The sequence below is a fragment of the Thalassospira australica genome (genome assembly GCF_044790785.1).
Taxonomy (GTDB): Bacteria; Pseudomonadota; Alphaproteobacteria; order Rhodospirillales; family Thalassospiraceae; genus Thalassospira; species Thalassospira australica_A.
Genome location: NZ_CP085258.1, coordinates 1308394 through 1423736 on the forward strand (window position 1 = coordinate 1308394; position 115343 = coordinate 1423736).

Annotated in this window: 112 protein-coding genes and 1 pseudogene (2 of these 113 only partly in view); 51 read left to right on the forward strand and 62 right to left on the reverse strand. The window is 56.1% G+C overall.

All coding sequences use genetic code 11. From position 1 onward, the window contains the following. A protein-coding gene (locus LG297_RS06255; RefSeq protein ID WP_404426063.1) for a DegQ family serine endoprotease crosses the window boundary here: on the forward strand, positions 1 to 163 show its final stretch. It extends 1277 nt beyond the left edge of the window; 163 of the gene's 1440 nt are visible here — the last part of the coding sequence; its start codon lies beyond the left edge, outside the window; it ends in the stop codon at positions 161 to 163. Positions 164 to 197: 34 nt separating this feature from the next. Here the strand turns inward: LG297_RS06255 and arsH are convergent, their stop codons facing one another. The 3 genes from arsH to LG297_RS06270 are packed head-to-tail and all read right to left on the reverse strand — an operon-like array spanning position 198 to position 2646. Beyond that, positions 198 to 980, reverse strand: coding sequence for an arsenical resistance protein ArsH (gene arsH, locus LG297_RS06260; RefSeq protein WP_404426064.1), 783 nt, complete (start codon positions 978 to 980; stop codon positions 198 to 200). Continuing rightward, positions 952 to 2181, reverse strand: coding sequence for an MFS transporter (locus LG297_RS06265; protein ID WP_404426065.1), 1230 nt, complete (start codon positions 2179 to 2181; stop codon positions 952 to 954). The genes arsH and LG297_RS06265 overlap by 29 nt, the downstream gene beginning before the upstream one ends. Before the next feature lie 45 nt (positions 2182 to 2226). After that, positions 2227 to 2646 (reverse strand): PadR family transcriptional regulator, encoded by a 420-nt coding sequence (locus LG297_RS06270; RefSeq protein WP_404426066.1) that lies wholly within the window; start codon positions 2644 to 2646, stop codon positions 2227 to 2229. 152 nt (positions 2647 to 2798) lie between these two features. Here LG297_RS06270 and LG297_RS06275 point away from each other — a divergent pair, with 152 nt between their 5' ends. The 5 genes from LG297_RS06275 (at position 2799) to LG297_RS06295 (ending at position 7162) form a co-directional block, all read left to right on the forward strand. Continuing rightward, a complete protein-coding gene (locus tag LG297_RS06275) occupies positions 2799 to 4109 on the forward strand; it encodes a replication-associated recombination protein A (RefSeq protein ID WP_404426067.1) in 1311 nt (436 codons plus the stop codon). A gap of 119 nt (positions 4110 to 4228) precedes the next feature. Beyond that, complete coding sequence (locus tag LG297_RS06280; protein WP_404426068.1) at positions 4229 to 4834, forward strand: FMN-dependent NADH-azoreductase; 606 nt, start codon at positions 4229 to 4231, stop codon at positions 4832 to 4834. A gap of 207 nt (positions 4835 to 5041) precedes the next feature. Next, positions 5042 to 5569 carry a DUF1499 domain-containing protein gene (locus tag LG297_RS06285; protein WP_404426069.1) on the forward strand — a complete coding sequence of 176 codons (528 nt, stop codon included), beginning with the start codon at positions 5042 to 5044 and terminating at the stop codon, positions 5567 to 5569. Between the two features lie 106 nt (positions 5570 to 5675). Then, a complete protein-coding gene (crcB, locus tag LG297_RS06290) occupies positions 5676 to 6068 on the forward strand; it encodes a fluoride efflux transporter CrcB (protein WP_404426070.1) in 393 nt (130 codons plus the stop codon). Further along, positions 6065 to 7162, forward strand: a complete 1098-nt coding sequence (locus tag LG297_RS06295) for an RluA family pseudouridine synthase (RefSeq protein WP_404426071.1) — start codon at positions 6065 to 6067, stop codon at positions 7160 to 7162. The genes crcB and LG297_RS06295 overlap by 4 nt, the downstream gene beginning before the upstream one ends. A 92-nt stretch (positions 7163 to 7254) precedes the next feature. On the opposite strand, the gene LG297_RS06300 is transcribed toward LG297_RS06295, so the two are convergent. Then, positions 7255 to 7608, reverse strand: a complete 354-nt coding sequence (locus tag LG297_RS06300; RefSeq protein ID WP_404426072.1) for a hypothetical protein — start codon at positions 7606 to 7608, stop codon at positions 7255 to 7257. 121 nt (positions 7609 to 7729) lie between these two features. On the opposite strand from LG297_RS06300, the gene LG297_RS06305 reads away from it, so the two are divergent. After that, positions 7730 to 8428, forward strand: coding sequence for an HAD-IA family hydrolase (locus LG297_RS06305; RefSeq protein WP_404426073.1), 699 nt, complete (start codon positions 7730 to 7732; stop codon positions 8426 to 8428). After that, the gene (locus LG297_RS06310; RefSeq protein ID WP_404426074.1) at positions 8418 to 8903 is read left to right on the forward strand and encodes an SRPBCC domain-containing protein; all 486 of its coding nucleotides are present in this window, start codon (positions 8418 to 8420) and stop codon (positions 8901 to 8903) included. Before LG297_RS06305 ends, LG297_RS06310 begins: the two co-directional genes overlap by 11 nt. 6 nt (positions 8904 to 8909) lie before the next feature. Here the strand turns inward: LG297_RS06310 and LG297_RS06315 are convergent, their stop codons facing one another. Beyond that, entirely contained in the window at positions 8910 to 9524 is a 615-nt protein-coding gene (locus tag LG297_RS06315) for an HAD family hydrolase (protein ID WP_404426075.1), read from the reverse strand. Between the two features lie 280 nt (positions 9525 to 9804). On the opposite strand from LG297_RS06315, the gene LG297_RS06320 reads away from it, so the two are divergent. Further along, complete coding sequence (locus LG297_RS06320) at positions 9805 to 10629, forward strand: dienelactone hydrolase family protein (RefSeq protein WP_404426076.1); 825 nt, start codon at positions 9805 to 9807, stop codon at positions 10627 to 10629. 80 nt (positions 10630 to 10709) lie between these two features. Here the strand turns inward: LG297_RS06320 and LG297_RS06325 are convergent, their stop codons facing one another. The 3 genes from LG297_RS06325 to LG297_RS06335 all read right to left on the reverse strand — a co-directional run bounded on the left by LG297_RS06325 (position 10710) and on the right by LG297_RS06335 (position 13394). After that, a complete protein-coding gene (locus tag LG297_RS06325) occupies positions 10710 to 11480 on the reverse strand; it encodes an ABC transporter permease (RefSeq protein WP_404426077.1) in 771 nt (256 codons plus the stop codon). Between the two features lie 16 nt (positions 11481 to 11496). Continuing rightward, positions 11497 to 12291, reverse strand: a complete 795-nt coding sequence (locus tag LG297_RS06330; RefSeq protein ID WP_404426078.1) for an ABC transporter ATP-binding protein — start codon at positions 12289 to 12291, stop codon at positions 11497 to 11499. 80 nt (positions 12292 to 12371) lie between these two features. Further along, complete coding sequence (locus LG297_RS06335; RefSeq protein ID WP_404426079.1) at positions 12372 to 13394, reverse strand: ABC transporter substrate-binding protein; 1023 nt, start codon at positions 13392 to 13394, stop codon at positions 12372 to 12374. A gap of 265 nt (positions 13395 to 13659) precedes the next feature. Here LG297_RS06335 and LG297_RS06340 point away from each other — a divergent pair, with 265 nt between their 5' ends. Continuing rightward, positions 13660 to 14379 (forward strand): ATP12 family chaperone protein, encoded by a 720-nt coding sequence (locus LG297_RS06340; RefSeq protein WP_404426080.1) that lies wholly within the window; start codon positions 13660 to 13662, stop codon positions 14377 to 14379. A gap of 28 nt (positions 14380 to 14407) precedes the next feature. On the opposite strand, the gene LG297_RS06345 is transcribed toward LG297_RS06340, so the two are convergent. Next, a complete protein-coding gene (locus LG297_RS06345) occupies positions 14408 to 15385 on the reverse strand; it encodes an ABC transporter transmembrane domain-containing protein (protein ID WP_404426081.1) in 978 nt (325 codons plus the stop codon). A 307-nt stretch (positions 15386 to 15692) separates the two neighbouring features. Here LG297_RS06345 and LG297_RS06350 point away from each other — a divergent pair, with 307 nt between their 5' ends. Together LG297_RS06350 and accC are read left to right on the forward strand one after the other, a co-directional pair. Continuing rightward, the gene (locus tag LG297_RS06350) at positions 15693 to 17225 is read left to right on the forward strand and encodes an acyl-CoA carboxylase subunit beta (RefSeq protein ID WP_404426082.1); all 1533 of its coding nucleotides are present in this window, start codon (positions 15693 to 15695) and stop codon (positions 17223 to 17225) included. 29 nt (positions 17226 to 17254) lie between these two features. Further along, positions 17255 to 19255: an acetyl-CoA carboxylase biotin carboxylase subunit gene (gene accC, locus LG297_RS06355; protein ID WP_404426083.1), complete on the forward strand. Its 2001-nt coding sequence runs from the start codon at positions 17255 to 17257 to the stop codon at positions 19253 to 19255. Between the two features lie 80 nt (positions 19256 to 19335). On the opposite strand, the gene LG297_RS06360 is transcribed toward accC, so the two are convergent. Further along, complete coding sequence (locus LG297_RS06360) at positions 19336 to 19872, reverse strand: TetR/AcrR family transcriptional regulator (RefSeq protein WP_404426084.1); 537 nt, start codon at positions 19870 to 19872, stop codon at positions 19336 to 19338. Between the two features lie 66 nt (positions 19873 to 19938). On the opposite strand from LG297_RS06360, the gene LG297_RS06365 reads away from it, so the two are divergent. The 5 genes from LG297_RS06365 to LG297_RS06385 all read left to right on the forward strand — a co-directional run bounded on the left by LG297_RS06365 (position 19939) and on the right by LG297_RS06385 (position 23756). Continuing rightward, entirely contained in the window at positions 19939 to 21015 is a 1077-nt protein-coding gene (locus LG297_RS06365; protein WP_404426085.1) for an alcohol dehydrogenase family protein, read from the forward strand. Between the two features lie 221 nt (positions 21016 to 21236). Beyond that, entirely contained in the window at positions 21237 to 21983 is a 747-nt protein-coding gene (locus LG297_RS06370; protein WP_404426086.1) for an HAD family hydrolase, read from the forward strand. Beyond that, positions 21976 to 22359 carry a DUF1244 domain-containing protein gene (locus LG297_RS06375; protein ID WP_404426087.1) on the forward strand — a complete coding sequence of 128 codons (384 nt, stop codon included), beginning with the start codon at positions 21976 to 21978 and terminating at the stop codon, positions 22357 to 22359. The genes LG297_RS06370 and LG297_RS06375 overlap by 8 nt, the downstream gene beginning before the upstream one ends. A gap of 23 nt (positions 22360 to 22382) precedes the next feature. After that, positions 22383 to 22697, forward strand: coding sequence for an acylphosphatase (locus LG297_RS06380; protein ID WP_404426088.1), 315 nt, complete (start codon positions 22383 to 22385; stop codon positions 22695 to 22697). Between the two features lie 192 nt (positions 22698 to 22889). After that, positions 22890 to 23756, forward strand: a complete 867-nt coding sequence (locus LG297_RS06385; RefSeq protein WP_404426089.1) for a 5'-nucleotidase, lipoprotein e(P4) family — start codon at positions 22890 to 22892, stop codon at positions 23754 to 23756. A gap of 63 nt (positions 23757 to 23819) precedes the next feature. Here LG297_RS06385 and LG297_RS06390 read toward each other — a convergent pair whose 3' ends face one another. Both LG297_RS06390 and LG297_RS06395 read right to left on the reverse strand, forming a co-directional pair. Further along, on the reverse strand, positions 23820 to 25235 hold the full coding sequence (locus tag LG297_RS06390) for an FAD-binding oxidoreductase (protein WP_404426090.1): 1416 nt from the start codon (positions 25233 to 25235) through the stop codon (positions 23820 to 23822). A gap of 38 nt (positions 25236 to 25273) precedes the next feature. Further along, the gene (locus tag LG297_RS06395) at positions 25274 to 26272 is read right to left on the reverse strand and encodes an L-threonylcarbamoyladenylate synthase (RefSeq protein WP_404426091.1); all 999 of its coding nucleotides are present in this window, start codon (positions 26270 to 26272) and stop codon (positions 25274 to 25276) included. 261 nt (positions 26273 to 26533) lie between these two features. Here LG297_RS06395 and LG297_RS06400 point away from each other — a divergent pair, with 261 nt between their 5' ends. Then, a complete protein-coding gene (locus LG297_RS06400) occupies positions 26534 to 27709 on the forward strand; it encodes an MFS transporter (RefSeq protein WP_404426092.1) in 1176 nt (391 codons plus the stop codon). Between the two features lie 525 nt (positions 27710 to 28234). Here the strand turns inward: LG297_RS06400 and cysQ are convergent. The 3 genes from cysQ to amrB all read right to left on the reverse strand — a co-directional run bounded on the left by cysQ (position 28235) and on the right by amrB (position 31021). Further along, the gene (gene cysQ / locus LG297_RS06405; RefSeq protein ID WP_404426093.1) at positions 28235 to 29056 is read right to left on the reverse strand and encodes a 3'(2'),5'-bisphosphate nucleotidase CysQ; all 822 of its coding nucleotides are present in this window, start codon (positions 29054 to 29056) and stop codon (positions 28235 to 28237) included. 97 nt (positions 29057 to 29153) lie between these two features. Then, the gene (locus LG297_RS06410) at positions 29154 to 29537 is read right to left on the reverse strand and encodes a DUF2750 domain-containing protein (RefSeq protein ID WP_404426094.1); all 384 of its coding nucleotides are present in this window, start codon (positions 29535 to 29537) and stop codon (positions 29154 to 29156) included. Further along, positions 29534 to 31021: an AmmeMemoRadiSam system protein B gene (gene amrB, locus LG297_RS06415; RefSeq protein WP_404426095.1), complete on the reverse strand. Its 1488-nt coding sequence runs from the start codon at positions 31019 to 31021 to the stop codon at positions 29534 to 29536. Before amrB ends, LG297_RS06410 begins: the two co-directional genes overlap by 4 nt. A 97-nt stretch (positions 31022 to 31118) precedes the next feature. Between amrB and LG297_RS06420 the strand changes: the two genes are divergently transcribed. The 3 genes from LG297_RS06420 to LG297_RS06430 all read left to right on the forward strand — a co-directional run bounded on the left by LG297_RS06420 (position 31119) and on the right by LG297_RS06430 (position 33606). Continuing rightward, on the forward strand, positions 31119 to 31952 hold the full coding sequence (locus tag LG297_RS06420) for a hypothetical protein (protein WP_404426096.1): 834 nt from the start codon (positions 31119 to 31121) through the stop codon (positions 31950 to 31952). Positions 31953 to 31970: 18 nt separating this feature from the next. Beyond that, on the forward strand, positions 31971 to 33068 hold the full coding sequence (gene amrS / locus LG297_RS06425; protein WP_404426097.1) for an AmmeMemoRadiSam system radical SAM enzyme: 1098 nt from the start codon (positions 31971 to 31973) through the stop codon (positions 33066 to 33068). Positions 33069 to 33141: 73 nt separating this feature from the next. Continuing rightward, positions 33142 to 33606, forward strand: a complete 465-nt coding sequence (locus tag LG297_RS06430; protein ID WP_404426098.1) for a GNAT family N-acetyltransferase — start codon at positions 33142 to 33144, stop codon at positions 33604 to 33606. A gap of 6 nt (positions 33607 to 33612) precedes the next feature. Here LG297_RS06430 and LG297_RS06435 read toward each other — a convergent pair whose 3' ends face one another. Further along, the gene (locus tag LG297_RS06435) at positions 33613 to 34845 is read right to left on the reverse strand and encodes an NnrS family protein (RefSeq protein WP_404426099.1); all 1233 of its coding nucleotides are present in this window, start codon (positions 34843 to 34845) and stop codon (positions 33613 to 33615) included. Between the two features lie 255 nt (positions 34846 to 35100). Between LG297_RS06435 and LG297_RS06440 the strand changes: the two genes are divergently transcribed. Next, positions 35101 to 36570, forward strand: a complete 1470-nt coding sequence (locus LG297_RS06440; protein ID WP_404426100.1) for a leucyl aminopeptidase — start codon at positions 35101 to 35103, stop codon at positions 36568 to 36570. Positions 36571 to 36650: 80 nt separating this feature from the next. Here LG297_RS06440 and LG297_RS06445 read toward each other — a convergent pair whose 3' ends face one another. After that, on the reverse strand, positions 36651 to 37598 hold the full coding sequence (locus tag LG297_RS06445) for a hypothetical protein (protein ID WP_404426101.1): 948 nt from the start codon (positions 37596 to 37598) through the stop codon (positions 36651 to 36653). 114 nt (positions 37599 to 37712) lie between these two features. On the opposite strand from LG297_RS06445, the gene LG297_RS06450 reads away from it, so the two are divergent. Continuing rightward, positions 37713 to 38168: a DNA polymerase III subunit chi gene (locus LG297_RS06450; RefSeq protein ID WP_404426102.1), complete on the forward strand. Its 456-nt coding sequence runs from the start codon at positions 37713 to 37715 to the stop codon at positions 38166 to 38168. 37 nt (positions 38169 to 38205) lie between these two features. Here LG297_RS06450 and LG297_RS06455 read toward each other — a convergent pair whose 3' ends face one another. Together LG297_RS06455 and LG297_RS06460 are read right to left on the reverse strand one after the other, a co-directional pair. Further along, the gene (locus LG297_RS06455; protein ID WP_404426103.1) at positions 38206 to 38844 is read right to left on the reverse strand and encodes a GNAT family N-acetyltransferase; all 639 of its coding nucleotides are present in this window, start codon (positions 38842 to 38844) and stop codon (positions 38206 to 38208) included. 40 nt (positions 38845 to 38884) lie between these two features. Then, entirely contained in the window at positions 38885 to 39844 is a 960-nt protein-coding gene (locus LG297_RS06460) for a homocysteine S-methyltransferase family protein (RefSeq protein ID WP_404426104.1), read from the reverse strand. A gap of 239 nt (positions 39845 to 40083) precedes the next feature. On the opposite strand from LG297_RS06460, the gene LG297_RS06465 reads away from it, so the two are divergent. Beyond that, entirely contained in the window at positions 40084 to 40749 is a 666-nt protein-coding gene (locus tag LG297_RS06465; protein ID WP_404426105.1) for a TetR/AcrR family transcriptional regulator, read from the forward strand. A gap of 12 nt (positions 40750 to 40761) precedes the next feature. On the opposite strand, the gene LG297_RS06470 is transcribed toward LG297_RS06465, so the two are convergent. Genes LG297_RS06470 through LG297_RS06480 form a run of 3 tightly spaced genes read right to left on the reverse strand, consistent with a single transcriptional unit; the run spans position 40762 to position 44620 of the window. Then, positions 40762 to 41412, reverse strand: a complete 651-nt coding sequence (locus LG297_RS06470) for a hypothetical protein (protein ID WP_404426106.1) — start codon at positions 41410 to 41412, stop codon at positions 40762 to 40764. Between the two features lie 30 nt (positions 41413 to 41442). Beyond that, positions 41443 to 43749 carry a protein-arginine deiminase family protein gene (locus tag LG297_RS06475; protein ID WP_404426107.1) on the reverse strand — a complete coding sequence of 769 codons (2307 nt, stop codon included), beginning with the start codon at positions 43747 to 43749 and terminating at the stop codon, positions 41443 to 41445. Between the two features lie 7 nt (positions 43750 to 43756). Then, positions 43757 to 44620, reverse strand: a complete 864-nt coding sequence (locus LG297_RS06480; protein ID WP_404426108.1) for a hypothetical protein — start codon at positions 44618 to 44620, stop codon at positions 43757 to 43759. A gap of 312 nt (positions 44621 to 44932) precedes the next feature. On the opposite strand from LG297_RS06480, the pseudogene LG297_RS06485 reads away from it, so the two are divergent. The 3 genes and pseudogenes from LG297_RS06485 to LG297_RS06495 form a co-directional block, all read left to right on the forward strand. After that, positions 44933 to 45661: pseudogene (locus LG297_RS06485) on the forward strand (methionine ABC transporter ATP-binding protein); the annotation flags it as partial. A gap of 68 nt (positions 45662 to 45729) precedes the next feature. Then, entirely contained in the window at positions 45730 to 46389 is a 660-nt protein-coding gene (locus LG297_RS06490) for a methionine ABC transporter permease (RefSeq protein WP_007091436.1), read from the forward strand. A gap of 68 nt (positions 46390 to 46457) precedes the next feature. Then, a complete protein-coding gene (locus tag LG297_RS06495) occupies positions 46458 to 47258 on the forward strand; it encodes a MetQ/NlpA family ABC transporter substrate-binding protein (RefSeq protein WP_404426109.1) in 801 nt (266 codons plus the stop codon). A gap of 101 nt (positions 47259 to 47359) precedes the next feature. Here the strand turns inward: LG297_RS06495 and LG297_RS06500 are convergent, their stop codons facing one another. The 12 genes from LG297_RS06500 to LG297_RS06555 form a co-directional block, all read right to left on the reverse strand. Next, on the reverse strand, positions 47360 to 48088 hold the full coding sequence (locus tag LG297_RS06500) for a FadR/GntR family transcriptional regulator (RefSeq protein WP_404426110.1): 729 nt from the start codon (positions 48086 to 48088) through the stop codon (positions 47360 to 47362). A 37-nt stretch (positions 48089 to 48125) separates the two neighbouring features. Continuing rightward, positions 48126 to 48983 carry an amidohydrolase family protein gene (locus LG297_RS06505; protein ID WP_404426111.1) on the reverse strand — a complete coding sequence of 286 codons (858 nt, stop codon included), beginning with the start codon at positions 48981 to 48983 and terminating at the stop codon, positions 48126 to 48128. Further along, positions 48980 to 50005, reverse strand: coding sequence for an NAD(P)-dependent oxidoreductase (locus LG297_RS06510; RefSeq protein WP_404426112.1), 1026 nt, complete (start codon positions 50003 to 50005; stop codon positions 48980 to 48982). Before LG297_RS06510 ends, LG297_RS06505 begins: the two co-directional genes overlap by 4 nt. 23 nt (positions 50006 to 50028) lie before the next feature. Continuing rightward, positions 50029 to 51324 (reverse strand): TRAP transporter large permease, encoded by a 1296-nt coding sequence (locus tag LG297_RS06515; RefSeq protein ID WP_404426113.1) that lies wholly within the window; start codon positions 51322 to 51324, stop codon positions 50029 to 50031. Positions 51325 to 51327: 3 nt separating this feature from the next. Continuing rightward, positions 51328 to 51819 carry a TRAP transporter small permease gene (locus LG297_RS06520; protein ID WP_404426114.1) on the reverse strand — a complete coding sequence of 164 codons (492 nt, stop codon included), beginning with the start codon at positions 51817 to 51819 and terminating at the stop codon, positions 51328 to 51330. A 96-nt stretch (positions 51820 to 51915) separates the two neighbouring features. Next, positions 51916 to 52917, reverse strand: coding sequence for a TRAP transporter substrate-binding protein (locus LG297_RS06525; protein ID WP_404426115.1), 1002 nt, complete (start codon positions 52915 to 52917; stop codon positions 51916 to 51918). Positions 52918 to 53338: 421 nt separating this feature from the next. After that, complete coding sequence (locus LG297_RS06530) at positions 53339 to 54160, reverse strand: DUF899 domain-containing protein (protein WP_404426116.1); 822 nt, start codon at positions 54158 to 54160, stop codon at positions 53339 to 53341. Positions 54161 to 54194: 34 nt separating this feature from the next. After that, positions 54195 to 54878: a GNAT family N-acetyltransferase gene (locus LG297_RS06535; RefSeq protein WP_404426117.1), complete on the reverse strand. Its 684-nt coding sequence runs from the start codon at positions 54876 to 54878 to the stop codon at positions 54195 to 54197. 5 nt (positions 54879 to 54883) lie between these two features. Further along, complete coding sequence (locus LG297_RS06540; RefSeq protein ID WP_404426118.1) at positions 54884 to 56539, reverse strand: MFS transporter; 1656 nt, start codon at positions 56537 to 56539, stop codon at positions 54884 to 54886. 143 nt (positions 56540 to 56682) lie between these two features. Next, positions 56683 to 57141 (reverse strand): SRPBCC domain-containing protein, encoded by a 459-nt coding sequence (locus LG297_RS06545; RefSeq protein ID WP_404426119.1) that lies wholly within the window; start codon positions 57139 to 57141, stop codon positions 56683 to 56685. A gap of 6 nt (positions 57142 to 57147) precedes the next feature. Then, on the reverse strand, positions 57148 to 57513 hold the full coding sequence (locus LG297_RS06550; RefSeq protein WP_404426120.1) for an ArsR/SmtB family transcription factor: 366 nt from the start codon (positions 57511 to 57513) through the stop codon (positions 57148 to 57150). 37 nt (positions 57514 to 57550) lie between these two features. Continuing rightward, positions 57551 to 58198 (reverse strand): LysE family translocator, encoded by a 648-nt coding sequence (locus LG297_RS06555; RefSeq protein ID WP_404426121.1) that lies wholly within the window; start codon positions 58196 to 58198, stop codon positions 57551 to 57553. A gap of 266 nt (positions 58199 to 58464) precedes the next feature. On the opposite strand from LG297_RS06555, the gene LG297_RS06560 reads away from it, so the two are divergent. Beyond that, positions 58465 to 59661 carry a DUF3644 domain-containing protein gene (locus LG297_RS06560; RefSeq protein WP_404426122.1) on the forward strand — a complete coding sequence of 399 codons (1197 nt, stop codon included), beginning with the start codon at positions 58465 to 58467 and terminating at the stop codon, positions 59659 to 59661. Between the two features lie 52 nt (positions 59662 to 59713). Here LG297_RS06560 and LG297_RS06565 read toward each other — a convergent pair whose 3' ends face one another. The 3 genes from LG297_RS06565 to LG297_RS06575 all read right to left on the reverse strand — a co-directional run bounded on the left by LG297_RS06565 (position 59714) and on the right by LG297_RS06575 (position 61826). After that, the gene (locus LG297_RS06565; protein ID WP_404426123.1) at positions 59714 to 59977 is read right to left on the reverse strand and encodes a HigA family addiction module antitoxin; all 264 of its coding nucleotides are present in this window, start codon (positions 59975 to 59977) and stop codon (positions 59714 to 59716) included. Positions 59978 to 60008: 31 nt separating this feature from the next. Beyond that, the gene (locus LG297_RS06570; RefSeq protein ID WP_404426124.1) at positions 60009 to 60422 is read right to left on the reverse strand and encodes a DUF1801 domain-containing protein; all 414 of its coding nucleotides are present in this window, start codon (positions 60420 to 60422) and stop codon (positions 60009 to 60011) included. A 117-nt stretch (positions 60423 to 60539) separates the two neighbouring features. After that, positions 60540 to 61826 (reverse strand): calcium-binding protein, encoded by a 1287-nt coding sequence (locus tag LG297_RS06575; RefSeq protein WP_404426125.1) that lies wholly within the window; start codon positions 61824 to 61826, stop codon positions 60540 to 60542. 159 nt (positions 61827 to 61985) lie between these two features. On the opposite strand from LG297_RS06575, the gene LG297_RS06580 reads away from it, so the two are divergent. Both LG297_RS06580 and LG297_RS06585 read left to right on the forward strand, forming a co-directional pair. After that, a complete protein-coding gene (locus tag LG297_RS06580; protein WP_404426126.1) occupies positions 61986 to 62387 on the forward strand; it encodes a MerR family DNA-binding transcriptional regulator in 402 nt (133 codons plus the stop codon). A gap of 97 nt (positions 62388 to 62484) precedes the next feature. Then, positions 62485 to 63237 carry an SDR family NAD(P)-dependent oxidoreductase gene (locus tag LG297_RS06585; RefSeq protein WP_404426127.1) on the forward strand — a complete coding sequence of 251 codons (753 nt, stop codon included), beginning with the start codon at positions 62485 to 62487 and terminating at the stop codon, positions 63235 to 63237. Between the two features lie 30 nt (positions 63238 to 63267). Here LG297_RS06585 and LG297_RS06590 read toward each other — a convergent pair whose 3' ends face one another. Then, entirely contained in the window at positions 63268 to 65178 is a 1911-nt protein-coding gene (locus LG297_RS06590) for an ABC-F family ATP-binding cassette domain-containing protein (protein ID WP_404426128.1), read from the reverse strand. 376 nt (positions 65179 to 65554) lie between these two features. Between LG297_RS06590 and ndk the strand changes: the two genes are divergently transcribed. Continuing rightward, the gene (gene ndk, locus LG297_RS06595; RefSeq protein ID WP_007091418.1) at positions 65555 to 65977 is read left to right on the forward strand and encodes a nucleoside-diphosphate kinase; all 423 of its coding nucleotides are present in this window, start codon (positions 65555 to 65557) and stop codon (positions 65975 to 65977) included. A 119-nt stretch (positions 65978 to 66096) separates the two neighbouring features. On the opposite strand, the gene LG297_RS06600 is transcribed toward ndk, so the two are convergent. From LG297_RS06600 to LG297_RS06620, 5 genes are all read right to left on the reverse strand, one after another. After that, positions 66097 to 68148: a methyl-accepting chemotaxis protein gene (locus tag LG297_RS06600; protein ID WP_404426129.1), complete on the reverse strand. Its 2052-nt coding sequence runs from the start codon at positions 68146 to 68148 to the stop codon at positions 66097 to 66099. A gap of 221 nt (positions 68149 to 68369) precedes the next feature. Beyond that, complete coding sequence (locus LG297_RS06605) at positions 68370 to 68504, reverse strand: aa3-type cytochrome c oxidase subunit IV (protein ID WP_404426130.1); 135 nt, start codon at positions 68502 to 68504, stop codon at positions 68370 to 68372. Positions 68505 to 68631: 127 nt separating this feature from the next. After that, complete coding sequence (locus tag LG297_RS06610; RefSeq protein WP_404426131.1) at positions 68632 to 70050, reverse strand: saccharopine dehydrogenase NADP-binding domain-containing protein; 1419 nt, start codon at positions 70048 to 70050, stop codon at positions 68632 to 68634. Then, positions 70047 to 70448, reverse strand: coding sequence for a VOC family protein (locus LG297_RS06615; RefSeq protein WP_404426132.1), 402 nt, complete (start codon positions 70446 to 70448; stop codon positions 70047 to 70049). The genes LG297_RS06610 and LG297_RS06615 overlap by 4 nt, the downstream gene beginning before the upstream one ends. Before the next feature lie 24 nt (positions 70449 to 70472). Next, on the reverse strand, positions 70473 to 71216 hold the full coding sequence (locus LG297_RS06620) for an SDR family NAD(P)-dependent oxidoreductase (RefSeq protein ID WP_404426133.1): 744 nt from the start codon (positions 71214 to 71216) through the stop codon (positions 70473 to 70475). 146 nt (positions 71217 to 71362) lie between these two features. Here LG297_RS06620 and LG297_RS06625 point away from each other — a divergent pair, with 146 nt between their 5' ends. Then, on the forward strand, positions 71363 to 72238 hold the full coding sequence (locus LG297_RS06625) for an AraC family transcriptional regulator N-terminal domain-containing protein (protein WP_404426134.1): 876 nt from the start codon (positions 71363 to 71365) through the stop codon (positions 72236 to 72238). 77 nt (positions 72239 to 72315) lie between these two features. Here the strand turns inward: LG297_RS06625 and LG297_RS06630 are convergent, their stop codons facing one another. From LG297_RS06630 to purM, 7 genes are all read right to left on the reverse strand, one after another. Further along, complete coding sequence (locus LG297_RS06630; RefSeq protein ID WP_404426135.1) at positions 72316 to 72444, reverse strand: aa3-type cytochrome c oxidase subunit IV; 129 nt, start codon at positions 72442 to 72444, stop codon at positions 72316 to 72318. A gap of 96 nt (positions 72445 to 72540) precedes the next feature. After that, positions 72541 to 72900, reverse strand: a complete 360-nt coding sequence (locus LG297_RS06635; protein WP_404426136.1) for a hypothetical protein — start codon at positions 72898 to 72900, stop codon at positions 72541 to 72543. Between the two features lie 89 nt (positions 72901 to 72989). Then, the gene (locus LG297_RS06640; RefSeq protein ID WP_404426137.1) at positions 72990 to 73973 is read right to left on the reverse strand and encodes a formylglycine-generating enzyme family protein; all 984 of its coding nucleotides are present in this window, start codon (positions 73971 to 73973) and stop codon (positions 72990 to 72992) included. Positions 73974 to 74061: 88 nt separating this feature from the next. After that, positions 74062 to 75060 (reverse strand): HAD family hydrolase, encoded by a 999-nt coding sequence (locus LG297_RS06645; protein WP_404426138.1) that lies wholly within the window; start codon positions 75058 to 75060, stop codon positions 74062 to 74064. 80 nt (positions 75061 to 75140) lie between these two features. Continuing rightward, the gene (locus tag LG297_RS06650; RefSeq protein WP_404426139.1) at positions 75141 to 76793 is read right to left on the reverse strand and encodes an arylsulfatase; all 1653 of its coding nucleotides are present in this window, start codon (positions 76791 to 76793) and stop codon (positions 75141 to 75143) included. Positions 76794 to 77230: 437 nt separating this feature from the next. Then, complete coding sequence (purN, locus tag LG297_RS06655; protein ID WP_404426140.1) at positions 77231 to 77905, reverse strand: phosphoribosylglycinamide formyltransferase; 675 nt, start codon at positions 77903 to 77905, stop codon at positions 77231 to 77233. Continuing rightward, the gene (gene purM / locus LG297_RS06660) at positions 77893 to 78966 is read right to left on the reverse strand and encodes a phosphoribosylformylglycinamidine cyclo-ligase (protein ID WP_404426141.1); all 1074 of its coding nucleotides are present in this window, start codon (positions 78964 to 78966) and stop codon (positions 77893 to 77895) included. The genes purN and purM overlap by 13 nt, the downstream gene beginning before the upstream one ends. 372 nt (positions 78967 to 79338) lie before the next feature. Here purM and LG297_RS06665 point away from each other — a divergent pair, with 372 nt between their 5' ends. From LG297_RS06665 to LG297_RS06700, 8 genes are all read left to right on the forward strand, one after another. Then, positions 79339 to 80433, forward strand: coding sequence for a DUF2066 domain-containing protein (locus tag LG297_RS06665; RefSeq protein ID WP_404426142.1), 1095 nt, complete (start codon positions 79339 to 79341; stop codon positions 80431 to 80433). Between the two features lie 83 nt (positions 80434 to 80516). Then, positions 80517 to 81614 (forward strand): AI-2E family transporter, encoded by a 1098-nt coding sequence (locus tag LG297_RS06670; RefSeq protein WP_404426143.1) that lies wholly within the window; start codon positions 80517 to 80519, stop codon positions 81612 to 81614. 7 nt (positions 81615 to 81621) lie between these two features. Next, a complete protein-coding gene (locus LG297_RS06675) occupies positions 81622 to 82353 on the forward strand; it encodes a DnaA ATPase domain-containing protein (RefSeq protein WP_404426144.1) in 732 nt (243 codons plus the stop codon). Positions 82354 to 82437: 84 nt separating this feature from the next. Then, positions 82438 to 82974, forward strand: coding sequence for an ATP-dependent zinc protease (locus LG297_RS06680; RefSeq protein WP_404426145.1), 537 nt, complete (start codon positions 82438 to 82440; stop codon positions 82972 to 82974). A 61-nt stretch (positions 82975 to 83035) separates the two neighbouring features. Continuing rightward, on the forward strand, positions 83036 to 83941 hold the full coding sequence (rimK, locus tag LG297_RS06685; protein ID WP_062952404.1) for a 30S ribosomal protein S6--L-glutamate ligase: 906 nt from the start codon (positions 83036 to 83038) through the stop codon (positions 83939 to 83941). A gap of 3 nt (positions 83942 to 83944) precedes the next feature. Then, the gene (locus tag LG297_RS06690) at positions 83945 to 85033 is read left to right on the forward strand and encodes a succinylglutamate desuccinylase/aspartoacylase family protein (protein WP_404426146.1); all 1089 of its coding nucleotides are present in this window, start codon (positions 83945 to 83947) and stop codon (positions 85031 to 85033) included. A gap of 89 nt (positions 85034 to 85122) precedes the next feature. After that, positions 85123 to 86292 carry a ribonuclease D gene (rnd, locus tag LG297_RS06695; RefSeq protein ID WP_404426147.1) on the forward strand — a complete coding sequence of 390 codons (1170 nt, stop codon included), beginning with the start codon at positions 85123 to 85125 and terminating at the stop codon, positions 86290 to 86292. A gap of 150 nt (positions 86293 to 86442) precedes the next feature. Further along, a complete protein-coding gene (locus LG297_RS06700; RefSeq protein WP_404426148.1) occupies positions 86443 to 87075 on the forward strand; it encodes a hypothetical protein in 633 nt (210 codons plus the stop codon). A 112-nt stretch (positions 87076 to 87187) separates the two neighbouring features. Here LG297_RS06700 and LG297_RS06705 read toward each other — a convergent pair whose 3' ends face one another. Together LG297_RS06705 and LG297_RS06710 are read right to left on the reverse strand one after the other, a co-directional pair. Continuing rightward, positions 87188 to 87637, reverse strand: coding sequence for a nuclear transport factor 2 family protein (locus LG297_RS06705; protein WP_404426149.1), 450 nt, complete (start codon positions 87635 to 87637; stop codon positions 87188 to 87190). Beyond that, positions 87634 to 88494, reverse strand: a complete 861-nt coding sequence (locus LG297_RS06710; protein ID WP_404426150.1) for an SDR family oxidoreductase — start codon at positions 88492 to 88494, stop codon at positions 87634 to 87636. Before LG297_RS06710 ends, LG297_RS06705 begins: the two co-directional genes overlap by 4 nt. A 105-nt stretch (positions 88495 to 88599) precedes the next feature. Here LG297_RS06710 and LG297_RS06715 point away from each other — a divergent pair, with 105 nt between their 5' ends. Further along, a complete protein-coding gene (locus LG297_RS06715; protein WP_404426151.1) occupies positions 88600 to 89514 on the forward strand; it encodes a LysR family transcriptional regulator in 915 nt (304 codons plus the stop codon). Here LG297_RS06715 and LG297_RS06720 read toward each other — a convergent pair. The 3 genes from LG297_RS06720 to LG297_RS06730 form a co-directional block, all read right to left on the reverse strand. After that, positions 89511 to 90755, reverse strand: a complete 1245-nt coding sequence (locus LG297_RS06720) for a DUF1835 domain-containing protein (RefSeq protein WP_404426152.1) — start codon at positions 90753 to 90755, stop codon at positions 89511 to 89513. The genes LG297_RS06715 and LG297_RS06720 overlap by 4 nt on opposite strands. Positions 90756 to 90890: 135 nt before the next feature. Continuing rightward, a complete protein-coding gene (locus tag LG297_RS06725) occupies positions 90891 to 92387 on the reverse strand; it encodes an exopolyphosphatase (RefSeq protein WP_404426153.1) in 1497 nt (498 codons plus the stop codon). A 29-nt stretch (positions 92388 to 92416) separates the two neighbouring features. Beyond that, complete coding sequence (locus tag LG297_RS06730) at positions 92417 to 94564, reverse strand: RNA degradosome polyphosphate kinase (RefSeq protein ID WP_404426154.1); 2148 nt, start codon at positions 94562 to 94564, stop codon at positions 92417 to 92419. Positions 94565 to 94757: 193 nt separating this feature from the next. On the opposite strand from LG297_RS06730, the gene LG297_RS06735 reads away from it, so the two are divergent. The 4 genes from LG297_RS06735 to LG297_RS06750 all read left to right on the forward strand — a co-directional run bounded on the left by LG297_RS06735 (position 94758) and on the right by LG297_RS06750 (position 99571). Then, positions 94758 to 95294, forward strand: a complete 537-nt coding sequence (locus LG297_RS06735; protein ID WP_404426155.1) for a SixA phosphatase family protein — start codon at positions 94758 to 94760, stop codon at positions 95292 to 95294. Positions 95295 to 95540: 246 nt separating this feature from the next. Beyond that, a complete protein-coding gene (aspS, locus tag LG297_RS06740; protein ID WP_404426156.1) occupies positions 95541 to 97328 on the forward strand; it encodes an aspartate--tRNA ligase in 1788 nt (595 codons plus the stop codon). A 402-nt stretch (positions 97329 to 97730) separates the two neighbouring features. Beyond that, the gene (locus LG297_RS06745; protein ID WP_404426157.1) at positions 97731 to 98666 is read left to right on the forward strand and encodes an SPOR domain-containing protein; all 936 of its coding nucleotides are present in this window, start codon (positions 97731 to 97733) and stop codon (positions 98664 to 98666) included. Positions 98667 to 98668: 2 nt separating this feature from the next. Then, entirely contained in the window at positions 98669 to 99571 is a 903-nt protein-coding gene (locus tag LG297_RS06750; protein WP_404426158.1) for an EipB family protein, read from the forward strand. A 102-nt stretch (positions 99572 to 99673) separates the two neighbouring features. Here the strand turns inward: LG297_RS06750 and LG297_RS06755 are convergent, their stop codons facing one another. Beyond that, positions 99674 to 99991, reverse strand: coding sequence for an ArsR/SmtB family transcription factor (locus LG297_RS06755; protein ID WP_404426159.1), 318 nt, complete (start codon positions 99989 to 99991; stop codon positions 99674 to 99676). A 466-nt stretch (positions 99992 to 100457) separates the two neighbouring features. Here LG297_RS06755 and LG297_RS06760 point away from each other — a divergent pair, with 466 nt between their 5' ends. The 6 genes from LG297_RS06760 (at position 100458) to dxs (ending at position 106375) form a co-directional block, all read left to right on the forward strand. After that, the gene (locus LG297_RS06760; protein ID WP_404426160.1) at positions 100458 to 101387 is read left to right on the forward strand and encodes a histone deacetylase family protein; all 930 of its coding nucleotides are present in this window, start codon (positions 100458 to 100460) and stop codon (positions 101385 to 101387) included. Between the two features lie 105 nt (positions 101388 to 101492). After that, positions 101493 to 101756 carry an exodeoxyribonuclease VII small subunit gene (locus LG297_RS06765; RefSeq protein WP_037988743.1) on the forward strand — a complete coding sequence of 88 codons (264 nt, stop codon included), beginning with the start codon at positions 101493 to 101495 and terminating at the stop codon, positions 101754 to 101756. A gap of 14 nt (positions 101757 to 101770) precedes the next feature. Then, positions 101771 to 102667: a polyprenyl synthetase family protein gene (locus LG297_RS06770; protein ID WP_404426161.1), complete on the forward strand. Its 897-nt coding sequence runs from the start codon at positions 101771 to 101773 to the stop codon at positions 102665 to 102667. A 137-nt stretch (positions 102668 to 102804) separates the two neighbouring features. Next, on the forward strand, positions 102805 to 103305 hold the full coding sequence (locus LG297_RS06775; protein WP_404426162.1) for a hypothetical protein: 501 nt from the start codon (positions 102805 to 102807) through the stop codon (positions 103303 to 103305). A gap of 74 nt (positions 103306 to 103379) precedes the next feature. Then, positions 103380 to 104342, forward strand: coding sequence for an alpha/beta hydrolase family protein (locus LG297_RS06780; protein ID WP_404426163.1), 963 nt, complete (start codon positions 103380 to 103382; stop codon positions 104340 to 104342). Positions 104343 to 104455: 113 nt separating this feature from the next. Then, complete coding sequence (dxs, locus tag LG297_RS06785) at positions 104456 to 106375, forward strand: 1-deoxy-D-xylulose-5-phosphate synthase (protein WP_404426164.1); 1920 nt, start codon at positions 104456 to 104458, stop codon at positions 106373 to 106375. A gap of 77 nt (positions 106376 to 106452) precedes the next feature. On the opposite strand, the gene LG297_RS06790 is transcribed toward dxs, so the two are convergent. From LG297_RS06790 to LG297_RS06815, 6 genes are all read right to left on the reverse strand, one after another. Then, a complete protein-coding gene (locus LG297_RS06790; protein WP_404426165.1) occupies positions 106453 to 108687 on the reverse strand; it encodes a TonB-dependent receptor in 2235 nt (744 codons plus the stop codon). 170 nt (positions 108688 to 108857) lie between these two features. Beyond that, positions 108858 to 109640: a glucose 1-dehydrogenase gene (locus LG297_RS06795; RefSeq protein WP_404426166.1), complete on the reverse strand. Its 783-nt coding sequence runs from the start codon at positions 109638 to 109640 to the stop codon at positions 108858 to 108860. Positions 109641 to 109739: 99 nt separating this feature from the next. After that, positions 109740 to 110453 carry a YkgJ family cysteine cluster protein gene (locus LG297_RS06800; RefSeq protein WP_404426167.1) on the reverse strand — a complete coding sequence of 238 codons (714 nt, stop codon included), beginning with the start codon at positions 110451 to 110453 and terminating at the stop codon, positions 109740 to 109742. A 1078-nt stretch (positions 110454 to 111531) separates the two neighbouring features. Further along, a complete protein-coding gene (locus LG297_RS06805) occupies positions 111532 to 113073 on the reverse strand; it encodes a malonyl-CoA synthase (RefSeq protein WP_404426168.1) in 1542 nt (513 codons plus the stop codon). A gap of 9 nt (positions 113074 to 113082) precedes the next feature. Beyond that, the gene (locus tag LG297_RS06810) at positions 113083 to 114399 is read right to left on the reverse strand and encodes a malonyl-CoA decarboxylase (RefSeq protein ID WP_404426169.1); all 1317 of its coding nucleotides are present in this window, start codon (positions 114397 to 114399) and stop codon (positions 113083 to 113085) included. Between the two features lies 1 nt (position 114400). Beyond that, positions 114401 to 115343: the 3' portion of a TRAP transporter large permease gene (locus LG297_RS06815; RefSeq protein WP_404426170.1), read on the reverse strand. The gene runs 374 nt beyond the window's last position; only the last 943 of its 1317 coding nucleotides appear in the window; the start codon falls outside the window, past its right edge; it ends in the stop codon at positions 114401 to 114403.

Here is a 115343-nt window from a genome sequence, read left to right on the forward strand (position 1 = left end):
GGCCCGCATCCAGCCCGGCGATTATATCGTCGAGGTCAATGGCGTGCCGATTGATACGGTCGCCCGTCTGAAGGATGTTGTGAAAGCCGGTGAACGCGGGCGAGACTGGTCGATTGCGGTCAAGCGCGATGGCAAGGTTCTGACGGCTGAATTCCAGCTTTGACCCTTGTCAGCCGATAGACAGACAGGGCCGGGGATCATTCCCCGGTCTTGTCGTTTTTGTCCTTGCCAATCGCGATGGCCGACAGGTCGTTTTTGATATCTATGGGCCTGTTGGCGGCTTTGCGTTCGGAATAACGATCCGTCATCTGGTCGATATGCGGGCGCAGAAGGATGGTGAAACGCACCAGTTCTTCCATCACATCGACGATGCGGTCGTAATAGGATGACGGTTTCATGCGACCGGCATCGTCAAATTCCTGATAGGCCTTGGCAACGCTTGACTGGTTGGGGATGGTGAACATCCGCATCCAGCGACCAAGCATGCGCAGGCTGTTGACCGAATTGAACGATTGCGACCCGCCTGAAACCTGCATCACGGCAAGGGTTCTGCCCTGTGTCGGGCGAATGCCGCCAATCGAAAGGGGCAGATGATCGATCTGGCTTTTCATGATGCCGCTGATCTGGCCGTGCCGTTCCGGGCTGCACCAGACCTGGCCTTCGGACCAGATGGATAAATCGCGCAATTCGCGCACCGCCGGGTGGTCGTCATTTTCGACCTGATCGGGCAGCGGCAGGTCGTGCGGATCAAATATCCGTGCTTCGGCGCCAAACAGGGTCAGAAGGCGTGCGCATTCCTCGACCACCAGCCGGGAATAGGATCGTTCGCGCAGCGACCCGTACAGCAACAGGATGCGTGGCGGATGGCCCAGCGGGTTGGCAAGGCCGTCGGCAGGGTTGGAATAGAGATAGGCCGGGTCAAGAGCCGGCAGATGGTCGATATCGTCGATTTTACGCAGTCTTGTCATCGGTTTGGTCATTCTTGGTCTTATCGGTTTTAAGAAACATCATCGCCAGACAACTAAGTAAACCCAGCCCGACGGTCATAAATAGGGCATCGATGCCGTATCCGTCGATCAGCAATCCGAACAGGAACGGGGCCGCGGCCTGTGCAAAGCGCGACGGTGCCATCAGAAATCCCTGGCGCAGGCCATAGCCAACCGGTCCGAACAGGGCAAGCGGCAAAGTCCCCTTGGCGATGGTCAGGATACCATTGCCCGCCCCATGCAGGCTTGTGAATATCATGCCGACGGGACCGGCAAAAACCAGCAGAAGCGTCGCGCCAAGCGGATGGGCGAATCCGGCCATCCGGGCCGAAATCAGTGGATGCATGCGTTGCAGCACACCGAATTCCAGCAATCGTCCCGCCACCTGTGCCGGGCCGACCAGCGAGGCGGCAATAATAGCATCCGCCGTATCCATCCCCGAAATTTGCAACAATCGCGGTAAATGGGCGGCCATCGCGGTTGCGATAAACCAGCTTGCGGCGAAAATAAATGCCAGCAGGATCATCGGTACGGTGAAATATCCCGGCTTTGCTGCGGGGGCTGCTTTAAGTTTAACATTGTCGGTGTTGTCGGCAGGGGGCTTGGCTGGTGCGGCATGCTGGCCGTTTCCGGCCGGGATGATCAGGCGGTTTAAGGGCAGCCCGACAAGCAAATGCATCGCAACCCAGAAAAAGCAGGCGGTACGCCAGCCATATTCGATTTCAAGCCCGGCCGATATCGGCCAGCAGATCGTGCTGGCAAATCCGGCAATCAATGTGATGCCGGTAATCGGCCCGCGTGCACCACGCCCAAAGATCCCGGCAAGGGTTGCAAAGGCCGCCTCGTAAAGCCCCATCGCCATGCCCGCCCCGATGACAAGCCACGCCATGCACATGGCGATCATGCCGTTCGACAGGCCAAGCAAACCAAGGCCAAGCGCGAAAACAAGGCTTGAAACCGTCAGGATATTGCGCCCGCCAAACCGGTCGATCCGCGCACCTGCCATCGGGCCCAGAAGGGCCGCAACCACAAGTGCCAGCGAAAAGGCACCAAACGCCCACCCGGTCGGAATGCCGAATTCCTCTGCCATTGGGGCGGAAAGAATGGCGGGCAGATAAAGTGTCGATCCGAACCCCAGCGTCTGCGCACTGCCAAGCGCGATAATGATCGGCAATTTTTTGGGGGTTGCGGTCATGGTTTGATACCTCGATCATCGAGGTATGTTGATCTGAAAAAAGGACTACTCACAGCATGCCTTTCCCTGTTGCGGGGAAACCGATGTGGTTGCAGGTGCGGTGCCGGTCTGGACCGCATCCCGGCTGGCAAGGATATGCCGGGTCACATCCATCCATGCCTCGGTCGCGACCCGGAATGCGTCGCGCCCCTTGTCGGTCAGCTCGTAAACCTTGCGCTGGCGGCCCTGAACGACTTCGGGGTGGGATGTCAGATATCCGCCGGCTTCAAATTCGTTCAAAACCGGATAGACGGTTCCTTCGGAGGGAGAGCAGCAGCCATTGGTGGTTTTTTCGACGGCCTGAACGACCTCGTAACCGTGCATCGGTTTGCGATGCAAAACGCACAGCACGAAAAACTTCGACAAGGACATTTTGATTGTGCCCTGCCAATAGGAACGGTCAGTATAATCGGCAATCTGTTTCACGTCGGTATTTCCGGCTGGTTTGACGGCGTGAACGTTATACCTCGATGGTCGAGGTGTCAATATTCTTGCCTTATCGCTATAAACCGGTCGATGTTCGTGATAAGTTCCGCGCAAAACCGGTTGCAAGATAACAATAGGAACATCTGCCCGATATGGCGTCACTGTTTGAAAGTCAGGCATCCCGGCCCTTGGCCGACAGGCTGCGTCCGGCCAAGCTGGATGAAGTTGTCGGGCAGGGGCATCTGTTCGGGGATGAGGGACCGATCACGCGGATGATCAACACCGGGCGTGTCCCATCGGTCATTCTGTGGGGGCCGCCGGGCTGCGGCAAAACGACGCTGGCGCGTCTAATGGCCGATGTTGCCGATATGGCGTTTGAACCGTTATCGGCGATTTTTTCCGGGGTTGCGGACCTGCGCAAGGTGTTTGATCGGGCTAAGGGGCGGCGGGCAACCGGGGCGTCAACCCTGTTGTTCATTGATGAAATCCACCGTTTCAACAAGGCACAGCAGGACAGCTTCCTGCCGTTTGTCGAGGACGGCACCATCACCCTGATCGGGGCGACGACCGAAAACCCGTCGTTCGAGCTGAACGCGGCATTGCTGTCGCGTTGTCAGGTGCTGGTGCTTAAACGCCTTGACGATCAGGGGCTTGAAGAGCTTCTGGTGCGTGCGGAAAAGGAAATGGGGTTCGAGCTGCCCCTGTCGCCCGAAGCACGGGTGACGTTGCGCGCCATGGCCGATGGGGATGGCCGTTATTTGCTCAACCTTGCCGAAGAACTGTTTTTGCTGCCGCCCAGTGATGATGGGCCGCTTGGCGTTGCCGAATTGTCGCGTACCGTGCAAAAGCGCATGCCGCTTTATGACAAGGGCGATGACAGTCATTACAACCTGATCAGTGCGCTGCATAAATCGGTGCGCGGGTCTGACCCGGACGCGGCGCTTTACTGGTTTAACCGGATGCTGGCCGGGGGCGAGGACCCGAAATTTGTTGCGCGGCGGATCACCCGCATGGCGGTCGAGGATATCGGCCTTGCCGATCCGCAGGCGCAGCAGATTTGTATTGGTGCATGGGAAGCCTATGAGCGCCTTGGCAGCCCCGAGGGTGAACTGGCGCTGGCGCAGGCAGTGATCTATCTGGCACTGGCCCCCAAATCCAACGCCGGTTATGCGGCCTATAAACGATCATTGAAGGTCGCGCGCGATACCGGGTCGCTGCTGCCGCCGGCCCATATCCTCAATGCGCCGACCAAGCTGATGAAGGATATCGGTTATGGCAGCGGCTATGCCTATGACCATGATCATGAAGACGGTTTTTCCGGACAGAATTATTTCCCCGATGGTATGCGCCGCCAGAATTTTTACGAACCGGTCGAACGCGGTTTTGAACGCGATTTGAAAAAGCGGGTCGATTATTTCGACAAATTGCGCCGGGAACGTCAAAAGCAGCGCGGGGAAGACTAACCGGCAGGTGTGTTGTTCTCTTTTGGTCAACAATCTGGTGAAAATACACCGGATAATCATCGTCATGGAAACTGTTAAAGTCGGGGCAACAGAAACAATCCCGGACTTGGAGATTTCTCATGACTTCGATCCTGCATATCAATGCCTCGGTTAACGGCGAAAATTCCAATTCGCGTCAGATCGCATCAAAGCTGATCGAACGTATTGTTGCCGCAACTTCGGCTGCCAATGTTGTTGAACGTGACCTGAACGACAAATCGATCCCGGCCCTGACCGGCGAGATTGTCGGCGCGTTCTATACCCCGGCTGAAAACCGTACCGGCGCACAGAAAGACGTGATCGCCGTTTCCGACAAACTGGTTGCCGAACTTCAGGCATCCGACGTCGTTGTCATCGGTGCGCCGATGTATAATTTCTCGGTCCCGTCGACTCTTAAGGCATGGGTTGACCTGATCGCGCGTGTCGGTGTGACCTTCAACTATACCGAAAACGGCCCGAAAGGCCTGCTTGAAGGCAAGAAAGCCTATCTCGTTGTTGCCACCGGCGGCGTTCCGGTCAACAGCCCGGTCGATTTTGCGACCCCGTATCTGAAACAGGTTCTTGGTTTCGTCGGTATTTCCGATATTGACGTTATCGATGCATCCGGTTTCGCCGTAAACGCCGAGGAAGCCATGGAACGTGCGATTGCCAATGTGGCCGCCGCACCGCTTCCGAAGGCGGCATAACGCCACCAGCCCCTGAAGCCTGCCGGAAATCGATAGGCGCGAACCGTTCCCCCCCGCGTTGTGGCCCGTTGGTTTCCTGATTATGCCCGAACGAGACGGTCGTTCGGGCATTTTTACATTTGTTGGCTTGACGAATTACATGAATTAACCGGTATTTAGGGAGTTCTGCGTTACAGCAGGCCCATGCAACGAAAACGGGGAATTTTTGTGAAACGGGTCGGAATTGTATTGGCATGGCTTCTGTTTGTCGGAGGGCTGACATTTGCAGTGGTCCGTTTCAGCGGATTGCTTGACAATATGCTGTGGGAAGGCGAACCGGCCGATGTTGTTTTTGGCCCGGATATGGCGTTGCCCGAAACCCCGACCTATTTCCTAATCTGCCCGCTTGAGGCATGTCCGTCGACACATCGCAATGCGCAAAGCCCCGCATTTGATGCCGCCCCCGATACCGTCGCAACCGCCTTGCAGGCAACAGCGGGCGAGTTGGACATGAAGCTGGTTGAAGGTGATGGCTTGTCGCTTGAATTGCGGTTCCTTGCCCGTACACCGGTATTCCGTTTTCCCGACTGGGTCGATGTCAAAGTCATCCCGAACGCACAGGGCGGCAGCCGCATCTTTGCCTATTCCCGGTCGGTCTATGGCAATGACGATCTGGGCCAGAATGAAAAACGTCTGAAATCCTGGATGGCGGCAACGGTTGCCCTGATCGGTCAACAGGCTGCGCCGCAGAACTGAGTGCCTCTTGGGTTTGAGGGGGCGGCGGCCTGGCGTATCGTTATGCGACCCGCCTATGATGTTTTCACACGTGACTTTTCAAAGCCGAAAGACTAGGTTCCGCGCCATGCAATTTTCACCGTTGTTTATCGCATCCATCGCATTGGGCGGGGCTATCGGGGCGGTTGCCCGGCATGGCGTTTCGGTCTTTATGGGCGCAACGCTTGGTCACGGTTTTCCCTGGGGGACATTGACGGTCAATATCGTCGGGTCTTTTGTCATGGGACTTCTGATAGAGCTGTCGGCGCTTAAACTGTCGCTGAGCCCGGAAATGCGGGCCTTTCTTCTGACCGGCTTTTTGGGGGCGTTTACAACGTTTTCGACTTTTTCGCTCGATGTCGCGACCTTGTATGAACGCGGTAACCTTGGCCTTTCGGCCCTGTATATCGCGATTTCGGTCTGCGTTGGCATCGCAGCATTGTTCGGCGCGATCGCGCTGGTAAGGGGAGTTCTGCAATGAGTGGCGTCACTCTGCGCAAGGTCAAGAATGACGAAGCCGAAATGCGACTTGATCGCTGGTTCAAGCGGAACTGCCCGGAATTCACCTTCGGGCAGGTTCAGAAGTTCCTGCGTGGCGGGCAGATCCGTGTCGATGGCAAACGTGCCAAGGCCGGTCAGCGCCTTGAACCGGGTCAGGAAATCCGCGTTCCGCCCGCGCCCGTGATGTCGGGTGGTGGACTGGGGCCATGGGCGGAGGGCAATTACGATGCGGCCCATGCGGCCCAGCATGCCAAATCCGGCCCGGCCAAATCGGATGCGACCGAGGAAGAACTTCAGGCGCTGCGCGATTCCGTCATTTTCTATGACGAAGTGGTTCTGGCGATCAACAAGCCGGCCGGTCTGGCAGTGCAGGGCGGGACCAATACCGACCTTCATGTTGACGGGATGCTTGATGCGCTGAAACTTGATAGCAAGGAACGCCCGAAACTGGTGCATCGTCTGGACAAGGACACCAGTGGTGTCTTGTTGCTGGCACGTTCGGCATCGGCGGCAAATGCCCTGACCAAGGCATTCAAGGATAAAACCACGCGTAAATTATACTGGGCGATTGTCACCGGTGCGCCGGAAGAGCGCGAGGGCCTGATTGATGCGCCGCTTGCCAAACATGGTGGCAAGGGCGGTGAAAAGATGGTCATCGACGAAAAAGAAGGCAAATCGGCCCAGACGATCTATCGTCAGTTGGCGCGCGCCGGACGTCGGGCGGCGTGGCTTGCGCTGTCACCGCTGACCGGGCGTACCCACCAGTTGCGCGCCCATTCACAGGCGATGGGGTGCCCGATCCTTGGTGATGGTAAATATGGCGGTGCCAAAGCGTTTCTTGACGGTTTGTCAAACCAGATGCATCTGCATGCACGTGCGATTGATTTTCCCCATCCGGTGACCGGCCATCGCGTCGTGATCGAGGCCCCGGTGCCAGCGCATTTCAGCGCAACCATCAAGGCGCTGAACTTTGACCCGAAGACGCCGACCAAATTCCTGACCCCGGAAATCCATCGGGAAAAGGAAGTCAAACCAAAGCCGAAAGCAAAGCCGTCCAGAACGCGCAAAAGATAATCGGTTCGGCGCCGTTCCCGAAATGCGAAAAGCCGACGCGGTACGTCGGCTTTTTCGTCCCTGTCAACGGCGTTAATGACAAATGGTCCTGATTAAGGGCGCGCGACCATTTTGCCGAAACGGTTGATGAACGCGTCGTGAACCCGGCGTAAATGCTGGGCATGTACCGTGTTTCCCGTGCGTTCGCAGATTTCGGCCTGGCTTTTGATCATGACCGCAATCCGTTTACGGCCACGTGGTGTGTGCACCATGCTTTCGCCTTCCTCAAGGGCGGTAAGAAGGGGGATGTGTTCACACTCGGCAATCGCGAGAATTTCTTCTTCGCGCAGATCGCTGAAATCGATGCAGTCCCGAAGCGTGAGCATATTTGCCTCCGCAGTTCGCGTGCCAACATCGATATCGTATCCCGACCCAAGGGTGTTCGAAAGTGCGATGAAATTTACCATTGGTTTCCATTGCTTGCCGCACAGCAAAAAATGCGTCTGCATTGCATCGGCTAGAGACTCGATCTTTGTCGTGGTTTGGAATAATCTCCGGCCCGATATAAACAGAACTGGATGACTTTTGATGGCGAATGATCCGCTCAGGCTTGTGGTATTTGATTGTGACGGCACGCTGGTCGATAGCCAGCATGCGATTGCGCATTGCATGGACCATGCCTTTGCCGCACATGACCTTGATTGCCCCGGCCTTGAAAAGACACGCACCATCATCGGTCTGAGCCTGCCCGAAGCCATTCGCAAACTTGCCGCACCGGGCATGCTCGATGATACGATCATCGAAGGTGTCACTGCGGCCTATAAGGCGGCATTCTTTGAATTGCGCCAGACCCCTGATTTTTACGAGCCGCTTTTCCCCGGTGTACGCGAAATGCTGGCCGAACTTGATGCGCGCAACTGGCTGCTTGGTGTTGCGACCGGAAAGGCACGCCGCGGGCTTGATGCCGTGCTGGCGCGCAACGCGCTTGAAGGTCGGTTCGTTACCCTTCAGACCTGCGACAATCATCCGTCCAAGCCCCATCCGTCGATGCTGCATGCGGCTATGGATGAAACCGGCGTTGATGCGCCCAATGCGGTGATCATTGGCGATACGGCTTATGATATCGAAATGGGCCGGGCGGCCGGGATGCTGGCGATTGGTGTTGGCTGGGGCTATCATGATGTTGAAACACTGAACAATGCCGGGGCGCATGCCGTGATCGACCATTTTGATCAGTTGCCCGGATTGCTCGAAACCATGTGGGGGACTGGCCGCGATGCTGCCTGAAGCCGATCACAAAGATGACGATCTGAAACCAATCCGGGTGGAAATCACCGTCCCGGTGGAACCCGAAGACGCGTTCGAGGCATTCACCAATGGCTTTGGCAACTGGTGGCCGACCGACAGCCATTCACTGGCGCGCGAAAACTGCAAATCGGTCGAAATCAATCCGGGCCTTGGCGGCAAGATTGTCGAGCATGCCAAGGGCCGTGACCCGGTGATCTGGGGCAGTGTCGATATCTGGCAGGCAGGCGAACACATTGCCTTTACCTGGCACCCCGGCTGGGAAGAAGGGGTTTATACCCGCATCAGTGTCACGTTCGAACAGAATGCCTTTGGCCGCTGTGTGATCCGGCTCAAACACTGGGACTGGAAAAATCTGGGTGAAATCGCCCCGATGGTCCGCGACGGATACGAAAGCGGCTGGAAATATGTTTTCGAACAGTGCTTTGCCAATTACCTGACGGCCAAGCGGCACTGACATCTTCTAAAGCAGGCCATATTCCATCAAATCACGGCGCAGGCGGATCGGGTCGCGGAACCAGTGGGTGGCAAAGCCCATTTCGCGCGCCTGCTGGATGTTCTTTTCGCTGTCATCGATAAACAGGGTTTCGCGCGGATCAAGTTTGAACCGCGCCGCCGTAAGATCGAAAATCTGCGGATCGGGCTTGGCCAGCTTTTCCTGACCCGATACCAGAATGCCTTCGAAATGGCTTAAGAAACCGAACCGTTCAATTGCATGCGGCCAAGTATCCGCCGACCAGTTGGTCAGTGCAAACAAACGCACATTGCCGCGTGATTTCAATTCTTCAAGAATATGAACCGTGCGGTCAATCGACCCCTTCATCATTTCCGGCCAGCGGTCCATCCATGCCGCGATCTGATCGCTATATTCCGGATAGCGGTGTTGCAGATCGGGGATCGATTTGGCAAAGCGAAGCGCGCCCTTGTCATGCAGGAAATTCCAGTGCGGATGACAAATCTCTGTCAGGAAGCGTTCCATTTCGGCATCATCATTGAAAATCTTGCGATACAGATGCCTTGGATCCCAATCGACCAGAACGCCGCCCAGATCAAAAAGAACCGTTTCGATAGTACGCATGATTTCCTCGGGATGATTGGGAACGGGATCGGCGTTTGGCTGTTAAAGCAGGCAACAGCAGACAGGGCAAGGGGACATTTGCATGACAATTGCCGGGATGGCGGTACAAAGGGTTGATCTGTAACGGGTTTAAAGGCGTACTTATCAGGGCGACAGGGATTTATGACGCGAGTGTGATTTGCAAATCCCTCGCATCTTGCGAAATGATGACGCGAAGAACATCATGTAAAATACAACCTGACAAAACGCTTGATCGTAACAAGACAGAGGAGGCTTGAATATGTGCACGCTTGACGGATGTGGCGTAAACGACCATCTCGGCCCGCCGCCCAAGGCCACGGACGAAGATCGCCGACTGTTCCTTAAAGGCGCGGTTGCCTTGCCGCTTGCGGTTATTCTGGCCGATCCGATTTTGGCCCATGCCGCCGGATCGACATTGTCCCCCGTGACAATCACCACGCCGGGCGGGGAAAAGATGACGGCGGAAATCGCCATGCCGGCAACCCTTCCGGCACCGACGGTCATTCTGATCCATGAATGGTGGGGCCTGAATGATCAGATCCGTGCGGTTGCGGCGGAATATGCCAAGCAGGGCTATATCGCGCTTGCGGTTGATCTGTATGGCAAACCGGCGGCGACCACGCCGGACGGGGCCAAGGCCCTGATGTCGGCGGTTGATCCGGCAGTTGCCACCGAAAAATTGCAGGAATCCGTCAACTTCCTGAAAAATCACAAGGACTCAACCGGCAAGGTCGGAACGGTTGGCTGGTGCTTTGGCGGTGGATGGTCGCTTAATACCGCGCTTGCCGCCGATGTCGATGCGGCTGTCGTTTATTATGGGAATGTCAAAAAGACCGCCGAACAGGTGTCGACCCTGAACGCGCCGTTGATGGGGCATTTCGGCACCCTTGACAAAAGCATCAACAAATCGATGGTCGACGGGTTTGAGGAATCCCTTAAGGAAGCCGGAAAAACCGATTACCAGATTTTCTGGTACGAGGCCGATCACGCCTTTGCCAATCCGACCGGTGGGCGTTATGACGCCGAGGACGCGATGCTGGCATGGGAACGCACGATGGGCTTTTTTGATACCCATCTTTCCTAAGGCTTTATATCAATCGCCAGAACATCAAAAGGCCGGGGGTTTCCCGGCCTTTTGCGTGCCGAAGCGGTGCGGCGAAGCCCTTAATTGGTTGGATTGCCGCGATTGGCCCATTTGGTCGACCGCCGTTCGATGATGTTGAACAGCTCGTACATCGCAATCCCCATCACCGCGATTACCAGCAACCCGGCAAAGACCAGCGGCATGTTGAATTTCGACGATGCCGACAACATCAGATATCCGACGCCAAGGTTCGATGCGACGGTTTCCGAAATCACCGAACCGACAAAGGCCAGCGTGATCGCGACCTTGAGCGATGCAAAGAAATACGGCATGGCGCGCGGGAAGCCGACCTTGACCAGAATGTCGCGCCGGGTCGCGCCAAGGGACCGCAACACATCGCGCAATTCGGGTTCAAGGGTCGCAAGCCCGGTCGCCACATTGACCACAATCGGGAAAAACGAAATCAGGAATGCGGTGATGATGGCGGGCACCGTGCCGATGCCAAACCACATGACAAGGACCGGAACCAGTGCGACCTTGGGCACCGAGTTAAACCCGACCAGAAGCGGATTGGCTGCGTCATAAACCGACTTGCTGGACCCCACCAGTGCGCCCAGAACAACGCCAAAGACAACCGCAATGGCAAAACCCGCAAGCGTAGTGTAAAGCGTTTGCACCGCGTGCATCCAGATGGCAGCACGAAATTCCCAGCCGACCATGATGCTCTCGGACGGGGTTGGCAGGACATAGACCGGGATATTGAAAATCCGGACGATCAGTTCCCATAAAACGAAAAGCCCGATCGCACTTAGCCACGGCGTTGCTTTTGCAAAATCTTTCTTCTTGGCCATGTTGTTAAGCCTTCCGTTATGCCGCGCGCACGTCACGGATGTGACTGCGCAATTCGTGTACCAGATCGGTGAAAGGCTGTGTGAATGTCGTTTCCTGATCGCGCGGACGGGGCAGGGTATTTTCCCGCTGTACCAGGATCGAGCCGGGACGTTTCGACATCACATAAATCGTATCGGCCAGATAGGCTGCCTCGCGCAGGTCATGCGTCACCAGAATGACGGTAAAGGGTCGCACCATCCAAAGATTTTGCAGGATGTCCCAAAGCTCTTCACGGGTGAAGGCATCAAGCGCGCCAAACGGCTCGTCCAGCATCAGAAGGTCCGGTTCATGGATCAGCGACCGGCACAGCGACGCGCGCTGCTGCATTCCGCCCGACAATTCCCACGGATATTTGTCTTCGTGCCCGGCAAGGCCGACACTGGCCAGAAGTTTCCGTGCGCGGTCTTCGTATTCGGCGCGATGCTTGCGCAGGCGGTTGCGATGCGGTTTGACGATTTCCATCGGCAGCAAAACGTTATCAAGGGTGGTGCGCCACGGCAGAAGGGTCGGGTTCTGAAACGCCATGCCGACGATTTTAAGCGGCCCGGCAACTTCCTTGTTATCGACGATAACCGTGCCTTCGCTGGGCGGCATCAGTCCCGATACCAGTTTCAGCAGCGATGATTTGCCACATCCCGAAGGTCCGACAACGGCAATAAACTCGCCCTTGCTGATCTTCATGTTTGTTGTTTCCAATGCCAGATCGTCACCTTCGCTGTAACGAAGCCGGACATTGTTAAGTTCGACAAAACTGTTCGACACGGCAGTCATTCCCCCTGCGTATCATTATTTGTGATTTCTTATGGATCGGGGCCGGCAAAACCGGCCCCGTTTTCAGGCGGCTTTGCTGATTATTTCAGCATCCGGTCTTTTTCGCCGGGCATGAAAATGTCGGTGAACATATCGCCAACGGTCGGTTTGTTTTCGATGCCGAATGCCAGGCTGACCTGATCAATCGCCTTTTCCATGCGGTCGGTCTTGATCTGACCCATGCCTTCTTTCAGCGTCACATCGGTGACGACATTGTCGTCAATCGTCATCTGAAGGCGCTGGACTTCAAGGGCCGGATCGATCAGCGGATCGACTTCCTTCAACGCCGCAATCGCTTCTTCGGGGTTGGCAATCGCATCGCGCCATCCCTTGACGACCGCGCGCAGGAAGCCACGCAATTCTTCCGGGTGGTTTTCCATCATGTCGGGCGATGCGATCATCGCATTGCCATAGAAATCCATGCCGTAATCAAAATATTTGAAGACGGTCAGATCGTCCTTGGAAACGCCCTGTGCCTCAAGGTTCAGGATCGAGGTGAAATAATGGCCGGTGATCGCATCAACGTCACCGCGTACCAGCATCGGTTCACGCAGCGGCGGGTCCATGCTTTCCCATGTGACATCGTCAAGTTTAAGCCCGGTCGCCTGAGCAAAGGCGGGGAACAGCTTGCGCGAGGCATCGAAAACCGGTGCGCCAAGCGTCTTGCCAATCAGGTCTTCGGGCTTGGTGATGTCGCTTTTTTTCAGCATAAACAGCGAAAATGGCGGACGGTCATAAACCATAAAGACCGACTTCATCGCGAGGCCCGGGTTGGATGCATTGAATTCCAGCATTGAGTTGATATCGGCAAAGCCGACATCATAGGCACCGCTGGCAACGCGCGTGATCGCGCCGACCGAGCCGTTGCCGGAATCAATGGTTACATCAAGGCCTTCATCGTCGAAATAACCCTTTTTCTTGGCCAGAACATAAGGGGCTGCCGGGCCTTCGAATTTCCAGTCGAGTGTGAATTTGATCGCCATCTGGGCCATGGCCGATTGCGCACCAAATGCAACGGCAATGCCGACGGTCGCGCCAAGTAACCGCGCTTTAAGTCTCACCATTAATGAAGCCTCCTGTTTCGGGTCTTTTTGACGACCCATTGACCGAATGATACCCCTGATCGCACAGCAATGCCTGTGCCAAATCCCTTTTTTGCCGGTTTTCCTGATATGAAGGGACCGTTACGGGCAGAGTACGTTTGTTTATTAAATGGTCAATGGGGTAAATTGATCAAAAATTATACAGAAATTCTTGATAATCGAACTCGGGCACCGCGAAAGAGTCAAATCGCTTGCACATGGAAACGGATTTGGGCATATCGCCATCATGCTTACAAAATCGATCAAACGTTTTTACAAAAAAGCCGAAGCCGTGCGCGATGATGCTGCGCAGGGCTGGCGTATTCATCTGGATGGAAGGCCGATAAAATCGCCGTCCAAGGCCGAATTTTTGCTGCCGTCCGAAAAGCTGGCCCATGAAATTGCCGCCGAATGGGATGCGCAGGGTGAAAACGTCCTGCCGACCACGATGCCGATCATGCAATTGGCCGCAACCGCGATTGACCGCGTTCGCCCGCACCGGTTTGCGGTGATTGCGGAGCTGACCGGATTTGGCCGGTCTGACCTGTTATGTTATCGCGCGTCTTTCCCCGATGATCTTGTGCGCCAGCAGGCCGAAGCATGGCAGCCGTTACTTGACTGGGCGCATCATGAATTGGGTATTTCGCTGAAAGTGACCGAAGGCGTCATGCCGATCACGCAGGAAGACGAAGCCCTTCTGCGCATTCAGGACGAGATCGAGGCGCTTGATGATTACTACCTGACCGCGCTTCACACCCTGACCACGGTGTCGGGATCGGTGATTGTCGGTCTGGCAACCCTGCGCGGCCGGATCAATGCCGAGCAGGCGTTTGAAGTTTCCCAGCTTGATGAAAACTATTCCATCGAACATTGGGGTGCCGACGCCGAAGCGGTTGCACGCCGCGAACGTCATCGGGCAGAACTGCTTGCGGCTGGTCGCTATCTGGACCTGATCGGGCAGCAATAGGGGCCGTTCCCTTCGGGGCTGTCGTTCTTCAATTCATCCATTTCGCGATCATTCTGTGCTGAACGGCTGCCTGTGCCGCCATCCGGTAATAGGACAGCAATTCGCGCATTGGCGATGACATCCGGTCAAACCCGGAAATGAATGCGACAATAATCCCGACCGATGTTTCGCCCTTGATCGCAAGATAACCACCGACGACCAGCACGCAAAGCGGGGCAAGGGCATTGAGCAGATTGATCAGGGTTTTCATCCCGAATTTGAGGATAAAAAACCACATGCGGTTGTTATAAAGATAGCTGATGCCGCGATGGATCGGATCAAGAAGTTCCTTGTGATCGTCATCTTCGCCGGGGTGGAGTTCGCTTAGTTCGTCGCTGACTTCGCGCATTTTTTCCACGCGCTTTTCAATCAGCCGGTTGATCTGTTTTTGAATGACCGGCACCAGCGCGATTTGCGGGATCAGGGCCAGAATGCCGAGCAGACCAATGATCGGCTCGACACTGACCATATAGCCGATCCCGAAAATCAGCATCCCGGCATTGACGACCGGCTGCGAGAGGCCATCGCCCACAAATCCGCCCAGTTTTTCGATTTCTGATCCGATGATCGATACCACCCGGCCGTTTTCGGCCTCGCCATTGCCGGTGCGGTCCTCGGCGTAAAGGCGGCTGAGATGGCGACGGTTATGACGGATCGCACTTTCACTCAGCCAGCCTTCATACATCCGCAAAATGAATTTGGCCGCCGACTGCACCAGCACCACCGCCAGATAGATCACCGCCAGCACGGTCAGAAGCGACATATCCTGTTTGCTGATCGCATCATCGACAAGCCTGCGTTGCAGTTCCAGTGGCACAATGCCAAGGACGGCAACCGATATGGCAATCAGGCAGACAACGATCTGGTGCCGGCCGCTCATCAGCCAGATATAACGCCATAAGGATTGCGCAGGGCGATCATCGCCGGTGGATTTCGGCTCGTGCGGGCGGATGCGAAACAGCTTCATGAAAGGACCGTTCTGATGGATATCATAAGGTCTTAACGCGCCAGATGCCGTTTGGTGCCCGCCCGTTTCGAAATGCCGGTATTTCCCGATGGAATTCTAGACTTTAGTCCAGCCCGTCCTTGTATGTCGCAATGACGTTAGGGAAATCAGGCCTTTGCGGGCCATTTTGTTCTTATACCAGACTGTGAAAAATAATTGGCATTCCAGTACCGAATAATGCTATTTCAATTCATCATTCAGATTGCATCACCGGTATGACCATCGTCATGAATGCATTCCGGGCGGCCCAAAATAAGGATCACGCAATATGCAGGATATTATCGCCAAGCTCGAAGCCAAGCGCGCAGAGGCGGCCATGGGCGGCGGCCAGCGCCGCATCGACAATCAGCATGCCAAGGGGAAGCTGACGGCGCGCGAACGGCTTGATGTGCTTCTTGACGAAGGCTCGTTCGAGGAATGGGACATGTTTGTCGAACATGATTGCGTTGATTTCGGCATGACCGAAAACCGCATTCCGGGCGATGGCGTGGTTACCGGGCATGGCACGATCAATGGCCGTCTGGTGTTTGTCTTTTCACAGGATTTTACCGTGTTTGGTGGCGCACTTTCAGGTGCGCATGCGCGCAAGATCTGCAAGATCATGGATCAGGCGATGAAGGTTGGCGCGCCGGTGATCGGGCTTAACGATTCCGGCGGGGCGCGTATTCAGGAAGGGGTCGAAAGCCTTGCCGGATACGCCGATGTGTTCCAGCGCAATGTCGAGGCATCCGGTGTGATCCCGCAGATTTCCCTGATCATGGGGCCATGTGCAGGTGGGGCGGTTTACAGCCCGGCCATGACCGACTTCATTTTCATGGTCAAGGACAGCTCCTATATGTTCGTGACCGGCCCGGACGTGGTCAAGACCGTGACGCACGAGGAAGTCACCCACGAAGAACTTGGCGGGGCGATGACCCATACCAGCATTTCCGGTGTGGCCGATCTGGCGTTTGAAAACGATGTTGATCTGCTGTTGCAGACCCGCCGTTTCATGGACTTCCTGCCGCTGAGTAACAAGGAAAAGCCGCCCGCGCGCCTGTGTGAAGACCCGATCATGCGCGATGATTTCTCGCTTGATACGCTGGTTCCTGAAAATCCCAACATGCCCTATGACATGAAGGAACTGATCACAAAGGTCGTCGATGAAGGCGATTTTTATGAAATTCAGCCCGATCATGCCAAAAACATCATCATCGGCATGGCGCGCATGGATGGCCGCACGGTTGGTATCGTTGCCAATCAGCCGATGGTTCTGGCGGGTTGCCTTGATATCGCCAGTTCGAAAAAGGCCGCGCGGTTCGTGCGGTTCTGCGATGCCTATAACATTCCGATTGTCACCTTTGTCGATGTGCCGGGCTTCATGCCGGGCACCGCACAGGAATATGGCGGCATCATCAAACACGGTGCCAAACTGCTTTATGCCTATGCCGAGGCGACGGTGCCAAAGGTTACCGTCATCACACGCAAGGCTTATGGCGGGGCTTATGACGTGATGGCGTCCAAACATCTGCGCGGTGACGTCAACTATGCCTGGCCGACCGCCGAGATCGCGGTGATGGGACCAAAGGGGGCGGTGGAAATCATTTTCCGTGCCGATATGAACGATCCCGAAAAGATCGAGGCCCGCACCGAAGAATACCGCGAAAAATTTGCCAACCCGTTTGTCGCGGGGCGCAAGGGCTTCATTGATGATGTCATCATGCCGCATGGCACGCGCAGGCGCGTGTGCAAGTCGCTTGCGATGTTGCGCAACAAGGACATCAAAAACCCGGCCCGCAAACACGGCAACATTCCGCTTTAACCCGCGACGTCAAATTGGGAGCAAACAATATGTTCAAGAAAATCCTGATTGCCAACCGCGGTGAAATTGCCTGCCGCGTGATCAAATCGGCCCGCAAAATGGGCATTGCCACGGTGGCGGTTTATTCCGACGCCGATAAAAATGCCCTGCATGTGCAGATGGCCGACGAAGCCGTGCATATCGGCCCGGCACCAAGCAACCAGTCCTATCTGGTGATTGATAAAATCATCGATGCCTGCAAATCGACGGGGGCGGAGGCCGTCCATCCCGGTTATGGTTTTCTTTCTGAAAATCAGGCCTTTGCCAAGGCACTTGATGCCGCCAAAATCGCCTTTATTGGCCCGCCGGTGGGTGCGATTGCCGCGATGGGCGATAAGATCACATCCAAGAAAATCGCTGCAGAAGCCGGTGTTTCCACCGTGCCGGGCTATATGGGTGTGATCAAGGACACCGACGAGGCGATCAAAATCGCCAATGATGTCGGCTATCCTGTGATGTTAAAGGCATCGGCGGGCGGTGGCGGCAAGGGCATGCGCATTGCGCGCAACGATGCCGAATGCCGCGAAGGGTTCGAGCGTGCCACGTCGGAGGCCGCAAGCTCCTTTGGCGATGATCGCGTCTTTATCGAAAAATTCGTTGAAGAACCGCGCCATATCGAAATTCAGGTGCTTTGCGATAAACACGGTCACGGCATTTACCTTGGCGAACGCGAATGTTCGATCCAGCGTCGCCATCAAAAGGTCGTCGAAGAAGCGCCGTCACCCTTTATTGATCCCGAAACCCGCAAGGCGATGGGCGAACAGGCCGTGGCACTGGCTCATGCGGTGAATTACTGCTCCGCCGGGACGGTGGAATTCATCGTCGACAAGGACAAGAACTTCTACTTCCTTGAAATGAACACAAGGCTTCAGGTCGAACACCCGGTGACCGAACTGGTAACGGGCGAGGACCTTGTGGAATGGATGATCCGCATCGCCAATGACGAAAAACTGACCCTGACGCAGGATGACGTCAAGCTGACCGGCTGGGCGATGGAAACCCGCATTTATGCCGAGGACCCGTTCCGCGAATTCCTGCCTTCCACCGGGCGACTGGTGCGGTATCAGCCGCCCGCCGAAAGCGCATCGGTGCGTGTTGATACCGGTGTCTATGAAGGCGGCGAGATTTCGATGTATTACGACCCGATGGTCGCAAAACTGGTGACGTACGGCGCAACCCGTGATGATGCGATTGCGGAAATGCGTGCGGCCCTTGATGCCTATTATATCCGTGGCATTTCGCACAATATTCCGTTTGTTGCCGCCGTCATGGCCAATAAACGGTTCCAGTCGGGCAATATCACCACCAATTTCATCGCCGAAGAATATCCCAACGGTTTTTCCGCCGATGATCTGCCCGATGATGATCCGGCGATGCTGGTGGTGGTGGCCGCCTACCTCAATCAGCGGGTGGCGGAACGCAATGCGCGCGTGACCGGACAGGTCAGCGATCATCCGTTGCAGGTTGCCGAAAGCTGGGTCGCGGTATCGGGTGATGATCACACTGCGTTCGATATCGAAATTGACGGTGTTAACAATGACTACATCGTCGCCATCGGGGACCGCAGTTATGGCGTTTCATCCGACTGGAAAATCGGTGATGCGCTGTTTGTCGGCGAAATTGACGGTGCGCCGGTCTGCGTGCAGATCGATGTCGAGGGTGTCGGCTATCGCCTGTCTGCCAACGGCATCCAGCGCAGCTTCAAGGTGATGCTGCCCCGCGTGGCAGAATTGCAAAAACTGATGCCGTTCAAGGCGCCGCCGGATATGTCAAACTTCCTGTTGTCCCCGATGCCAGGGCTGCTGGTCAAGGTGTCGGTCACCGAAGGCCAGACCGTCCAGCCGGGCGAGGAACTTTGCATCCTCGAGGCCATGAAAATGGAAAACGTGCTGAAGGCCGAAAGCAAAGGCGTGGTCAAAAAAATCCACGCCGAGCAGGGCGCGAACCTTTCGGTGGATGCGATCATCATCGAGTTTGAGAAGGACGAATAAGCCGCCCGGTCCCTCAAGGGTGAAATAAAGGGCGCTGGTCTTTGGGCCAGCGTCTTTTTTTATGGGCTTTGGGTCTGTAATCAGGAACCCTGAAAGTCGGAAGTCGCCGGAAGTCCGCCAGCCAGTCGCTTTGCTGCGGCAATGGCTTGTGCCCCATGCAGGGTGAAGCTTTGCGTTAATCCTTCAAGGATCAGGTTAAGCTCTATCTCGTATCCCTGCCGTCCTGTGGTGGTTGCGACTTTGGTGGCGACCTCGGTCTTGTGGCGTGCCAGCAAATCGCGCAGCACCTGATCGCTTGGTGCTGCGGCCACGGCTGAATGGAACAGGCAGCCGTGGCTGGCTTCTTCTGTCATCCACTGGCCGACACGATCAATGATTTCCGAAAGGGCTTTGTCGGGGGCCGCGGGCAAATCGGTGAACAGCAGATCAATGTAACGCTGATGGCGATGTTCAAGTGCCAGATGCACCATGTCGGCCCGCGATGGTGTGTATTTATACAGCGTGCGCAGGCTGACATCGGCGGCTTCGCGCAGGTCGTCAACACTGGGTTCGGCAAAGCCGCCCCTGGCAAAGGCCCGTTCAAGACCAGCCGCGATTTTCAGTTTTGTATCACTCATGTTGACAAATGTAGAACGATCCCTTTACCTTTGCAAGTAGAGTAATCGTTCTACATGGAGAAACCAATGACCGATATTCCGACGAAAATGCATGGCGTCGTCCTGACCGGGCATGGCGGGCTTGATAAGCTTGAATGGCGCGAAGACCTTGAAACGCCAACACCAGATGCCGGGCAGGTCCTGATCAAAGTCGGGGCGTCTTCGGTCAACAATACCGATATCAATACCCGCATTGCCTGGTATTCAAAGGCCGTCCGTGGCGCAACAAGCGAAGGCAGCGATGCCGGCTTTGGCGAAGATGCCCTTGCCGATGCAACATGGTCGGGGGGCACTTTGGCCTTTCCCCATATTCAGGGGGCGGATTGTTGCGGCACGATTGTCGCGGTCGGGCAGGGTGTAGACCCCAAGCGCCTTGGGCAGCGTGTTCTGGTTCGCGCCCTGCAATCCTTTCCCAACGAGGATGGAACACACCGGGTTGAAACATTCGGCAGCGAGACAAACGGGGCCTTTGCGCAATATGCCGTGGTCGAGGATAAAAACGCGGTTGCCATCAATTCGGACCTTTCAGATACCGATCTTGCGTCCTTCCCATGCGCCTTTTCAACCGCCGAAGGGGTTATCCAGCGCGCCGGTCTTGGGGCGGAACGTATCCTTATCACCGGGGCGTCGGGCGGTGTCGGTTCGGCGGCCATTCAGCTTGCCAAGCGGCGCGGGGCCTATGTGGTTGCGGTGTCAAGCGCGTCAAAGGCCAAGGCCCTGCGTGATCTTGGCGCGGATGAGGTTCTTGACCGTGCAGATGAATTGCCGCGCAACCGCTTTGATGTCGTGATCGATCTGGTTGGCGGTCCCCGCTGGCCCGAACTGCTTGAAACCCTTGTTTCGGGCGGGCGTTATGCCACCGCCGGGGCAATCGCCGGGCCGATTGTCGAGCTTGATTTGCGCACGCTTTATCTCAGGGATCTGACGCTTTATGGTTGCACCCATCAGGAAGATCGCGTTTTCACCGATCTGGTGAAATATATCGAAAAGGGTGAAATTCGCCCGGTGGTCGCGGAGGTTTACGACCTTCGCGATCTCGCCAAGGCACAGGAAGCATTCGTTGCGAAATCGCATATCGGCAAGATCGGTATCCTTGTCAGCTAGGCCCGGGAAAAGGGCCGGGAAATGCGCCGGGGGAACATTCCCCCGGCGTTTTTGTTTCATACCTGTTCGATCCGACGGGTTTGCAACCCCTTTCGGATAGTTGCCGCGCATATTAAATACAGGAAACGGGGCTTTACGGGGATTTCCGGCTGACTTATGGTCGCGGATTGAGGCCGGTGCCTTCTGCAAGGCTATCCAAGAACAAGAAACGAGGCGTGAATATGTATAAACTGATTGCCTTTGATGGCGACGATACGTTGTGGCACAACGAACCGCTGTTTCGCGATGCCCATATCCGCCTGCGCGAAATGCTTTCCCACTATGTCGATGCTGATACGGTCAATGATCGCCTCTATCAGGCGGAACTGGCGAACCTTTCGATTTATGGTTACGGGATCACCGGCTTTACCCTGTCGATGATCGAAACCGCGATTGAACTTTCCGACAAGAAAATCAGTGCGGCTGACATTCATGAACTGGCCGAAATTGGCAAATCCATGCTGCGCGCGCCGACCCGCCTGATCGACGGGGCCGAAGACGTTTTGCGCCATTATGCCGCCCATCCCGAACGCAAGGTCGTCCTGATCACCAAGGGTGACCTGATCGCCCAGCAGCTCAAGATCGAACGTTCCGGCCTCGAAAGCCTGTTTGCCGGGGTCGAGATCGTTTCGGAAAAAGATCCGCTGACCTATCGCAATATCTTTGGTCGCTATGGTGTGGAGCCGTCCGAAGCCGTGATGATCGGCAATTCGTTGAAGTCCGATATTCTGCCAGTCCTTGCGTGTGGCGGGGCAGCGATCCACATTCCCTATGAAATCACATGGGTCCATGAAATGGTCGATCAGACCGAAATCGACAATGATCATTTCGTGACGGTCGAAAGCATTGCCGAGGTCCCGGAAAATATCGAAAAACTTGAACAGGACCTGCCTGCCTATGGCAAGGTCGGGAGGATGGAAAATGTCTGATTGCGCCGGTTCGGAAATGTCGACCGAGGCATCCCTTGCCAATGGCCCCGCGGCAAATCTTGATCCGCAAACAAAGCTGGAACTTGAAGCCGCTGCCTTTCGCGGCCTTGTGCAGCATCTTCAGGACCGCAAGGACGTTCAGAATATCGATCTGATGAACCTTGCCGGTTTTTGCCGAAACTGCCTTGCCAAATGGTATCTGGCCGCCGCACGCGAACGCGATGTTGCGATGGATTATGACGGCGCGCGCGAGGTGGTCTATGGCATGACATACGATCAATGGAAAGACAATCATCAGGCCCCGGCAACAGCCGAACAGAAACAGAAGTTTCAGGATACCGCCCATCTGCACGCCAACATCCCCGGCGCGAAATAAACATCACATCAAAGGATGTTGTCATGACCACCACCGAACCCGATCCGCAAACCGGCACCGGAAACATTTCCGTCCTTGCCCGGATCGAAGGCCGGGTGCAGGGCGTGTGGTATCGTGCCTGGACGGTCGAGGAAGCGCGTAAGCGCGACCTGACCGGCTGGGTACGTAACCGCACGGATGGCACGGTCGAGGCGCTGTTTTGCGGACCGGTCAAGGTCGTTCAATCCATGATCGCGGCCTGCCATGATGGCCCGACGCATGCGAATGTCACCCGCGTGCATGAAGAACCCGGTCTTGAAGACGGCTTCACCACATTTGAAAAACGCCCGACGGCCTGATTGCCGGGCCGCCGGATTGGCGCTTTTATCCAACCGCGATCAACGCCTTTTTCCGCCCCGATGCAGAAAAAGGCTTTTTCTTTGGTGCAGTGCGGTGGCATGCTCTTGCAATCCTGTCCGGTTGGTCAGATCGCTGTTCAACTCATCGGGTGTACCCAGACCGGATCGGGAACCAAACAGGGAGAATAAAACATGAAACTGACGACGAAATCATTTGGCGTTGCTGTTCTTCTGGCGGGCTCGGCCTTTTGCGCGTTTGGTGCGCAGGCCCAGGAGGCTACACAGGAACCGGCACAGAATGACGGTCTGAATGCCTCGCTGTGGTATCAGACCTCGGTCGAGTACAAAACTACGGCCCTTTCGGTTTATGCTGGCGCACAGCGTCTTCTGGATGCGGCAATTGGTGATCATGGCTGGACTGCGGCCCTTGAACAGGATGGCAATTATTCCGCCAAACCGCCGGCAATCATCCTTGATGTTGATGAAACCGTTCTGGATAACTCGGCCTATCAGTCATGGGTTGTGACGGCCAATACGTCTTACAGCTCCAAAACCTGGGCGGCGTTTGTCGAAGATGCGATTTCAACCCCGACACCGGGTGCGCTGGAACTGACCAAGGCGGCCGCCGACAAGGGCGTTGAAGTCTTCTATGTGACCAACCGCAAGGCCGCCGAAGAAGCCGCGACCATCAAAAACCTTCAGGAATACGGCTTCCCGTTCGCCGATGCCGACCATGTGATGGTGCGCGGTGAAAAGGAGGAATGGGGTTCCGCCAAGGCCACCCGCCGCGAAGCGGTGGCGGCTGACTTCCGCGTCATCATGATGTTTGGCGACAACTTCGGCGATTTCACCGACGATATCGACGGTTCCATCGAAGAACGCCTTGAGGTCATGGACAAATACGCGACCTATTGGGGGGAACGCTGGTTCATGCTGCCCAACCCGACCTATGGGTCTTGGGAATCCGCGGCATTCGGCAATGACTGGAAAAAATCCCCCGAAGCCCGCCGTCAGGACAAGCTTGACGCGCTCAATAGCTGGTCGGGCCCGAAAGAATAATCTCTTTCGCATATGGATAAACAAGGGGCGTGCCATGATTGGCGCGCCCCTTGTTTCATAACGTTATTTCACGATCTTGCCGGGGTTGAGCATACCATCGGGATCAATCGCATCCTTGATTGCGCGCAATAATTTCATCTTTTCCGGGCTGGCATAGCGTGCCAGTTCATCAAGCTTCAGCTTGCCAATGCCATGTTCGGCACTGATGGAGCCGCCAAGATCGGCCACAATGTCATGGATCAGGCGGTTTAACGTTTCCCAGCAATCCAGAAACGCCTGCTTTTCCATTTCCAGGGGCTGGGTGAAGTTGAAATGGATATTGCCATCGCCGACATGGCCAAACGGGCAGGGGCGAATACCCGGGATGAAATCACCGGCCGCCGCCATGCCACGTGTCAGCAATTCCGGCACCTTGGAAACCGGGACAGAAACGTCATGCTTGATGCTGCCGCCTTCAAAGCCTTGCGCCTCCGGGATGCCTTCGCGGATCGCCCAAAGATTGGCGCGCTGGGCTTCGGACTGTGCCAATGCCGCATCGCTGACAAGCCGGGCCTCAAATGCGCTTTCGAGAAGGTCACTCAGAACCGCGTTCAGATCATCCTTGGGCCGTGACGAGGTCAGCTCGATCATCACATGCCAGTCCGAAGGGGCGGCAAGCGGGGCGGATAGTCCCGGCAGGTGTGCCACCGTCATATCATGGGCAAAGCCGCAGATCAGTTCGAACGCGGCAATCGCATCACCGCTTTCGCGCCGTGCAAGCGCCAGAAGGTCAAGGGCCGCATCCGGGCTTGGGACGGCGACCCACGCGGTTGCGACATGGCGGGGGTTGGGAAACAGTTTCAAACTCGCCTTGGTGATAATGCCAAGCGTTCCTTCGGCCCCGATAAACAGATCGCGCAGGTCATATCCGGTATTATCCTTGCGCAATTTTGAAAGCCCGTTCCAGACACTGCCATCGGGCAGAACAACCTCAAGCCCCAGCACCAGATCGCGCGCATTGCCATAACGGATCACGTTCAACCCGCCCGCATTGGTCGCAAGATTGCCGCCAATCTGGCAGGAACCCTCCGACCCAAGGCTTAGCGGGAAAAGAAGGTCACGGTCACCTGCGGCATCCTGCACGGTTTGCAGGATCGCACCGGCCTCGACCGTTGCGGTGAAATCGCGGGCATCGATTTCGATGATCCGGTTCATCCGGCGAAGGTTTAAAATGACCTCTGCCGCATTGGCAACCGCCCCGCCGCATCGCCCGGTATTTCCGCCCTGAGGCACAATCGCAATGCCATGCGTTGCACAGATCGCAACACATTTGGCGACTTCGTCGGTATTGGCGGGATAAAGCACCATGCCCGCATCGCCAGCAAACTTGCCGCGCGCCTCGGCATTGTGCGTGGTCAGAATATCGGCCGCCATGCTCCAGCCTTTCGGGCCAAGGGCATCCTGAAGTTCCTTGATCGCGCTGGCGGGCAGGATGGACATGGGGCTGTTTTCCGCTCCGATGAGTTTTGAGGGGGTTACTACGGGGAGGGATGAAGGGCGCGCGGCGCACTGGCGCGTTTCATCCGGTCATTGATCGCAAGCCCGAGACCGGTATCGGGGATCGGTGCAATCGCAATCCCGTCAAACCGCTTCTGATCGGCTTCGTGCAGCTTGGCAAACAGGTTGGCCGCGGCCTCGCGGTCATCGCCGGTTTTCGAAAGCCACAGGACTTTATCGAAACCCTTGGTCACGCATTCCGGGCCAAAGGCCAGCAATATTTCATGGCCGTATTTCTGCTGATCCGCTGCCGTCGCATTCAGCCGCACCGGCAATCCCGGCGCATAGTGGCTGGTCAGCATGCCGGGGCTTTTGGGTGCGTTGTCATCCGTTTCGGCCATCACGACGTCGGTGCCCAGAACCTCTGCCACCTGATCGCGCGTAATCCCGCCGGGGCGCAGCATCACGACCCGGTCGGTCGTCAGGTCAATGACTGTGCTTTCAAGACCAACCCCGCACGGCCCGCCATCCAAAATCATACCAACCGCATTGCCAAGGGATGTCGCCACATGCGCCGCCGTGGTCGGGCTGATCCGCCCCGACCGGTTGGCCGATGGGGCGGCAATCGGGCGGCCAACGGCACGCAAAAGTGCGCGCGCCATGTCATGTGCGGGCACACGCACCGCAATGCTCGGCAATCCGGCGGTGGTCAGTTGCGAAACGTTGCTGTCGTCGCGCTTTGGCAAAACAAGCGTTAAGGCACCGGGCCAGAATGCATCGGCGAGTTTACCCGCACGTGCATCGAAAATCGCATGTCTGGCGGCAGCATCGCGGTCGGGAAAATGGCTGATCAGCGGGTTGAAACTTGGCCGTTGCTTGGCGGCAAAAATGCCTGCCACCGCATCGTCATTGGTGGCATCCGCACCCAGCCCGTAAACCGTTTCCGTCGGAAACGCGACAAGTTCACCCGCGCGCAACTTGGCCGCGGCCTGTGTCAGGGCACCTTCGGAATAGGGGCGGATGGTCAAAGCCGGGGACATCAAGCATTCCATAAAAAATATAGCCTTGTGAAATACCTAGCGACGATGGGCCTTAATGACAAGCTGGAACCGACTTTATCGCTGTTTGCATTGATCGAATGATCGTCCCGGTTTAGGGTGTCGGTCGCAGGAAGAGCCCGGTGATTGATCCCGGTTCGCACGTGGTGCGTGTCAAAGCCTGCATCCCTGATATCCGGCCTGCTGCAAACACCCGCTCAGGTCCTCGAAACGGTGTAACCCATCGCAAGGAGGGCCGCTTTCATGCCTTTGCACATGCCATCCATTCCGCCAAAAATCGCCATCCCGCTGGCATTGGTCAATCTGGCATCCTTTGTGTCGCAGATCATTCAGATTGGCGTGATCGATACGCTTTTGCCCCTGGCGCTGACGAATGCCGGATTGGGTGAACGGCATGGCGGCATGATGCTGTCGCTTTACTGGATTGCCGATCTGATCGGCGGGTTCTTTGTCGCGGCGGTTTTGCGCAAAACCCATCCCGTCATCCCGCTTGTCATCAGTGGCCTGTCGTTTTTCACCCTGATTGTCGTGGTGATGTATGCGCCGCAATCGGTTTTTGTCCTGCCCGCAACCCTGTTTGCCGGGGTGGGGCTGATTTTGCGGTGGGTGGTGTGTGACGGGTTGATCGTGCAACTGGCGCCGCGCGATAAAATGGGGCGCGTGGTCGGTTTTCATGAAACCCTTATGGGGCTTGGCATTGTTCTGGGGCCGATCCTGATTGGCTGGTTTGGCGATGATGCCTTTGCCATGTCGGGCATTGCACTTGCCGCTGCCATCATTCCGCTTTTCTGTGCCTTTGCCATGCCGCGCATTGAAATGGCCTCTACCAAAAAGGGGGCCGGGGCTGTGTTCAGGCGCTGGATCGATCATTGGGATCTGGTGCTGATTGCCTTTGTCGCGGGGTTTGTTGAAATCTGCTTTTTATCTGTCCTGCCCCTGCAGGCGCAGCGCGATACCGGGCTTGCCGATGCCGGGCTCTGGATGGCGGCAATCTTTGTTTTTGGCGGGACGATCTGCCAGCCGCTTGTCGGCTATGTTTCCGATAAAAGCGGCCCGATCAAACTGGCGTGGTTGTGCTTCGGATTGCTTTTGGCCGGGGCTGTGCCGATGGCGCTTGCGGGTTACGGCATCTTTGCCGCCATCATTCAGTTCGCATTGGGGATTGCGGTGGCCGGGCTTTACACCGCCGCCGTCCTGATCGCGGCCAGCGGCCGGGGGCAGGGATACCAAGTCGGCGTTCTGGTGATCGTCTCGCAAAGCTATACGCTGGGGGCCATTGTCGGCCCGTCGGCGGGGACGTCGCTTCTGGTGATGGTCGGAAGCTGGGCTTTGCCGGTTCTAGTCATGGGTATAGGCTTGGTTTCCGTCGGACTATTGTGGTTCCGAGCGACCGCGCTCAGGGTTGGATCAGAAGAATAATCGAACTAACTGCCGCACCAGTTCACCTAGGCCTAATGTGACCACTGCAAATAGGCAATTGAGCAAGCGGTGTTTAAGTTTGGGATTGTTGGTAGCCATCTCTTTGCGACTTCTCCAAAAGTGCCTTCGCGAAGAGAATTCCAAGAAAAGATTAATTGACTCCGAAGATTTTCAAGGAGTTTAGGTGGTTTCAAAGTTATTTCAGATGTTTACTTTTCGTTTACCCTAAACAGCGCAGAGCCGCCATCAAGATGGCGGCTCCATTTTACGCTCTAGCCCGGTAGTCGCTCCGCGGCAGTGACCCGGACCGCGTCGCCGTGATTCCGGCGGCTATTTACGTCACCTACACTTGGTGTGGCGATGGCGCGATCATCATTCAAATCGCCGGAAATGTCAAGGTTTCTGCGGGGTGACGCAGATTGCGATATGCGCCAGATGCAAGGCGGACTGCCTTTGATGCGTCGCACAAAAGACAAGCCGCTATGATCGTTCTGTTATTCCGAACGCCTACCGCTTCGCGATAGATCAGGACGGGTAGGTCACCGGCACGGATGAGCTGCGTGCGATGAAGAACGGATTGCGGAAATCGGCCTTGCCATAGGCAAACCGAGTCCCGTCCATATTCTCGACCACGCCACCGGCAGCCGCCAGAACCGCATGACCGGCCCCGATATCCCATTCCATGGTCGGGCCAAGCCGCGGATAAAGGTCGGCCACCCCTTCGGCCAGAAGGCAAAGTTTAAGCGAACTTCCCGCCGGGCGCAGTTCCTTGACCGCAAGATCGCCCAGAAACGCCTTCATCGCCTCGGGATCGCCATGCGAACGCGATCCGACAACCACAACGCCGTCTTCGGGCATGTCGCGCACGGTGATGGCGCGCGTACTGTCGTTACCATCGCCGCTGCCTTCAATCAGCTTCGCGCCATCCGGTCCACCGTAATAAAGTTTTTCGATGGCCGGGGCGTAAACCACACCCAGAACCGGGGTGCCCTTGGCAATCAGGGCGATGTTGACGGTGAATTCGCCGTTGCGTTTGATGAATTCCTTGGTCCCGTCCAGCGGATCGACCAGCCAGAAGAAATCGGTATCCCCGTTGACATCGGGAATATCACCCGCAGCCGCACTTTCCTCGGACACGATTTTGACATCCGGGGTCAGGGCGCGAAGACCGGGCAGGATCACGGCCTCGGCGGCGTCATCGGCCGCGGTCACGGGGGATGCATCATCCTTGGACCGGACTTCGAAATCGGTGTCATAGATTTTCATCATGGCGGCACCGGCCCGTCGCACGATTTCAATCAGCCCGTTTTCAAGGGCACTGGCATCGGCCGGAAGGGCAATCGTCATGGCAATCTCGTCTGGTTAAGGTGCAATATGTGCAAAGGGCATAGGGAATTTTGCGCAGCTCGTCCAGTCTGCTGTGCGGATTTGTCATGCGGCCCGTTCACGTGCCCTGAATGTGTCGTTTCAATGCCGCCATCAGATCGTCATGCAATACCGCATGACCGGGCAGGACCGGCCCGTCATCGCCGGTCGGCGAAATACCGGGTTCAATCCTGTTTCGGGCAAGATCGGGCAACAGATTTTCGGTCAGCTCAACCAGTGTGATCGCGGTCGGGACATATCGCGTCTGCGCGGTTTCGTTCCATGCTTCGGCATGGTCGCGGCTTGCGAAAAACGGGCAATAAGCTGTGCCCTTTGCATCGGGGCAAAGTAGCCAACCATTGTCATACAGCGCCCAAACCCCTTCCCACGCGATCACGCTTTCAATGAAATAACGATAGCGGGCATCACGGGCATTGATGCTGTCCGATCCTTCAATGCTCATGGCATCGGGGTCGATTGCTGCCAGAAACCCGTGGGGGCGATGTCCTTGCCCGATATGCCGCGCGTCACAAACCGTTGTGCCCGCATGCGATCCGACCAGTGATCCGTCGAAAGCCCGGCCTTGCGTTTAAGCTGTGCCACGAAATTCGACGGATCGGGCAATTGCTCCCAGACCTGCGGCAGGAACAATCCGCGATGATTGCCATCCGACAGGATGATGCCATCCTCATAGGGTGTCAGTTTCGCGATCAGATCGGCCTCGCTTTCAAACGGAAAATCGCGCGGCGGCGACAGGACCGAGATGGATAATTCCAGATTGTCGATCAGTTCATCTTGGCGAAGGGCCGGAAAGCGCGGGTCGCCAAATCCGGCCTTAAACGCGTTTTCACACAGATCCGTCGCCAGATCCCGATGCGCCATCACCGATCCGATGCAGCCGCGAAGCTGGCCTGATTTCTTTAATGTCACAAAGCACGCGCCCGGTGCCAGAAGGGCCGGGGAAACCGATGCCGGATCAATACGAAGCGGCCCGCCATGCGTGACCCCGTGCCAGATCGACTGCCGCGCAAGATCGATCATCGTCACCCCGTGGTCGGCCAGAAGCTTTTCGGTCACGCCAACAAAGTCGCCTGATGATTTGCTCGTCTTTTCATCCTCGCACATGTCCTTTGATCCTGCATAAACCGCCCACGCGCCATAGCCGACCACGCGCGATTTATCGCCCGTCACATCGCCGGAATTACACATGCCAAGTGTCCTGATCCGCATGCCGCGCTTGCGGGCCGACATCAACATGCCCGCAACCGGCAACGCGCCGCACGCATCCCCGCTTGTGATGCTTTCGGCGTCAAACCGCTCGATCATTGCACGCGTATTGTCGTCAATGCGTTTGGCGGTATCGTAATCATGAAAATGCGACAGGTCCGATGAAATCACGATCAGGGTTTCCGGCCCGCCCCAAAGGGCCTCGATCACCTCATGCACCTGCCATGCGCTGCATCGACTGACCAGCAGGGGCACAATGCCGATATCGGCATCTTCACCAAACAACCGCTGGATAAACGGCAATTCGATTTCAAGCCCGTGCTCAAGCCGATGCGCCTCGTCCAGAACCTGCACCTGCGGCCATGCAAGGGCCGCCTGCAACCCGGCCAGATCACAACGCACATCGCCAATCGGTGTGGCAAACCCGTCCGCCCTGGCAATCGCAATCCCCTGAAACGCCATGCGATGCGCCGGACCAATGATCACGATCCGTTTGACCGTACCCTTTAACGCCCGAACCGTGGCAAAACCCAGACCGGCAATCGCGCCCGAAAACATCAGCCCGGCATGGGGCACAATGATTGCCTTGGGGATTGGCGTATCATTCTCTGTCTGGCTCTCGACCGCCGCATGGATCAACCCGTCAATCTCGCTGCGCAACATATCGGGTGCTGCGGGATAAAACGTTCCGGCAATGGCGGGTGGGCGGATGAGGGGCATTAAGGAATTGCCTGATTTTGATTTTGTTTGCATCGCTAAATTCTACTATAAATATATGTCCTGTTTTAGCTCATTGTGATGTGGATATGAAACCAAGATGACGATTTCATACAGTGCTTCTATTGAAGACAATATTGATGAAGAAGACAGAACGAAGATTAATAAGAATCTGTTGCCGGAGGTATGTTTTGGTCACCCGCTATACGAGGAGATAAAGTTTGGAGAGAGCGAAGGAGAACAGGTTTTTAGTTTCTACTATTGGAATGGAAAATTCGATGCATACTGTCCTTCCTGTAATCGTGAGACAGTATATTTTGTTCGGGATACTGTCTATGCGCGCAATTGTAGCGGAACACATCAGATCTATAAGGCTAAATACTTTATAGTTGATTTCGTCTGTTCGCGAGATCATTCGCATGTAGCTTCATTTTTTATGCTCCATGATGGAGAAGTTCTTGTGAAGGTCGGGCAGTTCCCGTCGATTGCCGATCTTCATTCTGGAGATTTATCCAAGTATCGAATCGTATTGGATAAAGAAAGCTCTAGCGAGTTCTATAAAGCAAATGGCCTATCAGCGCACGGTGTGGGTGTTGGTGCATTTGTGTATCTTCGGCGTGTTCTTGAAAGAATGGTTTCAACTAGAGCAGAAAACGCCATTTCTGCTGGGGTTGTTGATCGTGCCCAATACGAGGGAGCGAGATTCGCTGAGAAGATAAAAATGCTTGAGGGTTGGCTGCCGGATATTTTGGTCAACAATACCAAAGTTTATTCCATATTGAGTAAGGGGGTACATGAGCTCGAAGAGCAAGAGTGTTTAAAAATTTTTCCGGGGATAAGAGATCTGATGCTTTTCATTCTTGAGGAAGATTTGCAAAATAAGCAGAAGGCGAGCAAGCTAGAAGCTGCTCAGAAAGCACTGAGCAAACTTTGAGCGATTGTTCGTCTCGTTATGAACCCACTTCCCGCCCGCTACTGGCACCATCTCGACGATGGCCGTATCCAGTGCGATGTCTGCCCGCGCTTTTGCAAGCTGAAGGACGGGCAGCGGGGCTTGTGTTTTGTCCGGGCACGCGAAGGCGATCAGGTGGTTTTGACCACATGGGGCCGGTCATCGGGCTTTTGCATTGATCCGATCGAGAAAAAGCCGCTGAACCATTTCCTGCCCGGCACGCCGATCCTGTCCTTTGGCACGGCGGGCTGCAATCTGACCTGCAAGTTCTGCCAGAATTACGAGATTTCCAAGGCGCGAGAGATGGACAAACTGGGGTCGCTTGCCACCCCGGAAATGATCGCGCAAACCGCCAAGGCCTATGGCTGCTCGGCAGTCGCCTTTACCTATAACGACCCGGTGATTTTTCTGGAATATGCGGTGGATGTGGCGCAGGCCTGCCGGGAGGCCGGCATTCGCACCGTCGCCGTCACGGCGGGCTATATTGGCGAGAAAGCCCGCGAGGAATTCTTCCGCCATATGGACGCGGCCAATGTTGACCTTAAGGGCTTTACCGAGGATTTCTATCACAAGCTCTGTTCCGCCCATCTGGCCGATGTTCTGGAAACCCTGAAATATCTTAAACATGAAACCGGGGTATGGTTTGAACTGACCAATCTGGTGATCCCCGGCGAGAATGACAGCGACGCCGAATTTGACGAAATGACATCGTGGGTGCAGCGTGAACTCGGCCCCGATGTGCCGATGCATTTCACCGCCTTTCATCCCGACTGGAAAATGATGGATCATCCGCGCACCCCGCCCGCAACCCTGGTCCGGGCGCGCGATATCGCGATGAAAAACGGCATTCGTTATCCTTACGTCGGCAATGTCCATGACAAGGCGGGATCAAGCACCTTTTGCCATCATTGCGGTCATATCCTGATCGGGCGGGACTGGTATCAGCTTTCGGACTGGAACCTTGATGCGCATGGGGCCTGCACCCATTGCGGCACCCATTGTGCGGGTGTGTTCCAACCGCGCCCCGGTACATGGGGGCCAAAGCGCCAGCCGGTGCGTCTGGTTGCGCCAAGTGCGGGTTCGGTACCACCATCCTGATGGTGTTTTTGCTTCCATTTCGGGCAAAGCAGGCTAAATTGCCGCCAGTTTCGTTTGGACCCAAAATCACCCCATGAAAATCCGCAAAGCCAGCATTTCCGACGTCAGCGCCATTTTCGCCATCCGAAGCCGGGTGCGCGAAAATCATCTGTCCGTCGATCAGCTTGCCGAACGCGGCATTACCAAGGCCGCCTTTGGCAAATGGCTTGCCGATGGCTATGGCATGTGGGTGGCCGATCTGGATGGCGCGGCGGCGGGCTTTGCCATCGCCATCCCGAAGGAAGCAACATTATGGGCGCTGTTCGTTGATCCCGATTTCGAAGGCCGCGGGGTGGGGCGCGCACTTTTGCGTGTGGCCGAGGAATGGCTGTTTGCCCAAGGCTGCAACGATATATCGCTGACCACCGATGCCGATCCCAAAATCCGTGCGCACCGCTTTTATGAAAACAATGGCTGGCACTGCACCGGCGATGCGGACAAGGGGCAGGTCGAATACATCAAATCCAACCCGACCCTGTCGCTGTTTGATTTTGGTTAACGCCGTTTACTTCACCGGAATGCCGCGTGTCTTTTTCTGGCTTGGTCCCAGCAAGATCGGCGCATAGCCGATCAGAAACGCCAGCCACCCGGCAAGCCAGCACAGGGTTGCCACCGCGAGAACCGGGATATAAATATCCGGGAACTGCCCGACCAGAAGCCGCAGCACGGTTGAAACCCACACCAACCCGAATGCGGCATTCAAGGCCCGGCTTGCGCGCAATTCCCGCCCGGTATGGCCAAGCGCGGCCCGCCCGCCAATCGCGATAATCATACACGCCATCGCCCCGCCGGTAAGCCCATGCAGGGCATCACGCGCCGCAATTACATCCGGCCAGATATGGGCAATGCCAAACAATGCCAATCCGGCAGGTATCCAGAAATAGGCGAAATGCAACATCGCCACCAACGGATCACGCAGAGTCAGATGCCCGCGCCAGCGCGCCATGCGAAACCCGTGCAAGCAGGCCGTGATCAGCAACGCCGCGCCAAAGATGACGCCACCCGTATCCACCATCCCGATCACGATGGTGAAGGCAAGAGCCGCCAGACACGCGCCGTCAAACCGGTTAAACATCACCGGCATGGCACCGTTCGGGCGTTCGCGTTGCAGCCAGTTGCGCGTAAAGGCCGGAATGATCCGCCCGCCGATCAGCGCGATCAGAAGCACGATCAGCAAAATCGCACTTTGATAAATCACCATCGCATCAAGCGCGATCAGGCCAAGTGCACTTGCGACAAACACCCCGTCAAAGGCGGTAATCAGCCCGAGAATACCAAGGATTTTAAGGTTGCGATAATTCCGCCCCAGCACAAGCTCCCGCCCGGCAATCACGATAAGAGCGATGAAATAACCAAGCCCGCCAATGATGGTCAGGGCGGGCGGCAATGCCTCGCCAAAGCCAAGCGCCAGCCGCGCGATAAGCCAGCACGCGGCAAGCCCCATCAGCAATCCACCCGCAACGCCGGGCCGCCCCGTCCAGTTGGCAATCGCGGTCAGCAGGAACCCGCCAATCGCCGCCCCGCCAAAGCCGAAAATCATTTCATGCCCGTGCCAAAATGATGGACTGCCAAGCGATGGTGTTGCCACCCCATGCGCCATCCCCGCCACCCACCAGACCACGGCCACCACCGCAATCAGCCCGGCAAACAGAAACATCGGACGAAACGCGCCGCTCCAGAAAGGATGCGGTGCGGGGGCAGGTTCGGATATCGAAATCGGCGTGGTTTTGGCATTCATGATGGCCCCGGGGCAAAGGTTTGAATGCGTCATAATAGCGGCCTGCCATCCCGCCGCCTTGATATCGCGCAATTCGGGAAAAATGTCCGGGCGGCTGTCACCTCTTTGCAATATCGGTAAAATCCCGCAGGTTTTTGAGCAATAAGCCTTTTCTTCGCCATTTAACGCGCTAGATTAGGGAAAGCATTCAAGCATCGGCAGGCTTGCCGGTGCAGACCCCGCATATGCCCGAAACATGACAGGAGCCTTTTTCTCATGAAGATCACGTTTTCCGATCTCGCCATCCCGACCTCGGGCGCTGTGATCGCCTTTGCCACCGAAGGCGGCGATCTGATGCCAAGTGCGGTTGCGCTGGACGATGCGACCGGCGGCGCACTGGCCAAGGCGATCAAGGGATCGACCTTCAAGGGGAAGGCAGGGCAAAGCCTGCAGCTTCTGGCACCGGGCAATACCGATCTTTCGCGCGTTATCGTGTTCGGGATTGGCAAGGAAGCCGAATTTGACGTGATCGCCGCCCAGAAACTTGGCGGCAATGTCACCGTGCGCGCTCTTTCGACCGGCGAAAAAGAGGTTACAGTCCTGTTCGACATGGAAGGCATGGCCTGTGATTTCGCCACCGGTGCGATGCTGCGCGATTATCGTTTCGATAAATACCGCACGACCGAGACAAAGGAAGACAAACCGGTCCTGAAATCCATCGCGATTGCCGCACGCGATCACAAGGACGCCAAAAAACAGTTCGACAGTGCCAAAAAGGTCGTCGAAGGCGTGTTCTTCACCCGCGATCTGGTGTCCGAACCGGCCAATGTGCTGTATCCCGAAAGCTTCATGAAAGAAGTCAGTGCGCTTGAAAAACTCGGTATCGAGATCGACGTGCTCGACGAAAAGGAAATGAAAAAGCTTGGCATGGGCGCGCTTCTGGGCGTGGCACAGGGTTCGGCGCACAAGCCCTATATGGTTGTCATGCGCTGGAACGGTGGCAAGAAAAAGGACGCACCGATTGCGTTTGTCGGCAAGGGTGTCACCTTTGATACCGGCGGTATTTCGATCAAACCGGCCGCAGGCATGGAAGACATGAAATTCGATATGGGCGGGGCCGGTGTGGTTTCCGGCCTGATGAAGGCCCTGGCCGGGCGTAAGGCCAAGGCCAACGTGATTGGCGTCATCGGCCTTGTTGAAAACATGCCCTCAAGCACTGCACAGCGTCCGGGTGATGTTGTGACCTCGATGTCGGGTCAGACCATCGAAGTCATCAATACCGACGCCGAAGGCCGCCTTGTCCTGTGTGACGCGCTGACCTATGTGCAGGAAAAATACGATCCGAAACTGATCGTCGATCTTGCGACCCTGACCGGTGCGATTATCATTGCGCTGGGTCATGAAAATGCCGGGCTGTTTTCCAACAATGATGAATTGTCCGCCCAGATCACCAATGCCGGTCTTGCGGTCAATGAAACCGTCTGGCGCCTGCCGTTGTCCAAGGCCTATGACAGCCAGCTTAAATCCGACATTGCCGATATGAAAAACGTTGGCGGCCGTCCGGCCGGTTCCATCACGGCGGCCCAGTTCCTGCAGCGCTTCATCACCAAGGATCGCCCGTGGGCGCATCTTGACATCGCCGCGATGGCCTGGGCGACAAAGGATAGCGAAGTCACGCCAAAAGGCGGCACCGGTTATGGCGTGCGCCTGCTGGATCGTTTCGTTGCTGATAACCACGAAGCCTGATCAAAGATCAAACGCATATTGCAAACAAAAACGCATCAAGGCCGGGGAGCTTTCCCGGCCTTGGTTTTAGAAAATACCTTTTACTTTACGCCGATCTGATCAACGGCTTTCTTCCAGTCCTCATCATCCTGAAGGTCTTGGCGATCGTTATTCTGGCCGGAAACCCAGACGTCAAAGTTCTGGCTTACGGCATTAGTGTTCTGGCATCTGGCGCGTGCTGAGATCCAGGGATTCACGTCCAATGTGTTCATGATCGTCTCATACGCCTCAACGTCGTAATATTTGTCATAGATGACATTGACGCAGCTTGAATACCCCTCGGGTGCCGGGGCTGTGTTTCGTGACAAAACGTATCCTTGACCATACTGTGTACGGTCCCGGAAATAGAAGGTTTGCTGATAAATGCTCTCCTGACTTTGGGAAAGCGATGTCGTGTTATAGAAGGCTTCGGCGGCTGGTGTTGCCGTTATACTCAATGTGACGGATTGATTGCCAGCATCCGGGTTGTTCGGGGAAATCTTGCCAAAGGCATCTGCGGCCGCCTGATTGAGAAGTTGCAGGCCGACCCCTTGGCCCGGCGGGTTGGCACAGGCCAGCTGCAAGACCATGGAACCGATATTCTGGCTGCCGGGTGTCGGTTGCCATTCGGTGGCATACAGTCCGACATTTGCACCATTTGCCGTGCAGACATAGCGCTGCATTGTCGGGTTTTTGTGCCCGCGGGAACTGATGTACTGTCCGATTTGCGTGCTGCCTTCCTTGATTTCCTGCCCCTGATAAAGCGGGTAGTAATCGCCGTACCGCCATAGATCAAGGGGATCGGTAATGCGTTTACACAACGAGGCAACAATTTGACTGTCATTGGCGGTGTGCACCTTGTAGCCAACATTGACACCCTTGACCTGGGTCTCCTTGCTTTCGCGTTGCTCGGCTTGCAGGGTGCAGGCGATCTGGGCATTTGCCGCTTGGGGCAAGCCCAAAGCAGCAATCGCAGTGCTAAGATAGATTAAAACAAGACCAGACTTCATAACCGTTTTAACTCCATGCTGTAACGTCAGTCTGTTTGACGATGACAAGCTTATTTCGTGATGGGTTAGGAGGACTGACTTGCCCGGTCTGACGGATCAGGGTAGAAATCGACCATGGCTGACATCTGGTTCTATCATCTGACCGCGTCCCCGCTGGAACGTGCATTGCCGACCCTGCTGTCCAAGACATTGGAGCGGGAAAAACGTGCTATTGTAATGACCGGAACCGAAGAGAGGATCGAAGCGCTCAATACCCTGCTTTGGACCTATGACGCCGCAAGCTGGATGCCCCATGGATCGAAATCCGATGGCGATCCGGAAATGCAGCCGGTCTGGCTGACATCTGATGATGAAAATCCCAACGGCGCACAATTCCTGTTCCTGACTGACCGCGCCATCAGCGAGAAGATCGCCGATTATGAACGTGTCATCATGCTGTTTGATGACCGCGATCATGATGCCGTGGCCGAGGCGCGCACGCGCTGGAAAGACTGGAAAGAAGCCGGGCACAAGCTGTCTTACTGGCAGCAGACCCCGCAAGGGTCATGGGAAAAGAAGGCCGAAAGCTGAGTGCGTCCGGCCTTTTGTCTTTGTTTCTTGTTTCTGATCAGAACTGCTTGATCAGCAATATCCAGTTCTTGCCGGGATTTTCCCAATCTTCCTTTACCATCGCGCGCTTGGCGCGCTGGATATAGCCATGCCGTTCATAAAGGCGGATGGCACCGGGATTGCCGTCTGATGCGATGAGGCTGATGGTCTGTTTTCCGGCATTCATCGCGTTGCGTTCGGCCGCCCGGATCAGCTCCGACCCGACCCCGCGATTGCGAAATGGCGGAAACACCGCCAGCACGTTGATGTACCAGCTTCCCGGTGCCAGGCTTTCAAGTTCAAGCAACGGCAAAAACATCGCCGGTATTTCCGTCGGATCAATCGGATCAAACGCATCGGGCAGGGCATAGTCAATCAGCGCGCCCATGACCTGATATTCGCCAACGCCAAGCGTGGTGTTGCGATAGGAAAAACCGCCTTCGTCGCGCTTTGCCCGTCTGCGCCCGACATCCCATGCTGTTTCGTCGCCTTCAATCATGTCCTGCCACAGATAAACTGGCAGGCCTTCGCCCGCGATATTGATCAGTTTCGCCATGGTATCGGCGTCGTTAACAGTGGCGCGTCGTAAATCCATCGGCGGTGTCGGGCGATCGACATCCGGTTGTGCCAATGATTGTGCCGCCGGTTTGAAGCTCATATTCATTGCTCGTGTCCCGTTATTCCGGTTTTGTTTCTGATCAGCCTGCTTTGCGAAGCTGCGCAAGGGCATGTCCGGCCATCGCATGGACATGACGATGATCGGTCCCGCAACAGCCGCCAATCACCGAAAGGTTCGGCAGAAGCCTGGCCAGATCGTGATAAAGGCGGCCAAGCTCGTCCGGATTGCCGTCGTCAAGATGTTCGCAGGCATCAAGTTCCTCGTGGCTTTGGCGCGATGCATTGGCCCGAATGCCGCAAATGCGGTTTTTCCACGCGCCATCGCGCTCAAGCTTGTCGCGGAAATGGTCCGGGTGGGCGCAATTGATCATGTAATAAACCGGATAGGCCCCGGTCTGCGCATCAACCATGGCAATCACATCGCCAATGGTTTCCCCGCTTGGCAAACAGCCATCGGTTTCAACCGTAAAGGAAATCACGCAAGGCATATCCGCATCCTTGCAGGCTTGAGCGATGCCAATCGCCTCTTCGGGATAATTCATGGTGAAGGCCGAAACCATATCGACCGGCGTTCCGGAAAACGACCGGACCTGAACCGCGTGATAATCGCGTGCCTGCTGTGCCGTCATGCGTTCCGTCGGGGTATAGCCATCACCGCGCGGACCGATGCAGCCGCTGATCAGGCACGGGGTATCAGGTGTCTGATACTGATCGCGCAGGTCGACCATCATACGGATCGATTTGTGATTGATCGCAGCCAGTTCGCTAGCGTCATAACCCATGCGCACACCCCAGTCGGCATTGGCGCGCCATGTCGGGCTTTCAAGCACGAAACCGACCCTGGCTTCGCGCGCGATTTCAAGGTAGCGGACATAATAGGCAGCAACGCGGTCATAGCCGTCGGTCGTTTTCAAAAGATCGAACGATGCGAAACACGGGATATCGATCCCGTCGTGAAAAATAAGGGTCGTTTCAAGCCCGCCGTCGGTGATGAATTTGGTTGGCGCGAGGGGCGGCAGGTGATGGTGGATTGTATTCATGATCTCGAATTTCACATTTTGGGTTTCAAAAATTCTACCCGGACGCTATTCAAGCCAGCGAAAGAGCAGGGGCCGAAGTCTCGCCCCGGTTGGGTTTTGCATCTAGTGGGCACGCGGTACGGTTTCCGGGCTGATATAAAGTTGTTTGAAAACAATGGAATATGGAATTGGCGCGGATTTCTGACGCATTCGGGGGTATTCTGTGCGACGGAAAACTGTACCTGCGGTAGGGTAATGTGATGAACCAGATGACAGATCAGGCGACCGATACGACTTCGGATCAGCTCAAGGGCAAGGGGGAACGCACCCGCGACCGTATTCTCGAGATCGCTGAACAGTCCGTTCTGGCAAAGGGATTTGCCGCAACCTCGATCGAGGAAATCATCTGCGAGGCCGGGATCACCAAAAGCGGGTTTTTCTATCACTTCAGGGATAAGAACGAACTCGCGCGCGCCCTGTTGCTACGCCATATTGATCAGGACGAAATCATCCTCAATCAGGTATTTTCGCGCGGGCAGGAACTGGTTGACGACCCGCTACAGCAATTCCTGATCGGGCTCAAAATCCTTGCCGAACTGGTCGAGGATTTGCCCCAAGGCCACCCCGGCTGCCTGATTGCGGTATACTGTTATCAGGAACGGCTGTTTGACAATGAAGTCCGGCTTTTGAACCGGCAGGCGGTGCTGGGCTGGCGTACCCGGTTTCGCGCCATTCTGGATCGGATCGTTGAAATTTATCCGCCTAACGAACCGGTCGATCTTGATGAACTTGCCGATATGGTTTCAACCGTGGTTGAGGGCGGCATCGTGATGTCAAAGGCGCTTGGTCGCCCGCATATGCTCGCCAATCAGATCATGCTGCTGCGCAGTTTCGTCAAACTGCTGTTTACCCGGCAGCCTGCCTGATCGGATGGGGATTTAAGGCGTGCCGCTGCCGCCAGTACCGCCAGTACCGCCAGTACCACCTGTGCTCATGACATCCTCAAACAGGATTTCCACCAGCGCCTTGGTGACGTCATTCTGGCTTAATTTCCCGTCCGCCATTTCATTGATCGCCGGGAAACTGTCCGCCGACAGGGCAAACAGGCTTGTCTGGATTTCCGATGCCCGCACCGGCCAGTCCGGGTCAATTTGTGCCAGACCCAGCAACATTGCGCGTGCCATCTGATCGGTATCACCGCTTTTGATCGCGTCCTGTACCTGCGGGATTTGTTTGGCCTCGGACACGGCAACGTCAAGTGTTGCCAGAAGATCGGCCAATGCCTTTGCCTGAATCTGAATATCCGTCACCGGGTAATTCTGTTCAATGTTGCGCAACGGGGCGACGGCGGCCGATGTGCCGTAACTCGACAGATAGGCAATCGCCCCGCCCAACTGCCAGCTTTCCCACTTTTTCCACGAGCCGGCTTTAAGGTCATCGATCATCGGGGCGGCAATGGTGCCGCCATATTGCCGGAAAATCTGGTCAATCGCCTGTGGGGCCGGGCGGCCGGTCACGCGGGTTGCTTCCTGCGTTGCAAGGGCGGCGATATCTTTCAGGGCCTGTTGATAGTCGCTTTGTGCAGTCATCGGAAAGCTCCCGTTTCATATGTCACGATATCACGCATCAACCGCTGTCCACCAGTTGGCATAGCGCACATTGCCAAACGCCGTCTGACCGTCATAGGGCGTGCGCAATTCGTTGGTGCCACAGTGAATCTCGCCCAGTTGAACATGGTAATTGGTCCAGTCATCAATGAAATCGCATGTCGGCCCGCCGCCAATCGCGGCGATTTTCTGACTCAAATCACGTTCAAAAAGATCGTATCCGTGATTGACGTGATCTGTCGGATCCTCGATCCAAGGCCCGAAAGGTTTGGGGATCATCAGGCGACGATTGCCGACAAACATGTTTGGCATGTCACCGGTCAGGGCACCGCACTGGAAACCGCCCTGTTTGCCCGGATAGACGTTAAAGCCGTTGTCCCGCCCGATTGTCCAGCCAGAAACCTTGTCGGCAAAGGTGAAGTCACCGGGATTATAGCCTTCCGGGAAGAAGATGACCGGAACCTTGATGATATCGGTATCGACCAGATCGAATGCATTTTTCAGGAGTGTGACATTTCTGGCGATAACTGTTTCAACCCCGCCAATGTTCCAGTCGCGCAGTTGCTTGTATGTGTAATTGCTGTGATCGCGTGGATTGGTCAAGGGTGCCGGGCCATTGCCCAGAAAGGCATTGATGGTCGCGCCAACATTGGTCCCGTTGATTTGCAGGCTGGTATAATCAAAACGATTATGAACACCATCCCATGCCGCACGATTAAGCACATTTGCGGCACCATGTGCACCCTGGGCGGCGGTCATCAGGCGGTATGCCTCTGCCGGGCTTGCCACCAGAAGCTTCCATTTTTTGAAGGCACTGGCCGGATTGTTGTCGGGTACAAAGGTCATCATTTCATCGACATGACCAACCAGTAGCCAGTCCGTATCAAGAATGATCGGTGTTTGCATATTCTGGGCGGCCATGAAGTCGCGGCTGCTGGCATCGACCCTGTGATACCGGTTATGGCCGTAATAAATCCGGCCGTACCTGTACGGTGTGACGATGCCATTCGCCGTTTTCTGAACCGGTGGCGTTACGGCAATATTTCCGCCCGAATTGGCCGAGGTAATGGCATCTGCGCTTCCTGCTGCCGGATAGGAAATGCCGACATTTGCACTCAGCAATGTCTCGTACACCCAGTTTTGCAGGGGCCGCCAGCGGTGGGCTTTCATGAAAACATCCTTGTTTTCAACACCTGTTCCGTTACCGGGCCATGAACAGTGACCCGATACAATGGTGTCGCGCATCCAGCGGTCATCCCTGGCGGCAACGGTGCCCCCGCGATAGTTTGCCCATGTATTGCCGTTCAGATAGGGAACACCTGTTGGGGTTGCTGCGGCGGGATCGCCTACCGTGACCGGGATAACCGGATTGTCCGCACCGGCAGCCGCACCAAGATCAACGCGAAACTGTGCATTGTTTGCGTTGGCGACATACATGCGGGCAACTGTTTGCAAATGGTGATTGCCGACCCACCGTGCTGCGACAACCCGGTCTGCATAAAGATAGCTGGGGTTGCCTGCTCCTGTGACCTCGGGCTGGATCACATGCAAAACGATGCGGACTTGACCAGAGGTAAACCCGGTACCGGCAAACCGGACGGCTTCAAGGGCAAAGAGTTTGGAAGCGCCGACATTGCCGGTTGTAATCGCTGCGATGTCCGTCGTTTCGGGACCAATGATTTCGGTGCTGTTATTCAGAATACCATTGAATATCCGCAAATGTTGCCGGGCCGGGTTTTCACCACCAGCCCCGATAACGCGCAGTTCCAAACCCCAACCGCCGGGTACAACAGGGGCACCTGCATTCGGGCCAAGTGCATTTCGCCGGATTTCAAGACGGGAGGTGCCGGTCACCAGGTCATTGTTCCCGTTTACCCGCTGATCCTGATTGTCGGCATAGCCGACAGCGGTGTTATTGCCATCACGATTGCAGTTAACCGGAATGATCGCGCCAATACCTCCCACGCCATATGTGATGGCGGGTGGTGTTACCTGATTAAGGATACCGGCATCATCCAGATTGCCGTCACGATTGCGGTCCGTGTGAAGCGTATACCAGACAACATCAAGATTTTTGGCATTGGTGGCATCACCATTCACCACAATATTCTGCTCGTCCACCGGGACGAAACCGGCACCGCTAACCTTCAGCCGCCACGTACCATCCGCAATATCAAAAACATGCGAACCCGCGACATTCGGTGCCAGAACCAAGTCCTGTGTCTGTTGCGGATGGGCATCGCTGGTGAGCGAGATGCGCACCGAGTTGAACGGATAAACTCCGGCGGGGGCAGTAACCTGGACGGTGTAATTTGCCATGACGTCCTCAGCGGCTGGTAGGGGCGGGTGATGGGCTGTCATTCATCGCATCGGCGATCAAAAGCCGTGCCTGAAGCGCGTTGTTCAGAATGGCGATCCGGTCATCGATGGTGCCAAGGCTGGCATCCTTCAGGATTGCACTCGCCCACGGCTGGTTGCTGATGTCAGGGCCGCCGGTGAATTGTACGGTGGCGTAATCGGTAATCCCGTCCGGCGTTTTGACGCCAAGCCTGATCGCGGCATCTCCGGCGGCCTTGCTGGCAACCGCCAGGCTGTCGGCGTCATATCGGGCAACCGCATCGGGAATGGTGATCTGCAAATAACCGGGAAGCGATGCGATGACATCGTCAAGCGACGGCACCGGTGACGGGGTGGGGGATGGTGTTGGCGTCGGTGTTGGCGTCGGTGTTGGCGTCGGTGTTGGTGTGGGTTGCGGTTTGGGGCCACAGGGTGACTCTGGCAGGGCGGCAACGCTGCTGGCCTCTGCCACCATCAGTTTCGCCACCTCGTCGGCAAAGCGTTTCTCGGCCTGAAGGCGGCTGGCTGCACTCGCATCGAATTTCTGTTTGCTCATGATGCTCAGCGTCTTGAGCCGTTCGGCATCCTGTGCGCCAAACGCCGCCAGAAGATTGCCAACCTGCGGGGCGGCATCGGCAATGCGTTGCGACAATGCCTTGGCATCCTTGCCGCTGCCTGCTGCAATCAGGGTATCACCATCGCGCGCAAGGCTTTGATCATTGCCGATCTGCGCATTCAGGCTTTCAAGCTGCTTGGCGGTGCGAATGTCGATCTTGCTGCCGGTGATGGTCACACTGGTCGGGTATTGCGCCAGTGTTCGGGCAAGGTCGCTGATCCTGTCGGCATAGGCCATTTGTCCGGTCCCGCTTTGGTGAAGACGTCCTATGACGCAGGCAGGCGGGGTTTGTGACGGGTGGGATTAATACAAATATTCCCTGTTGATCATGTTGATCTCATGCAAGCCATGCGTAAATTGCATGCGCATCGGGATTGATGAATGACGTCCGGTTCGCTATACATGTCATATCGAACGCGCCGATTTGCTCCTCAGCTTGCGGGCGCGATAAAAATGCGGCTAAAGCGAGAGGGCGTACACGCTCCGACATGTACGACCGCCTCGGTTTCGCCGCGGCGGTTTTTTTATGTTCGGAAAAGGTTGGGATCCATGATCAGGCTCTCGAACGTCCAGAAGACCTACCCCGCACGGCGCGGAAGCCCGGCGCACAAGGCGCTGCACGGCATCAATCTTGATATCGCCGCCGGTGAAATCGTGGGGGTGATCGGTCGGTCCGGTGCGGGTAAATCAACGCTTATTCGCTGCATCAACCTGCTGGAAGTCCCGACATCAGGCAGCGTGATTGTCGATGGCACCGATGTCACGAAACTGGCCAAACGCGATCTGCCGCTGTTTCGCCGTCAGCTTGGCATGGTGTTCCAGCATTTCAATCTGCTGTCATCGCGCACGGTTTACGACAATATCGCCCTGCCGCTTGAACTGGCCGGGGCGAGCAAGGCCGATATTGCCGCGGCTGTTGATCCGTTGCTGCCGCTGGTCGGGCTTGAAGACAAGCGCGACCGTTACCCTGCCGAGCTTTCCGGTGGCCAGAAACAGCGCGTTGGCATTGCGCGCGCGCTGTCAAGCAACCCCAAGGTCGTTCTGTGTGACGAGGTCACATCCGCCCTTGACCCGGAAACCACCCGCCAGATCCTCAGCCTGTTGCGTGACATCAATAAACGCCTTGGCCTGACCATGGTGGTGATCACACATGAAATGGCCGTGGTCAAACAGCTTTGTGACCGCGTGGCGGTCATGGATGGCGGGGTGATCGTCGAGGAAGGCAAGGTTGACGGTATTTTCGCCAATCCGACCCACGCCACGACGCAATCGCTTCTGGCCGATGAATTTCTGGATTACCCGGCGCGGAACAATACTGCTGCGACCACCGGGCAGGAGGCTTAATCATGTTTGCAACACTTGCACCGATCCTGCTTCAGGCGACGCTTGAAACCTTTGCGATGGTGATATCGGCTCTTGCACTTGGCACCGCGTTCGGTTTGCCGCTTGGCGTTTTGCTGGCGACGTCTGGTCGGGGTGAACTGTTCGAAGCCCCGCTGTTTCAGAAATCCATCGGCCCGATTGTCAATGCGACCCGATCTGTCCCGTTCATCATTCTGGCCGTCGCGATCATTCCGTTTACCCGCCTGATTGTCGGTACATCGATTGGTACGTCGGCGGCGATCGTGCCCCTTACGGTCGCGGCCATTCCATTCATTGCCCGCATCATCGAAGGCGCTATCCGCGAAGTTGACGGCGGTTTGGTCGAAGCCGCCCAGGCCATGGGCGCACGCCCGTTCCAGGTGGTGACCAAGGTACTTCTGCCCGAAGCCCTGCCCGGCATCATTCACGGACTGACCTTAACCGCAGTCACCCTGATCGGTTATTCGGCGATGGTTGGCGCGGTGGGTGCCGGTGGCCTTGGCGATCTTGGCATTCGCTATGGCTATCAGCGGTTCCGCCCTGATGTGATGGCGGCGGTTGTCATCACCCTGATCGTGGTGGTGCAGATGGTGCAAAGCCTTGGCGACTGGATGGCGCGCAAGGCGGACAAGCGCAATATCTGATCGCTGTTTTCGTTTCTTAATCTTTTTTGAATTCCCGCAAAACACCACAGTAAACAAGGAGTTTTACCATGCGGTTTCTGCTTAAACTGACGGCTGCTGCCGTTCTGACCGCCGCCCTGACCGGGCAGGCATTGGCGAACGAGAAAATCAAGATCGGCGTTACCCCCGGTGCGCACGAAGAAGTCATGGAAGAAGTCGTCAAAGTGGCGGCGACCAAGGGCCTTGATATCGAAATCGTTAGCTTCTCGGACTATGTCATTCCCAACCAGGCGCTTGATGATGGCGATCTGCAGGCCAACAGCTTCCAGCACAAGCCCTATCTTGATAACCAGATCAAGGATCGCGGTTATGACCTTTCGGTGGTCGGCTATAACATCCTGACCCCGATGGGCATCTATTCCGACAAGATCAAGGATCTCAGCGAGCTTAAAGACGGTGCCGAAGTCGGCATTCCGAACGATCCGACCAATGGCGGCCGTGCACTTCTGGTCCTTCAGTCCGAGGGCCTGATCAAGGTCGATCCGGATGTAGGTCTGGTCGTCAGCCCGCTTGATATCATCGAAAATCCGAAAAACATCAAATTCGTCGAACTCGACGCCGCACAGCTTCCCCGTTCGCTGGCCGATCTGGATGCCTCGGCGATCAACACCAACTACGCCCTTGAAGCCGGTCTGAACCCGATCAAGGATTCAATCGCGATTGAAGGCAATGACAGCCCGTATGCCAACGTGATCGTTGTCCGCACCCAGGACAAAGACGCCCCTTGGGTCAAAACGCTGGTTGAATCCTATCACGATGATTCGATCCGTGAATTCATCGAAACCAAATATGAAGGCTCGGTCCTGCCGGTTTTCAAAATTTCTGAATAATCCCCGCGATTATTCAAAATAAGTTAAGCCCGCGTTCGGATCAGAGCGCGGGCTTTTTCATGTCTGTGCATAACCGGAATTTTCAGCCCGTCACCTATTATCTAATTCGACATGGTTTCAAGCCGGGCGAGGATGTCTTCACGACCCTTCTGGACAAGCTGGAGCATTTCCTTGCGGCTGCGTACCGGATCGCCCGCGGCAATCGCATCGGCAATCGCCCGATGATAGGGCAGGGTGATCCGCATGTTTTCAGGCAGGAGAACTTCCGGCGAGAGCATGGCATCAAAGAAATTGTCGAGCATCGGCAGCATATGCAGGATAAACTGGTTTCCTGTACCTTCAAGAAGATGCCGGTGAAAGGCCAGATCGGGCGCAAACCAGTCGCCCCGGCCTTCAAGGGCGGCTTCCATCGCATCGCAGCAGTCATACAGCACGCCAGCATCGAAATCCGGGTTCGAGGCACAGATTTCAACCGCAATGGTTTCGATGGCGGCGCGAAAACGGGCCATGTCTTCGACAAAAAGCGGATCGCGGCTGTATCGGAATCGCCAGGCGAGAACTTCGGGGTCAAACAGGCTCCAGTCCGAAAGTGGACGCACGATGGTGCCGGTTTTGCGGCGCACCTGAAGCATCCCCTTGGCGACAAGGGTGCGGACGGCTTCGCGCACGACGGTGCGCGATATGCCAAGTTCGTCTCCTATTTCGGCCTCGTTGGGCAGGATCGTACCAACGGGATAGCGGCCGCTGGTCAGCCATTTGGCAATCGCTTCGACCGCTTCCTGATGAAGCGAGCGAACGGGGGTTCTGATTTGCTGTTCTGTCACGTGCATTCAGATACTTCTTTTGGTTGCAGTTATGCTTTTCCGATCAGGTCTCGGTAAAGGCCGGTTCAAATCCATAAACCTTTTGCGGGTTTTCGCAAAGGATGCGTCGTTGCAGGGACGCATCGGGCGCCCAGTCTTGCAGTAATTGCAACATCTTGCGGTCATTGGGGCGCGGCGTGGTCTGGATATGCGGCCAGTTCGACGCCCAAAGCATCCGTTCAGGCGCATGTGCGACAAGCGCACAGGCAAGGGCCGAAACATCATTATATCCCGGTTGCCCGACACGTGAAACCTCATAAGGGGCCGAAAGCTTGACCCACACACGCCCGGTATCGATCAGGCGCAACAGGCACCGAAAAGCAGGATGATCGGGTGCCACCGGTTCAAGGAATTTGCCGATGTGATCGATCACGATCTGGCCGGGCCATGCGCGTATCTGCGCTTCGCGATCCGGCAGGTCGTGCCCGTCAAGCTGCAACTGGACGTGCCAGCCGCATGTATCGACCCGGGCGGCAATCCGGTCAAGCTGATCCCAAGGAATAATCCCGCCTGCCAGCATCTGAAAACGCGCACCACAGAACCCGGCATCACTCAGATCGCGCAACATGATGTCGGTGACCTGATCGTCGACAACCGCAACACCGCGTGTGTCGCGACGGCCAAGTGAGCGGATGCCATCGGCGGTAACACTGTTATCGGTGCCATAGGCGGTCGGCTGGACGATGACCGCACGGGTCAGTCCCAGATCGTCGCGCATCGCACGGTAACGTGCCACGTCTTCCTCTTCGGGGGCGGCGATTGCATTGGGCACTGTCGGTGCGCCCTTGCGATAGACATGAATATGGGTGTCACAGGCCCCGTGCGGGACAGTCATCCGGGGGACAACAATATCGCGGGTCATGTTGTGCTCCTGCTGGTTGGGGTTGCGGCGGCGAAACGCGCCTGCAAGCGGGTTGCGGCAGCGGCATTCACCGCCTCGCGCGGGATTTCACGGTTGGCAAGCTGCATGACCTGGGATGCAATATGCATTGCCTGTCCTTCGCTGGCTTGCGGGGTTTGCCCGCCGATATGGGGGGTGGCAATGACATCGTCGCGCCCGGCAAGCGCCGATGCGGGGCGTTGATCCGGCGCACTGCCGACATCCATCGCCGCGCAGGCGATCTGTCGGGTATCCAGCGCGTGTTCCAGTGCGGCCTCGTCAACCAATTCGCCGCGCGCCAGATTGATGAACATCGCATCGGGTTTCATCCGGGAAAATGCCCCGGCCCCGAACATCCCGGCGGTTTGCGGCGTGGAAGGGGCCAGGCAAACGACAAAATCAGACGTCGCAACAAGGGTGTCGAACGCCACGTTTCTGATCCCGACCGGCAAGGTGCCCGGGGCGGGATCGGTAATGATCACGGTCATACCAAGCGCCTGACCCAAAGAGGCCAATTGCCGCCCGATGACGCCAAATCCGCAAATGCCAAGCGTTTTGCCCGATATCTGCTGCCCCATGCCGGGGCTGGGATTTTGTCCGGTGCGATAGGCCGAAACCGAACGGCTGATGCCGCGTGCCCCGTCAATCATATAGCCAATCGCAAGTTCCGAAACCGACGTGGCAAAGGTCGGGATGGACCGCGTGACCAGAACACCGTTGGCCGATGCGGCATCGACATCGATCGTGCTGATATCAACCGCACAGCGCATGACGGCAAGAACATCGGTTGCGGCATCGAAAAAATGCCGGTCAACCGCGGTTTGCCGGTCGGCAATCACCAGATCGCATCCCGCCGTGGCCCGCGCCAAATCCACTCCGGCAAGAATGCCGCCTGTCGGATTAAGGACAAGCTCGCAATGCTTTGCCAGTTCGGCGCGGGCCCGGGGAGGAAACAGCAAGGGCAGGGTTTCCGGGGTGTGTGTCAGAAAGATTCGAAACATCATGGTCTTTCAGAATGGTCGTTGGCTTACCTGCTAAACACATAGGACGGTATCGCAACGGTCAGCGGTTCGAAGAACACGACAAGCAGCAGGGCGACAATTTCGGCTGCGATGAAGCTCCATGAATAACGCATGGTTTCGGCGTAAGGACACTTCGCAATGCTGGAGGCGACAAACAGCAGCACGGCAACCGGTGGTGTGGTTGACCCGATCTGGGTTGCCATAACCAGCGCCAGGCCCAGTTGCAGGTCATTGATGCCAACCGCATTGCCGATATGCACCGCAATCGGCACGGTAATGATCAGCACCGCCATGCTGTCGACAAACATCGTCAGGATCAGCATTACACCGACAAGCAAGAGGAAAACCGCCGTCGGGTTCTGCGTGGTTTCCATGATGGCCGACAGGATCATCTGGTTGAAATTAAGATAGGACAGCAACCAGCCAAAGCCGCTGGCGATACCGATGATGCCAAGGACCATGGATGTGGTGACGGCGGCTTGAACAAATATTTGCGGCAGGTCGCGCAGCTTGATCGTGCGATAGATGAAAAAGCTGACGAGGAAGGCAAAGATACAGGCGACCACGCCCGATTCCGTGGCAGTAAAGACACCGCCCAGAATGCCGGTAATGATGATCAGCGGCGCAACCAGAGCCGCCCAGACATCGACAAGCGACCGCAGGCAGCGTTTAAGGGAAAATTTCTGGCCGGATTTCTGCAATTCCGGGTGACGCGAGGGAGAAAGCGAATGCAGATAAACCACCGTCATCAACGCCAGTCCGATCAGGATGCCAGGAATGATCCCGGCAAGGAACAGACCGCCGACCGAAACGCTGGCAAGGGCGCCATAGACGATCATGGTCATGCTGGGCGGGATGATTGCGCCGATGGTGCTGCTGGTGGCCGTGATCGCGGCCGCGTAACCCGCCGGATAGCCCTTTTCCTTCATGGCCGGAATCAGGACCGACCCGACCGCCGATGTATCGGCGGTTGACGATCCCGACACACCGGCAAAGATCATCGAGGAAACGATATTGGCCTGTGCCAGACCGCCGCGCATATGGCCGACGACGGTTTCGGCAAAATCGACCAGTTTGCGGCTGATACCGCCACGCGACATCAATTCACCGGCAAGGATGAAATAGGGCATCGCCAGCAGGCTGAAGCTGTCGAGGCTGGAGAACATCTTTTGCGGATAAAGCGGCAATGCCAGTTCCGGCACGATCAAAATCCCCGCAAGCCCGACAAGGCCAAGCGACAGGATGACCGGAATTCCCAAAAAGATCATCACGAGAAGAGCGACGAAAAGACCGATAAGCATTGGTTAATTCCGAATTTGAGGGTCAAGCCGGGTATTGGGTCTGAAGAAGGCAAACAGCCGGCGCAGGGCGACGATGATCATATAGGCCGAACCGACAGGGATGGCGGCATAGACCAGATGCATCGGAAGACGCAGGCCGGGGCTTTTCTGAAATTGCAGGAATTGCGAAAGTTCAACCGTCCCGGTGATCAGCGCAATGGCCAGCGCAATCCACAACAGATCGACAAACGCGAAAAACACCGCACGGGCCCGTTCGGACAGGATATCCGTCAGGGTTTCCATCCCAATATGCGCACAGTGGCGGTAGGCAACGGGAACGCCCAGAAATACGATCCATATCTGGCCGTATCGCTGAAGTTCCTCGCTCCAGCTTAGCGACAGGTTCAGAAAGAACCGGTTGCACACCTGCATCGTCCCGACAATCACAATGCCAAGGAAGATGACAAAAATTATCATTTCGATTGTACGGTCGAAGACCGCCCAGAACCGTGTCATGTTGCTGCCGCCTTTTCCGATCAGTCGATATATCAATCCGCGCACAATTGGCCGGGCCGGTCCCGGCAAACGGGGACCGGCCCGGCCATTTTATTGTTATTTCGCGTCGCGGATCAGTTGCAGCAGATCGGTCGCATCAAGTTCGGCCGCCAGTTCATCCTGAAGCGGAACCGCATCTTTCTGGAACTGTGTCGTATCGACATTGGTGATTGTCATGCCGACATCTTCAAGCTGTTGCAGCGCCTGGCGTTCACGCACCGGGGCGAGCGCCCGGTTGACCTCGATCGCGAAGTCGGCGGCGTCGGTCAGAACTTTCTGGTCCTTTTCGGAAAGCTGGTTCCACAGCGGCAGGGAATAGGTGATGACCGTCGGTCCGAACAGGTGGCGCGTCAGGGCGATATGGTCGCTGACTTCATAGAGTTTGCTGGAAAACACCATCGAGGCGGCATGTTCGAAACCGTCCAGAACGCCGGTTTGAAGGGCGGTATAGATTTCGCCGAATGCCATCGGGGTTGCATTGGCCCCCATCGCGTTCAGGGCCGCGACATAGACAGGCGACTGAATGGTGCGGACCTTGAGCCCCTTGATATCTTCGGGGGTTTCAATCGCCGTGCCGTTGGTCACGACATTGCGATAGCCCCAGCTATATCCCCAGCCAAGAACCTTGAAGCCGGATTCCTCGAACCGTTCTTCAAGTTTGTCCCCAAGTTCGCCATCCAGCGCCCGACCGACATGATCGAAATCCTGCCACAGGAACGGCAGGTCAAGCACCCCGCCTGCGGGCACGATATTGTTGTAAACCGCAGTCCCGCCAACATTCATCGTCGCACCGGAACCAAGCTGCATGGCCTGTAAAACGTCCTGATCGCCGCCAAGGGCGCTGGAACCGTACACTTCAAATTTTAGGCTGTCGGAATGGCTGTTGACATAGTTCTGCATGATCCAGGCGGTCATGCCATTGTCGTTTTCCAGATCGGCAACCGATGACATCGCCATCTTGATGGTGGTCTGGGCAGAAGCCGTTCCGGTCAGTGCGAAGCTGGCGCAGGTCATCAGGCACGCACCGGCAAAACGCCGGGCATTTTTCGAGATCGTCATGGAATTCCTCCCTTCCCCGGTCTAGCGCGGGGTGGTCTTGTTTGATTAATTCGTTAGAGAAAGCAGCGGCAAAGTCTTTTGACTGCAAGGCTGAGGTGCCCGGCGGTGGCGACTCATCTTCTGTTTCTGTTAAAATAGTTAATACATATTATGTATGATGTAAAGAGAGTTGTAAATTTTTAGAACAACAAGGTCGAGGGAGGATGTGCGAAATCGCCGCTTTCCCGATAGGGGAAATCCGCAAGATCATTGGGAATTGTTTGTTTTGATGATGTTTTTCGACCGCACTTCCGGTGTTTAAGGGGGGGGCTTGCCTGTATTGTCCGGAGCGGAATTAATGATGTACTATGCAACAAAGGGGACCAATGATGGTCCCCTTCGGAAGATTCGGTTCATGATGATGCCGGATGGTTAAACCGGCTTAGTGACAGCAGGAATGCACCGGTTTGGAATCCTCATATAAATCGTGCAGCTTGACCCAGTCCATCACCCCGTCCTCGTTGCGGCCATAGGGCGTCAGGTCGAGAAAGGCGTGTGCGCCAATCAGGGCGTCGCCCGCGCGGGCGTAACTTGAATAGGTGTGGAAAATCTCGCCGGTTTCGGGATCGCGGACAAAGACGCTTTCACCGTGAAGGTCTTCCATCTTGCCGGTATAGGGCGCGTAATTATAGGTCGCGGTGCCTGCCTTGACGTCATCAGGGCGGAAGGAGGCATCGAAATCGTAATTGAAATCAGACCCTGCCGAGGAAACCCACGGGAAATCCCACCCCATGCGTTTCTTGAAATCCTGAAATTCGGCAAGCGGCGCGCGCGAAACCGCGATCAGTGTCACATCGTGATGTTTGAGATGCAGATTGGCACCGTCAAAATGATCGGCAAGGAACGAGCAGCCAACACAGCCTTCTTTCCAGCCGGGGCCGAACATGAAGTGATAGGCAATAAGCTGGTTGCGGCCATCAAACAGATCGGCAAGCGATTTTTCACCGTCGGGCGTGTCAAAGACATAGTCCTTGTCGACCCGGACCCATGGCAGGGCGCGGCGTTCCTCGCACAGGCGGTCATAGGCGCGCATATGTGCCTTTTCCCGTTCAAGATGCGCCTTGCGGGCATCGAGCCATTCTGCGCGAGAGACGATTTCGGGGCGTTTCATCATATCCTCCTTGTTGATCGGGTGGCGGCGCTGATCAAAAGGCGATGCAAGGACGATCGCGTCAGGGAAGGTCGATGGGCCATTCAAGTTCATGTCGGGGCCGGTCGGGTTTCTGACCGGTCCCGGTTTACATTCCCGTGCAGGCGTGGTTTTGCATCTCAGCAGCGGTGCCGGTTTTAAGATTGCAGTTGGCGTGGGCAAAATTGTCAGCGTTGCGTGACGCATCGGGTGTACCGTGGTCCCAAACCGTGCGTTTAAGCGACCAGTCGACCTTTGCGGTTCCGCATTCGGTGGTCCATTCGGGGGAATTTTCCGACGCATGGCGTTCCGCCACGACTTCGGCCCCGAACCAGTCGGCCAGACGGGCAATGCGTTTATTGTCGCTGGCCGTGACGCCCATGATCGACGCAAGATCAAGCTCGCGGAAACCAAAGGCGATCATCATCGTGCTGGCTTCGATGGCGGCGCGGTAACGCCCCCAATGGCTCGGCGACAGCTCGATCCCGAAAATCGCGGTATCCACCGGCAGGTCCTTGCCGCGCAGGCCGACACAGCCCAGAAGATCACCGGACGATTTATCAAAAATCCCGACCTGGAAATTGCGCCGCGGCTGTTCTTCCTGCCATGCAAGGAAACGGTCAAACAGCGCATTGCTGCTGGCCCGCGTGCGGTCATTATCGGGGGGGCCGTATAGGGCGCGATAACGGTCATCCATCTGATAGGCGACGAATGCCGCCCGATCCGAGGGCGTAAAATCGCGCAGGATGAAACGCTTGCTTTCAAGTCTTGGGGGGAGTTCCGGACTTCGCATTGTGATTACTCCACAGTTCCGGTGACACAGGCTGCCTGTTTCAGGGCCGGGTCGAGCGCAGCATCGCTTTTTGCGCCGTCCGCCCCGTCATCGTTATTTGTGTCACAACGCGCGTCGCGCAATGCGATCAGGGTGCCAATCGCCGATAAAACCATCAAAATTGTGCAAATAATCGAAATAACCTGCAAACCGTCCGTAAAGGCCGCGCGTGCCAGTGGCAAAATGTCCGATGATATTGCCGCAGGAAGATCATGCAATGCGTTGACAGCCCCGCCCAATGTGCTGCGGATGGCGTTCGCGGCCTCGGCCTCGATCCCGGTCGGCACGGCCTCGATCATGACATCGCGATAGATCGCGGTGCCGACACTGCCCAGAATGGCAATGCCAAGCGCACCGCCAAGCTCGGCACTGGTTTCCGACATTGCCGCTGCCGACCCGGCCCGATCCGATGGGGCCGATGCCACCACCATATCGGTACAGATCATCGCAACCGGCGTAATGCCAAGCGAGAAGATCGTCGCACCGGCCACGAGGACATAAAGGCTGACGACGCTGCCCGGCCAGGACAGCATGCCAAAGCCAATCGCAGTCAGGATCAGGGCACCGGTCATCACCTGTCCCGGTTTGAACCGGCCCATCAGGACGGGTGCCCCCATCGAGCCGACAATCCCGGCGACGGTGGCGGGCAGCATCGAAAGTCCGGCCTGAATCGGCGTCAGGCCGATAACCAGTTGCAAGGCCTGTGACAGAAACAGGAAATAGGCCATCCCGGCAAAGATCACCGCAGTCTGGATCACAATCGGCAAAGAGATGGTTTTCTGTTTGAGCAGATCAAGATCCAGCAGCGGATCGGCAAGCTTGCGTTGACGGCGGATGAAAACCCATGCGCCAAGCAGGCCTGACACGAGTGCGGCAAACGCATCACTGCCAAAGCCATAAGCGGCAATGACCTTGACCCCGTAAATGATCGCCAGAACCGAGCCAAGCGACAGCGCCGCACTGAACAGGTCCAGCCGGCCAAAGCTTTCGGCCTTGTGTTCGGGCAGAAGGATCGGGGCGACAATCAGCAAAAGCACCATCACCGGCACATTGAGCAGGAAAACAGCCCCCCACCAGAAATAGCTGAGAACAAGCCCGCCCAGAAGCGGTCCGGCAGCCGTGCCGACCATAAAGGTCGTCATCCATGCGGCGATCGCAAAGGACCGTTCCTTGTCATTGTGGAACATCGACCGGATCAGCGACAGGGTAGAGGGCATAAGCGTCGCCCCGGCAATGCCCAGCACGCCACGGGCAAAAATCAGCATTTCCGGCGTGTCGGAAAAGGCCGCAAGGATCGAGGCTGCACCAAAACAGCCACCGCCGATCATCAACAGCTTGCGCCGGCCGATCCGGTCGCCAAGCGTACCCATGGTGATCAGCGATCCGGCAATGAAAAAGCCATAGATATCAACAATCCACAGCAACTGGTCACTTGTCGGGTTCAGGCTTGCGGTCAGGTGGGGCACGGCAAGGTGCAGGACCGTCATATCCATGGCGATCAGCAGGCAGGGCAGGGCCAGAACCAGAAGGCCGATCCATTCGCGACGGGTGGCTTTGTTATCGGTGGTCGGTGACGCATGAGGTGACGCAAGGGGGGCATCGGGACGTGTCGGGGCGCTCATGTCTCGTGTTTCCTGTGTTTCTTGTGGTGGCATAGACCGCGACGGGTTGGGGCCAATCGCGGGGATTTGTGGCTTCGATCTTCAGTCGGGGCGATGTTGCGACCTTAACCGTGGTTGAGGTCAAGACGGAAATCGGGGCAAAATCATTCCGAAGTACAACAGACTTCGAGCTTGTCGAGTGCGCTGCTCCATCCTTGCTGGTGCCCATCACGCGCAGCCTCGTCAAAGAACTGCGTGTGATGGAGGGTTAAGATGGTGGCCGCTCCGTCATCCTCGGCCATAAAGGTCAGGGTCACGTGCGATTTGCGCTCGGGCATGGTGATCCACTGCCAACTGAATGACAGCTTTGCATCGGGTTCCACCGCGTCATAAGTGCCACTGACATCGTGGATTTCACCGTCGGGACCTGCTTCCTTGAACCGGATGCGAAAGGTGCCGCGGGTCCGGGCATCAATTGTGGCATCGATCATTTCGCAGCCCGCAGGACCCCACCATCTGGCGAGTTTTTCCGGGTCGGTCCAGGCGGCGTAAACCTTTGCCGGTGGGGCGGCAATCCGGCGCCGGATCATCAGGCTCGGCTTGTCTGGCATTGTATCGGGCATCAGTCCCTAATCCTGCTTCTTTTCGGTTTTGGTGGCGTCGTCGTCTTCTTCTTCAAGGAATGCGGCAAGCTGATCGAGTTTGTGCGACCAGAAGCGCTGATAGCGGGCCAGCCATTCCATGGCGTGCTCCATCGGTTCGGCATTCAGGCGCACATTGACCGTCCGTCCGGTCTTTTGCCGCGCAATCAGCCCGGCATCGGACAGAACATCCAGATGTTTCATCACCGCAGGCAACGAAACGTGAAACGGCCGCGCCAGTTCACTGACCGACAGGTTTTCTTCCGTCTCCAGCCGGGCCAGAAGCGCACGGCGGGTTGGATCGGCAAGGGCGGCAAAGATGTCGTTCAGTTCGGCTTCTTGATACTTAACCATGAGGTTAAGTATTGATCAGGCCACGCCACCCTGTCAATCAAAAGTTGATCCCGGTTGTCACCATGCCCTGCCACGCGGTCAGAAGGGCAACACCGATAAACAGCAAACCCGCCGCCCGCCCGATGAAAATCGTTGCCACCGGATTGCCGGTAATCAGGTTGCGGCTGGTCCCGGCCGCAAGGGCCAGCGCGCCATAAACCGCAATCTGAACCGCAGCGGTCATGATACCCATGACAAGCGCCTGCGACCAAAGCGGCCCGTAATGCGGGCGGATGAATTGCGGATAGACCGCAAAAATGAACAGATAGGCCTTGGGATTGAGCATGCAGGTGATCATGCCCTGACGAAACGCGACCCAAAGCGATGCGGTCTTGGCCGCCCGGATGCGATCAACCGTGATGGCACTGCGCAACAGCGTGATGCCGATCCAGACCATATAGGCCGCCCCGGCAAACAGCATGACATTCAAAAGCCAGGGCGCAATCGCCAGAAGGGCGCTGATGCCGATGGCACCCAGCAACGTGTGATACACCCCGCCCAGCATGATCCCGGCGGTGGCCGACAGCCCGGCACGTTTGCCGCCGGTCAGGGAATTGGCAATAACGAAAAACATATCCATGCCGGGCACAATAATGATGCCTGACAGCAGAACAAAGAACAGCCAGAGATTTTCAGCATATGTCATGGGGCGCTCGTAATTTATCAGCCGAACGACTTGATCGGCAGGGATAAACTAGCAGGGCGCTCCTGACAGGCTCATGTCAGGATAGTTCGGGGATTCTATGTTCTGATCGCGGTGAGGTTTCTACCAAAAACGGCAAGTATATTGAACCTATTCTAACATAGTGGATGGTGACGGAATATCAGCTTTAAATAGCATGATTACTTGTCTTCAATAAAAATAACGGCTTAGAATGCCGAGGGATCAGGAGAGTAAAAGGGGCCGGGGTAATGGTGCAAAAGAAGAAAGAGGGCGCATTGACTGCGGAGGAGAAACCAATCGTAAAAGCTTTGCTTAAACGTGGTTGGCGGAATCAAGATATTCAGCACTTACTGAATCGAGAGAGAATTGCAACCATTAATAGTGCAAGGATAACTGAAGTTAAGAAGAATAGCGAATTAAAGCCAGCAAGCGACGATGCGGTTGATTTTTTTATTGTTAAGAAGAACGCATATGACCCGGTAACAGGGTTGAATTTTTACGATGATGAACGTTTGATACGCTCGAGAGAGGCCATGATTTTGGCGGTTCAGAGCTTTAATAGCCCTGTTCTTCGATTTAAAGCGGAGCAATTTGCCGTGCAATCGAATATTGCATGGACCTATCTTCTTCATGAATATTTTGAGCGTAAAGTAGGAAAAATTGTAGGGAAGGATGGGCGTTCATTACTTCTCTCCCAAATGATAAAGCGCCGTGAGTTCCCCTTGTCGCGTGGTGTGGCCAATAATATCAGAGATATGATTGATATTCGCGATAACGTTGAGCACAAGATTTTACGGCGTTCCGATAAAAACTTTTTCTCACTGTTTCAAGCAAACTGCTTGAATTTTGACAAATCTATCTGTGAACTTTTTGGGGAGCGACTATCGCTTCAAAATGAATTGTCAATTGCCCTCCAATTCACAAAGCTGGACTTCACTCAAACGGTAGAATTGCAGAAGTTTGATATACCAGAGCACATAGAAACCCTGAATGCTGAATTACATAATCGGCTTACAGAAGAAGAGAGAGGTGACTTGGATTATCGGTTCCGCGTTGTTTACACGCTTGACCACACTTCTAAAAGCAAGGCGCATTTTGAATTTATTCAGCCAGGGTCAGATGAAGGTAAGCAGATACACAGCATCTTGGAAAAACGGGTTATCGCAGATGAGCAGTATCCCTATAAACCTGCGAGAGCAGCTAAGCTAATAGCTGAGAAGTCTGGTCGTGAGTTTACCTCTCATAATCATACGCAGGCTTGGCGGCGTTATAAAATACGACCATCTTCTGATGCGAAAGACCGCAGTCAGACAGACAAAGACTTCTGCATCTTTCACCCGTCTCATGGTGATTACACATACAATGATGCATGGATCGATTTTGTGGTCGATAAGATAGCGTTAGACCGCGAGTATCTGGATTTAAAGGCAGTGCGCTTCAGGTAACTCTTTACAACCTTATATGGTGATAACGAATAGCAAGCCCGTGAGGGCGCCCTTACGACAATCCTAGATGTTTACGGTTTCGTTCGTTGCGGGTCTGGATGTTGATCCAGAACTCAGCACTGTTGCCAAAGATGCGCGCAAGGATCAATGCGGTATCGGCGGTAATCCGGCGACGGTTGTTGCACAGTTCGTTGACATGCTTGCGGGGGACGCCCATGGCTTTGGCCAAGGCAGTCTGAGTGATGTTCATCGGCTCCATGAACTCGGCGACGAGCATTTCACCTACGCTGACGGGTTTTCTTGCTGTCATGCTCATGGACGGATGCCTTGTTGGTTGTTTACCCGGCTCAAAGCTTTTTCCCCGGCAATTTGCTGGCCTGTCTGATCCAGTCGGTGAGTTGGGCTTCGTCGAGTTGATCATCCTCGTGGATATTGAGGTAGCGGATGTCTTCGACCTTGGAGGTAACCGGCGGCACCGGGGTCAGGGACGTGCCCTGCATGAAGGTAATCTGGACGTATTTTTTGTAGCAATACATCGCCAGAAACCAGCCGTCTTCCTTGCCATAAAGCGGCGTATTCCATTTGACGGCCTTGCGGACAGTGGGGAAAGTTTGATCAACAAGGGCGTCGATGCGCCGCCCGATGTTGCTTTTCCAGTCGGGCATGGCGGCGATATAGGCCTGCACCGGTTCGTTGCCATCGCCCTTGGGGATTTGCGGGTTGGTGCTTGAAAGCAGCTTTGGCGGACTGGCATTACTCATGGGGCGGACGTTTATTTCAGGTTGTTGTGGTGTGGATGGTTTATACATTTTGGCGATGGTTGCGTAAAGTGACGACGGCGGTTTTCAAATGTCCGCCGCCGCCTTTTGCTCAACGCCTCAGGCCTCGGCGAACATGACATTGTCCGGGGTCAGGTCGGCCTTTGCCGTGTCCTCGACAATCACACCAAAGGTCCAGGGATCACCATTGCTGAAATCGATATAAAGATCGCTGCCATCGGTTTCGGTGGCGTGATCCAGCAGGCTGTCGAAATCGGTGATGTCTGATCTGGCCTGAAGATCCGCGGTGAGAAGCAGGGTATCGCCATCGTCGCCGCTTTCGAAATCAACCACACGATCCCGGCTGGAGGCTTCGGCGTCGAAGACGAAAGTATCGTCGCCGATATTGCCCTGAAGCCAGTCATTGCCGCCACCACCCGAAAGTATGTTGTCGGAGAAGGCTTCATGGGCTATGGGACCAGCATCAAGCGTGTCATGGCCATCGCCACCATACAGCGAGACGTCATATCCTTCGCCGGTGAGCGTATCATTTCCGGCTTCGCCATGGATGTTTTCGCCGACAATGAAATCGTCGCCATCGCGGCCATAGATGGTATCGCCGCCCTTGTTGCCGATCAGGCGGTTATCGTTATCATCGCCGATGATCAGGTCGCTTTGATTGCTGCCATCGACATTTTCGATGCCGGAAAAATGATCGCCGGTCCGCCCCGATCCGGTTTCAAGATTGATCACCGGTTGCGGACCATATTCCCCATAAGGCGCATCGTTGCCCCAACCGGCGATATAGCTGATGGTATCAGACCCTTCGCCGCCGATGAAAAAGCTGGTCTGATCTTCGGAAAAGGCGGAACTGCTGCTGGCGTAGAATTTGTCATCACCCCCGCCGCCCATCATGATGTCGCCTTCGCCTGCACCGTTATAGCTCTGGTAAAAGGCGTTGTTGCCGTCATTGCCGATCAGAATGTCGCCATAGCGTGAATCCCGGATATCTTCGATATTGCTGTAACGGTCGCCTTCGGCATCACCGCCCGAACCGATGCCGGTAGCAAGATTGACAATGACACCTTCCTTGATCGCGTCATTTGAATAGGAAAATTGAATTTCATCCCGGCCAGGGCCGCCATCGATGACATCGGCACCCGGTCCGCCATCGAGCGTGTCATTGCCGGAACCACCGAGCAGCGTATCGTTACCGATACTGGCGTGGAAATGATCATGTCCGGCACCGCCATCAAGCGTATCGTCGCCCGGCCCGACTTCATAGAAGCGGTCATTGCCGCCAAGCCCGCGAATATAGTCACCGCCCGCGCGCCCGAAAATATGGTCGTCCTGTTCGGTTCCGACAAGCACATCTGCGCCGTCGGTCCCATAGATGAGTTCAACCATGGTCCGTCTCCCGCATTGTTTGCTTTGCCCTTGGGAAAAGCTGCGGGGAGAATTCGGCGACTTGATGGCAGGGGGATTATCGGGGTCGGGCATTGCGTTTGGCGCGGTTTACCCCATTTTTTCCGGCAGAAATGAAATTCAGCCAAGGGATCAGGTGCCATGCAGATCGGAGAACTTGCGAAAGCAACCGGTGTAAGTGTGCGGGCGTTGCGCCATTACGAAAAGCAGGGATTGCTGGCGTCGCGGCGTGCGGAAAACGGATATCGGGTGTTTCGCGCCGATAGTGCGGAACGGGTGCAATATATCCGCCTGTTTTTAAGTTGCGGCTTTGCCACGCGCGAGATTGCGCAATTCCTGCCCTGTTATGTCGATCAGGCGAATTTCGACCGGGAAAGCTGCCCGCTGGGCTATGAGCAGCATCTGGAAAAACTGACCGAAATCGAGGGTCTGATTGCGGTTTTGAACACGCGCCGCGACCGGTTGCGCCATGCGATTGCGAATTTCGGAAAAACGGCGGTTGAAAGCCTGCGTGCGGAGGACGGGAGAAAACAGGTAGCGTAAGGCACAGTGCGTTTTGGCATAAATTGCGCTTGACCCTGACACTAGGGGCAGGGGGGCAGGATTGGACAGTTTCCATTTTCAAACACAAGGAACTGTCATGAGCAGATTTGCCAAAAAGGCTTTTATCATTACCGGCGGTGGTGCGGGGATCGGACTGGCAACCGCACGGTTGCTGGCGCAATCCGGGGCCAATGTCCTGATTACCGGACGGCGCGAGGAACCGCTTCGTGCGGCAGAGCGCGAGATGCCGGGGATTTCGGGGCTGGTGATTGATGCGACCGAACCCGATGCGCCGGAGCGGACCGTAAAAACCGCGATTGATCGCTGGGGCCGGTTGGACGGGCTGGTAAATAATGCCGGCGGTGGCGTGGTACAGCCATTGGAAGGCGCAACGCAGTCCGGGATTGCCGAACTTTTTACCATCAATGTCAGCGCGCCGGTTCTTCTGGCGGCGGCTTCATTGCCGTATCTGGCGCAAAGCAAGGGTGCGATTGTCAATCTGTCGAGCACATTCGGCAGCAAGGCCGCCGCCCATCTTGGCCTTTACGGGGCCAGCAAGGCCGCGATCGAGCATCTGACGCGGTGCTGGGCGCTTGAACTGGCGCCAAAGGGCATCCGGGTCAATGCGGTGGCACCGGGGCCGGTTGAAACGGCATTTCTGCGCGAGCGGATGAAACTGACCGCCGAGCAGGAGGCCGCCGTCAAACAGCAGGAAAGTGAAACCATCCCGATGGGGCGGCGCGGCGTGCCCGAGGATGTGGCACCGTCAATCGTGCATTTGCTGGACCCGGCACACACATGGATCACCGGGCAGGTGTTTGGCGTGGATGGCGGGCTTGTGATCCGGTAGGGGCGGGATATTCGGGCAGAAGGCGGCGGGTTACGCCACCTTCTGTTCGTATTCTTCCTGCTTTTCCATCCAGCGGGTTTCGATCTCGGCCAGTTCGTTTTCGATCTTGCCAAGGTCTTTTTGCAGGGTGGTCAGTCTGGTCGCGTTATCGGCCTCGTAAAGGGCCGGATCGGCCATCTCGTCCTTGATTTTGTCACGGCGCGCCGTCAGCTTTTCCATCTGCTTTTCAAGATTTTCAATCTCGCGCTTGATGGGGGCGGCGGCCTTGCGCTTTTCGGCAGCCTGTTGACGGAGCGCCTTGCGGTTGCCCTTGTCTTCGGGTTTGGCCGGTTCGCCGTTTTCGTTGGCTTCTGCCTTGTCCGCGCGGCGTTCATCACGCGCCCGGTTCAGCAGATACTGGCGATATTCGGCAACGTCGCCGTCAAAGGCCGTGACCGCACCATCGGCCACCAGAATCAGCCGATCCGCACAGGCTTCGATCAGATAGGGATCGTGGCTGATGATGATCACCGCACCTTCATAGGCGTTAAGCGCATGGTTCAGCGCATCGCGGCTGTCGATATCAAGATGGTTGGTCGGTTCGTCAAGGATCAGCATATGCGGCGCATCAAGCGTCATCAACGCAAACAGCAGGCGCGCCTTTTCCCCACCCGAAAGGTCCTTGACCTTGGTGTCGCCTTTCTGGCCCTCGAATGCAAAGCGGCCAAGCTGGGCACGGACCTTATGTTCGATCACATCAGGCATCAGGGCTGCCATATGCTGATACGGGGTTTCATCGGGGCGAAGCTCATCGGTCTGGTGCTGTGCAAAATAACCGATGCGCAGTTTGCCCGACGCAACCTTTTCCCCCGCCATCAGTTCAAGCCGGTTGGCAAGCAGCTTTGCCAGTGTCGATTTGCCGTTACCGTTGGCCCCCAGAAGCGCGATGCGGTCATCCATATCAATGCGCAGGCTGATATTGCGCAAAACCGGTTTGCCGGGTTCATATCCGACATCGCCGTTATGGATATTGATCAGCGGCGGCGGCAGTTCCTTGGGGCTCGGGAAGTCGAATGTGATGCTGCGGTCTTCGACAACGGCAATCGCCGGTCCCATTTTTTCCAGCATCTTGATACGGCTTTGCGCCTGTTTGGCCTTGCTGGCCTTGGCGCGGAACCGGTCGATGAAGGACTGGATGTGTTTTTGCTGGGCGACCTGTTTTTCGTAATGCTTGGACGCCAGTTCCATCTGTTCGCGGCGCGTTTTGGCGAACTTGTCGTAATTGCCGCCATACATCGTCACCTTGCCATCGCTCAGATGGGCAATATGTTTGACCGCCTTGTTCAGAAGATCGCGGTCGTGACTGATCAGGATGATCGTGCCGGGATAGTTGATCAGATAGTTTTCAAGCCAGATGGTGGCTTCAAGATCAAGGTGGTTGGTCGGCTCGTCAAGCAGCAGCAGGTCGGGTTGCAGGAACAGGGTTGCCGCCAGTGCCACACGCATCCGCCAGCCGCCGGAAAAATCATCACACGGGCGTTGCTGGGCTTCGGCATCGAAACCAAGCCCCGACAGGATTGATGCTGCGCGCGCCTCGGCGGTGTGGGCATCGATATCGGCAAGCCGCGTATAGATATCGGCGATCCGGTTCGGATCGGTAACGTTTTCGGCTTCATGCAGCAGGGCGGCACGTTCGGTATCGGCATCCAGAACCGTATCAAGCAGGGATCGTGACCCTGCCGGGGCTTCCTGCGATACCACACCCATGCGGGTGCGGTTAGACAGCGATACATCGCCGCCATCCGATGCGATTTCCCCGGAAATCAGTTTCAACAGCGTGGATTTGCCAGCCCCGTTACGTCCGATCAGGCCCAGTTTGTACCCGTCGGGTACGGTCAGGGTAACGTGATCAAGGATCATACGGCCGCCAATGCGGTAGGTCAGGTCGGTAATTTGCAGCATTTCGGGTCCGCGTTCGGGAATCGTTTGAAAATCTGTGCTTTCAATAGGGCAGGGAGGGCCGTGACGCAAGGATTCTTGAAACTGTCATGAGCACTCGATCACAGGGCCAGCAGGACAAAAGGCGTGCGTGATTTGTCGGCAAGGCGCGCAGTTTCACAGGATTTGGCGGCTTTTCACACCTCTTCAACCCCCGATGCAAGGGGCGCAGGTCTGAATTGCGCGGACCGAACTATGTGTTGCGTTGCGAACCAAGGGCGTTTATATAGCGCCAACCTTAGGGTCTGCGGATGATAAGGAAGCCTTGTCGTCGGCTTTTTTATCTTCCGCAGTCCCTTCTTGGGGGTAACGAATTTTTACAAGTAGCTAGGTGAAACCAATGGCTATCGAACGCACTCTTTCGATCATCAAGCCGGACGCAACGCGCCGCAACCTGACGGGCAAAATCAATGCCGTCATCGAAGACGCAGGCCTTCGCATCGTCGCGCAGAAGCGTGTCGCTCTGACCCGTGCACAGGCCGAAGGCTTCTACGCTGTTCACAAGGAACGTTCGTTCTTTGGCGAACTCGTGGACTTCATGGTTTCCGGCCCGGTCGTCGTCCAGGCGCTGGAAGGCGAAAACGCAGTTGCCAAATACCGCGAAGTAATGGGCGCTACCAACCCGGCCAATGCCGAGGAAGGCACCATTCGCAAACAGTTTGCAGAATCCATCGAAGCGAACTCGGTCCACGGTTCGGACTCGCTCGAAAATGCTGCAATCGAAATTTCCTATTTCTTCGCCCAGACCGACATCGTTGGTTAAGGCTGTCGCTTCCGATATTGTCGGCTAAGCGATCAGAGATACGGTTTCCGGTTCGCCGGATAAAGAACGCCCCGCAGATGCGGGGCGTTCTTTTATGCCTTAAAATCATTCCGCATCAGCTAGTTGCGGACTTTCGCAAGGAAATGATCGACCGAGCTTCGCAGGGATTGCGACGAATTTGTCATTTCACGGGCGGCCTCGGCCAGTTCGCGTGCATGGTGCTGGCTGTCGTTGGCAATGGTTTTGATTTCAACGGATCTTTCCGATGCCTCGGTCGTGCCGCGCGATGCGCTGACAACGCTTGATGCGATTTCCTGTGTGGCGGCACCCTGTTCCTCCATTGCCGATGCAATGGCCGAGGAAACTTCGCTCATGGAGCTGATAATCCGCGAAATTTCCTGAATGGCATCAACGGCGTTCCGGGTTGCCTGCTGAATGCCGCCGATCTGGGAGCTGATTTCATCGGTGGCGCGCGCGGTCTGGTTGGCAAGATTCTTGACCTCGGACGCGACGACGGCAAAGCCTTTGCCCGCTTCGCCTGCGCGGGCGGCTTCAATGGTGGCATTCAGGGCCAGAAGGTTGGTCTGATCGGCAATGTCGGAAATCAGCCCCAGAACCTCACCGATCTGCGTGGCAGAAGACGCCAGTCCTTCGACCAGTTCGTTGGTATGCTGTGCCTGTTCTACGGCCTGACGGGATATTTCCGAGGAAGAACTGGCCTGTCCGAGGATTTCCTGAATGGACGCGCTGAGTTCTTCGGCGGCAGACGCAACAGTTTGCACATCCCGGTTGGCGTTGGACGAGGCACTGGCAACATCGTCTGCCTTGCCGGCGTTCTGGTTCGCCGAAAGGGTGACGGCGTTTGACGTGTCGCCGATCCGGGAAACCGATGATGACAAGGCGGAAATCAGCTGGGCGATTTCGTTGTTGAATTCCTTGATGGCGGCTTCGCGTTGCTGGTTGACGCGGTTGCGTTCCGCCTGTTCGCGTTCTTTTTCCTGGGTCAGTTTTTCGCTTGCGATCATGTTGGTCTGGAAGACTTTGACCGAGCGGGCCATATCGCCGATTTCATCGCTGGTATCGTCATAGGGGATGGTGATGTCAAGCTTGTTGCCAGCAAGTTCTTCCATGTGACCGGCAAGGATGGTGACTTTGTCGGAAACACTTTTGCGGGCCCAGAAGGTGAATAAAATTGCCAGTGCAAAACCGACGCCGGTGATGGTGATCATGGTGATGCGTGACGAAGCCACCTCGTTTCGCATTGTCGTCACGCCGGTATCCATGTCGTCATGGATGATGCTTTCGGCCTCGTCGGCAAGGGTGATGAAGGCGGTGAAGCTGGCATCGAAATCCTGATCGGCTTGACTGCCTGCCGCAAGGCTGCCGACGGTACTGTCAACGCGGGACCGCGCGGTGGTGGCCAGTTTCCCGATATCGGCAATCAGCGGGGTAATCTGGCTTGTGACCGGTGCGATGTCGATTTTGGCAAGATCATCGGCAGCAGATTTGAAATCGGCAGCGACATCCTCAAAATTGACTGCGTCATCGCCGCTCAGGAGTTCTTCAAGAAACAGGTGGCCATTGGCAAGCCGGAACTTGGCATTGCCGACGGCCTCTATCGCGGGAATTGTTCCGGCATTGCCGCTTTGTCGGATGGCAGGCAGCAGGGATGACAGATTGGTTTGCAGATTTTCGTAAAGGGCATCGAATTCCTGATCGGCTCCGGTGCCAACGCCTTCCTTGCCGACAAGCATGGCGTAACGTTGTTCGGCACTTTGGACGAACTGCCCGATCGCGTCCTGAACGCTTTGCATTTTTTCGCGAACTTCGGGGTTTTGACTGGCGACAAATGTGCCTTCGTCATTGGTGCCGCCATTCAGAATGGCATTGGCATACCATCGGCTTTCGTCAAGCAGGGCCCAGACTTCGTTAATGTCTTCGCCGCTATCCCCGGCCATGATTTCCTCGAAAATCAGATGGGCGCTTGTTGCCGACAGTTTGATTTCCATGGCGGCATCGCCCAGTGGTGCGAGATTGACCGCCACATGTTCGCTTTCGGAACCGATATCGTTGGCAAAGAAAATACCCGCAGCCCCGGTGGTCGCTGTCACAAGAGCCATCATGCCAAAGGCAAAAAGCAGGCGCGTGCGAATTTTGAGCTTGTTGATCATCAGGAAATCTCCACCAGAGGTTTCGAATGGTCTTGAACTGTTCCAAGCTGGTGGGGATGCAGATGGGGCCGTGATGATCTTTTTCAATAGATCATGACTTGACGTGCGGGCTTACAGGAGCGGGAAACCGGTTGCACCGGGAGGGAGGAGACACCGGAGAGGAATGGACGTCGCGATCATGAATGCGGCTGTCACATGCTTCCCCGATGTCAGATATCAGCCTAAACGAGGAATGCTGCCATCAGAATCAGAAGGACGGCGATGGAAACAAGATTCCAGATGATGAATTTAACAAAGCCGTGCCAGGTGTGTTCATGGTCCTGCACCAGGCGGTCGTCGTAATCGCTTCCTTGCATGGTATCCTCCCTGAATTGTTACAGGTGCGGCATGACCCTTTGCGGGAAAGGCCAAATGCAGCGTAACACATTTCAGGGGTGTATTTGTATTTGGAAAATGACGCATTTGGTTTGTCCGGGCGCGCGATCAACCGGTTTGCATTTTGCCGTCATTTGTCTGGCAAACACATTCAACATTGTTACCGTCCGGGTCCAGCACGAAAGCGGCATAATAATTGGTGTGATAGTTGTTTCGAATTCCGGGGGAACCATTGTCCTTGCCGCCTGCGGCAAGGGCGGCGGCATAAAACGCATCGACAATGGCTCTTTCGGGAACCGAAAATGCAATATGTATCGGGCTGTTCACAGGCTGGTCGTCATGAATCCATAGTCTGGGATAGCCGTCTGCGCCGAGGCCATGACGTGTTCCGCCCGACCGGGTTTGGGTGGCATTTTGGCTGATAACACACTCGACGCCAAGGGATCCCAGCGCGCTTTCATAAAAGCGTCTGGATGTGTTGGCATTTGTCACGGCAAATTCGATGTGGTCCAAAAACATGACACGTTCCTTTTGATGTCGACCCTGGATATCGATGATGCGGGTGTCGGCAATCGTTTCGGCGAAATCACTGCCAAACAATCCGAGCGGTGTCTGAAAGCCCGGTTTGGCTTCGCCTGCCAGGACGCGTCTGGCGGCTTGGGCGGCGGCGAGCGGGGTGAAAGAATAGCCATTGATCGTATCGAGGCGCGCCCGACGGACGGAGCCATCGCCGTCCGTGATCTCGACCGCGGCATGATATCGGTTTGCCTGTCGTTCGGTTTCCGACGGACCGTCGGGCAGGGTGGCAAGATCGCCATTCGGGAAGGCATCGCCCGAAACATGGACATAGGTTTCGATGTCGGGAATCCGTGTCGTTTGCCACAGGGTAATGAGGTCGGGCAATGTCACGGGTATCCCCGATACCGGCCCGTTCCCGAAATCGAACATTTGTACATGACTAGATGATCGGGGCAGGAGTTTGCCATCTTTGCGAACCAGCGTTTCGGCTGTCATGTTTTCGGCAGCACTGATTGCCGAGCCGCGCGACATTGTGCCTGAAACATGCAACGCGATGGCAATCTTCCGGGGATTTTTCATGCCTTTGATCACGTGCCCCGCAAGTGATCCCAGCATCGCGACGCTGCCGCCGCTTCCGGGCAATAACATTACACCTGCAGCCGCTGCAGATGCATCAAGCTGTTCTGCAAGACGATAACTGTCTAGCTCTGCGGCAACATCAAGATAATGCACGCCGTTGCGAATGGCGGCATGCATCAGCGGTTCTGCCGTATGCAAATATGGTCCGGCACAGTTCAAAAGCACCGCACAATCAGCCAGTTCTGTGTCGAGGACGGTAGGATCTTCAAGGGCAAATACCCGTTTGGCGACGTCAATTTCTTTGGCAAGTATATCGAGCGGTTCCCCGCTACGTCCCGCAAGCAGCAGCGGAAGTCCCAGAGAAAGTGCTGCCTTTGCCGTCAACCGCCCCGTATAACCGGAAGCGCCATAGATCATCAGGTGTTTCATGATGCGTGTTGCCAGTTCTTGTAGACGAATTCGAGACTGTATCCATCGGGGTCGCGAACCTGCGCGGCATAATAGCGAGGGTCGTAATGCAATTGCGGTGCAGGGGAATGTATCTCTGTCGCACCGGCTTCGAGAGCGGCGGCAAAGGCGGCATTGACCTCTGCCGTCGAATTCGCGACGAAACCTATATGGAGGGCCCCCTCGGAAGGCTCCCCTTGGCGAAGCCAGAAGAAGATACGGCCGTTGGCACCGAAACCTTTCAGATCGGGATGGCCTGCCGGGCCGTCTTTTCCGTCATAATTGTGACGCACCGTGATGCCGAGTACAGGCAGGACCGCTTCATAAAAGGCGATGGAACGTGCCATGTCCGAAACAGTTAGAAAAATGTGGTCAAGCATGTCGATTGATATCCCTTACGGTGATCAGATCATGTAGCCGCCGCTGATCTCGATGGTTTGTGCATTGACCCAACGGTTCTGCGCCGAAAGCAGGCTGGCGATTGCTTCGCCGACGTCTTCGGGTTCGCCAACGCGGCCCAGTGATGTCTGTCCGGACAGCAGCGTTTCGAATTCTTCGTTCAGACCACCGCCCAGTTCGGTACGGATCGGGCCGGGGGCAACGGCATTTGCGCGAATAGCTCTGTTGCCAAATTCTTTCGCCTGATAGCGGGTCAGGGTTTCAAGCGCGGCCTTGAAACTGGCATAGGGTGCAACGCCGGCTGTTGCGACACGCGACGTGGCACTGGTGACATTGATGATATGTCCGCCATCCGTCATCAGGGGCAGCAAGGTCTGGGTCAGGAAGAACGGACCTTTCAGATGGACGCGGAACAGTCCGTCGAATTGTTCTTCGGTGACGGTTTCCATAAGGTTATAGAGGCCGTAACCGGCATTATTGACCAGATAATCGAAATCGGTGCGGCCCCAGTTTGCCGCCAGTGTGCTTGAGACAGCGTCACGGAAGGCCGGGAAGGTGGCGCTGTTGGATACATCAAGCGGGAGGGTGATGGCTTTGCCGCCTTTTTCATGGATAAGATCAACCACGGCCTGGGCCTTTTGCGGATTGGTGTTATAGGTAAGAACCACGCCCAATCCGGCCATTGCACAGGCCGTTGCGGTTGCGGCCCCGATCCCTCGGCTTCCACCGGTGATGATAATAATCTTCATAATTGGCTCCCTGGTTTGTCTTGATTGGCAGAAACACCATATGACGGAGCCGTCGCGCCTGCTCACCCGTTCCTGTCTGGAACTTGCCTATTTCTGCTTTTATCTTGTTCGCGGTCATTCCTTGTGGCTAAAGTCCGGCGATGGACATGCAGCTTACAGAACTCAGACAGCTTGCCGCACGGGCGGAAAACCGAAGAACCGAAACAGGTATTCCGCGGGTCGCCATGGTGCAGGGTGAAATTCCGGAACACCAACTTTCGGCTGTCTACGAACCGATGATTAACCTGATCCTGTGCGGTTCCAAAACAATGACAGTCGGGGATCGAACCTACCAATACGATCCGGCTACTTATTTCGTGATGTCTGTTGACTTGCCTGTGGTCGGTTCTGTGCATTCCTCGGCAAAGGGTGAACCCTATCTTGCGATAAGTCTGACATTGTCGCCGCCAGTTGTGGCGGATTTCCTCGCAGATTTGCCTGTTCCTGCCGATAGTGGTCTTCATCGTTCCGGTTTTTCCGTCGCACCGGTTACGGCAGAATTGCTTGATGCCTGGCTTCGCATGCTGCGGCTGATGGATAAACCCGACGAAATAGCCGCACTTGCGCCCGCATATGAGCGCGAAATTCTTTTTCGGGTCTTGCAGGGGCCGCTTGGCTGGATGCTTCGCGATATTGCGATGCCTGATACGGCCTTGTCGCGTATTGCCGTGACCATCCAGTGGCTGCGCGAAAATTTTGCCGAACGGCTGAGTATTGATTCTTTGGCCGGAATGGCGGCGATGAGCGTCTCGGCATTTCACCGGCATTTCAAAGCGGTAACGGCACTAAGCCCGCTTCAGTATCAAAAGCGCATGCGCCTTCTTCAGGCGCGATCCATGCTGATTTCCGGCGCGGGCAATGCGACCAGTGTTTCATTTAGCGTGGGTTATGAAAGCGTGACACAGTTCAGCCGCGAATATGCGCGCTTTTTCGGTCTGCCGCCGTCACGCGATATCGCCCGGCTTCGGGACACTCATTCCTAGTGCAGGGGCAGGTTATCGGCCAAAAAAAAGCTGCCGGGTTCGGCAGCTTTGGATTTTCAGGCCGTGCGATCCTGCGATCAGATCAGGAAGGCCGCCATCACGATCAGCAAACCGATGACCGAAAGGGTGCCCCACTTCATGAAGGTGGTGTAACCGTTATAGATCGTGACGTGGGTGTCGGTGAGTTCGTAGTCTTTACCCTGCAAATCAGCCTCCTGCGTTTGGAATTTCTCCAGTGTATAGCCGTGAAGTTGTTGCAACGCAAGACGCAGATTAACCGCTAATATCACTCCCTTGGCGAATCATTCCGGTGTGGTTGCCGTTCCGCTTTCGCAGCCATAGGGCAGGAAAGTCCCCGATATGCCGCCGCTCATCACACGCAGCGACATGGCATCGGCATATTGAAGTTGCGATACGGTTTCGGGGCAGGCATAGGCACGCCCGCGACATCCGCCTGCGATATAGTTTTCTTCCGCGTCAAGGAAGTCCTGACCGATTTCATCGGCGGGGATGTATTGCAGTACTTCGGCGCGGATATCCTGATACATGGCACATTTTTTCTCGCGCCAGCTCAGGGGTTCGGGCGGGGCTTCGTTCGCGTGCGAAGTTGCCGGGGCAAATGCAATAAAGCCAAGGACAAGGAGTGTTGGGGCGATCCGCATTGTGTCGGGTGTCTTTGATGCTGTTAACAGGGCAATGCATTCAAAACAACAAAATGCGGATGGAATATGGCTGATGCGCCTTCATCGGGTTATTGACGGACATCTTTGACAATTCTGAAACCGATATGATTTGTGCTGAGACTGGTTTCGGCCTGCTGGCGGGCGGCAGGACGGTACCGCAGGCAATAGGACGGGGCGCAGAGCCACGACCCACCCTTTACCACATGCATAGGGCCGAAAGAAGGATCGGCAAAGGTGGCGGCAATTGCCTTGGGTGGACCTTGCGGGTTGTCTTGCGTTCCGGCGGGGTGAAACGGTACCCACCAGTCGGACACATGTTCCCAGACATTGCCCGCCATATCAAGAAGACCATAGGCATTGGGGGCGAACGATCCGACTGGGGCGGTACCGTGATAGCCGTCATCTTCGGTGTCGGTATTGGGAAACTCACCCTGCCAGGTATTGGCTTTCCAGCCCTGGGACGGATCGTATCCTTCACCCCAACTGTAATCGGCACCATCAAGGCCACCGCGCGCGGCAAATTCCCATTCCGCTTCGGTTGGAAGGCGGCCACCGGCCCATTTGGCATAGGCCGCTGCGTCTTCGGGGGATATCTGAACCACGGGGTGGTTTTCAAGGCCGTCAATCGTGCTTTCGGAGCCAAGCGGATGACGCCAGTTCGCCCCGGCCACGTAACGCCACCATTTGCGAAAATCGCGGCTGTCGGCCGGGTTTGGCGGCTGGGCAAAGACCATGGAGCCGGCCTGTAGCAGGTAGGCGGGCACACCCGGATATTTTTGCGGATCAAGGTCGTTTTCGGCGGTGGTGACGTAATTTGTTTCAGCGACGAACTCGGCGAATTCGGCGTTTGTCACCTCGGTCTTTTTGATTTGAAACGATCCGACCGTTACCTGATGGACAGCGCGTTCTTCCTGATAGTGGCGATCCGATCCCATCTTGAAGGTGCCGCCTTCAAGGCGCACAAAACTGTCGTCCTTGCCGAAAAACCAGATGGCTACCGTACCCAGTATACACACAGCAGCCAGTGCAGAACCTGCATAGAGTCTTTTCAACGGGTATGCTCCCAGAGGATATGTTTTCGAACCGGCACTTCTGACCGGTTCCGAGAATTGCGGGGCCGACGGTTTTTCCTGTCGCGGCTTATGGGCCGGGATAGACTTGCTTCCAGTCGTTCTTCATGCTGACGATTGTCCAGCCCATTCCGGGGCCTTCGTCGAGCGCCCTGTCTAGTTTGCCAAATACCGATTTGCGGTCATAGGCAACTTCGCGGTCACTGTCATCATGATGGATAATAAGGCCAAACCGTTTTCCGTCCCCGGAAGTCGTCCATTGCAGCATCTGAAAATCGCCGTCCGAATTGCCGAAAGCGGCAATCGGGCGTTTGCCGATATGGCCCAGAATGCCAATTGGCTTGCCTTCCTTGTCATCGATGAAGTCGACGGCAGGCAGGCGTTCAATGACCGGTTCACCGTCAATGACCTTGTATTCGGTTTTGATCGACGAGCCGACGACCCGCTCAGACGGAATGCCATACACTTTTTCTGTCCACGGGCGCATAAACTCGATACCGCCGCCCGAAACGATGAAGACTTTGAAGGCGTTGCTATGAAGATAGTCAACCAGTTCAAGCATCGGCTGATAGACCATATCGGTATAAAGTTTGCCGGTTTTTGGATGCTTTGCGGTCGCGATCCAGTCGGATGCGATTTTGGTGAATTCATCGCTGGTCATCCCGGCATGGGTGACGGCAACCAGTTCGACCACGCCCTTTTCACCGCTTGCGGCAAGCCCCTTGATATCCCCGGCAAGGACCGATTTATAGGGTTCGGTGTCCTTCCATTCCGGGTGGTCGGGGGCCATCTGTTTGACGCGATCAAGCGCAAAGGCAAGCTGCACATACATCGGCTGCTCGCTCCAGAGGGTGCCGTCATTGTCAAACGTTGCGATCCGGTCGGCTGGTGCGACATAGTCCGTGCCACCATCGGTGGTTACGGCTGTCACGAAATCGACAATTGCCTGTTTTGTTGCCCCGTCATTCCAAGAAGGAAGCGGATCGGACTGTGCCAACGCACCGGTAACGGACAGGCAGGCGGTGACGAGGCAGGCCCCGAACACATGAAAGACTGACTTGAACCGCATGGGATAAGTCCTTTCAGGAACAATTTTCACGGTGATGACCGCCCCGCTTTGTAACGGGGCGGTCATTCGGTTTTGCTGGATCAGTTTCCGCTTGGAAGGCCGATATTGAACCCTTCTTTTGCAAGGGATTCGCGCACATAGTTGAAGCGCTGATACTGGCTGAGTGTGATCGGCCCGTTATAGACTTCGCTTTGTGCCTTGCGCGGCGGGTACTTGATGTAGGTCTGCATCAGTTCCGACACTTCCTGATTGACCACCGGCAGATACCAGGTGCGTTCCGTGAAATTGTTCATGAACATATCGTAGCGTTCCTGCGGATCCTGAAGAATATCAAAAATCTGCGGAACAGCCGCGACGTAGCTTTCCGGGCCTTTCCAGCCAAGATTGGTGTCGACCGCAAGGCCGCCGGTGGCAACACCGTTATCACCACGCAGGTTGAAGACAGCCTTGTAGTGACCGACGCGGGCCGCACCCGGGGTCAGTTCGTTTTCGGTGAAATAGAACCATGCTTCGCGTTCCGATGAGCCGCTGCCTTCCCAGACCGGGGTCATGTCGTAGCTGTCAAAGATGATCGGTTCGCCTTCGCGGTCATTTTTGGGCAGTTCGATGCCAGCAACGGATGCAAATGTTGCCATCAGATCAAGACCGCCGACAATAGCGGCACTTTTGGTGTCAGGTTCGACATGGCCGGGCCAGCGGACAATGGCCGGGACGCGGTTGCCGCCTTCACGAACAGTGCCCTTGGTGCCGCGGAACGGGGTATAGCCCGCATCCGGGTAAACGTCCTGCCATGCGCCATTATCGGTCGTCCAGAAGACGATGGTTTTATCCTTAAGCCCCAGCTCGTCGAGCTTGTTGACGATGTTTCCGATACGGGCATCAAGTTCGACGACAGAGTCCGCATATTTCGATTTGGAAATCGATTTATGTTCGAAATCGGGATGCGGCATACTCGGCTGGTGGACCTTCATGAAGTTGACATTGATGAAGAAGGGGGTGTCGGGTTTTTTTGCCGCTTCTTCCAGGAACTCGATGGAGGCTTTTTCAACATAGCCGTCAAAATAGGGAATGCCGACAACACCCTCGTCCGGGGTGTCGACATACTGGCCGTTGATTTTGAAATCTTCGGTCGGTTTTTCACCAGCCTTGCCCGAAAGCGAACCCTTTGTCACCTCGGTAAACATCTTGCGAAGATCGTCGGGCATGTCGGGGAACCAGGTCGGATCGGCGTAGGTGTAAGCGTTAAGGTGGTAAAGGCCGACATATTTCATCACGTCGTAGCCTTGGGCATTGGGAAGGGCATAGTCGTCTTCACCCAGGTGCCATTTACCGGTGAAATAGGTATCGTAACCGCCGGTTTTAAGCACCGAGGCCAGCGTCCATTCGGCTGCCGGAAGGCCGCCACCCTGTCCCTGAAAGGCCACCGTCGTCATGCCTGAACGGTTTGGGATACGACCGGTCTGCATGGCTGCCCGGCCCGGTGTGCAGCTTGGCTGGGCGTAGAAGGATGTGAACATCATGCCTTCGTCGGCCAGTTTGTCGATATTGGGTGTCGGCATGCCGCGGGCTTCGCCGCCCAGATATGGACCGGTATCGCCGTAACCGGTATCGTCCGAGACAATAAAGAGGATGTTCGGTTTTTGCGCATTTTGTGCAAATGACAAGCCCGGCAGGGTGGTGCAGGCAAGACCTGCGGCCATAAGTCCTGCTATGATTTTCGATTGCATAGCCATCTAGCTCCCTTTTCGTCCGTTAGAAACGGGGCGGCAAAGCCTCCCTGTGCTCGTGCTCCCTTTTAGGAAGCTTTGAATTTCCCGCTCGATTTTTTTGCCATCGTCTGGTGTTCGCTGGCGTTGTTTGTGTCCGGTTTCTAGCGTTCGATGCCGCAACAGAAGGTTGCATCATCCTTCACCAATCTTCGTGAAGACGGGAAGCAGTTTCGAAGACGCCGGACTGTTTGCTCTTTTAGATTGAGTTGAGGGGAAACCCATAATTGATTATTGGGTTGCAACAATAGCTTGGCAAGATGTAAACGATAATTTGTAGTCGATGATCTTGTTGCAGCCGATACGGGTATTCATGCTGAGCGTGTCGATATCGGCCCAAAGAAAAAGGGGCGAACTTTCGTTCACCCCATAAACCATCTGCGGATCGCCCGCCACGGGCGCAGTCAGTTCGGTTCCAGCACCGGATTGATTTGCGCGAAATCCGGTGCATTCGCATCCGCAACCGTAACAATTCCCGCATCATTGGTCGAAACGCGGCCTTCGGCGATCCAGCGGATCACCTGCGGATAGATGCGGTGTTCCTGTTTCAGGATACGTTGCGCCAGTTTGCCCGCATCATCGCCGGGCAGGACCGGCACCACGGCCTGCGCGATGATCGGGCCGCTGTCGACTTCGGGCACCACATAATGCACCGTACAGCCGGAATATTTGACCCCGGCATCAAGGGCAGCCTGATGGACATGCAGGCCCTTGAAACTCGGCAAAAGCGACGGATGGATATTGATCAGACGCCCCTGCCAGCGGGTAACGAAACTCTCGCTGACCAGACGCAGATAACCGGCCAGCACCACAAGATCGGCACCGGATTCTTCAATCAGGCCGCTGACCGTGCTGTCATAGGCCTCGCGACCGCCTTCAAACCCCTTGTGCGATATCGCCTCGGCCCGGATACCGGCACGGCGCGCCCGTTCAAGCCCGCCAGCGTCAGGCTGATTGGAAAACACCAGAACGATTTCCGCCGGATAGTCGGCAGATTTGCAGGCATCGATGATCGCCTGAAGGTTCGACCCGCCGCCCGAAACCAGAACCGCGAGCTTTAGCGGCGTTACTTTTCCCATGCAGCAGCCATGTTCTTGATGATGACCTGCGGGCCATCACCGGCACGCGGCCCGATCACACCGATCTGGCTGACGGTTTCGCCGTGTTCGCGCAGCAATGCTTCGGCCTCATCGGCCTTGTCGGCCGGAACCACAACGCACATGCCAATGCCGCAGTTAAAGGTTCGCGCCATTTCAACCGACGGAATGCCGCCCTGTTTGGACAGCCATTTGAAGATCGGCAGGAATTCCCACGTGCTGGCGTCAAACACCGCCGTCAGGTTTTCCGGCAGAACGCGCGGGACGTTCTCGGTCAGGCCGCCACCGGTAATGTGGGCAAGCGCCTTGACCAGACCGGCCTTGTGCGCGGCAAGGCAGCTTTTGACATAGATTTTGGTCGGCTCAAGCAGCGCCTCGCCAACATTCTTGCCCGGTGCAAACGGGGCATCGTCGGCGTAACCAAGACCGGCAAGCTCGACAACCTTGCGCACCAGCGAATAACCGTTGGAATGCACACCGCTGGATGCCAGGCCAAGGATCACATCGCCCTCGGCAACGTTGGAACCGTCCAGCAACTCACCGCGTTCCGCCGCCCCGACCGCAAAACCGGCCAGATCATATTCGCCATCCGAATACATGCCCGGCATTTCGGCTGTTTCCCCGCCAATCAAAGCGCATCCTGCCTGTTTGCAACCCTCGGCAATGCCGGCGACAACATCGGTTGCCTTTTCAACGGCAAGTTTGCCGGTGGCAAAATAATCAAGGAACAGAAGCGGTTCCGCGCCCTGCACCACAAGGTCATTGACGCTCATGGCGACAAGGTCGATGCCAACAGTATCGTGTTTGTCGGCCAGAAAGGCGACTTTAAGCTTGGTGCCGACACCATCGGTGCAGGAAACCAGAACCGGGTCGTTATAACCGGCGGCTTTGAGGTCGAACAAGGCGCCGAATCCCCCCAAACCACCGGTAACGCCGGTTCTGCTGGTTGCTTTGGCCAGCGGTTTGATTGCATCGACAAGGGCGTTGCCAGCGTCGATATCGACACCGGAGTCCTTATAGGTAAGGCCGTTGGAGGCGGTCATTGGGTGATCCTCGGCTTAAGCGCATGGATAAAACAAAGCGGGCAACCCGCGTTTTTCATCAGTACGAACCGACTTCAAATTGTCATTTGCGCGATGTTCCGGGGTTGGCGCACCAAATACCCGGGAAATATCGCCATACTGACGCCTTTAATCAGATAGATAACCACGCATATGCGTCGTGCTGATAAAAAACGCGGGCTTGATAATTTCCGCAGGGCCGAAAATACTCAAACGCGGGCAATATGCAATGATCAGCTGCGCATGGGAGAGTTTTCTTTCCAGAATGCTTCACTCGTGCCACAAAGAGCATCAAACCATCGAAAAATGGGCAAAGAGGCAAACGTGCTTACCACACTCAGGAATATCAGGCTGTTGGCGGGAATCGTCGGTCTTTCGGCGTCCTTATCCTTTCCGGTATTTGCACAGGATATCTTTACGGTATCGGGCGTGCATGTTGATGAAAGTGCCGAAACCGCCGCAGCCGCCCGTGATCAGGCGCTTGCCATCGGGCAGCGCAAGGCCTTTGACGAGATTGTTGCGCGCCTGACATTGCCCCAAGACCGTGCCGGCCTTGGCCAACCCAGCCAGGCGGATATCAATAATATGGTGCGCGATTTCGGGGTTTCGAACGAAAAAACATCCTCGGTGCGCTATATCGCGGACATGACGGTGCGGTTCAAGGAAAACGAGCTTCGCAATTATCTGCGTTTCCGCGATGTACCTTTTGCCGAATTGCAGTCCAAACCGGTGATCATTGTACCGGTGTATCATTCGGGCGGTTACGCCAGCCTGTGGGACGATCCCAATCCGTGGCGCGATATCTGGAACCGGAATTTTGCCACAGGCGGTCTGGTGCCGATCAAGGCTCCGATTGGCGATTTGCAGGATATCGGCACCATTTCGGCCGAGCAGGCAGAAGATGGTGCGATGGAGCGTCTGAACGAACTGGCGCGTCGCTATGGCGCGGATGTTGCGGTGGTGGCCAGTGCGGATGTGCGGGGTGAAACCGGGGCGGAAACCGTCGATGTGACCGTTACGCGCTATGGCGCGGGCGGTGAGCCGCAGATCTTTGGCGTGAACGAGACGACACAGGAAGGCGAAAGCCTGAACGAGACGCTGGTGCGGGCAGCCAAAAGTGTTCAGGACCAGTTATCGGAAAGCTGGAAACAGGCCAATCTGATCAATTACGATACGGGCGGGCAATTGATGGTGTTCATCCCGATCACCGGCTTGCAGGACTGGGCCCGGATCGAGGAACGGCTGGTTGGTCTTCCGGTGGTGCGATCCAGCCATGTGGTGGCAATGTCGCGCCGCGAAGTGCAGATTGCGGTGGAATATGCCGGGTCACCCGAACAGCTTCGTACCGCATTGGCGCAACAGAACCTTAGCCTGAGTCAGATGGGCGATCTTTGGTTTATCCAGCCCGCCGGTTCGGATCGCTTGGAGGGCTTGTCGGTCGGCGGGTGAACCGCCCGCCGGGTATATTTATCGCAATCGGATGTTCTGCGACCGTCGGGGACGGGCATGGGCGAAACAGGGGGTAACCGGACATGACCATCCGGCAACAGGCGCGTTTCTGGCTGATTTTCATTGTCGGTTTTTTCCTTCTGATCTGGCTGTTTTCCGGCATTCTGTTGCCGTTTGTCGCCGGGATGGCGATTGCCTATTTCCTTGATCCGCTGGCCGACCGGCTGGAAGCACGCGGGATCAACCGGACGCTTGCCACAACGATCATTACGGTTCTGTTTTTCCTGATTTTCATTTTTGTGCTGTTGCTTGTGGTCCCGATGATCGGCAACCAGCTTGCCGGTTTCCTTGAAAGGTTACCGGGTTATATCGATACGCTGCGCAATACCATCCTGCCCCATATCCAGCATATCGTTGACCGGATTGCCCCGGAAACGCTGGAAAACATATCGGATTCGGCCAAGGGCCAGACGGCCAATGCCATCAAGTGGGTTGGCAATATCCTGACCAATGTGTTGTCGGGTGGGTTGGCGTTGCTGAATTTCCTGAGCTTGCTGTTCATTACCCCGGTTGTGGCATTTTACCTTTTGCGCGACTGGGACAAGATCGTTGCCAGGGTCGATGGCTATCTGCCACGTCGCTCGGCAGAGGATATCCGCCAGTGTGCGCGTGAAATCGATGAAACGCTGGCCGGATTTGTCCGCGGTCAATCGACGGTCTGCATGCTGCTTGGCCTTTTCTATGCGATTGGACTAAGCCTTGTCGGACTGGAATTCGGTTTTGTCATCGGGTTGATGACCGGTCTTGTCTCCTTTGTGCCCTATGTCGGGATGATTGCCGGTTTTGCCGTCGGCATGGGGGTTGCGCTTGCGCAATTCGGGGTCAGTATCGATCTGGCGCTGGTGGCCCTTGTCTTCGGGGCGGGGCAGGTGATGGAAGGCAATTTCCTGACGCCGAAGCTTGTCGGGGACAAGGTTGGCCTGCATGCGGTCTGGGTGATGTTTGCCCTGTTGGCCGGGGGGGCGGTTTTCGGATTGCTGGGCGTGATGCTGGCGGTGCCGGTGGCCGCTGTGATCGGCGTGCTTGTGCGCTATGGCTTAAGGCAGTATCTGAACAGTCGCTTATACGATCACGGACCGGATCACCCGGCCTATGATCCCTTGAAAGACGCCGAGAATTGAGATTACCGTGACCCGTGTAACCAAAAAGACGGCATCCAGCGCAAGCGCCGAGATGCGGGAGGTGGATACCATCCCGCAGCAATTGCCCCTCGCGCTGGAACTGCGTCCGGCGCTGGGGCGGGCCGATTTCATGGTTGCGGATTGCAACCGCGAAGCCGTTTCATGGATCGATCACTGGCCGGACTGGCCGGTTCCGGCATTGTGCCTTTATGGGCCGCGCGGGTCGGGCAAAAGCCATCTGGCCGAAGTCTGGCGGGCACGCTCCGCCGCGCTCAGCGTTTCGGGGCGCGATCTCGGCGGGGCGAATCCTGACGATCTTCTGGGCGATGCCACCGGGCTTGTGATCGAGGATGCCGATCTGGGCCTCGACGAAACGGTGTGCTTTCATCTTTACAACATGCTCAAGGAACGCGGCGGCCACCTGTTGCTGACCGCACAGCAGCCCCCGGCGCGCTGGAAAGTCGATTTGCCGGATTTGAAATCGCGGCTGGGCGCAGCACTGGTGTGCGAGATTTCCCCGCCCGATGACGACCTGATGGTCGGACTTCTGATCAAGCTGTTCGCCGACCGGCAGATGGCACCAAGCCCGCAGATCATTGCCTATATCCTGCCCCGCATCGAACGCAGCTTTGTCGCCCTGACCGATCTTGTCGCGGCGATTGACCGGCAGGCACTGGCGCAAAAGCGGGCGGTGACATTGCCCTTGGTGCGCGCCGTGATGGATGACCAACAGGATTGATGCCGCAGGCATGCGCATTTTTGATAGGCGAGACAAGATGTTAAGCGTTATATTCGCCCGATTGCAAATTACCGGATAGTGCATGTGACCCCGCGCAAGACCCAGGTTAAACCGTCCCTTAAATCCAGGACCGATGCACTGGTTCAGTCCGGGCATGTTTTGGGGTGGCGCGAATGGATTGGATTGCCGGATTTTGATGTGCCGTTCATGAAGGCCAAGGTCGATACGGGGGCGCGGACATCGTCGCTGCATGCATTGAATCCGCGTGTCATTGATCGCGATAATCAAAAGTTCGTAAAATTCATCTTGCCGCATTACCGTGGTGACGGGCATGGTCGTATCGAGTGCACGGCGCCGCTTGTGGAAAAACGCGAGATTCGCAGTTCCAACGGCGAGGCCGAAGAACGCTATGTCATTTCGACCCATATTGCCGTCGGGCATCATAAAATCCGGGTCGAGGTTTCATTGGCAAACCGTTCATTGATGGGCTTTCCCATGCTGTTGGGGCGGACCGCGATGAAGGCAGGAAGATTTTTGGTTCAACCGTCGAAATCTTATCTGGCGGGGAAACCGGAACAGGTTTATACGGCGCTGAAATCCGACACTGTTTCGGAACAATGATCCGACGCTGTCGTTGAACTTTCGACACATTCAGTAACGCTCGACCACGGGAGTCCATTGCATGAAGATCGCAATGCTTGCGCGCAATCCTAATCTGTACTCCCACAAACGGCTGGTCGAGGCGGCCGAAAGTCGCGGGCACGAAATTGATGTCATCAACACCCTGCGCGTCACGATGAACATCACCTCCCTGAAACCCGAAGTCTATTACGGTGGCCAGAAACTGAGCGGTTATGACGCAGTCATTCCGCGTATCGGTGTTTCGGTGACGTTTTTCGGGCTGGCCGTGTTGCGCCAGTTTGAAATGATGGGGGTTTATCCGCTAAACGAATCCGTCGCGATTGGCCGGTCGCGCGACAAGCTGCGCTCGTTGCAGATCCTGTCGCGGCGCGGTGTCGGTCTGCCGGTGACGGCCTTTGCCCATGATCCGAAAAAGACCGACGAGGTTCTTTCCATCGTTGGCGGTGCACCGGTGGTGATCAAGCTTCTGGAAGGCACCCAGGGCATCGGCGTGGTTCTTGGCGAAACCGAAAAATCGGCGAAATCCGTGATCGAGGCCTTCCGCGGTGCCAATGTCGATATCATGGTGCAGGAATTCATCAAGGAAGCGGGCAATACCGATATTCGCTGCTTTGTGATCGGCGGCAAGGTGGTTGCCAGCATGGAACGCAAGGGGGCCGAGGGCGATTTCCGGTCCAACATTCATCGCGGCGGTTCGGCGCGGTCCGTGCGTATTACTCCGCAGGAACGCGCAACAGCAGTTGAAGCCGCCAAGGCGATGGGGCTAAATGTCTGTGGTGTCGATATTCTTCGCTCCAACCACGGTCCGGTAGTGATGGAAGTCAACTCATCACCTGGTCTGGAAGGCATCGAGGGCGCAACCGGCAAGGACATTGCCGGGATGATTATCGATTTCATGGAAAAGGATTACCGCCCCGGCAAGGTGCGGACCAAAGGCAAGGGATAAACTGTGAACGAGATCGGGAAAAAAGTATCCAAAGCCAAATCGGCAAAGGTAGCCAGAACCCCGGACTTCGAGATTGGCGGCAAAAAAGTCCCCGCCGGGACACGCCAGATCGTTGATATTCCGATCTCGCTTTTATCCAATCACACGCCGGTCAATCTGACGGTCAATGTCGTGCATGGCAAACGGCCCGGTCCGGTCCTGTTCGTCAGTGGTGCCGTGCATGGCGATGAAATCGTCGGGGTGGAGGTCATCCGCCGCGTTTTGAAATCGCCTGCTCTTCGCGGGATGCACGGCACGTTGCTGGCGGTTCCGGTGGTCAATGCGTTCGGCTTTTTGAACCATACGCGCTATCTGCCCGACCGCCGCGACCTTAACCGCTGCTTCCCCGGTCATTCGGCGGGCTCCCTTGCCGCACAGCTTGCCCATCTTTTCCTGACCGAGATTGTCGAAAAATCCGATTTCGGCATCGATCTTCATTCGGCAGCCGTCAACCGCGTGAACCTGCCCCAGATCAGGGTCAATGACGATGATCATGACATTATGGCCTATGCCGAGGCCTTCGGCGCGCCGATCATCCTGACCAGTCCGCTACGCGAAGGGTCGCTGCGTCAGACCGGCAAGGAGGCCGGGGTGCCGATCCTGCTCTATGAAGCGGGCGAGGGGCTGCGATTTGATGAAATGTCGATCCGGGCCGGTGTTTCGGGCGTGTTGCGCGTCATGCGCAAACTTGGCATGACATCGGGCAGATCGATCCGCGATCCCAAAGTCCCACCGTTCAAATCATCCAGCAGTCACTGGTTGCGCGCCCCGGTCGGCGGTATCCTGCGGACCTTCAAGCTTGCCGGTGATTTCGTGAACGAGGGCGACGTGGTGGCGGCCGTTTCCGATCCGTTTGGCCTGCGCGATGCAGAGGTCGTGGCGAAACATGCCGGATTGATCATCGGGCGGACCAATCTGCCGATTGTCAATCAGGGCGATGCGCTTTTCCATGTGGCGGCGATCAAACGGTCATCGGAATTGCAGGAACGCATGGATGCCATCGAAACCCATCTGCAATCCGATCCGCTGCTCGACGAGGACGAAATCATCTGAGGCGGCGGGTTTTCCGTGCTTTTTACGCATGATAGCTGCCACATTGAAGCTACTGGCGGATCGCGCCCGGCAATGTTATAGCAAGGTTTATGGAACCAATTACAAATACAGAAGAACTGCGCGCGTTGTGCGAAAAGCTCCGGCAGTTCGAATATGTCACTGTCGATACCGAGTTCATGCGCGATTCGACCTATTGGCCGCAGCTTTGCCTTGTGCAGCTTGCAAGTCCCGAACCGTCGGATAATGGTGCGGCGGTTGATCCGCTGGCCGACGGGCTTGACCTTGGTCCGCTGTTTGATCTGATGCAGGACGAAAGCGTGATCAAGGTGTTTCACGCCGCCCGTCAGGATATCGAGATTTTCGTCCATCTCAGCGGCAAGGTCCCGCACCCGGTATTCGATACCCAGGTCGCGGCGATGGTGCTTGGCTATGGCGATCAGGTCGGCTACGAAACGCTGGTCAACAAGGTGGTGCGCAAGAATATCGATAAATCGATGCGCTTTACCGACTGGTCGCACCGACCACTTTCGACCAAGCAGCTTAGTTATGCGCTGTCGGATGTGACGCATCTTCGCGTGATTTACGAAGCCTTCCACGAACGGCTCGAAGCCAATGGCCGGGCCTATTGGCTGGCCGAGGAAATGGAACGCCTGACCGATCCGTCGATCTATACGATCGATCCCAAGGAAGCCTGGCTTCGGCTTAAAACCCGCTCCAACAGCCCGAAATTTCTGGCGGTGGCGCGCGCGCTTGGCGAATGGCGCGAGACCGAGGCACAGCGCAAAAACCTGCCGCGCAACCGCGTTCTGCGCGACGATACCCTGCTTGATATCGCCGCCCGTCAGCCATTGACGGACAAGGATCTTGATAAAACGCGCGGTGTCGGCCGCAATTTCGGCAGCAGCAAACCCGGTCAGGCGATCATCGAAGCCATTCAGACCGCCCTTGACAGCCCGCAGGAAGACTGGCCGCAGCCAAAACTCCGCCCCGACCTTCCATCGGGCATCGGCCCGACCGTGGAACTGCTTAAAGTTCTTCTCAAACTCTGTTCCGAGGAAAAGGGCGTTGCCCAGCGCCTTGTGGCATCCAGCGACGATTTGCAGAACATCGCAGCCGATGACAATGCCGACGTTCCGGCAATGCATGGCTGGCGGCGCGAGCTGTTCGGCCAATATGCCCTGCAACTCAAACACGGACAGATCGGGCTCAAGCTCAAGAACGGCGAAGTGGTGTTTGTCGAGCTTGAAGCCAAGGACTAAGCAAGTCCTTTCACCCAATCGAAGACATGAAAAAACGGGCCAGCTTTGGCCCGTTTTTCGTTTTGGGGAAGCTGAAAACTTTCTCTATTTTAAGTAACTAATTCGCGCTAGAAACGAATCTGACGTTTTACAATCCAGAGAGTTGTTGGGATGAAAATCATTAGAATTTTGGGGGGTATGGGAGTCCTGTTGCTCGGTGCCTGTTCCAGTTCAGGTTCTGCCGATTACAAGGCGCTGCTTGATAATCCGCCCAAAACATATCAGTCGCTTTCTGAGGCGGTGAAAAATGAAGAGACGTTTTTCGTCGAGGTTGATGATTGGGAGACTTTTGGGGTTCGTATTACCGACCCGGCCATTCAGCAGGGCAATAGCCTGAACAACTTTAAAATTGGTCGGGCAACATTGGATGCCGATCACAGATATTGGATACATGTCAGCACCTTGTGCTACGAGTGCCTTGGTTTTCGTAAAAAGGTGATGCCATTTAACGCGTACCTCTTTGACCCTGATTATCAGCAGATCGATACGTTTGAAGGCGACGTGCAGGGCATGGGCGGTGGTGGCGGAACATTTATCGTTGCCGCCAAGTCCGGTGACTATTATGTGCTGGTGGCAGCAGATAATTCCAGAATTGCAGAGACGTTTGAAGGGCAGGTTGACCTGAGCACATCAGGGGTTCCGAGCGTTGAAGCCATGGATGGAGGAGGGAGTATTTTATATCCAGTCTATCCCAGTCCAGAAGGCAGCTTGATGTTGCATGTGATGACTGCTGAGGAAGAATAGAGCGTTTCAGAATTGAATGGGCTGATCTGTCGCAAACGGTCGGAATGGAAGAATAAAAACGGGCCAGCTTTGGCCCGTTTTTCATTTTTGCAACAGGTGAGGAAGTCCGGTTTTAGAACATGGTGTTGTCATGCGCCTGTTCGGCCGGAACCGGCTGGCCGACGTCCCAGTGTTCGATGATCTTGCCGGCACCATCAAGTCGGAAGATATCCATCACCGCACTTTCGCCTTCTGCCGAAAGGGACCTGACATGGGTAACCACCAGATTGCCCTCGGCGACAGTACGGACGATTTCGGCATGGATCGACGCGTCAGAATTCAGCCAGCCGGTGATCCCTGCGCGAAAGCCGTCAATGCCGTCGGCGACGAACGGGTTATGCTGGATATACTCATCGCCGATATATTTCGTGATCGCGCCGTCAACATCGCGCTGATTGAAAACCATGTCATAAAACGCGACGACATTGGCGGTGTTGCGGTCTTCGACCTCGCCCGCATGGGCGGGCAAGGCGAAGCCGATGGCGATCAGGGTGGCAGTAAGGATTGTTTTGGCGCGGCTCATTTCAGCGCCTCTTTCAGAAAGTCCGCCGTGCTTTGCGGTGCGCGACCGACAATCTTGGCGAAATCGTCGCTGGTCTGTTCATAATCGCCATTGCGCGTGCCGACATACATGCCGCTTAGCGCCTCAACCAGATGATCGGGCAGGCCAAGGCTTGCCAGAATGCCGGTATGGACTTCGGGCGGCAGATCGACATAACGGATGTCCTTGCCGGTTGCCTCGGCAATGATGGCGGCGATATCGGCAAAGCCGATGGGCGTGCCCGAAAGGTCATAGGTTTTGTTGACGTGATCTGCCGGGTTGGCCAGGACGACGGCGGCGGCTTCGGCAAGGTCGTTCCGTGGAATGTAGCTGACCTTGCCATTCCCGGCAGGGGCACCAAAATCGCCAGTTTCAAGCGCATGCGGAACGCCTGCCATCAGAAGGTCGGTATAGAAGCTGTTGCGCAGTACCGTGAAGGACAGGCCGCTTGCCTTGATATAGCTTTCGGTGTCGGCATGGATCGCGGCATAGGTAAACGGGCTTTCGGGGCGCGCATCGATGAAGCTGGTATAGACCAGATGTCTGACACCGGCGGCCTTGGCGGCATCAACCGCGGTCCGGTGCTGTTTGATGCGGGTTTCAACATCGGTTTCACCCGAAATGATCAGCGCGATATCAATACCCCTGAACGCATTGGTCATCAGGGCAGGATCGTCAAAATCGCCGTGGCGGACATCGATGCCTTTGGTGGCCATTTCCTGTGCCTTGGCAACATTGCGCACACTGGCCGCAATCTGGCTAGCCGGGACGCGGTCCAGCAGATGTTTGATAACAAGACTTCCGAGCTGGCCGGTTGCGCCGGTAACAAGGATTTTCATGGTTTCATTCTCCGGTAATCGGGGGTGGGCATTGGCCCGTCAATGGAATGAAACTGCACCGGATTTCCCATATGATCAATTCGATCAAGGTGATAGTATTCATGTATGAATATCGATGAATTGGACCTTGATTATCGTCTGCTACGGCTTTTCCTGACGATCTATGACGAGGGATCGGTAACAGCAGCCGCCAATCGCCTTGGCGTCGGGCAACCCACCGTCAGCCACGGGCTCGACCGGTTGCGCCAGATTGTCGGCGATCCGCTTTTTGTCCGGTCGGGCCGGGGGATCACGCCAACCGCCCATGCCGATGAAATGGCCGGGCGGGTGCGCATCCTGTTGCAGGATTTGCGCAACCTTGCCCGCGTTGATGCCTTTGATCCGAACGATCCGGTGCAATCAGCCCGCTTTGTGATCGGCACCAATGATTACGAGGTTGCGGTGATCATGCCCGAACTGTTTCGCATCATCCGCGGTTATGCCGCCGATATCCGGCTTCGGATATTGCCGATCCATGGCGATACCAACGTGATCGACCGGCTGCGCAGCGGTCAGCTTGATCTGGCGATTGGCCTGCATATGACCGAAAATGTCGGCGATATCGCGCAGCAGACCCTGTTTCGCGAACATATGGCGTGCTTTTACGATGCCGATTGCCATGACGTGCCCCCCGATACGCTGGATCGCTATTGCGCCGTGCCCCATGCCCGCGTGATCATCGGCAATAACGATCATTCGGCGGTGGACGAGGCATTGCACGCCATCGGGCGCAAGCGCCGCACGGTGTTGCAGGCATCAACCTTCGCCAGCATCGCAAGCCTGATCCGGGCAACGGACGTGATCGCATCGCTGCCATCGCGGCTTGAACGCAATGTTATGGCCGGATTTGCCAATTGTACCTTCCCGCTTGATTTCCCTGAATACAGCTTTGCCCAATCATGGCATGTGCGCAATGCGGCCAGCGCCCCGCATAAATGGCTGCGGGGCGAGATTTTCAGGGTAACGCGAAAGCTGGTTTAAGGTCCCGTTGCACCGCTAATCCGAATGCCGCCAACCCATCGTTCGCCAGTGTAAAGTTCCATGAAATTTTGGCTACCGGAAAGGATTTCGTGGCCGGTTTCGGTCAGTGACAATATCCGTTCGTGCCACGGGGCTTGTGCCAAATCTTCGCGGCTGGTGAAAAGCGGTATTCTGGCTCTACCCATATCGGCAAGAACTTCCCAAAACATCAAATCGCCCAGAAACGGCAGCGGGTCATAACTTCGCATCAGGTGGCCAAAGATTTTGCCCGCCGTGATCGGCCCGTGCTCCCGGATGATTTGCAGCGTCAGTTCCTGCGTCAGGCCAAGACCGCTTTCGGGATCGGGCAATTCGCGCAGATGGCGATCAAGCGCCGCGATCATGCAGGGGATCGGCGATTGGTGGTGATTGATGATGGTACGCAGCGCATCGGGCTTTGAGGCACGGATCGCGGGCCAGACTTTTTGACCAAAGGCCAGCATGTCATGCGTCACGGGTTGCCGGGCATTTTCCCAGCACCAGATCAGTAATTCGGGCGACAATTGACCAAGACCGACGAAACGCTCGACACCGGGCACCTGATCCACACAGATCAGATCAAGCCGTGTTTGCGGGCGAAGTGTCGCGATGAAATCAAGCAGGAAGGCCAAGATCAGTTGATCGTAGCTGTCATGTTCAAACCACAGCACGACATGATCATAATCGCCCAATGTCGCAAGACCGGCATATTCACGTTGCAGGCGGGAAAGTGCATCGGGAAAATCAATGCGATAGGACGATGCGATAAAGCGCGCCCGCGTTTCGATAAAATCGGGCAGGGGTACATCCGGCACCGGTCCCTGACAGAACGGATCGGAAAATTCCATAAACGGGCCAACAAACCCGGCCAGTTCAAGGCCATGTCTGATTTCCGACCCACAGCGCAAATGAAGGGTTTGCGGGGTATCAAGCGTTGGCAGATGCCCCGATGCGATCTGGCGCTGATGTTCGGTAATCCGGTCGATATGGGATTTCAGTTTCGGCCAACTGGCAAAGCCGTTTTCGCGCGCAATGACAAGCTGGCTATCGGCCAGTTGCAGGTCATCAATGCTTTTGCCGGGCAGGTGGGCCGCAATCCGGGTTTGGGCATCACCCTGTTGGGCGCGGGCGGATTTCAGCAGTTCCTTGGCGCGTTTTCGCTGCTGTTCAAGGTTAAGGCGGCCGTCAAAGATTCCGGATTTCGATGTGCGTGAAGCAGACATACGATTCCCCTGTGCATAGGCCTGTGTCCGCCAGACAGGCAAGGAAACCGTGTGGTTCATATGTCGATTAGATCGGGCGCAGCCCTTTCCGCGGACGGGGTGCTTCGGGAAGCAAAGGCACCATAGCATGCACGGTCAGGGTTTGGGAAGCTGATCGACAATCATGACCCGGCTTTCGTAATCCATCAATTTGGCCAGTTTTGACAGACGCTGTTCGACGACTTCACCGTTAAGATCGGCAAAGTCGCGCTGCATCTGAAGCACCAGCGTCCTGTCTTCGAGGACAAGGGCAGTACCGGGCAAAATCCCCTCGACCCCGCCCGAAAGCGTATGGCCCAGCCGAATGGCATGGCCAAACAGACGACCGATATTGCGCGTATCATCGTCAAGCAACCGGTCACTGGATTCGTCACCCTTGAAATTACCGGTATAGCGCGACCCGATGGTATAGGCGAGGAACACCCGGTCATGATGGTTCAGATCAAGATAGGGGTGATGCAGAATGCGGTTATAGCTCTGGATCGCGCGGTAATCCGGGTGTTCGTTCCAGCCGACATCGCCGATGATGCAGGCCGCAAGGCGCAACCGTTCCAGATTTGTCGGCTGGTTGCGAAAGATCGGCGCGCACCAGCGGAACAGTTCCTCGCCGTGCTGATGGAACCGTTCGCCGTCCTCGGCAAAGCTGAGGCAGGCGTCAAGCAGCGGGTCGCGTTCGCGTAATTCGTCGGGCAGGGCTTCATACATCCAGCCTTCGCGCAGGCCATGACTGGAAAATACAACTTCCTTGGCCTTCATGCGATCAAGCAGCATGTTCATGACAAGGCCCGCATGGGGCAGGCTGTCGATGCGGCGTTTGGAAACACCGCCAACCTTGTCAAGCGACACACGGCTTTGCTGGGATATGATATGCGTCAGTTCGGCGATTTCGGCACGTGGCATGGTCAGATTATGCACGACCGAAATCGGATAGTTTTCCTGCGCGATATAAAGCTTGGCAATCGAACGCCACGAACCGCCAACCGCAATCAGCGGTTTGTCCGCCCCCTCATGCAGCCAGTCGACCGTATCAAGATGGGTTTTGACTTCTGCCTCCAGCCGGGCACGATCCGCACCAAACACCGCATGCAGGCGCATGGCGCCCAGGGGCACGCTGACACTTTTTTTGATCTCGCCCTCGTCAAGCAGGACGAGTTCAAGCGACCCGCCACCGATATCCCCCATGATCCCGGTTGCACGACGATCACCGGAAATAACGCCAAAGGCCGAAAGACGGGCTTCTTCAAGCCCGTCAATCACCTTGACGGTCAATCCGGTTTCCGCATGGACGCGATCACAAAATGCCTTCCCGTCGCTGGCCGCGCGAACGGCTGCGGTGGCGAGAATATCGACACGGCTGACCTTCATCGCACGCAGCAAACCTGCAAATCGCCGCAGGGCGGCGGTTGCCATTTCAACCCCCTCGGGGTTGAGACGGCCGGTGTTTTCGGGGTCGCGCCCCAGACCGCACATCACCTTTTCGTTGAAAATCGGGGCCGGTGCGCGTGTCATGCCGTCAAACACAACAAGACGCACCGAGTTCGAGCCAACATCAATGATGGCGATACGGTTGGAAACCCTTTGGTCAGTCAGCATGCGGTTGGTTGAACCTGCCTTTATTTGGTCTAGTCATCAAGCTGCAGCACGGGAACATTGGGATCTTCCTCGCTCAGTGCGCTGCCACGGCCTGAAAGTGACGGGTTGGTCATGAAATACTGATGAGAAGAAAAAGCGTTTTCGTCTGCTTCGCATCGCTCGTAGGACCCGTCGGGCTGCAGATACCAAGCCTGCGCCGTATCTTTCAGATTTGCAATCATGATCTGTTCGACAATCTGGCGTTGGCAAGTGGGGTTTTCCACCGGGACCAGCGTTTCGACACGACGGTTCAGGTTGCGCGGCATCCAGTCGGCGGACGAAATAAACGCCTTGGCCTTGCGCGACGGCAGTTTTGCACCGTTTGCAAAGACAACAATGCGCGAATGTTCAAGGAACCGACCGACGATGGACTTAACGCGAATATTTTCTGACAGGCCAGGCACACCCGGCCGCAAACAGCAAATGCCGCGCACGATCAGTTCGATATGCACCCCGGCCTGGCTGGCGCGGTAAAGCGCATCGATCACCACCGGATCGACCAGGCTGTTCATTTTCGCCCAGATGCCCGATGGTTTGCCTGCCTGACAATTTTCGATCTCGTGATCAATATGGGCAAGCAGGGTCGGGCGCAATGTATGCGGCGCAATGGCGATTTTCTCAAGCGAACGCGGGGTGGCATAGCCGGTCATGAAATTAAAGATACTGGCCGCATCGCGCCCCAATGCCGGATCGCAGGAGAAGAACGAAATATCGGTATAGAATTTTGCGGTGATCGGGTGATAGTTGCCGGTCCCGAAATGGACATAGGTCCGAAGCCCGTGGCTTTCGCGGCGAACCACCAGCGACACCTTAGCGTGCGTTTTCCAGTCAAGGAAGCCATAAACCACCTGACAACCGGCACGTTCAAGATCGGCCGCCCAGCGCAGGTTGGCTTCCTCGTCAAAGCGCGCCTTGAGCTCGACCATCGCCGTAACCGATTTGCCGGCTTCGGCAGCCGCAATCAGGGCCTTGACGATCGGGCTGTTTTCCGACGTGCGATAAAGGGTCTGTTTGATCGTGACAACATCCGGGTCACGTGCGGCCTGCAACAGGAACTGCACAACGACGTCGAAATCCTCAAACGGGTGATGAACGACGATGTCCTTTTTGCCAATCGCGGCAAAACAATCGCCGCCAAAGTCGCGCACCCGTTCCGGGTAACGCGCGCCATAAGGCGGGAACAGCAGATCATGATGCAGATCGGAATCGATCAGTTGTTTGACGTCAACAACACCCAGAAGGCCATCAACCTTGACGACTTCCTCGGGTGCTACCGAAAGTTCATCGACCACGAAATCCAGAAGGTCTTCGGGCATCTTGGCATTGACTTTAAGCCGGATGATGCTGCCGCGGCGACGGCGTTTCAGCGCGGTCTTGAAAACGCGCACCAGATCTTCGGCTTCTTCTTCGATTTCAACGTCCGAGTCACGGATGACACGGAACAGGCCATGTTCGATCATATCGAAACCGGGGAACAGCTTGTCGAGATAAAGGACAATCGCCTGTTCGAGTGGCAGATACCGTTCCGTCCGGCCCGGCAGGCGCAGGAAACGGCCGATCTTCGGCGGCACCGGGATCAGCCCGCGCATATTGTGACCATCCGCCGGGTCAAACAACTGCATGACAATGGCAAAGCCAAGGTTCGGTATGAACGGGAAGGGATGGGACGGATCAATGGCAAGCGGTGTCAGGGTCGGGAAGATTTCGCGCATGAAATAGCCATCAAGCCATTTGCGGTCCGTCTGGGTCAAATCTTCCGGTCCAATCACCGAAATGCCGTGCTTTTCCATCTCGGTGCTAAGCTGCTGCCAGATGCGCTGCTGATCCTGCATCAACTGGTTGGCGTCGTATGTAATCGCACGAAGTTGCTCGGACGGGCTCATGCCATCCTGGCTGACCTTGGTCATGCCCGCGCGCAACTGCCCGACAAGACCGGCGACGCGCACCATGTAAAATTCGTCAAGGTTGCTGGCGGAAATCGACAGGAACCGCACGCGTTCCAGCAACGGATGCCGCTTGTTCTGGGCCTCTTCAAGGACGCGACCGTTAAAGGCCAGCCACGAAAGTTCGCGGTTTATAAAGCGCTTGTCCGAATCAAGTGTGATGGCGCTTGACTGAATAACGGCGGCGTGGGTCACGCTGTGCCTCCTGCGAAAGTGGGTTTGTGTCCTTGAATTAAAGCGACAGGTCCCGGTTGCGATTGGAGTATAGGATAACTGCTTGTCGGGGTGCAATTTTCTTAAATTTTTAAGTCAGTTTTCATCATGGCTTCACAGCGCCCGGTCCGGCATGCAAAAGTCTGCGTTTCTGAAGGCCACCGGATACCGATTTATGAAGACACTGCTTCTGCTCAGGCATGCCAAGTCAAGCTGGACTGATCCATCCCGGTCCGATCATGACCGCGAACTGAACCGTCGCGGGGCAAAGGCAGCCCCGGTGATGGGACGTTACCTGCATGATCAGGGACTGGTGCCCGACCTGATATGGTGTTCAACGGCGGAACGTGCGGTACAGACATTGACCCTGCTCGGGCGCGATTTTGCCAGCGCATCGGACGTAATTTACAGCGAAGACCTTTATATGGCGGGCGAAAAGGCGTTGCTTGATTGCCTTGCCCAGACCCATGACGAGGCCGATTGCGTGATGATGATCGGCCATAATCCGGGCATGGAGGATTTCGCCGCCCAATTGTTCGGGGACGGCGATGGCGAGGCATTGCTGGAAATGAACCGTAAATTTCCGACCTGCGGCCTTTGCCAGTATGAATTCGATGTCGATCACTGGGCCGATGTCGCCTCGGAAACCGGGCGTCTGATCCGGTTTGTGAAGGTCAAGGATTTGCAAGGCATCGGTGCGCCGCTGACCTGAAATTACCGCCCGCAATACAGGACGTTGCGACGGGCACTTGACGCCGGGCCTTTGGCAGCGTTTTATACCGCAGAATTTCAAGCGCCGCGTCGCGCAAACAGACAGATCACCCGATTTGACCGTCCCGATTTGCCGGGGGCGGTCGGTTTGCGGTGCTTTTTTGTTTGACAGCGCGGTGCAGCCATGCACCTTTGCGCCAAATTTGCGGCCCGAAAAACCAAGCATACCAAGCAACCTGGAAAGACCATGCATCCTTATCGCTCACACAATTGTAATGCGTTGCGCGCCTCTGACGCCGATGCGGAAGTGCGCCTGTCCGGCTGGATCCACCGCAAGCGCGACCACGGCAACCTTCTGTTTGTCGATTTGCGCGACCATTACGGCATCACCCAGATCGTGATCGACATTTCAAGCCCGCTTTTCGCGGTTCTTGAAAAGTCGCGCGCCGAAAGTGTGATCACGGTGGATGGCAAGGTCGTCAAACGGACCGCCGAAACCGTCAACCCGAACCTGCCGACCGGCGAGATCGAGGTGTATGCCTCCAATATCGAAGTCCAGTCGTCGGCCGAGGTTCTGCCGATGCCGGTCTTTGGCGATGCCGAATATGGCGAGGAAATCCGCCTGCGTCACCGTTACCTTGACCTGCGCCGCGAAAGCGTTCATTCGAACATCGTTCTGCGCTCGCGTGTGATTTCGGCGATGCGTCAGAAAATGACCGCACAGGGCTTCCTTGAAATCCAGACCCCGATCCTGACGGCAAGCTCGCCCGAAGGCGCGCGCGACTTCCTGGTGCCGTCGCGCATGCATCCGGGCAAGTTCTATGCCCTGCCCCAAGCCCCGCAGCAGTTCAAACAGCTTCTGATGGTTTCGGGCTTTGACCGTTACTTCCAGATCGCACCCTGCTTCCGCGATGAAGACGCCCGTGCCGACCGTTCGCCGGGCGAGTTCTATCAGCTCGATTTCGAGATGGCCTTTGCCACCCAGGACGACGTGTTCGACGCGATCGAGCCGGTTCTCCATGACATCTTCGTCGAATTCGGCGGTGGTCGTGACGTTACGCCGCTGCCGTTCCCGCGCATTCCGTTTGATGAATCGATGGCGAAATACGGCTCCGACAAGCCCGACCTTCGCAACCCGATCATCCTTTCGGACGTAACCGAAGCCTTCCGGGGATCGAATTTCGGCATTTTTGCCTCGAACATCGAAAAGGGTTCGGTGGTTCGCGCCATTCCGGCACCGGGGGCCGCTGGCCGCCCGCGCAGCTTCTTTGACAAGCTCAACGCCTGGGCCCGCGAAGAAGGTGCCGCCGGTCTTGGTTACATCGTTTATGATGAAAACGGCGAAGCCAAAGGCCCGATTGCCAAGAACCTTGATGCCGAACGCATCGCGAAAATCAAGGAAGTCACCGGCGTTGCCAATGGCGATGCGGTCTTCTTTGCCTGTGACAAGGAACTGGCAGCCGCCAAATTTGCCGGCAAATCGCGTGACAAGGTTTGCGATGAACTGGGCCTTCGCGAAGACGGCATGTTCAAATTCTGCTGGATCGTTGATTTCCCGATGTATGAGGAAGACGACGACGGCAAGATCGAATTCAGCCACAACCCGTTCTCGATGCCGCAGGGCGGCCTTGAGGCCCTTGAAAGCATGAACCCGCTTGATATCAAGGCGTGGCAGTATGACATCGTGTGTAACGGTATCGAACTGTCGTCGGGTGCCATTCGTAACCACCGCCCGGACATCATGTATAAGGCGTTCGAGATTGCCGGTTATGGCAAGGACGTCGTTGATGACCGCTTTGGCGGCATGATCAACGCCTTCAAATTCGGCGCGCCGCCGCATGGTGGTTCTGCCCCGGGTGTGGACCGTATTGTCATGCTTCTGGCTGACGAGCCGAACATTCGCGAAGTCATCGCCTTCCCGCTGAACCAGCAGGCGCAGGATCTGATGATGAACGCCCCGGCCGAGGTCGATGACCGTCAGCTCAAGGAACTGCATCTGCGGGTGCAGCTTCCGCCGAAAATCAAAAAAGACTGATTGCGGTCTTTTGCAGATGAAAAAAAACGGTCCGGGTTTTCCGGGCCGTTTTTGTTTGTCCAGGGTCAGGACTTGTTCATTTGATTGAAATGGTCAATCAGATTTGTGCGGATACGCGGAGCAGAACCGCAGGAAGATACATATCTTTCAAGGTTTTGCGACAAAGTAGCCCGTGCAAATCCGATTGATCCGAAGGACAGGTGTTATATTTGCGAACTCCGGCGTCAACCCCCTTGTCCGGGATGCCAACCCGCACGGCGATCTTTCCCTTGGCTTTCGCAAATATAATACCTGCCATTTCAATCAAATGAATGAGTCCTGACCCTAAATGCTTACGTAATCTTAACCCGCCACAATCAACATTCACCGTGGAACAATTTATATCCTGCGGGGGATGACGTTTTGAAAAAGATACTTGTGGTGGTGGCACCCTTGGCGCTGGCGGCGTGCGGTGGTCCGGTGGAACTCACGGTTGCCAAGCTGGCAGGCGATCTGATCAGCTATGTGACCACGGGCAAAAGCACCACGGATCATGCGGTCTCAGCCGTTGCCGAACGCGATTGCGCCCTGCATCGCCCGTTATTCGAAGAAGATGTCTGTCAGGATAATGTCCTGCTTGACGATGCAGTTGCCCTGGCCGAGCCGGGCGCACCATCGATCAAACAGCAAATCCGCAATGCCGAACCGGCAATCTATGCCGTTAACGCGCCCGGCGAAGACTGGTCACAACCCAAAGCCGGTGCCCGCACATCGGCCGTGATTGTCAAAACCGATCTGCCGCCGCGCCCGGTGGCAGATGAAAAAGCGACCGATGAAGACGCGGCCCAGGAAAAAGCCGAAACTGCGCCGGTCGAGATTGCCAGCGCCCGGGAACAGTTTACACCCGACTATGACCGGGCAGCGCTTCGCAATGAAGGCCCGCTTGACCCGCAGGGCGAGGCCGATGCCGCGGTGGCCGGATATGTCACCCCCGCCAAACCCGTTCAGCCGGTTGTTGAAACCCGCACAGCCGCCCTGACCGAGACGGATGTCATGACCGATGACACCGGCATTGTGGTCCCGGCGGACCCGCAGCAGGACAAGCTTGTTGCAGACCCGCTTCCGGGGGATTATGTAATATTGGCAAGCTTTGCCGATCAATTGCGTGCGCAAAATGCCCTGTCGCTTTATCGTGAATATCAGCCGCACCTGATCGGTGCGACGGTCAAGGGCCGCGAATATCTTCGTATCGCTGTTGGTCCGCTTTCGCATGAGCATGCAAAAGATTTACGCCATCTTGCTGCCAAAAAGGGTGTGAAAGATCCCTGGATTGTCGGGATCGACGCCGCCGGAGAGTAGATTTGCCAGTTATTACGGTTTGTCCTGAAAATCGACAGCGTTCCGTGTTCGGAGCGCTGATCTTTTGTGTTGCTCTGGCGGGATGTTCCGCGCAGGCGGGGCAATTCCTTGCCAGTGGTCAGGCCGGATCAACCGGGTTTGATTCCGCGAATATCCGGAATGCATCCGACGGGCAGGCCGAACTGGTGCCCCATATGGCGGAATACCGGTTTTCGATGGTGTCATCCGATGTCGGCAGTTCCGTTGTCGGGGTGCGGGGCGCGCTTGGCTATCGGTTTGAAAAGGTCTGCGATGGCTGGATCACCGAAATGCAGCACCTGATGGTTCTGCAAAGTGCCGAAGGCGGCTCGGTCAATTCGGCCTATTCGATGACCCAATGGGAAAACTTTGACGGATCGCAATACCGGTTCCGCATGCGCGATTATCTCGACGGCGTGCAGGTGGACGAGGTTGTCGGTGATGCAGTCCGCGACAAGGACAGGGTTCTGGTGACCTATGAAGTCCCGGTCGAGGTGACCGAGGAACTGCCGGCCGATACCATGTTCCCGACCCAGCATTCCGTAACCCTGCTTAAGCGTGCGCTTCAGGGCGACAAATTTGCCAATGACCTTGTGTTTGACGGTAGCGGCGATACGCCTACCAACCGGATTGCCGCAGTAATTTCAGGGGCGAAACAGGCCGTCAACGACGCCGAAGATGCCGACGGTATTGCCGATAGCCCGTATCACAGCCTTAATCTGGCCTATTACCCGATTGGCGCTGCCGAAAACGGTCCGTCGACCGAAATCGCGGTTGATTTCGGTGAAAATGGCGTGGCTCACGAATTGCGCATGAATTACGGCACCTTCCGTGTGCGCGGCGATTTGCAGAAAGTCACCCGGCTGCCTGCCCCCGAATGCGATTAAGAAGAATGCGATTAAGACCCGAACAGATACCGAAACGCCATAACGCAAAAAAGCCTGCCGGATTTCCGACAGGCTTTTTTGTGGGGGAAGTTCCATAAAGTCTTAGGCGGCGACGGCGCTGCTGTCGTCGCGGCAATACAGATTGTAAAGTGTCTTGATAACGGTGACGGCTTCTTCGCCTTGCAGCGAATAAAAGATCGTCTGTGCTTCGCGCCGGGTTTTGACCAGCTTGTCACGCCGCAACCTTGCAAGATGCTGCGACAGGGCAGACTGGCTCAGCCCGACAATACGTTCAAGTTCACCGACCGATTTTTCGCCTTCGATAAGCTGGCAAAGAATCATCAGTCTGCTCTGATTGCTCATGGCCTTCAGAAGCGCACTCGCTTGCTCGGCCTTTTTCTCGAGATGGTTAAGTTCCATTTGGCTCCCTTTAGCCTGGCCGTATTCGGCTTTGTCCCAACTGGGGCATCGGGTGTATCACATTCGTGGTGATAATCTCCGATGGGATATCCCCGATTTTTTCCAACCAACGAGGTCTTTGTGCCTCAAGCCCATTAATGAAATCCAAGAATGGGAAGATTCCTATTCTCAAGTATAACATAAAACTGTCAAGACACTCTTTGTCTTGTGAACATAGATTATGGCGATATTTCGTTCTGAGTCATCGAATATACAATAGACAGTTCGTGTGGTCATTTTGGACCAGTCATTCAATTTGAGAACTTGCAGTCTTTGACTGATTTATGATGATCTGGAACAAGGCAACCGATAACTTTGGCTGCTACGATGAAATAATAATAATCAGGACAGTGGTCAATAAGGCCAGTCAGCCTGTAAAGATTCGATATATCTGACGTGCATCTATTCAGGAAGGTTTCCGGAAAACATGGCGACATTATTTGTCACTCATCACAGTTGCATCGACCATGATACGGGGCCGGGCCATCCGGAACAGCCTGATCGCCTTCGCGTGATCCAGCGGGTGCTGGAAGCCGAGGAATTCATGTTCCTGCATCGCGAAGAGGCGCCAAAGGCCGATCTTGACCTGATCAAAAAGGTCCATGATCCTTCCTATGTCGACCGGGTGATGGCCATGATCCCGCAAAGCGGATATGAAGCCCTTGATGGCGATACCTATGTCTCCCCGGCCTCGGGCGAGGCGGTTTTGCGTGCGGCAGGCGGTGTTTGCGTTGCGGTTGATGCCGTCATGGCCGGCCATGAACGCAATGCCTTTGTCGGCGTGCGCCCGCCGGGCCATCATGCGGAATATGACCGGGCGATGGGGTTCTGCCTGTTTAACAATGTCGCGGTTGGCGCGCGCCATGCCCGCGACAAATACGGCATCAAACGTGTCGCGGTGATGGATTTTGATGTTCATCATGGCAATGGCACACAGGATCTTTTCTATAACGATCCCGACCTGTTTTATTGCTCAATCCATCAATGGCCGCTTTATCCCGGCACCGGTGCCCCCGATGAACGCGGATGTGCCAACAACATCCTCAATATCGGCCTGGCCGCCGGGGCCGGGACGGCTGAAATCAAACAGGCCTTCGAACAGTCGGTTTTACCCGGCATTGCGGCCTTCAAACCGGAATTGCTGATCATTTCGGCCGGTTTCGATGCGCACCGCAACGACCCGCTGGCAGGCCTTGCCTTTGTCGAAAGCGACTTTGTCTGGATGACGCAACAGCTCCTCGCCCTTGCGGGCGATGTCTGCGACAATCGCGTCGTCTCGGTCCTTGAAGGCGGCTATGACCTGCCGTCGCTGGCAAGTTGCGTTGCGGCGCATGTCAGAACCCTGATGACGGCATAAACCACCCGTTTTCGCATCCGTTTCCGCTGTGATTTCCGTTCTGGCCGGTTGCCCTGCCGGGATGGTCGGCGTAAACTCCGCGCCAATCAAATCAATGGAGCAGATATGTCCAAGCCAACCCCCTCTACCGCAATCCCCGACGATATCGCCAAACTCAGCTTTGAAGAGGCCCTCGGCCAGCTTGAAAGCCTCGTGCGGCAGCTCGAACAGGGGCAGGTGGGGCTTGATGATGCCATTGCATCCTATGAACGCGGTGCGGCGCTGAAACGTCATTGTGCCGACAAGCTGCGCGCGGCCGAGGAACGCATCGAGAAAATCACGCTGGGTGCGGATGGCCGTCCGAACGCAACCCCGACCGAAATCGAATAATTCTCGCGGAGAATATGGTGAGTTACGACCTGCTTGCTGAGCTGAGTACTGCTTCTGCTGACCTTGGCGAAACGCTTGATGGCATTCTGCCGCGCCCCAATGGCCAGATCGAGCAACGCCTGTTTCAGGCGATGCGTTATTCGACACTGGGCGAGGGCAAACGCCTGCGTCCATTTCTGGTGCTAAGCTCCGCCGGATTGTTCCGGGTATCGCGCCAATGCGCGTTGCGAGTCGCCGCTGCGGTTGAAATGGTGCATAGCTATTCGCTGATCCATGATGATCTGCCGGCCATGGATGATGATGACCTTCGCCGTGGCAAGCCAAGCTGCCACAAACAGTTTGACGAGGCGACCGCCATTCTGGCCGGTGACGCGCTGCTGACGCAGGCCTTCGAAGTGCTCGCCGATGAAAGCACCCATCCCGATCCGCGTGTCTGTACCGATCTTGTCCGCGCCCTTGCCCGCGCGGCCGGGCCGTACGGCATGGTTGGCGGTCAGATGATCGATCTCGCGGGCGAGGGGCAAAGCCTTGATCAGGCGCAGGTCACCCATCTGCATCTGCTGAAAACCGGCCGGATGTTTGCCTTTGCCTGCGAAGCCGGGGCAATTCTGGGCAAGGCCCCCAAAAGCATGCGCATGGCCTTGCGATCCTATGCCCATGACATGGGGCTGGCTTTCCAGATCAAGGACGACCTTCTGGATGTGGAATCCAGCAGCGCGGAACTGGGCAAAACGGCAGGCAAGGATATCGATCAGGATAAATCGACCTATGTGAAGCTTCTGGGCCTTGAGCAGGCCCGCGAGCAGGCCAGAATGCTCTGTGATCAGGCGATCAACCACCTGAACTGCTTTGACGGCGAAGCCGAACCGCTGCGCGAGATGGCGCGTTTCGTGATCGAACGTGGGCGTTAGAAAATTGCTACTTTGAGGGCGACACTTTGCGCAATTTTAAGAGGATCCCCATTTGGGTTAACAAGCGGCGAATCTGCGAGTTGAAAAATTACCGGCTATTGTTGGTCCGATACTTCGATGATGCGAAATCTGATTATATGGTAGATGGTATGGTTGAGGGGCCAGACGCTAAAGCTGCTCGAACAGAAATCAACCGCAAACTGCGATTAGTACAACAAATTACCCAAGCCGCAGGTTGCGCCACCGGGGTTATTTGGGCTGGGGCGGGTAGACAGGCTCAAGTATCGTTCTTTGACGATCTGTTCAATTTGCACCAATATAAAATTCATCGTGAAAACGTTTTCGATAATATCGATAGAGCTATTGGGATATATGAAGAAAATAGTTCGCATGCCTTATGGGCTTGTACGCTAAATCCATTTTTTTACATAAACGAGTTGTTTGAATGGATATCCAAAATTCCCTTTTGGCTTATCGGGAAAGCTGGATTTGACAGTGATAGAGCTCAAGGGTCTGGTATTGGAAAGTTCGTTTCAGGTTTTTTCTATATAATTCCGATGTTAGTCAGCTTGGTTGCCGGTGTAGTCGTAATTCTGCAAGCTTTCGGGTTTGACCTTACATCAATCGTCAAAAGTTAAGCATAGTTTGATTGAGAGAGATTCTATTTAGCGTTCACTGACGCAGATTGTTGCGCAGACGGGATTTTATGCAGTTGTCCAACATTTATACTGCCGGTTTTCGCGACCGGCTGTTTGACAAGGACCCGTTTCCGCTGGCGATCTGGTATCCGTCGCACGCCGATGAACGCCCTGTGCGCCATATGGGCGTGACCTCGACAGCGGCCCGCGATGCGGATTTCGCCGATGGCGGACCCTATCCGCTGGTGATGTTTTCGCACGGCTCCGAAGGGCATCGCTTCAATCAGTTCTGGCTGGCGGAATATCTTGCGCGGCGTGGCTATATCGTCGCCGCCCCGCAGCATCATGGCGATAATTACCTTGATCCGTCCGATGCACGGCAATTGACGATCATCGAACGCCGTCCGCGCGAAATGCGCTTGGCTCTTGATCTGTTGCTGGATCATGACGGCATTGCTGCTCACATTGATACGGATCGTATTTACGCGCTCGGCCATTCGGCGGGCGGGGCGACGGTGCTTAAAATGGCGGGCTGGCGGTTTGATGCCGCCGCCTGGCAAAGCTATTGCGCGCTTAATGCCGATCAGGACCGCGTGATTTGCCAGCATGTACCGGGTGATGACCTGATTGATGAGTTGCATGATCGGTATGGCGGCCCGGTTGTTTCCGCACGCGATGATCGGATTGCGGGCGTGATTGCCGTAACCCCGGCCTTTGGCGTTGCCGCGACCGGGGCGGGCTTTGCCGATGTCACGGTGCCGATGCTGTTTATCGAGGCCGAAACCGATGAAATCCTGCCCGAAACCGCCAATGCCAGCCATTTCCGCACCCTTTTGCGCGGGCGGGCAAAATTCGTGAAGGTCAAGGGGGCCGGACATTATTCATTTCTGCCACCCTGCACGCCTTATATTGCTGAAAACTTTGGTTATTTATGCCGGGATTTCGGGCGGGAACGGGTTGATATTCACCGCACTGTTGAACAGGTGGTGCTGAAGTTCCTCGGTGACATCAAATCAGGTGATTTTCAGGGTCGCTAATTACAGCGAAGCTGTTTATTTTACGCTGCTTGCAATAGGGCTTAGGAAACGTCACCCTGTTGGTTTGAACGCTATATAAAAAACGCCACACAAAACTGAAAATCGAGATCGGTATGAGCACGACCTCCAAGACCCCGCTTCTGGACACGATTAACACCCCGGCTGACTTGCGCGCATTGCAGCCTGCGCAGATGAAGCAGGTCGCAGATGAATTGCGCGCCGAGGTGATTGATGCCGTGTCCGTTACCGGCGGGCATCTAGGGGCCGGGCTTGGCGTGGTCGAACTGACGGTGGCGATCCATTACCTGTTTGATACGCCGGATGACCGGCTGATCTGGGATGTCGGGCATCAATGCTATCCGCATAAAATCCTGACCGGGCGGCGTGATCGTATTCGCACCCTTCGGCAGGGCGGCGGTCTTTCGGGCTTTACCAAGCGCTCCGAGTCCGAATATGACCCGTTCGGTGCCGGGCACAGCTCGACCTCCATCTCGGCCGGGCTTGGCATGGCGGTCGCCAATCAGCTTTCCGACGATAAACGCAAAAACGTCATTGCCGTGATCGGTGATGGCTCCATGAGTGCCGGCATGGCCTACGAGGCGATGAACAATGCTGCCGCCGCCGATCAGCGCATGATCGTGATCTTGAATGATAACGACATGTCGATTGCCCCGCCGGTGGGTTCCATGTCGGGTTATCTGTCGCGCCTGATTTCGGGCAAGGGCTATCAGGGCCTGCGCAACGCGGCCAAGGGCCTGACCAAGCATCTGCCCCGCCAGATCGAGGAAGCCGCCCGCAAGATCGAGGAATATACCCGTGGCATGGTGACCGGCGGGACCCTGTTTGAAGAAATGGGTTTCTTCTATGTCGGGCCGATTGACGGTCATAATCTGGATCATCTTCTGCCGGTGCTTAAAAACGTGCGCGATGCGGATGTCGATGGCCCGATCCTTGTTCATGTCGTGACCCAAAAGGGCAAGGGCTATGGCCCCGCCGAAAATGCCGCCGACAAATATCATGGCGTGGCAAAATTCGACGTCGTCACCGGCAAGCAGGCCAAGGCAACGCCCAACGCCCCGTCCTACACCAAGGTTTACGGCGAAACGCTGACCCGTCTTGCCGAAACCGATGACAAGATTACCGCCATCACCGCCGCCATGCCGTCGGGCACCGGGGTCAATATCTTTGCCGAACGGTTCCCCGATCGTGCCTTTGATGTCGGCATCGCCGAACAGCATGCCGTGACCTTTGCCGCCGGGATGGCGTGCGAGGGATATAAACCGTTTTGCACGCTATATTCCACCTTCCTGCAACGCGCCTATGATCAGGTGGTGCATGATGTCGTGATCCAGAACCTGCCGGTTCGTTTCGCGATGGACCGTGCCGGGCTTGTCGGGGCGGATGGCGCGACCCATGCCGGGGCCTATGACATTGCCTATCTTGGCTGTTTGCCCAATATCGTCCTGATGGCCGCTGCTGACGAGGCTGAACTGGTGCATATGACGACGACCGCATGGGCGATTGATGACCGCCCCAGTGCGTTCCGCTATCCGCGCGGCGAGGGTGTCGGCGTTGAAATGCCGGCCGAGGGACAGGTTCTTGAAATCGGCAAGGGGCGTATCCTGCGCGAAGGCGGCAAGATCGCCATCCTGTCCTATGGCACCCGCCTGGCAGAGGCGATGCTGGCCGCCGAGGATCTCGCCGCACGCGGCCTTCCGGCAACGGTTGCCGATGCCCGCTTTGCCAAACCGCTTGATCATGCGCTGATTGCCGATCTGGCACGCAACCACGAAGTCCTGATCACGATTGAAGAAGGATCGATTGGCGGCTTTGGCGCGATGGTGCTGCAACATATGGCAGGGCAGGGATTGCTCGATCACGGGCTGAAGGTCCGCACGATGACGCTGCCCGATACCCTGATCGATCACGACAAGCCCGATGTGCAATACGCCAAGGCGGGCCTTGATGCGCAAAGCATCGTCAAAACCGCCCTTGGCGCGCTTGGCATTTCCGAAGCCAAGGCACGCGCCTGATACGGATACGCCCAGACTGAACGCAAAACGCCGCCCTGAAAAAGGCGGCGTTTTCTTTGGTTCATCATCTGCCGGGATCAGAAATTCGCCGTCAGCGAAATTTTTGCCGTCATCGGCGCCCCCATCGTCAGGTAACCACCATTGGCCGACGCCCAGTAATCATTATCCGTGACGTTCTCGATATTGGCACGGATGGTGACAGGGTATTCGTGCACCTCGGTCGTGTACCGCGCGCCAAGGTCAAGGCGCGTCCATGACGGAATGGAAAGGGTATTGGTCGCATTGACATATTGCGATGCCGTGTGAACCGCACGCGCATTGATGGTCGCGCCCTCAAGGAACGGCAGGTCATATTCAATGCCAAGCTTGGCAACATAATCGGGAATGCCAATCGGCGTGTTGCCGTCATTGGTACCGTTCTGGGTATCGGACAGTTCCGCATCATAAACCGTGATACCGCCCAGAACACGGGTGCCGGTCACAGGTTCGCCAAAGACCTGAAACTCAACGCCGCGATTCTGCTGTTCGCCGTCTGCGGCAAAGGTGTTGCTGGCATTTTTATAGGCGAACGGTTTGGAAATCTGAAACAGCGCGACACTACCGCCAAAGCTGCCGAAATCGGCCTTCGCCCCGATTTCATATTGTTCGGAGGTGTAAGGCGCAAGCTGCTCGCTCGGGTTGGTAAGGGTCGCATCACTTGCCGCACTGGCGGCTGTTTCCCCCGGCGACAGGGATTCCATATAGTTGGCATAAAGGGATACCTGATCGGTCACATTGCCGACGATCCCGACCATTGGCGTATATTCGTCCGCGTCATAGTTGCTTGATTGCGCGCCGCTGGTCAGATCGAACTGTTTGGTATTGACCGACTGACGGCGAATGCCCCCCGTGACACTGATCCGGTCATCAAGGAAGCTGACGGTATCGGCCAGAAAATAGCTGGTCAGTTCGTTGATATTGCGAAGGCCCGGATCGTTCAGATTGCCTGTCGGGGTGCCGATTGCCGGATAGCTGTCTGGCGTCGCGCCGTAAAGATTACCGGTGAACGTTGAAAAACCGGTCGCAAATGCCCAAGCTTGATGGCTCTTATTCTGAAGGAAAGATGCCCCGACATTCAATTCGTGGCTTACGGTGCCGGTTTCAAATTTAACGCGGGCACCGGTCAGGGCACTATTGGTCGTATCCTCGCGAACGATGTTCGAACTGCTATAGGTCATCGTGCCATCGGTGCCGGTAATTGTCGGTGTGGAATAAATACCGGATTCTTCCATATGGCGCGTACCTGCGGCGGCATAGGCCATCACATGGTCATTTACATCATGCTCGACCCGTCCCTGAACAAAGCTGTCCTCGAAATCGGCCCATGTCCCGTCCGCATTATAGTTATGGCTCGCATCCGGGGCATTCGGGATACTGGTAAGGGCGCTGTCGAGATTTATGGAAGTTCTGCCGTGGTCGGTATTCTGTTCATTATGTCCGGCGTCAACCGTGATCCGGGTATCCTCACCGCGATAATCGAATGACAGTGACCCGACCTGGCTGTTGCGATCCTCGTCATCGATGGCGGTTTCGCCGTCGCTGTATTTCAGATTGGCGCGAATGCCGAATTGATTGTCTTTGCCAAAACGCCGTCCGAAATCGACATGTCCGCCGGTTTGGCTGTTCATTTCATAGGTTGTTGTGACACTGGTAATCGGATCATCCGTGGCGCGTTTGGGGATAAGGTTAATCCCGCCGCCAATGGCGGTACCGCCCGGTGACATGCCGTTGATGAATGCCGATGCGCCTTTGACAACTTCAACACGGTCATACATCGACATGTCGATCAACTGGCGCGGTGCCGTGCCATAAAGGCCGTCCAGCATCACGTCATCACCGTCAAGAACAAAACCACGGATCATGAATCGTTCGCCCGAACCGCCATAGCTGTAGGATGTCAAAACACCCGGATCGTTATCAACGACATCGGCGAGTGTATCTGCCTGCTGGTTCCTGATCAGCTCGCTGGTGTAACCCGTGATGCTGACCGGGATATCCAGATTGTCCTTGTTGCCCAAAACACCGGCCCGGCCACCAGTTGCGACCTGGCCACCGGCATAGATCGGCGGTGTCGGATCGCCTGCCTGGGACGCGGCCCGGTCTTCGACCCGGATCGGGTCGAGCCTGATGGCATCGTCGGTTTCGGTTTGGGTGCTGCTGTCTTGCGTCGCTTCCTGCGCATGGGCGGGAAGGGCAACAACAGCAGACATGCTGACAGATGCCAGCAATAGCGTACTGAATGTATGACGTTTGAAAATCGGTGTGATCGGCATGAAAAACCCCAAGGTCGAATTTCCCCGCCCCCGGCGGGATCGATATGGGGTGCTGATTATCACTATTGATAATCAATCTCAACATAAATGATTATTATTATCAATTGCGATATAATTGCTCAGCTATTCAACTGTGCGTTTGCGTGCGGTGGGCCGTCGCTGGCGACGACTTACGGGGCATAAATCATCTTATGGGTCATGCCGCCATCAATGCGGATGGTTTCGCCCGTCATGAAGCCGGATTGTTCGTTATCAAGCAGGAAGGCGACCATCTTTGCGATATCATCCGGGGTTCCGATGCGGCCCGCCGGGTGTTGCTGGCGGTCGATATCACGGTGTTGCGGTTCTTCGCGGGCGGATGATTTCTGCCAGTCACCAACCTCGATCCAGCCCGGCGCAATGGCATTGACCCGCACCGCCCCCGAAAGGCTGACCGCCATTGCATGGGTCAAGGCCACCATGCCGCCCTTTGACGCGGCATAGGCTTCGGTGTTGGCTTCGGACTGAAACGCGCGGGTCGATGTGATATTGACAATCGCCCCGCGGCTCTTGCGCAAATGCTGTGTCGCGTGCTTTGCTGCCAGAAACGCCCCGCCCAGATTGACATTGATCACCCGCTGCCAGCTTTCCCAATCCAGATATTCGAACGATCCCGAATGCGGATCGGCAATCCCGGCATTATTGACCAGCCCGTCAATGCGCCCGAACCGGTCGACGGTTTGCTGTACCGCAATGGCAACATCCTGCTCATTGGCAATGTCGCCCTTGAAAAACAGGGCACGTTCGCGCTGTTCATCGCAAAGGGCGGTGATGGCCTCATCCCCGGCATCGGCATCCAGATCAAACATCATCACCTTCCATCCCGTCGACAGAAGATGCTGCGCAATCCCCAGCCCCAAACCCTGCGCGGCACCGGTGACGAAGGCGACCTTGGGATCAGGGATGTTGTTCATGTGCTGCCGTGCCCGTATCAAGATGGAAGGAATTGGTGAATTTTATCAACGCATTGAAAATGGACCTGTTCCGGTCCGATGCAACGCATCAGCCGAAATTTAATCTTGTGTCTCGTCTTCCGCCGTTTCCAGTTGATCAAGCAGCGCATGAACGAACCCCATTTGCCGCCCGTCAAGCCCGCGGGCTTTGGCGGCATCCTGAAGGGCTTCGGTCGCTTCAAGATGCAGGCGGTAATGCCCGGGATTCTGATCAATCCGATCCATGCGTTGCCGTTCATCACCAAAGACCATGCTTTGGCAACGCGGCGCACTCGATGATGTAAAGGCCCGGCAGGTCAACGGCCGAACGTCATAGATCGTGCATCTTTCATCCGCCCCCAGAAGCGGGCAGCGCACCCTTACGTCAGATGTGGTTTTTGCCTGTTCAATGATCCGTGCTGCATCGGCAAGCCGTTCACGCAATGCCTGTTGTTCGTCTGGCGTAAACACCTCGCGGATATGCCCGGCGATCAGGCTGGTGACACCGGGCGGAACCGCAACAAACAGGTGGCAACACGCGCTGCATCCATCGCGGCAGTCGCAATGGGGTTGATGGGGGAAACTGTCCCGAAGGCTTCGCGACGCCGCATCAACCAGCATCATGGCCGCCTTCGCGGCCTCAGTGATGGTCGGGGCCTGTTCAAGCACACGGGCCAGTTCGGCGCGAAAGCCCGGAAACATTTCCTCGTACCGGCGTGATGCCTCTGCGGTCAGCGCACCGGTTCGGGAAATATCACTCGTGATCCGGTCGATTGCGTCGTCAAGTTTCCCCATGACCATGCGATTGCCTTTATCCCGATCCCTGTCCGCACACCGGGCAGGCTGATATGCAACAGCCTGCGCGTCTTTGTCGCATCATGATGGCTTTGGCACCATTTTCCAAGTACGCGGTTGCAACCGGAGCCCCCCAAAAATCACCAGACAGGGTTTCCAACTGGCAGGGCAGCATCGGCAGGGCAGGCTGGCAATCCGCAAACCTGCCAAAGGATATGCTCCACCGGAACCGGTTCCGGGCCTTGGGCGGGCATCGGCCCTCCGAACGGCGCGCTTGGCTCCTCGCCATAGGTTCCTCGCCGAACTGCTCCTCGCCCCTCTGGTCGTTCTACCACCTCTCGCCACCTCCCGGCGCAAAATCACAGGTTGCCTGCCCTGATCCTCCCATGCCGCATGGGCACGGAATTCGGGCGTTTGGCCACTCGGGTTCTTGGCTATTCGGGATGTCGGGCACCCTTTGGCACGTCCGACAGATCGCAAAATATTCCTTCTTCCATGAACACGCTAAACCAGACGTCCGGCGGATTTCTGCCATCCGCTCCACCGGACCATCAAAGCCGACCGATCACCACCTGACCCATCATCGGCCGCTGTTGCCAGACGTCACCCGGACTTTGCCCGAACACCATCCGCCATGGCCGGTTGCGGCCTGATCGCAATCACGCCACAACGCTGCCAACAAGGCGCACTTCTCCCGTCTTGACCTTTGGCCGGGTTAGAACACGGGCGCAAAACCGCCGTAATGGCTTTTCCACCCGCCAGTCCCTGTTCGGCGATTTCGCCGTCGGCCCGGTCTGTCATCATGCGACGGCATTATCATCGTCATCATCTCACCTTCTCCTTTCTCTGGCCCCAAACGCAAAAAACCGCAAAGCGAATCACGCTTTGCGGTTTTTGGTCCGGGCGCTTTTGTCCCGTTGATTTTTCTTTTCTACCATAACAAAAAGAACAAATCAAGAACTTTTTAGGTCAGGTCAGAAAAAAAATCACCGGCCAGAATTTCCGACCGGTGAGAGAGTTTGGCTGTCTGCAAGACAGCAGGGAGACACGGGAAAACGAAACAGAGTGTGCAAACCCTTTACCCGTTGGCAGTTTTGCCGGACGGGGTTGCAAAGGTATCGGCATAATTCTTGCGCAACTGGGCCTTCTGGATTTTACCCATCGTGTTGCGCGGCAATTCGTCAAGCATCCAGATGCGTTTGGGCACCTTGAATTTCGCAAGCTTGTCCTGGGTGCGCTTGATGATGGCTTCGGCATCGGGTTTGGCACCCTTGGCGGGCACGATCACCCCGGCAACCGCTTCGCCGAAATCGGGATGCGGCAGGCCAAAGATCGCGACTTCCTCGACCTCGTCATATTCGGCGATGATTTCTTCGACTTCCTTGGGATAGACGTTGAAACCGCCCGAAATGATCAAATCCTTGTCGCGCCCGACAATGGTGACATAACCGTCCTCGCCGATGGTTGCGAGATCGCCGGTGATAAAGAATCCATCCTTGCGAAATTCCGATGCGGTTTTTTCCGGCATCTGCCAGTAACCCTTGAAAACGTTGGGCCCGCGAACTTCAAGCACCCCGATTTCACCGGCTTTCAAAACATTGCCATCCTTGTCGCAAACCCGCGCCTCGATCCCCGGAAGGGTCGGGCCGACCGCCCCTGGACGACGTTCGCCATCCAGCGGGTTTGACGTGTTCATGCAGGTTTCCGTCATGCCGTACCGTTCAAGGATCTTGTGCCCGGTCCGATCAAAGAACGCATCATGCGTTTCCGCCAGAAGCGGGGCCGAACCCGACACGAACAGGCGCATATTGGCCACCAGATCCTTATCAAACTTCGGATGGGCCAGAAGGCGGGTATAGAAGGTCGGAACCCCCATCATGACCGTGGCATTGGGCAGGCGTTCAACCACGTCATCGGCATCGAATTTCGGAAGCAGGATCACCTTGCCGCCATTGACCAGCATGATGTTGATCGCAACAAACAGCCCATGCGTATGGAACAGCGGCAGGGCATGCAAAAGCGTATCGCCCGGCTTGAAACCCCATGCCTTGTGCAGCGTCAGCGCGTTGGAGCCGAGGTTGCCATGCGTCAGCATCGCGCCCTTGGACCGGCCGGTGGTACCCGACGTATACAGAATGGCGGCAATGTCATCCTTGGTCACATCGGCGACGTCGCCATGCGGTTTGGCACTGGCGGCCAGATCATTTAGCGTGCCATCGCCCTTGTCGCCAAGCGACAGGACCGCACCAACATTGTTCTGCGCGCCAAGGGTTTTGGCGGCATCAATATGGGCCGGGCGGCAGACAAAAACGCGCGGGGCGGCATCACCAAGGAAATAGGCGATTTCATCACCGGTATAGGCCGTGTTCAGCGGCAGGTGAATGGCGCCAAGCTGAAGGCAGGCCAGATAAAGCGCGATCACATCGGATGATTTATCGATCTGGGCGGCAACACGGTCGCCCTTGACCACGCCATGATCGGCAAGAACCGTGGCATAACGCGCGGTACGGTCCAGTAACCAGGCAAAACTGCGTTCGGTGCCGTCGCGTTCGATCAGAAAGGTGCGCGAACGGTCCGCCGGGAAACGTTTGGTAAATTCGTTGAAAAGATTATCCGACATGGTTCTGTCCTAGTTTCCCGCAAGCTGCATGACCGATTTCGAAACGGCAATCTTGCCGTCATTCATCAGCGCTTCGTGGTTTCGTTCAATATCGTCAAGGTGATAGGCGTAATTGACCATCATCCCGCCCGCCTGACGCAACCCCTTGGGCGACGTATCGCCCAGCCAGTTCAAGCGTTCAAGCTGTGCCCCATTGCCAAGATGGAAACGTGCGGTGGGATCAAGCGGCGATTTGCCGCGCTTGCAGGTCGCAAGATAACGGGCGCACAGCATCATTGCCGGCTTTTTAAGTTCGGCGACTTTCTCCGCGTCATCAATCCAGCTATCGTCGCTCATCGCGGCAAGAACGGTGGCGGCGATATCAGCGTCGTCGGATTTGCTTTTCTGACGGGTGCGCAGCCATCCCATAAAGCCCGGAATGGGCGACAGGGTGGCGAATTGTCTGAGTTTCGGGAACTCGCGCTTAAGCTCCTCGACCACCTGTTTGATCAGGAAGTTGCCAAACGAAATCCCCTTAAGGCCCGATTGGCAGTTGCTGATCGAATAGAAGATCGCGGTATTGGCTTTTTCCGGGGCGGTTTCATCAATTTCCGGGGCCAGAAGCGCCTGAACGCTATCGGCCAGACCATGCACCAGTGCGACCTCGACAAAAATCAGCGGATCGTCGGGGATGGCCGGGTGGAAAAAGGCAAAACATTTGCGATCCGTCGCCAGACGACGGCGCAAATCGTCCCATCCCTGAATTTCATGAACCGCTTCATAGCGGATCAGTTTTTCAAGGATGGCCGCCGATGTATCCCAGTCGATATGACGCAGTTCAAGAAAACCACGATTGAACCAGCTTGTCAGCAGGTGCTGCATATCGGCATCCAGCGGTTCAAGATGGCGGTTATCCTTGATCAGGCCCAGAAGCGTTTCACGCATATCGACAATCGCGCGCGTGCCGCCCGGTGCCATATTGATCCGGCGCAGAAGCTCCTGCCGGGCCGGTTCTGACGCATGGGTCAGAACCGCCAGATTGGCCTCGGACGGATCGCTGGCAAAAGCCTCGGCCGCCTTTTTGACTTCGGTGCGGTTGGCGCTGAAATCGTTCTGGATCATTTCGAAAAATCGCAGATGATCCTGTTCCGGCAGGGCTTCCCACATGCGGACCACTTCGCGGGCAACGGCCGTTCCGCGGGCCTCGCCCTTTTGCGACACAAGGTCCTTGCACATGGCGGTCAGCTGGGCAAACGGGTCCTGCGGTGTCGAAAGCGGCAGGTCAAGAAGCTCTCGCCCGCGATCGGCAATACTCGATAGCCAGCTTCTGACGGAAATGCCCGACATGTTAGCGTCCCCCTATAACCGTTTCGGGAAGCCAGGTGGCGATTTCCGGGAAGAAGCACAGGACCACAATGGCCACCACCATGCACAGCACATAGGGCATGGCACCCTTAAGAATGGTCTGCAGGCGGATATCGGGTGCTATCCCGTTAATCACATAAAGGTTCAGTCCGACGGGTGGTGTGATCAGGCCGATCTCCATGTTGATCGTCAGGATCACGGCAAACCAGTAGGGATCGAACCCGGCATTGACGATAACCGGCAACAGGATCGGGGCCGACATCAGGATCACGGCAACCGGCGGCAGGAAGAAGCCGCAGATCAGCAGGAACACATTGATGAAGCCCATCAGGACCCAGCGGTTGACCTCAAGGGCTGAAATCCACTGCGCAATCGACTGGGTAATGAACAGCGACGACAGCATATAGCTGAACAGACCGGCCGCCCCGATGATCAGAAGGATCATGACCGACTCTTTGGTCGTGTCGCGCATGATGCTCCAAAGCTTGCCCGGCTGCCACATGCGATAAATGATCATCGCCATGATCAGACAGAACAGCGCCCCGACACCCGCCGTTTCCGACGGTGTTGCCACCCCGCCATAAAGCGCAAACAGAACCGCGCAGATGATCGCGATGAACGGCAGAACGCGCGGAAGGATTTCAAACTTTTCCTTCCAGCTATAGGTCACCGATGCCAGTGCAACCGATGCATTGCCCTGACGCCAGGTCGAATAAAGCGACCACGCCATGAAGAACACCGTTAACATCAGACCGGGCAGAAGACCGGCCAAAAACAGCCGCCCGATAGAGGTATCGGTCGAGATGCCATAAACAATCATGGTGACACTGGGCGGGATCAGAATGCCAAGCGTACCGCCCGCGGCAATCGAACCGGCCGCGACCGAACTTGGAAACCCGCGTTCGCGCATGGCCGGAATGCCCATC

Coding starts and splice junctions, on each gene's coding strand:
- LG297_RS06390 (WP_404426090.1), bottom strand. CDS start 25,235: ATGTCCATCCTGCCCGCCAGCGCGATCAAGGAACTTCAGGATGCCCTT.
- LG297_RS06585 (WP_404426127.1), top strand. CDS start 62,485: ATGAGCAGATTTGCCAAAAAGGCTTTTATCATTACCGGCGGTGGTGCG.
- LG297_RS06645 (WP_404426138.1), bottom strand. CDS start 75,060: ATGCGGTTCAAGTCAGTCTTTCATGTGTTCGGGGCCTGCCTCGTCACC.
- amrB (WP_404426095.1), bottom strand. CDS start 31,021: ATGCCCCTCATCCGCCCACCCGCCATTGCCGGAACGTTTTATCCCGCA.
- LG297_RS06525 (WP_404426115.1), bottom strand. CDS start 52,917: ATGACGATCTCGAAAAATGCCCGGCGTTTTGCCGGTGCGTGCCTGATG.
- LG297_RS06615 (WP_404426132.1), bottom strand. CDS start 70,448: ATGCTTGACCACATTTTTCTAACTGTTTCGGACATGGCACGTTCCATC.
- LG297_RS06470 (WP_404426106.1), bottom strand. CDS start 41,412: ATGACTGCACAAAGCGACTATCAACAGGCCCTGAAAGATATCGCCGCC.
- dxs (WP_404426164.1), top strand. CDS start 104,456: ATGAGCACGACCTCCAAGACCCCGCTTCTGGACACGATTAACACCCCG.
- LG297_RS06410 (WP_404426094.1), bottom strand. CDS start 29,537: ATGAGCATTGAAGGATCGGACAGCATCAATGCCCGTGATGCCCGCTAT.
- LG297_RS06575 (WP_404426125.1), bottom strand. CDS start 61,826: ATGGTTGAACTCATCTATGGGACCGACGGCGCAGATGTGCTTGTCGGA.
- LG297_RS06450 (WP_404426102.1), top strand. CDS start 37,713: ATGGCTGACATCTGGTTCTATCATCTGACCGCGTCCCCGCTGGAACGT.
- LG297_RS06765 (WP_037988743.1), top strand. CDS start 101,493: ATGTCCAAGCCAACCCCCTCTACCGCAATCCCCGACGATATCGCCAAA.
- LG297_RS06590 (WP_404426128.1), bottom strand. CDS start 65,178: ATGCTGCAAATTACCGACCTGACCTACCGCATTGGCGGCCGTATGATC.
- LG297_RS06710 (WP_404426150.1), bottom strand. CDS start 88,494: ATGAAAATCCTTGTTACCGGCGCAACCGGCCAGCTCGGAAGTCTTGTT.
- LG297_RS06540 (WP_404426118.1), bottom strand. CDS start 56,539: ATGAGCGCCCCGACACGTCCCGATGCCCCCCTTGCGTCACCTCATGCG.
- LG297_RS06545 (WP_404426119.1), bottom strand. CDS start 57,141: ATGCCCGATACAATGCCAGACAAGCCGAGCCTGATGATCCGGCGCCGG.
- LG297_RS06610 (WP_404426131.1), bottom strand. CDS start 70,050: ATGAAACACCTGATGATCTATGGCGCTTCCGGTTATACGGGGCGGTTG.
- LG297_RS06700 (WP_404426148.1), top strand. CDS start 86,443: ATGAAAATCATTAGAATTTTGGGGGGTATGGGAGTCCTGTTGCTCGGT.
- LG297_RS06755 (WP_404426159.1), bottom strand. CDS start 99,991: ATGGAACTTAACCATCTCGAGAAAAAGGCCGAGCAAGCGAGTGCGCTT.
- cysQ (WP_404426093.1), bottom strand. CDS start 29,056: ATGACGATTGCCCTTCCGGCCGATGCCAGTGCCCTTGAAAACGGGCTG.
- LG297_RS06495 (WP_404426109.1), top strand. CDS start 46,458: ATGCGGTTTCTGCTTAAACTGACGGCTGCTGCCGTTCTGACCGCCGCC.
- ndk (WP_007091418.1), top strand. CDS start 65,555: ATGGCTATCGAACGCACTCTTTCGATCATCAAGCCGGACGCAACGCGC.
- LG297_RS06530 (WP_404426116.1), bottom strand. CDS start 54,160: ATGAACTTGAATGGCCCATCGACCTTCCCTGACGCGATCGTCCTTGCA.
- LG297_RS06440 (WP_404426100.1), top strand. CDS start 35,101: ATGAAGATCACGTTTTCCGATCTCGCCATCCCGACCTCGGGCGCTGTG.
- LG297_RS06720 (WP_404426152.1), bottom strand. CDS start 90,755: ATGTCTGCTTCACGCACATCGAAATCCGGAATCTTTGACGGCCGCCTT.
- accC (WP_404426083.1), top strand. CDS start 17,255: ATGTTCAAGAAAATCCTGATTGCCAACCGCGGTGAAATTGCCTGCCGC.
- crcB (WP_404426070.1), top strand. CDS start 5,676: ATGCAATTTTCACCGTTGTTTATCGCATCCATCGCATTGGGCGGGGCT.
- purM (WP_404426141.1), bottom strand. CDS start 78,966: ATGACCGCCTCCAACGGCCTTACCTATAAGGACTCCGGTGTCGATATC.
- LG297_RS06760 (WP_404426160.1), top strand. CDS start 100,458: ATGGCGACATTATTTGTCACTCATCACAGTTGCATCGACCATGATACG.
- LG297_RS06515 (WP_404426113.1), bottom strand. CDS start 51,324: ATGCTTATCGGTCTTTTCGTCGCTCTTCTCGTGATGATCTTTTTGGGA.
- LG297_RS06555 (WP_404426121.1), bottom strand. CDS start 58,198: ATGACATATGCTGAAAATCTCTGGCTGTTCTTTGTTCTGCTGTCAGGC.
- LG297_RS06650 (WP_404426139.1), bottom strand. CDS start 76,793: ATGGCTATGCAATCGAAAATCATAGCAGGACTTATGGCCGCAGGTCTT.
- LG297_RS06795 (WP_404426166.1), bottom strand. CDS start 109,640: ATGAACAACATCCCTGATCCCAAGGTCGCCTTCGTCACCGGTGCCGCG.
- LG297_RS06345 (WP_404426081.1), bottom strand. CDS start 15,385: ATGAAGCTGTTTCGCATCCGCCCGCACGAGCCGAAATCCACCGGCGAT.
- LG297_RS06725 (WP_404426153.1), bottom strand. CDS start 92,387: ATGCTGACTGACCAAAGGGTTTCCAACCGTATCGCCATCATTGATGTT.
- LG297_RS06325 (WP_404426077.1), bottom strand. CDS start 11,480: ATGGCCAAGAAGAAAGATTTTGCAAAAGCAACGCCGTGGCTAAGTGCG.
- LG297_RS06705 (WP_404426149.1), bottom strand. CDS start 87,637: ATGAGCCGCGCCAAAACAATCCTTACTGCCACCCTGATCGCCATCGGC.
- LG297_RS06560 (WP_404426122.1), top strand. CDS start 58,465: ATGGTGCAAAAGAAGAAAGAGGGCGCATTGACTGCGGAGGAGAAACCA.
- LG297_RS06320 (WP_404426076.1), top strand. CDS start 9,805: ATGTGCACGCTTGACGGATGTGGCGTAAACGACCATCTCGGCCCGCCG.
- LG297_RS06375 (WP_404426087.1), top strand. CDS start 21,976: ATGTCTGATTGCGCCGGTTCGGAAATGTCGACCGAGGCATCCCTTGCC.
- LG297_RS06625 (WP_404426134.1), top strand. CDS start 71,363: ATGCAGCTTACAGAACTCAGACAGCTTGCCGCACGGGCGGAAAACCGA.
- LG297_RS06810 (WP_404426169.1), bottom strand. CDS start 114,399: ATGTCGGGCATTTCCGTCAGAAGCTGGCTATCGAGTATTGCCGATCGC.
- LG297_RS06395 (WP_404426091.1), bottom strand. CDS start 26,272: ATGTCCCCGGCTTTGACCATCCGCCCCTATTCCGAAGGTGCCCTGACA.
- LG297_RS06420 (WP_404426096.1), top strand. CDS start 31,119: ATGACGATTTCATACAGTGCTTCTATTGAAGACAATATTGATGAAGAA.
- aspS (WP_404426156.1), top strand. CDS start 95,541: ATGCATCCTTATCGCTCACACAATTGTAATGCGTTGCGCGCCTCTGAC.
- LG297_RS06315 (WP_404426075.1), bottom strand. CDS start 9,524: ATGCGTACTATCGAAACGGTTCTTTTTGATCTGGGCGGCGTTCTGGTC.
- LG297_RS06670 (WP_404426143.1), top strand. CDS start 80,517: ATGACCATCCGGCAACAGGCGCGTTTCTGGCTGATTTTCATTGTCGGT.
- LG297_RS06570 (WP_404426124.1), bottom strand. CDS start 60,422: ATGAGTAATGCCAGTCCGCCAAAGCTGCTTTCAAGCACCAACCCGCAA.
- LG297_RS06300 (WP_404426072.1), bottom strand. CDS start 7,608: ATGGTAAATTTCATCGCACTTTCGAACACCCTTGGGTCGGGATACGAT.
- rimK (WP_062952404.1), top strand. CDS start 83,036: ATGAAGATCGCAATGCTTGCGCGCAATCCTAATCTGTACTCCCACAAA.
- LG297_RS06580 (WP_404426126.1), top strand. CDS start 61,986: ATGCAGATCGGAGAACTTGCGAAAGCAACCGGTGTAAGTGTGCGGGCG.
- LG297_RS06790 (WP_404426165.1), bottom strand. CDS start 108,687: ATGCCGATCACACCGATTTTCAAACGTCATACATTCAGTACGCTATTG.
- LG297_RS06775 (WP_404426162.1), top strand. CDS start 102,805: ATGGTAGATGGTATGGTTGAGGGGCCAGACGCTAAAGCTGCTCGAACA.
- LG297_RS06370 (WP_404426086.1), top strand. CDS start 21,237: ATGTATAAACTGATTGCCTTTGATGGCGACGATACGTTGTGGCACAAC.
- LG297_RS06430 (WP_404426098.1), top strand. CDS start 33,142: ATGAAAATCCGCAAAGCCAGCATTTCCGACGTCAGCGCCATTTTCGCC.
- LG297_RS06265 (WP_404426065.1), bottom strand. CDS start 2,181: ATGACCGCAACCCCCAAAAAATTGCCGATCATTATCGCGCTTGGCAGT.
- LG297_RS06400 (WP_404426092.1), top strand. CDS start 26,534: ATGCCTTTGCACATGCCATCCATTCCGCCAAAAATCGCCATCCCGCTG.
- LG297_RS06335 (WP_404426079.1), bottom strand. CDS start 13,394: ATGGTGAGACTTAAAGCGCGGTTACTTGGCGCGACCGTCGGCATTGCC.
- LG297_RS06805 (WP_404426168.1), bottom strand. CDS start 113,073: ATGTCGGATAATCTTTTCAACGAATTTACCAAACGTTTCCCGGCGGAC.
- LG297_RS06715 (WP_404426151.1), top strand. CDS start 88,600: ATGAATATCGATGAATTGGACCTTGATTATCGTCTGCTACGGCTTTTC.
- LG297_RS06770 (WP_404426161.1), top strand. CDS start 101,771: ATGGTGAGTTACGACCTGCTTGCTGAGCTGAGTACTGCTTCTGCTGAC.
- rnd (WP_404426147.1), top strand. CDS start 85,123: ATGGAACCAATTACAAATACAGAAGAACTGCGCGCGTTGTGCGAAAAG.
- LG297_RS06520 (WP_404426114.1), bottom strand. CDS start 51,819: ATGACACGGTTCTGGGCGGTCTTCGACCGTACAATCGAAATGATAATT.
- LG297_RS06455 (WP_404426103.1), bottom strand. CDS start 38,844: ATGAGCTTCAAACCGGCGGCACAATCATTGGCACAACCGGATGTCGAT.
- LG297_RS06535 (WP_404426117.1), bottom strand. CDS start 54,878: ATGCGAAGTCCGGAACTCCCCCCAAGACTTGAAAGCAAGCGTTTCATC.
- LG297_RS06350 (WP_404426082.1), top strand. CDS start 15,693: ATGCAGGATATTATCGCCAAGCTCGAAGCCAAGCGCGCAGAGGCGGCC.
- LG297_RS06310 (WP_404426074.1), top strand. CDS start 8,418: ATGCTGCCTGAAGCCGATCACAAAGATGACGATCTGAAACCAATCCGG.
- LG297_RS06435 (WP_404426099.1), bottom strand. CDS start 34,845: ATGAATGCCAAAACCACGCCGATTTCGATATCCGAACCTGCCCCCGCA.
- LG297_RS06565 (WP_404426123.1), bottom strand. CDS start 59,977: ATGAGCATGACAGCAAGAAAACCCGTCAGCGTAGGTGAAATGCTCGTC.
- LG297_RS06735 (WP_404426155.1), top strand. CDS start 94,758: ATGAAGACACTGCTTCTGCTCAGGCATGCCAAGTCAAGCTGGACTGAT.
- LG297_RS06600 (WP_404426129.1), bottom strand. CDS start 68,148: ATGATCAACAAGCTCAAAATTCGCACGCGCCTGCTTTTTGCCTTTGGC.
- LG297_RS06465 (WP_404426105.1), top strand. CDS start 40,084: ATGAACCAGATGACAGATCAGGCGACCGATACGACTTCGGATCAGCTC.
- LG297_RS06360 (WP_404426084.1), bottom strand. CDS start 19,872: ATGAGTGATACAAAACTGAAAATCGCGGCTGGTCTTGAACGGGCCTTT.
- LG297_RS06800 (WP_404426167.1), bottom strand. CDS start 110,453: ATGGGGAAACTTGACGACGCAATCGACCGGATCACGAGTGATATTTCC.
- LG297_RS06620 (WP_404426133.1), bottom strand. CDS start 71,216: ATGAAGATTATTATCATCACCGGTGGAAGCCGAGGGATCGGGGCCGCA.
- LG297_RS06445 (WP_404426101.1), bottom strand. CDS start 37,598: ATGAAGTCTGGTCTTGTTTTAATCTATCTTAGCACTGCGATTGCTGCT.
- LG297_RS06550 (WP_404426120.1), bottom strand. CDS start 57,513: ATGGTTAAGTATCAAGAAGCCGAACTGAACGACATCTTTGCCGCCCTT.
- arsH (WP_404426064.1), bottom strand. CDS start 980: ATGACCAAACCGATGACAAGACTGCGTAAAATCGACGATATCGACCAT.
- purN (WP_404426140.1), bottom strand. CDS start 77,905: ATGGGAAAAGTAACGCCGCTAAAGCTCGCGGTTCTGGTTTCGGGCGGC.
- LG297_RS06330 (WP_404426078.1), bottom strand. CDS start 12,291: ATGACTGCCGTGTCGAACAGTTTTGTCGAACTTAACAATGTCCGGCTT.
- LG297_RS06505 (WP_404426111.1), bottom strand. CDS start 48,983: ATGACCCGCGATATTGTTGTCCCCCGGATGACTGTCCCGCACGGGGCC.
- LG297_RS06480 (WP_404426108.1), bottom strand. CDS start 44,620: ATGGCCTATGCCGACAGGATCAGCGACCTTGCCCGAACACTGGCGCAA.
- LG297_RS06280 (WP_404426068.1), top strand. CDS start 4,229: ATGACTTCGATCCTGCATATCAATGCCTCGGTTAACGGCGAAAATTCC.
- LG297_RS06305 (WP_404426073.1), top strand. CDS start 7,730: ATGGCGAATGATCCGCTCAGGCTTGTGGTATTTGATTGTGACGGCACG.
- LG297_RS06475 (WP_404426107.1), bottom strand. CDS start 43,749: ATGGCAAATTACACCGTCCAGGTTACTGCCCCCGCCGGAGTTTATCCG.
- LG297_RS06340 (WP_404426080.1), top strand. CDS start 13,660: ATGCTTACAAAATCGATCAAACGTTTTTACAAAAAAGCCGAAGCCGTG.
- LG297_RS06295 (WP_404426071.1), top strand. CDS start 6,065: ATGAGTGGCGTCACTCTGCGCAAGGTCAAGAATGACGAAGCCGAAATG.
- amrS (WP_404426097.1), top strand. CDS start 31,971: ATGAACCCACTTCCCGCCCGCTACTGGCACCATCTCGACGATGGCCGT.
- LG297_RS06380 (WP_404426088.1), top strand. CDS start 22,383: ATGACCACCACCGAACCCGATCCGCAAACCGGCACCGGAAACATTTCC.
- LG297_RS06385 (WP_404426089.1), top strand. CDS start 22,890: ATGAAACTGACGACGAAATCATTTGGCGTTGCTGTTCTTCTGGCGGGC.
- LG297_RS06605 (WP_404426130.1), bottom strand. CDS start 68,504: ATGCAAGGAAGCGATTACGACGACCGCCTGGTGCAGGACCATGAACAC.
- LG297_RS06490 (WP_007091436.1), top strand. CDS start 45,730: ATGTTTGCAACACTTGCACCGATCCTGCTTCAGGCGACGCTTGAAACC.
- LG297_RS06500 (WP_404426110.1), bottom strand. CDS start 48,088: ATGCACGTGACAGAACAGCAAATCAGAACCCCCGTTCGCTCGCTTCAT.
- LG297_RS06460 (WP_404426104.1), bottom strand. CDS start 39,844: ATGAATACAATCCACCATCACCTGCCGCCCCTCGCGCCAACCAAATTC.
- LG297_RS06365 (WP_404426085.1), top strand. CDS start 19,939: ATGACCGATATTCCGACGAAAATGCATGGCGTCGTCCTGACCGGGCAT.
- LG297_RS06635 (WP_404426136.1), bottom strand. CDS start 72,900: ATGCGGATCGCCCCAACACTCCTTGTCCTTGGCTTTATTGCATTTGCC.
- LG297_RS06510 (WP_404426112.1), bottom strand. CDS start 50,005: ATGATGTTTCGAATCTTTCTGACACACACCCCGGAAACCCTGCCCTTG.
- LG297_RS06275 (WP_404426067.1), top strand. CDS start 2,799: ATGGCGTCACTGTTTGAAAGTCAGGCATCCCGGCCCTTGGCCGACAGG.